The sequence below is a fragment of the Enterobacter sp. MGH 16 genome (genome assembly GCF_000493175.1).
GTDB lineage: Bacteria > Pseudomonadota > Gammaproteobacteria > Enterobacterales > Enterobacteriaceae > Enterobacter > Enterobacter roggenkampii.
Window position 1 is genome coordinate 2,314,229 of sequence record NZ_KI535695.1, and the last position, 115,343, is coordinate 2,429,571.

Consider the following 115,343-nt stretch of genomic DNA (forward strand, 5'->3'; position numbering starts at 1 on the left):
GCCGCAAAGTGTTTGACGCTGGTCATCACCGAGTAGCGGTCCGCCGGGCTTTTGCCCTGCATCGCTTCCACCATGGTTTTACCCATCGTGGAGGTTAAATACGTATCTTCACCAAAGCCTTCCGAGCCGCGGCCCCAGCGCGGATCGCGCGAGACGTCCACCATGGGCGCCCAGGTCATGTTCAGGCCGTCGTCCGCCGCTTCATAAGCCGACACGCGCCCGACGGTTTTCACCGCGTCGAGGTTAAAGGAAGACGCTAAGCCGAGGCTGATGGGAAAGACGGTTCGCTGGCCGTGCACCACGTCATAGGCAAAGAACAGGGGAATTTTCAGGCGGCTGAGATTCATCACCTGGTCCTGCATCTTCCGGATATCCTGGCGGGTGACGGTATTAAAGATGGCCCCTACCTGCCCGTCTTTGATCATCTCGCGGATGGCCTCTTTCGGGTTATCCGGGCCGACGCTGATCAGACGCAGCTGGCCGATTTTCTCATCGACCGTCATTTTCTTGAGCAATTCCGTGACAAACGCGTCCCGCGCTTCAGGCGTGAGCGGGTGATTGCCAAACAAATCCTCTGCCAGCGCAGGTTGCAGCGCCAGGCTGACGGCGACACCTACAGAACATAGCCATTTCATGTCGTTTTACTCTCTCATCAATAACCGCCGGACGATCTCGGCCATACCGTGCGAAAAGCGCAGTGTGCCACAAACCCTCCGATCGTTGCAGGGTTATTCTCTGATTTTTCTCGTGAATACTCGACCGCTTAACAGTTAATCGCGCTATGCTTTACAGCGAGAAATTTGCCCCACCACAAGGAGTGGAAGATGTCTTCTGTTCGAACTGACGATAACAAAACCTTTATTAACGAACTGTCGCGCCTGGTTGGCTCCTCTCACCTGCTTACCGACCCGGCTAAAACCGCCCGCTACCGCAAGGGCTTCCGCTCCGGTCAGGGCGAGGCGCTGGCGGTGGTTTTCCCCGGCACGCTGCTGGAGCTGTGGCGCGTCCTGAGCGCCTGCGTCGCCGCCGACAAGATTATTTTAATGCAGGCGGCCAACACCGGCCTGACCGAAGGCTCCACGCCGAACGGCAACGATTACGATCGTGACATCGTGATTATCAGCACCCTGCGCCTCGACAAGCTGCACCTGTTGGATAAAGGCGAGCAGGTGCTCGCGTTCCCGGGCACCACGCTTTACTCCCTCGAAAAAGCGCTTAAGCCGCTGGGCCGCGAACCGCACTCGGTGATCGGCTCCTCCTGCATTGGCGCCTCGGTGGTCGGTGGGATCTGCAATAACTCTGGCGGCTCGCTGGTGCAGCGCGGCCCCGCCTATACCGAGATGTCCCTGTTTGCCCGTATTGACGAAAACGGCAAGCTGACGCTGGTGAACCACCTGGGAATCGATCTCGGCGTCACGCCAGAACAGATCCTCAGCAAGCTCGACGACGATCGCGTGAAGGATGAAGACGTTCAGCACGACGGTCGCCATGCGCACGATCATGACTACGTGACCCGCGTGCGGGATATCAATGCCGATACGCCGGCGCGCTACAACGCCGACCCGGATCGCCTGTTTGAATCCTCCGGCTGCGCGGGCAAGCTGGCCGTTTTTGCGGTACGTCTGGACACCTTCCCGGCCGAGAAAAAGCAGCAGGTATTCTACATCGGCACCAACCAGCCTGAGGTTCTGACGGAGATCCGCCGTCATATTCTGGGCGAATTCACCCATCTGCCGGTGGCGGGCGAATACATGCACCGGGACATTTACGACATCGCCGAGCGCTACGGCAAAGACACGTTCCTGATGATCGACAAGCTCGGCACCGACAAAATGCCGTTCTTCTTCACCATGAAGGGCCGTACCGACGCGATGCTGGAGAAAGTGTCGCTGTTCAAACCCCACTTCACCGACCGCTTTATGCAGAAGCTGGGCAACGTTTTCCCGGCGCATCTGCCGGAGAGGATGAAAACCTGGCGCGACAGGTACGAACATCACCTGCTGCTGAAAATGGCCGGAGACGGAATTGCCGAAGCGCAGAGCTGGCTGACCGAATTCTTTAAAACGGCCGAAGGGGATTTCTTTGCCTGTACGCCTGAAGAGGGCAGCAAAGCCTTCCTGCACCGCTTTGCCGCCGCAGGGGCCGCCATCCGATATCAGGCGGTACATTCCGAAGAGGTGGAAGATATTCTGGCGCTCGATATCGCCCTGCGGCGTAACGACACCGAGTGGTTTGAACACCTGCCGCCGGAAATCGACAGCAAGCTGGTGCACAAGCTCTATTACGGCCACTTTATGTGCTATGTCTTCCATCAGGATTACATCGTCAAGAAAGGGGTCGATGCACACGAACTGAAGGAGCAGATGCTCGCCCTTCTGCGTGAACGCGGCGCACAATATCCTGCGGAACACAACGTCGGACATCTTTATAAAGCCCCTGACGCACTTAAGCAGTTTTATCGCGAGAATGACCCTACAAACAGCATGAATCCCGGCATCGGTAAAACAACGCGGAAGAAATACTGGAAAGAGAGCGCAGACGCGGAGCGGCACATAACGCAAACGTCTGATTAATTCCTACAGCCAAATTTGAGAGATTGTTAAGCGCTCCTTAATCGTAATAGAGTAATCGCTTATCGCCGGAGAAACGTTTCTCCGGCCTTCGATAAGAGGAGCAGGCACATCATGTCGGCTATTGATGTTTTATCCGAGACCGAGCTGGAAGTGCGCGACGCCCGTCCCGATGATGTGCATGCCATTGCCGCGATCTATGCCTGGCATGTGCTTCACGGGCGCGCGTCATTTGAAGAAGTCCCCCCGACTATTGACGAAATGCGTCATCGCATGAAAAGCGTGGCGGAGAACGGTTTACCGTGGCTTATCGCGCTGTACCGCGGCATTGTGGTGGGCTACTGCTATGCCACCCCTTACCGACCGCGACACGCCTACCGCTATACCCTGGAAGAGTCGATTTACGTGGATGCCAGCATCACCGGGCGCGGTTTTGGCACGGCACTGATGGATGCGCTGATCGCACGCTGCGAGCAAGGGCCGTGGCGGCAGATGATTGCCGTGGTAGGAGATGGCAATAACAATGCCGGCTCGTTACGTCTGCATAAAAAACATGGCTTCGTGATTGTCGGTCAGCTGCGCAGCGTAGGCTATAAGAAAGGCGACTGGCGGGATACGGTGATTATGCAGCGCCCGCTCAACGATGGTGACTGGACGCTGCCGGAATAAACGCAAAACGGTAACCTGGGTTACCGTTTTTAGTGTTTGTAGGCCGGGTAAGGCAAAGCCGCCACCCGGCGCTGACAGACGGCTCAGTCGTTCTGCGCCGTCGCCATCTGCTCCGCTTTCTGCTTTTTATACGTCAATGCCGCGGCCGGGACAGGCTGCACTTTTCCTGTTTCAATCCAGGTACGCAGGCGGCTCGCATCCGCGAAGTGCGTGTATTTGCCGAAGGCATCCATCACTACCAGCGCCACCGGCTTACCGTTAAATACGGTGCGCATCACCAGACAGTGTCCGGCCGCGTTGGTAAAGCCGGTTTTGGTTAGCTGAATATTCCAGTTATCCCGGTATACCAGATGGTTAGTATTGCGGAACGGCAGCGTATAGGCCGGGTTCGCAAAGGTCGCCATCTCTTCACGGGTGGTACTGAGCTGACCAATCAGCGGGTACTGTTTGCTGGCAATCAGCAGTTTCGTCAGATCGCGCGCCGTGGAGACGTTGTTGATCGACAGCCCCGTCGGTTCCACATAGTGCGTATTGTTCATCCCCAGCGCTTTGGCTTTCGCGTTCATCGCGCGGATAAACGCGTCGTAGCCGCCCGGATAGTGGTGCGCCAGGCTCGCCGCCGCGCGGTTTTCAGACGACATCAGCGCCAGCAGCAGCATATTTTTACGGCTGATCTCACTGTTCAGCCGCACGCGGGAGTAGATCCCTTTCATCTCCGGCGTGTGGCTAATATCCACTTTCAGTTTTTCGTCCAGCGGCAGATGGGCATCAAGCACCACCATCGCGGTCATTAATTTGGTAATTGAGGCGATCGGTCGCACCAGGTCCGGATGGCTGGCGTAAATCACCTTATTGGTGTTGAGATCGACAATCATCGCGCTGCCGGACGCAATTTGCGGCTGAGCAGCAGCGGTGGTCACCGCGGGCGTTTTGGCGACGGCCGGTACGACTGCGGACGCACCCAGCAACAGAGCCAGGCTAAGTAAAGAGACTCGGAATTTCAGCATGGTGAGACTTCTGATAATTATTCACGCACGTTATGACGTACACCGCCTGGGTTGTTAGATAAACACAGGCTGGCCTCGGCATCATAGCCGTCAGCGGGCGTTGTCGCCAGAGGATAATCGTGAACGGATGCTGCATTGCTGGCATTTACGCCAGCAATGCAGTGAACTCAGAAGAGACGGTATCCATAACCCCAAAGAATCACCGTCAGCGCCAGGAGCGCCTCCAGCACCAGCACCCCGATGGCGAGCGTTGAGCTCGAGAAGCTCAGCCCCTCTTCTTTATTGATATTCAGAAAGGTAGGAATCCCCAGATACAGCAGATAACCGGTGTAAAAGAGGGCAATGGTACCGATCAGCGCGCACAGCCAGACCAGTGGATAGAGCGCAACAATACCGCTTAAGAACAGCGGGGTCGCGACATACCCGGCAAAGACCATACAGTGCGCCAGCGATGGACGCTGCGGATAGTTACGCGCCATCCAGTGTATGACGCGCCCCATGACCGCCACCCCCGCCAGCATCAGGCCATAAAAGATGATGGCAAGATAGAGTCCGGTAAACCAGGAAAGCTGAACCACGGTGCCGTCACCGAAGTTCCAGCCGATTTGTGTCGTTCCGATAAAAGCGCATATTACCGGCACCGCGGCCATCAGCAGCACGTGGTGCGTGTAATGATGCGAGACCGTTTCGTTCTCACTTTTAATGACATGCATTTCACGATCGGGATGGGAGAAAAGTCCCCAGACATGGTTCATAGCGCCCCCTTGTTGTCGGCCCGTCAGCGATACCTTAAGTATAATGCAGGCTTTAGATTATTTTATGTACAGTGGGAAATTTCCGTTGATTTCCCCGCCGTTGATTCAAGGGGTATATGATTAAACGAGGCACGCAGAGGGAGAAAACCGTTACGTAATGGATATTAACGCACTCATTGAGCAATATGGCTATGCCGCGCTGGTCATCGGCAGCGTGGCAGAAGGTGAAACCATCACGCTGTTAGGGGGCGTCGCCGCGCATCAGGGGTTACTGAAGTTCCCGCTGGTCGTTGCCGCGGTCGCGCTGGGCGGGATGATAGGCGATCAGCTGCTCTACTTTCTGGGGCTGCGCTTTGGGCCCACGCTGCTCAAGCGTTTCGCAAAGCATCAGAAGAAAATCCGCCGCGCTCAGCGGCTCATTCAACGTCATCCCTACCTGTTCGTTATTGGCACGCGCTTTATGTATGGCTTTCGCATTATCGGGCCGATACTGATTGGCGCCAGCCATCTGCCGCCCAAAATTTTTCTGCCGCTCAATATTGTGGGCGCGATTGCCTGGGCGCTGATCTTTACGACGCTCGGTTATGTAGGGGGCGAAGTGATTGCGCCCTGGCTGCATAATCTCGACCAGCACCTGAAGCACTGGGCGTGGTTGATTCTGGTGGTCGTGGCGGTGATTGCGGTGCGACTGTGGCTGAAGCATCGGGAAAAGACGCGGGATGAGGAGTGAGTGCGGCCTGATGCCCTCACCCTAACCCTCTCCCACAGGGAGAGGGAACTAAAAATACCCTCTCTCACAGGGAGAGGGGAATCTATCCCTCCGGCTTAAACTGCGGGTTCGCCAGCATAAAGCCCCCGTCGACGATAAACGATTGCCCTGTTGTATAGCTGGCGTCGCTGTCGCACAGCCACGCCACCAGGCTGGCAATCTCTTTCGTGTGGCCCGGCCTGGCCAGCGGAATTTCCGGCATGGAGCCTTCCTTCACTTCGCTGTCGTCCATGTCGTTCATCGGCGTGGCAATCGCACCCGGCGCGACGGCGTTCACCAGAATGTTGTGCTTCACCAACTCCATCGCCATGGATTTGGTTAAGCCGCCGAGCGCGTGTTTTGCCGCCGTGTAGGCACTCGCTTGCGGCAGAGGCGTGTGTTCATGCACCGAGGTGATGTTCACAATCCGCCCCCCTTCCCCCTGCTTCACCATCTGCCTTGCGGCTATCTGTGAACAGAGAAACGCACCGTCCACGTCGACGGTGAAAATATTCCGCCAGTCGTCAAACGGCATCTCGAGGAACGGCGCTTTGGTCATCGCCCCTGCATTATTGACCAGCACGTCCAGCCGGCCAAAGCGCGCAATCAGCGTCTCTATGGCCTCAGCGCCTTCCGGCAGGGTGCTTAAATCAAGGTGGACAGCCTCCGCGCGCTGCCCCTGCGCTTCGACTTCACGGCAGGTTTCCAGCGCCCCTTTCTCATCCGAGTGCCAGGTGACGCCAATATCAAACCCGCGCTCTGCCAGCATCAGGGCCGTGGTTTTACCGATCCCGGAATCCGATGCGGTCACAATCGCTACTCTGGTCATACTCACCTCCTGAAAAACTGCAAAGAGGTAAGTATAGTTAATGACCTTTTTTAGCCATGATGATAGCCACCGCCCAGCGCGGAGGTCAGCTGCAGCGTGGCGTCCACATACTGCCCCTTCAGCAGCAATCCTTCGAGGTGCTCTTTAAGGGCCGGTATTCTGGCTTCACTGACCCGGGAGCCCGCAACGATCCCCGCGCTGAAACGCGCCTGCGCCAGCGCCACAACCCGTGCCGCATCTTTTTCAACCTGCTGCTGGTGGCTGTTTTTCGCTATGAGCGTTTCGACTTCACTGGCCGTGTGTGCCACCTGATTAACGGCCTCTACCACCGTTTTGTTGTAGTTGGCTACTGAAAGGTTGTTCTGCGCCTGAGCGATATCCAGCCCGGCGTTAAGCCTGCCGCTGTCGAAAATCGGCAGCGTCAGCCCGGCGGTCACGCCCATCTGCTGCGCGGACGAACGGAACAGATCGCTCAGATGGAGGGCATCCTGCTGTAAGAACGCCATCAGGTTCACGTCAGGATAAAACGCCGCTCGGGCGGCCTCCACTTCGCTCATGGAGGCTTCGATATACCAGTGCGCCTCCTGCAGATCCGGACGGCGTGCCAGCAGTTCATAGCCGAGCGTCGACGGTAGCGAGGCTTCCACCGTTGGCAAAGCGTGCCGCGTCAGCTTCACAGAGGAGGCGTTCGTCAGCGCGACCAGGCGCGCCTCAATGGCTTTCATTTTCCCGTTGACTTCGGCCAGCTGCTCTTCGGTTTTGCTGGCGTTGATATCCGTTTCAACGCCCTCCACGGAGGAGGTGATCCCGTGTTGATACAGCTCGCGATCGGCACCGATAATATTGTCCTGCTCATGTTTAATCTGCGCGAGGACCTCCCCCACGGCGGCCTGCGTTTGCCACTCCCAGTAGAGCCGCGCCACGCTGCTGGCCAGCAGCTGACGGGTCTGCTCCAGCTCCGCTTTTTGCGCATTCACTTTGCCAATCCGGGCTTCGACCTGCGCGCGATTTTTTCCCCACAGATCGAGATCCCAGCCTGCCGTCAGGCCAAAGGTGCCGTTGGTGTACCACGGCCCGGTTGTCCCTGCCGCCGGGTCGGTAATGGCAAAGGGCCCCATCAGCCCCTCGGCGGACATTTTCTGACGTTCGGCATCCGCTGAAAAATCAATCTGCGGACCGTCGGCAGCCATAGCCGCTTTGGCCTGGGCTTCCGCAAGCGTAATTCGCTGACGGGCAATCTGCATATCCGGCGCATCGCTTAATGCTTTCGCAATAAGCCCGTTAAGTTCCGGATCGTTATATGCTTTCCACCACTCATTTTTCGGCCAGTCCTGATGATTCAGAACCGTATTCACCGACGCCGCCGTGGTTTGCGTTTTAATGGGAGATACCGTGGCATGTTCAGGCGCACAGGCAGCCAGAATAAAAACGAAGGGAGCACTCAGAGATAAAATAAGAGAACGTTTCATGACGCCATAAACTCAAAAAATAAAGGCGCAAATTACGCTTTATTCTCTTTATTTTTTTAGTAATGCGTGGCAATGCGTAAATTGTCATAGATTTAAATATACGGAAAAATATTCACCAGAATTATTATTTAAATTGAATTATGCAAATAAAAAATAATCAACCCGACAGTGTGAACATCCCCTGTCAGGTTGATCGCTTTATTAAACTTTCAGCGAAGCGCCTTTTGTCGCAATAACCTCTTTATACCAGTAGAAACTTTTCTTACGGCTGCGCGCCAGCGTGCCTTTCCCGCTGTCATCGCGATCGACGTAAATAAAGCCGTAGCGCTTAGAGAGTTCAGCTTTTGATGCGCTTACCAGATCGATGGGCCCCCAGCTGGTGTAGCCCATCACCTCAACGCCGTCTTCAATGGCTTCACGCACCTGCACCAGATGGTCGTTAAGGTAGCTGATGCGGTAGTCGTCCTTCACCACGCCGTCTGCGTCCGGTTTATCCTTCGCCCCGAGGCCATTTTCCACGATAAACAGCGGCTTCTGATAGCGATCCCAGAGCACGTTTAGCAGAGTACGCAGGCCGATGGGGTCAATCTGCCAGCCCCATTCGGAACTGGCCAGATGCGGGTTTGGCACCATGCTCAGGATGTTGCCGCGCGCCTGCTGGTTGAGGGCTTCATCCGCGGTGACGCAGCCCGTCATGTAGTAGCTGAAGGAGATAAAATCGACGGTAGATTTCAGCGCCTCGCGGTCGGCGTCAGTGACCTCTAGCTGAATGCCGTTGTCGCGGAAGAAGCGCTGCATATAGCCCGGGTAGGCGCCACGGCACTGCACGTCGCCAAAGAATTGCCACGCGCGGTTTTCCTGCAGCGTCTCCAGAACATCTTCCGGCTTGCAGGTCAGCGGATACATCAGGCCGCCCAGCAGCATGTTGCCGATTCTGGCATCCGGGATAATCTCATGGCAGGCCTTCACCGCCAGCGCGCTGGCCACCAGCTGGTGGTGGATCGCCTGGTACACCTCCCCTTTGCTGCTGGTTTCCGGCAGACCGACGCCGGTCATCGGCGCGTGCAGAGACATATTGATCTCGTTGAAGGTCAGCCACAGCTTGACCTTCTCTTTGTAGCGCGCAAACACGGTACGGGCATAGCGCTCAAAGAAGCCGATAGTCTGACGGCTGCCCCACCCGCCGTACTGCTTCACCAGCCCCCACGGCATTTCATAGTGCGACAGCGTCACCAGCGGCGTGATGTTGTGCGCGGCCAGCTCGTCAAACAACCGGTCGTAAAACGCCAGCCCCGCCTCGTTCGGCTGCTGCTCGTCACCGTTCGGAAAAATGCGGGTCCAGGCAATGGAGACGCGCAGGCAGCTAAAGCCCATCTCGGCGAACAGCTTGATGTCTTCCGGGTAGCGATGATAGAAGTCGATGGCGACATCCTTGATGCCGCTGTCCCCAGGGACGCGCTCAACTACCGGGCCGAAGACACCCTGCGGCTGAACGTCAGAGGTGGACAGCCCTTTCCCCTCCTCCAGATACGCACCCTCTACCTGATTCGCGGCAACCGCGCCACCCCATAAAAAATCGTCCGGGAAAGTTTTCATCACGTTCTCCTGTTATTGATGACTGACGCTGAGTAACGGCGCACCGGCAATGACGGACGTTGCCGCCACGGTCGCCACCTCGCGATACTCGTCGCTGTTACTGATAATAATCGGGGTCGCCAGGTCGTATCCGGCATCGATAATCGCCTGTCGGTCAAACTCCAGCAGCAGATCGCCGGGCTGCACCTTGTCACCGACCTTCACATGGGCGGTAAACGGCCTGCCGTCGAGCTTCACGGTGTCGATACCCACGTGGATCAACACTTCAATCCCGCTGTTACTGAGCAGGCCGATGGCGTGTTTGGTCTGGAACAGCGAAGCCACCACACCGGCAAACGGGGCAACCACTTTGTTATCGGAGGGAATAATCGCGGCGCCGCTGCCCAGCAGGCCGCTGGCAAACGTGGTATCCGGCACCTGGTCGAGAGCAAGAACGGTACCGGTCATCGGCGATAGCACATCGTTTTCGCCCGCGGAGACCACATTCTCTGGCGCGGTGTTTCCTGGCATACCGGCGAGCAGCGTCAGGCCGCAGCTCAGCACCAGCGCCACCACCGTGCCGATAATGCCTCCCCACAGCGTGGCGTCCACGCCGCCCGGCGGAATCATCTGGGCGATGGTAAAGATATTGGCGAAGCCGAAGGAGTAAACGTGGGTGTCACTGAAGCCGACAATCGCCCCACCGATAGCGCCAGCCACGCAGCCAAAGATAAACGGACGGCGCAGCGGCAGGTTTACGCCATACACTGCGGGTTCGGTGATACCAAAAATACCTGCCGTCACGGATGAACCGGCCAGCATTTTCTGACGCGCATCGCGGGTACGCAGAAAAATGCCCAGCGCCGCCCCCACCTGGCCAAACACCGCAGGCAAAAGCATGGGCAGCATTGAGTCATGCCCCAGCACCGCCAGGTTGTTGATCATCAGCGGCACCAGCCCCCAGTGCAGGCCAAAAATAACGCAGACCTGCCACAGCGCGCCCATCGCCGCGCCCGCCAGCCACGGTGCCAGAACGTAAATAGTCTGATAGCCGTTCGCCAGCATCTGGCTCAGCCAGGTCGCCAGCGGCCCGATAACGAGGAAAGTCAGCGGCACGGTCACGCCCAGACAGATCAGCGGCGCGAAGAAGTTTTTCATCGAGGAAGGCAGCAGCCTGGTGCTCTGTTTTTCCAGCCAGCAGCTGACCCACGCGGCGAGAATAATCGGGATCACCGACGCGCTGTAGTTGAACCACGTGACGGGGATGCCCAAAAAGGCTTCCGATACCGCCCCCGGCTGCTGGCTGGCGTTAAATGCCGCAATCATCACCGGATGGGTGAGCGCCCCGCCGATCACCATGGTAATAAACGGGTTGCCGCCGAACTTTTTCCCGGCGGTATAGCCCAGCACCAGCGGGAAGAAGAAAAACAGCGCATCGCTGGCGGCAAACCAGATTTTATACGTGCCGCTCTCGGTCGTGAGCCAGCCGCAGACCACGGCCAGCGCCAGCAGCCCCTTCAGAATACCGGACGCGGCCAGAATGCCGATAAAAGGGGTAAAGATCCCGGAGACGATGTCAATCAGGCGGCCCAGCAGGTTCCCCTTTTCGCCCTTCTCTTCCACGACAGGGGCGTCGTCGGTCAGGCCTGCTTCATTGCGGACAGCCTGCCAGACGTCGTGAACGTGGTTGCCAATCACCACCTGAAACTGGCCGCCGCTTTCGACCACCATGATCACGCCCGGGTTTTTCTTGAGCCCTTCCGCATCCGCCCGTTCATTCTCTTTCAGTTTGAAGCGAAGCCGGGTCGCGCAGTGCACAAGACTGACGATGTTCTCTTTTCCGCCAACGTGGCCGAGAATATCCTTCGCTAACGCCTGGTATTCCATCTCGATTTCCTTACATCCGATGCCCGCAGGCACCTGTTGACTGAGTACAAAAATAAAAAAACCCGAGAACGACCTTCTGACGAAGGCCGCGCTCAGGTTTTGCCTGCGTGATGCAGTAACAATCCTGTTTTGAGGCTTAACGCCCCTCTTTTCTCACCCGCTCGATATGAATGGCGAGGAACATAATTTCTTCGGTTGTCAGCTCACGCTGATAGCTTTTGTTCAGGTGCTGTGCGATTTTCTCGGCGCATTTCCACGCCTTCGCGTAGTTGTCTTTGACTGCCGTATGCAGCGAGACATCGTCATCTTCCACCACGGTGCGGGTGAGCATCCGCTGGGCAAAAAACTTCAGGTGGGTGACGAAACGCTGGTAGCTGAGAGACTCTTCGTCATACTCAAGCTGCAGCTGATACTTCACCAGCTGCAGGATCTCCTGCATCACCCGCGTCACGTGCATCACCTCCGGCATTTCGCTGTTCAGCTGCGCGGTAACCAGATGCAGCGCGATAAAACCGGCCTCATCCTCCTCCAGTTCGACGTTAAGGCGTCTGGCGATAATGGCCCGCGCCTCCTGCCCTAACTGAAACTCCTTCGGATACAGCCGTTTAATATCCCACAGCAGCACGTTTTTGATGGCCAACCCGTTCTTCTGCCGCTCAATCGCAAAGTAGCAGTGATCGGTGAGGGTGATATACAAGCTCTCCTGCAGCTTGCCCAGCCGCTGCGCCGCCAGCCCGATGATGCGGTCGCAGGTGGTCATCACCTCCAGCGGAATTTGACTCAGCAGTTCTCCAAGCCGACGCACCAGTTCATCGCTTTGTAACGCAAACACCTTTTCAACCCGCGCGGTATCCAGCGCTTCACCGACGCGCTTCTGAAAGGCCAGCCCACGGCCCATCACCACCTGTTCGCGCCCGCGCTCATCCTGAACAACCACCACGTTATTATTGAGTATCTTGGCGATTTTCATCTGAACCCCAGAAACAAAAAAACCTGACCTCCGGCAGATGCCAGAAAATCAGGTTTTGCCTGCCTAAGCAGTAACAATCCAGTTCTGGCACTCTATCAGTTTCATTCGTAGCCTCAATGCGTCACGCGTCAGAAACGTGACGCGGATCGAACTTGCTACCGTGATATCAGAAGGTCACCACCGTTTTCAGCTCGGTGACCCAGGCATCCTGGGTGCGACTGACCCCGCCGGGATGGTGCCAGTACTGAATGCCAGGCTGCAGTTCAAGCCATGACACCGGACGAAAGCGGTAGTAAAACTCGCCGTTCAGGGAATGGCCCGGCACCGGGTGCCAGGCCGGATTGTTGTAGTCGCTCACGCCGCTCAGGCTGTTCAGGTAACGCTGGTTGCGGGCGTACTGGCTGCTCATATCAATCCAGGTTAAGCCAAAGCCAATCCAGTCTTCCGGTCGCGCATCAAACAGCCCGCGGTAGCGCAGCGAGGCGGCATAAACCTGATGCATGTAGTTAGTGCGCTGATCCGCAAGGCTCATGCTGAACGAGGAGCTCAACCCGCGATTCGGGTCATCCTGATGCTGCGTAAGCTGCTGGTTCAGCCCGGCGTACATGAACCAGGTCCGGCTGTGGGTATCGAATCCGTCCGGGTCCGTCGCGCCCGCCCCGCCGGATTTGCCGCGATAGAGATCGGTTTGCGGCGCGTTGGTAAACACCACGCCCAGGTTGTACGCGCCCGGCAGGCCGTTAATCAGCGGACGCGCTTCGATTTCAACCGGCAGTAAGACCCCTTTGCTGCCCTTCGTTGACCAGCTCCAGGCATGGCTGCGGCTGGCGGCCTGCGGATTCTGCTCCATCACGCCGCCTTTTAAGGTCAGCGTCGGCGTGAGTTTATAGGCAAGCGTGGTGCCCCAGGTATGCACGTTCCAGTTGTTCCAGGTCAGCGAGTTGGCTGACTTCCCGCCACACTGGGACAGCAGCTGGAAATCACAGGGGATAATTTGATCGAAGGTCTGCACCTTGTTCATCATCCCGATGCGCCAGGTCAGACGCCGGTCGTCAAAGCTGCGGGCAAAGGTCAGCCAGCCCAGACGGGTAATCGACTGCCCGCCCCAGCTCTCCTGGGTCAGATCGTTGAAGTTGACGCGCGGGTCCTGCACGCGTTTGGTGGTGAGATCGTCATTGTGGTTGCGGTTGACGATGTTCCCCTCGATACGCGCGTCCGGGATACCGGTCCAGCGCTCCAGATCCTGGTTGAAGGTCAGCGCGAACTGGTCAATATAGGCCACGTGGGAGTCGTGGTTATATCCGCCACCGCCGTTCCAGCCAATTTCATTCAGGTATCCGAGGTTATAGGTAAAACCGTTATCGTTAAGGATTTTACGTATGCCGAGCATTTCGCCCAGCACAGGCTCCGGCGGAGCTTCCAACCCTAATACCGTACCGTTCCAGTCTTGCGCCATCGACAGCGGGGATATCGCCAATAAGGCGAACGCATAGAGTTTATTTTTATATGCCATGATAACAACCTGTGATTGAGTATTGAGTGCGTAACCGGCCGCAGGAAATTTTTCTATTTCCTGTCGATATTTCTTTTTTTAAGAATCATTAAAAAGCGCTAAGCCAAATATCTCTCCTGCGTAAATGACAGGCAAAAAAAAACCTAAGCGCCCCACAGCGAAAATGCTGTGGAACGCTTAGGTTTTGCCTGTTAACCAGTCACAATCCTGCGTTGAAAACAGTGGCACCTTAACACCGTCGCGCCACGTTGAAAACCTGAACTGTTTTCTGTTTTAAAAAAGTGTGAGCAATTTAACGCTTATTATTTGGACTGAATCACCCGCGCAATATCAGCCGACGTCTGTAAAGTACGAATCTCCTGAAATAATTCCAGCGCTTCCTCGTACTCTTTGCGTAAATAACTCAGCCACTGCTTAATACGCGCGACGTGATACAAACCGGTATCGCCCTGCTTTTCCAGACGGCTGTATTTTTGCAGCAGCGTGACGACATCTGCCCAGGGCATACGCGGTTCGTTATATTTCACCACCCGGCTGAGGTTGGGCACATTCAGCGCGCCGCGGCCGATCATTACCGCATCGCAGCCGGTGGCCTGCAGACAGGCCTGCGCGCTCTCGTAATCCCATATTTCGCCGTTGGCGATCACCGGAATGGAGAGGCGTTTGCGGATCTCACCGATCGCCTGCCAGTTTATGCGATCGGCTTTGTAGCCATCTTCTTTAGTGCGGCCATGCACCACCAGCTCGGTGGCCCCGGCCTGCTGCACCGCATCGGCGATCTCGAACTGTCGGGCATCGCTGTCCCACCCCAGGCGCACCTTTACCGTCACCGGCAAATGCGCGGGTACCGCCTCGCGCATGGCTTTCGCGCCGCGGTAAATCAGCTCGGGATCTTTCAGCAACGTCGCCCCGCCGCCGCTGCCGTTCACCAGCTTCGACGGACAGCCGCAGTTGAGATCTACCCCGTAAGAGCCCAGCTCAACCGCGCGGGCGGCGTTTTCCGCCAGCCATTCCGGGTACTGGCCGAGCAGCTGAATCCGCACCAGCGTGCCGGAAGAGGTCCGGCTCTGGTTGTGCAGCTCGGGGCAAAGCCGGAAGAAGGATTTTACCGGCAACAGCATATCGACCACGCGCAAAAACTCCGTCACGCAGAGATCGTAGTCGTTCACCTCGGTCAGAAGCTCGCGCACGAGGGAGTCGAGCACGCCTTCCATTGGGGCCAGTAAAACACGCATAGCAGTACCTGTGAAAAAAGACGCGCTATAGTAGCCGCTCTCTATATCGCTGGGAAGCGCTTCTGTTCAGGCAGAAAGTCACCCGGCGTTGCCCCAACAATGGCGCGAAACGCCGCCGCAAATGCCGCCGGGCCGGAAAACCCCAGCATCCAGGCCACCTGCTTAACCGGGTATCCGTTGGCGAGGAGATCCAGCGAGGCACAAATCCTTGCGCGCTGTCGCCAGGCCCGGAAGCTAAAGCCGGTATCGTTGATAAACGCACGTGAAAATGTGCGTTCTGACATCGCGGCCCGTTCCGCCAGCCTTTCCAGAGAGAGATCCCAGAGATTGTTGGCAATGAGGTCACAGGCCACGCGATGTAAGCGCTCATCCACGGGCATCGGCAGTTCGGCTGAAATCTGCTGCGTCTCGCTGAGGATGTCGAGCAGCAAAACGGCCATGCTGCGCTGGCTTGCCGGCCGGTATTCCGCGCTGAACAGCCCGGCAATCAGCTCTTTGAACAACGCTGTGGCCATAATCACGTGAACCTCGTCTTTCCGCTTAAAAGGTTCGCATTGCGAAATCAGTGCCGGGCTAAACCAGACCGCGCGAAGCTCCGTTGCGGATAACACGCTGTAGGTATGCTCCTGAAAGGGAGGGATCCACAGCGCGCGCTGCGGCGGTATGACCCAGCGTTTGCTACCGGTTTCGACCAGCATGACTCCTTTGATGGCAAACAAAAGTTGTCCCTGCGAATGCTGGTGAGGCGGATCGACTTCGCCGCGCGTATAGCGAATTGCCCCTCTTGACCATCCGATAGCATCGTCGTGAATTGGCGTTTTATCGATAACGGTTGGCATTTCACATTCCTCCCTTCCTCTTATGATGCTGCTTGTACACGTAACCAGAGAGAGACGCAATGCACATCCATTTTATTATTCATGAACATTTCGAGGCGCCAGGGGCCTATGAAATCTGGGGGAAAAGTCGCGGCTGCAGTTTGAGCTACACCAGAGTGTATCAGGGCGATCCGTTACCTGAGGAGCTGGGGGGCACAGACCTGCTTATCATCATGGGAGGCCCGCAGTCACCCGCCACCACGCGTGAGGAATGCCCCTGGTTTGATGCGCAGGCGGAAAAGGCACTCATCAGCCGCGCGATAGAGGCAGGTAAAACGGTGATAGGCGTTTGTCTGGGCTCACAGCTTATCGGCGAAGCGCTGGGCGCCGCGTTTTGCCACAGCCCGGAAAAAGAGATCGGCAAATTTCCCGTCAGGCTCACAGATGCAGGCAAGGCGAACCCGCTGTTTGAAGACTTTGGCAGCGTGCTGAACGTCGGTCACTGGCATAACGACATGCCTGGGTTGACGCCGCAGGCTAAGGTTCTGGCTTACAGCGAGGGCTGTCCCCGCCAGATCGTGCAATACAGCGAACGGGTTTACGGTTTCCAGTGCCATATGGAGCTGACGCCGGAGGTGGTAGAGTTGCTGATTGAGCATTCGCAGAATGACCTTCGCCGCGCGGGTGAATTCCGTTTTGTCGAAACGGCGGAAAAACTCCGTTCGCATGATTATCGCGAAATGAACGAGGTGCTGTTTTCTTTTCTCGATAAGCTGACCGCCTGACGCTGATGCCTTCTCTGGCGCGTTACTTCGCCAGCGCAACCCCTTTCCTCTAAACTGTAGCCTGCACCAGTAAGGTGATACCGGACGTTCCATTCCGGAATGTCTGGTATGCTCAAAATTCATGATGTGATCCGTGGCACATTTTTAGGTTTAATTGTATGATGAATGCGTTTCAGCAAGGACTATCACCATGAGCAAATCATTGAACATTATCTGGCAATATCTGCGCGCATTCGTCCTGATTTACGCCTGCCTGTATGCCGGGATTTTCATCGCGTCGCTGCTGCCCATCACCATTCCCGGCAGCATTATCGGCATGCTGATCCTCTTCGTGTTGCTGGCGCTGCAAATCCTGCCTGCAAAGTGGGTCAATCCCGGCTGCTTCGTCCTCATTCGCTATATGGCGCTGCTTTTCGTGCCTATCGGCGTCGGGGTCATGCAGTATTTTGATTTGCTCAAAGCCCAGTTCGGCCCGATTGTTGTTTCCTGCGCGGTGAGTACGCTGGTGGTTTTCCTGGTGGTGAGCTGGAGTTCACATCTGGTGCATGGCGAACGTAACGTGATTGGGGAGAAAACAAAAAAATGATGGACAATATCTGGTGGTCCCTGCCGCTCACCCTTGCAGTCTTTTTCGCCGCACGTAAGCTTGCCGCGCGTTTCAAAATGCCCTTGCTGAACCCCCTGCTGGTAGCGATGGTGGTGATTATTCCGTTCCTGCTGCTCACCGGCATTCCTTACGAACGCTACTTTGCCGGCAGCAAAATCTTAAACGACCTGCTGCAACCCGCCGTTGTGGCGCTGGCGTTTCCTTTATATGAGCAGCTGCACCAGATCCGCGCCCGCTGGAAATCCATCATTACCATCTGTTTTGTGGGCAGCCTGGTGGCGATGATCACCGGCACGTCGGTGGCGCTGCTGATGGGCGCTTCCCCACAGATTGCGGCGTCAATCCTGCCTAAATCGGTGACCACGCCTATCGCGATGGCGGTTGGGGGCAGCCTCGGCGGCATTCCGGCCATCAGCGCGATGTGCGTCATTTTCGTCGGTATTCTCGGCGCGGTGTTTGGCCACACCCTGCTGAACGCGATGCGTATTCATACTAAGGCGGCACGGGGGCTGTCGATGGGCACCGCCTCGCACGCGCTGGGCACTGCCCGCTGCGCGGAGCTGGATTATCAGGAAGGGGCGTTTAGCTCCCTGGCGCTGGTGATCTGCGGGATTATTACCTCCCTGCTGGCCCCGTTCATTTTCCCGCTGATTCTGGCAGTGATGGGCTAAAATTTGCGATGCGTCGCGCAAATTTTATTTTGATTTCATAAGTTGCATACATAATGAGAAGTGGATCACATATAAAGCCCTGACGGCTCCGTAAACTACCGATCCATTAACCTTTATGAGGCAAACGCCATGCACCCACGTTTTCAAGCTGCTTTCGCCCAGCTTGCAGAGAATTTGCAGTCAGCCCTTGCTCCCGTTCTGGCAGATGCGCACTTCCCCGCCCTGCTGACCGCGGAGCAGGTCACGATGCTGAAACAGGCAACGGGACTGGACGAAGACGCGCTGGCTTTCGCACTGCTTCCTCTGGCTGCCGCCTGCGCGCGGGCCGATCTCTCCCACTTCAACGTCGGGGCCATTGCGCGCGGCGTCAGCGGCACCTGGTACTTCGGCGGCAATATGGAGTTCCTGGGCGCAACCATGCAGCAAACCGTTCACGCCGAGCAGAGCGCCATCAGCCACGCCTGGCTGCGCGGTGAAAAAGCGCTGAGCGCCATTACCGTGAACTACACCCCCTGCGGCCACTGCCGTCAGTTTATGAACGAGCTGAACAGCGGGCTGCAGCTGCGCATCAACCTGCCGGGTCGCGCGCCGCACACGCTGGCGGATTACCTGCCTGACGCGTTTGGCCCGAAAGATCTGGAGATCAAAACCCTGCTGATGGACGAGCAGGACCACGGTTTCGCCCTGTCCGGCGATGACCTGAGCCAGGCGGCGATTGCCGCCGCCAACAAGAGCCACACGCCGTACAGCACGTCCCCGAGCGGCGTGGCGCTGCAGTGTCGCGATGGCCGCATCTTCACCGGCAGCTATGCGGAAAACGCCGCGTTTAACCCAACGCTGCCGCCGCTGCAGGGCGCACTCAACCTGCTGAGCCTGAACGGCTATGATTATCCTGACATTCAGCGCGCCATTCTGGCAGAAATTGCCGATGCGCCGCTGATTCAGTGGGATGCCACTGCCGCAACGCTTAAAGCGCTGGGCTGTACAACGATTGACCGCGTGCTGCTGGCGTAACCCTTCCGGCGGGCAGAAATGCCCGCCAGTTTGTTGAAAAACCCCTCAGTTGAGTCGCTGTTTCTTGCGCTAACCAGGCGGGTAAAGTAGCCTGAGTTAAATTTCACCTTCGGTACGAGCCATCTGCATGTTAAAGCGCGTTTTTTACAGCCTGTCTGTCCTGGTCGGCATACTGCTGTTGATCGTGCTCGGCCTCGACCGCTGGATGAGCTGGAAAACCGCCCCCTATATCTTTGACGACCTGCAGGACCTGCCCTATCGTCAGGTTGGCGTGGTGCTCGGCACCGCCAAGTACTACCGCACCGGCGTCATCAACCAGTATTACCGTTACCGCATTCAGGGCGCGCTGAACGCCTACAACAGCGGCAAGGTGAACTACCTGCTGCTGAGCGGCGATAACGCTCTGCAAAGCTATAACGAGCCGGTGACGATGCGTAAGGACCTGATTGCCGCGGGCGTGGATCCTGCCGATATCGTGCTCGACTACGCGGGCTTCCGCACCCTGGACTCCATCGTCCGTACGCGCAAAGTCTTCGACACCAACGACTTCATCATCATCACCCAGCGCTTCCACTGCGAGCGCGCGCTGTTTATCGCCCTGCACATGGGCATTCAAGCGCAGTGCTACGCGGTGCCGTCGCCAAAAGATATGCTGAGCGTGCGCGTCCGCGAGTTCGGCGCCCGCTTTGGTGCCCTGGCCGATCTGTATATCTTTAAGCGCGAACCACGCTTTTTAGGCCCGCTGGTGCCGATTCCGGCGATGCACGAAGTGCCGGAAGACGCGCAGGGTTATCCGGCCGTCACGCCCGAGCAGCTGCTGGATATGCAGAAAAAAGAGAAATAACAGAGCCGCCTTTATACTTTATTTACGCCGGGCCTGACGCTTTTTATCTCCCCTTTACGTCGGCTCTTTTAAGCTGAGTTCACTGCCGCTACGGCTTCATTGAAGAATGACTATGAACTCGATAATGAATGCGTTTTTCCTCAAAAGTCTCCGCCCGTACTTTAACTTTCCCGGCTTATCACTCCCTGGCGCACTTAATTCTGGCCTCTGGCTGGATGAAAAAATTGACGCCCTGCAGCACAACGTTGCCGTGGAAGTGGCCGATTATCTGGAACGTTACCCGCAAACGAAACATGTTGACGTTTACCTGAACGATATCAACGGCACGATGCGCGGCAAGCGCCTCTCGGTAGAGAGCATGCTGAGCCTGGAAAAAGGCTGTTATTTTCCGCTTTCCGTCTACTCAATGGACCAGAAGGGAAACATCGCCGCCCCGCTTTATGATGAACCCGATCGGCTGTGCGTCCCGGTCGCCGGCTCTTTGCGCCCCTGTCCGCAGGATCCAGAGCACACCGCGCAGATCCTGCTGACGATGAAAGACAGCGACGGTAACCCCTGCCCGCTTGAGCCGCGCGCGATACTGCAGAACGTCGTGGCCCGCTTCCACCAGCACGGCCTCTTCCCGGTGATTGCCCCGGAAATCGAGTTCTATCTGACGGGACAGGGCGATCGCGATCCGCAAAATCAGGGCTGTTTTCATATGGATACCTCGTCGGCGCACGCGGCGCTGTTTGACGAGCTGGAACAGCTGGCGCACCTGCAGCGCATCCCGCTGTCAGGGGTGGTAGCGGAAGCCGAGTCCGGACAGTACGAATTAAACCTGAAGCACAGCCAGCGCGTCGTAGAGGTCTGTGATAACGTGCTGGCCCTGCGCCGCCTGACCCGCTATGTCGCTGAAAAGCACGGTCTTCAGGCCAACTTTATGGCTAAGCCGTTCAGCGAGCTTTCCGGCAGCGGTTTGCACATCCATTTCAGCCTGAACGATAGCCGTGGCGAAAACGTTTTTGCCTCCCCGGTGAACGCGCTGAGCAGTATGATGCGCTTGTGCATCGCGGGCCAGCTGGCGCTGATGCCCGCCTCCGTCGCCATTCTTGCGCCGGGGGTCAACGCGTTTCGTCGCCTGCGTAAAAACCTGACGGAACCCGTCTTTAACTCCTGGGGCTATAACACCCGCTCCGCCGCCTTGCGTATTCCCTGTTCGGATGATGGCAATCGTCGCATTGAGTACCGGCTGGCCGGGGCAGATGCGAATCCGTATCTGGTCACAGCCACTATCCTGACAGGCATGCTGTACGGGCTGGAACATATCGACGAGGGGGATCTCCCTGAGCCGCAGCACGACCAACCCGAACTGCCGCTGTTCCAGCAGGAGGCGATTGAGGCCTTTGCCCGCTGTCAGTATCTCACCGACAGCCTGGGCGACGCCTTTTCCGAACAGTGGGTCGCCTGCAAGCTTTCTGAACTCGACTGGTTTGAGCGGATTGTGACGCAGGAGGAGTCCCATCTGGCATAGGGCATAAAAAAGCCCGCTCGGTGAGCGGGCCGGGTATGGCGAGTGACGATTACTTCTTACGGGCGTACTTCAGTGAATCCAGCGCAACCGCGAAGATAATGATGGCGCCCTTGATGATGTACTGCCAGTACGGGTTCACGCCGATGTAGGTCAACCCGTAGTTGATGACGGTGAAGATGATCACACCGGTCACCACGCCGAGTACGGTACCCACACCGCCGCTGAAGGAGACGCCGCCCACCACGCAGGCTGCGATCGCATCCAGTTCGTACATGAAGCCAAGGTTGTTCGTTGCAGAGCCGATGCGGCCTGCTTCCAGCATCCCGCCGAAGGCGTAGAACACGCCGGACAGGGCATAGATGATGAGCAGGTTCAGGGCGACGTTTACGCCGGACACTTTCGCCGCTTCCGGGTTACCGCCGATAGCGAAGATATTTTTGCCAAAGCGCGTTTTGTTCCACAGGATCCAGACGAAGGCGACCGCAATCAGCGCATAGAAGGTAATATACGACAGGCGGAAGCTGCCCAGCGCGATAAACCCTTGCGTAAAGGTCGAGAAGCCGCTGTCAAAGCCCGAGATGGGCGAAGCACCGACGAAGTCGTAGTACAGGGAGTTGATACCGTAAACGATGATCATCGTACCGAGGGTGGTGATGAATGGCGTCACGTTCAGGTAGGCAATGATAATACCGTTGATCAGACCAATCACCGCACCAATGGCGCAGACAATCAGGATCACCACGAAAATCGGCATGGTGGCCATTTCCGGGAAGACCTTGTTGGCGTTTTCCATCGACTGCAGCAGGGTTGCCGCTATAACCGCCGCCAGACCTACCTGGCGACCGGCAGAAAGGTCCGTCCCCTGGGTCACGATCAGGCCCGCCACGCCCAGCGCAATGATAATACGCACGGAGGACTGGGTCAGAATGTTACTCAGGTTCAGCAGGCTTAAGAACGTAGGGTCCTGGAAAATGATGATTGCCAGCAAGACTAAAAGAACAACGTAAATACCGCCTTCTTTCAGGTAAGTGAGAAAACTTTTTTTATTTAACGCACTCATGAGGAGCCCCTGATCTTAAAGGTGCAAAGACGCAAGACGCAAAATTTCGTTTTGCGTTGTCGTTTTGGTGTCAACAATACCGGCGACGAGACCATTGCTCATAACCAGAATACGGTCTGTGATCCCTAACAGTTCCGGCATTTCGGAAGAAATAATAATGATCCCTTTATTCTTTTTCGCCAGCTCGGCAATCAGCTGATAAATTTCAAACTTCGCGCCGACGTCAATACCGCGGGTCGGCTCATCCAGCATCAGGATTTCGGGCTGCGTTAATAACCAACGGCCAATAATCACTTTCTGCTGGTTACCGCCTGACAGCGAACCAATCTGGGTGCGGTGGCCTGGCGTTTTCACGCGCATGGAGTCAATCACCCACTGGGTATCGCTTTTCATGCGGGAATTATCCAGCAGCCCGACTTTGTTTTTGTAATTGCGAATGTTAGAAATTAACGAGTTAAAGTTAATATCCAGATAAGCATAAATACCGGTCGAACGACGCTCTTCCGTCACCAGCGCAAAACCATTATTAATGGCTTCGTTGGCGTTGTGGTTATTGATTTTCTTACCGTGCAGCGTAATGGTGCCTTCGGCTTTCTCACGAATGCCAAACAGGGTTTCCACGATATCGGTACGCTTTGCCCCCACCAGTCCGGCAATCCCCAGGATTTCACCCTTGTGCAGGTCGAAGGAGACATCGCGGATAGACGGCTGACGTAACGAGGTCAGGTTGCGCACTTCCAGGATCACTTCGCCCGGCTTGTTCTCTTTATCCGGGAAGCGCTGGTTCAGGGAACGGCCGACCATCATGGCGATGATCTTGTCCATGTCCAGCCCTTCCAGCGGCTGCGTGGCGATCCACTGGCCGTCGCGCAGGATAGTGATCTCATCGCACAGCTGGAAGATCTCTTCCATTTTGTGGGAGATGTACACAATGCCGCAGCCGCGATCTTTCAGCTTACGAATAATAGTAAAAAGGTGGTTAACCTCTTTTTCCGTTAATGACGATGTCGGTTCGTCCATGATGACAATTTTCGCATCATAGGAGAACGCTTTGGCAATTTCGATCATCTGCATCTGGGAGACGGATAATGTTCCCACGCGGGCGCGCGGATCGATATCAATATCCAGCTCGTCGAAAATCGCCTTGGTGTCGCGATACATTTTGTCCTGATCGACAAAAACACCTTTGGTGGGATAACGCCCCAACCACATGTTATCCATGACTGAACGCTGCAGCACCAGGTTTAATTCCTGGTGAACCATCGAGATACCGTTTTCCAGTGCTTCTTTCGCTGAATGGAAATCGATCTCTTTCCCCTGAAAAAGAATGCTGCCAGAATCTTTTTGATAGATCCCAAAAAGACATTTTAATAATGTTGATTTACCCGCACCGTTCTCCCCCATTAAGGCATGAATAGAGTGAGGACGCACTTTTAAATTAACATTATCGAGTGCCTTAACGCCGGGAAATGACTTGTTGATACCGCTCATTTCCAACAGGTATTCACCGGATGACTGAGTTGTTGTGCTGACCATAATTATACCTTGTTGGCCTCGCATATCGCGTTATAAAAGGGCGCAACTCGTTGCGCCCAGTGAAGACAAGTTAACTCTTTTATTTACCGATAAACTCAGCCAGGTTGGACTGGTCTACGCCCACGTAAGGTACGCGAACGATTTTGTTGTCAATTTTCCAGTTGGTGCCATCTGCCGCACCTTTGCCATCGGCCAGGTTTTTCGCCAGATCGAAGGTGGCTTTCGCCTGGTTGTTGGCATCGTTCAGCACGGTACCGGCCATCGCACCGGATTTAACCAGCGCCAGCGCTTCTGGCAGCGCATCTACGCCGAATACCGGGATAGAGGATTTGTTGTGTGCTTTCAGCGCTTCTACCGCACCCATTGCCATCGCATCGTTGTTGGCGATAACCACTTCGATTTTGTTGGCGTTAGGGCCGGACAGCCACGCGTCCATCTTATCTTTCGCCTGAGCGGTATCCCACATCGCGGTATCTAACGCCAGCTGCTGGGTTTTCAGGCCCTTGTCGTTCAGCTCTTTGATAACGTAGGTGGTACGCGCTTCAGCATCCGGGTGGCCAGGTTCGCCTTTCAGCAGCACGAACTGAATCTGACCGTCTTTGTTCAGGTCCCAGTTCGGGTTCGCCGCCCAGTGTTTCGCGATCAGATCGCCCTGAATAATACCGGACTCTTTGGAGTCGGTACCGACGTAATACGCTTTGTCGTAGCTATCCAGCGCCTTACGGGAAGGTTCTTTGTTGAAGAAGACGATCGGCACGTTCTGGCCGCGCGCCTTTTCAATAACCGTGCCTGCTGCAGCCGGGTCAACCAGGTTGATGGCCAGGGCTTTCACGCCTTTCGCCAGCAGAACGTCGATCTGGTCGTTCTGTTTGGACTGGTCATTCTGGGAGTCGTTCATCAGCAGCTGAACGTCTGGCGCTGCTTTCGCATCTTTCTCAATCGCTTTACGCACAACAGACATGAAGTTGTCGTCGTATTTATAGATGGTCACACCAATACGGGTATCCGCAGCGTGCGCTGCTGCACCAAAAAGCATGCTTGCCATTACAGCAGACAGGGTCAACACCTTCTTATTCATGGTATCTCCGGTTTTTTTTATGCAGGGTAGTTCTTGTGAATAACGAGCGGCGGGCAGATGTTAATAAAACGTTACTGACAGCCGAGGTTCACTTATAAAATTTCTCTCTTCCGTGTTCGGTAACGCTCCAGAAATGCGTTTTATTCGTTGTTTGCGGCACATTGGCTATAGTGAAAGTGAATAATCACTGTTACATAGCGTTTCAGCCCCTAAAACGCTGACATCATAGTCAGCGCCTTGTTAAGATACTGTGAATTTACTCACAGATTGAAAACGGTTACATCACCACATGTAATCAGTTAGTGATCGGAACCACAATTTGCCGGGCCGCGACGGAGTGGCGACGCACTAAAGTCGGCATGAAACAGTGTGTTGCCCCCGGATCCAGCACGCCTGCGGCCCCCTGTAACGCCAGCTCAGTCGCCAGTTTCGCCATAGAGGCAATCGGGTAACGCACGGTTGTCAGCTGCGGGTCGGTGTAACGGGCAATCGGGATATCATCGAAACCAATGAGTGATAAATGCTGTGGCACCGCAATGCCGTTATCCTTCAGCGCCGTCAGGGCGCCTGCCGCCATGCTGTCGTTATAGGCAAACACCGCAGACAACTGCAGATTGCGGCCCAGCAGTTCCACCATCGCCGCTTCACCGCCCTGCATGTCCGGCGTGCCGGTTCCCACCCAGCTCTCGGATGGCGTAATGCCATGCTCTTTCAGGGCGTTTTGCCACCCCTCGCGCCGCAGTTCGTCATCTTCAATCGCGTGGCTGGAGGCCAGATAACCGATCCGCTGATGCCCGTTGTTGATGAGCATTTTCGTGGCCATCATGGCGCCGCTGACGTTATCCAGCCCGACGCAGCGGTGGGCATAGCCGGGGACGATGCGGTTGATCAGCACCATGCCCGGGATCTGCTCCATCAATCCGGTTAGCTCTTCATCGCTTAAGGCTTTTGAGTGAACAATCAAGGCGTTACAGCGCTGGCGGATCAGCACTTCAATGGCATGACGTTCTTTTTCCGCCTCATGATAGCTATTGCCGATCAGGACATATTTCTCATGCTGCTGGGCGACCATATCGACCGCTTTCACCAGTGCGCCGAAAAAGGCATCCGAGACATCCATCACCACCACGCCGATGGTGTCGCTGACCTGCGTCGCAAGCGCCTGGGCATTGGCATTTGGCCGGTACCCGAGCTGGGTCACGGCTTTCATTACGGTTTCTCGGGTTTCAGGGCTGACCAGCGCGCTATTGTTCAGCACGCGTGAGACGGTAGCCACAGAAACGCCCGCCTGACGGGCGACGTCACGAATGGTGATCATATTCACCATCCTTCAAAGGATTGCAGCAACTCACAGACACCCCCTGTGTTTAGCAAGGTGGCTATTTTGGCAGCGAGAGAAAGGGGACTACGTGAAGAAGCTCACAGTCATGAAAACGCTTACATCCGTTTTGTTAATGATTGTGATCCAGATCGTTATCTGGATGTATTTTTCAATGATATCCCTGAAGCACGTGCGGTTAACTGACGCCATACCCACTCCAGCGGTCCCTGGCGGAAATAGCGTAGCCAGAGAACAGAAAACGCCAGGTTTACTGCCCAGACCGGAATAACAAACGCCAGCAGCGTAAGTCGGTCGAATTTCATAAACAGGCCAAAGCGATAGAAAAGCGTGGTGCAGATCAGCGTTTGCAGGAGGTAATTGCTTAACGCCATGCGTCCCACGCAGGCGATAGCGCTGACCATCCACAGACGAGAAAGCGAGGGCCAGAAGCCGTAGATCAGCGCCGCGTAGCCGATGGTCTGGAACGGTGCGCTCAGTTCACGCGGCACTTGGAGCAGGAACGCGCACCAGCGGTAATCCCAGTGGATATGCCACTGCGCTATCACCGCCGGGAGGTTAATCAGCACGCCGAGCAGCACCAGACCGGCGCCTGTGCGACGATAGTGACGCAGGCTGAATTCCCCTTTCAGCCAGCCGGTGCGCATCAGTGACGCGCCCATCAGCATCATGCCCGCCAGCTGCCAGCCGTATTGCGCGCCCAGCGCGAGGAGGTTATCCCCCAGCATATCCGCGCGGTTGCTTATCGCTTCCGTACCGCCCTTCAGCTTCCAGAACTGTTCGTACTGCAGGTTAGCGGCATCCGGGATCCAGGCACGATTCGTCGTCTCCCCGGAGATCATCCCCAGCAGCAGCAGTACCCCAAGCCCCATGACATAGAGCATCACGCCGGTGTTGAACAGGCTTTTAACGCTGTGCGCATCGCGAATGAGGCGCCAGCAGATGAGCCCGACTAACCCATACGCGAGAAGAATATCGCCGTCCCAGAAGAACAGGCCATGGATAAAACCGAGGATAACCAGCAGCGTCAGGCGCGACTGGATCCAGCGCGTGCCGCGTTTGAGGAGAAGCTGCAGGCCTGCGCCAAACAGCAGGGCGAAGAGCGTAAGGAATTTGACCTGCGCAAAGAGATCGAGGATTGCCCAGGTCCAGGCATCACTGCGGGTAATGTCGCCATACCACGCGGGATTGAGATACGCCGCCTTCGGCAAACCGAAGGCGGTGATATTAAGCAGCAGGATACCGAGAATGGCGACGCCGCGAACAAAATCGAGCGTGACGTTTCGCTCCATGGTTCCTGCCCTGTCAGACTTAGTTGTGGTGACGTACGGCGCGCAGGAACTCCTGGCGGGTATTCTGGCTCGATTTAAACAGACCGCCCAGCGAGGTTGTGGTGGTCGCACTGGTGGCATCGCGCACGCCGCGCGCTTTCACGCAGTAGTGAACCGCGTCGATAGAGACGGCCACGTTATTGGTGCACAGCAGCGTTTGCAGCGCGGTCAGGATCTGCTGGGTCAGGCGCTCCTGCACCTGCGGACGCTGAGCAAAGAACTGCACGATGCGGTTGATCTTCGACAGGCCAATCACCGTATCTTTGGGGATATACGCCACGGTCGCTTTACCGTCGATGGTCACGAAATGGTGTTCGCAGGTGCTGGTCAACGTGATATCGCGGACCGTTACCATCTCATCCACTTTCATCTTGTTTTCAATGACGGTGATTTTCGGGAAGTTGGCGTAATCCAGGCCGGAGAAAATTTCGTCGACGTACATTTTCGCGATGCGGTGCGGCGTCTCCATCAGACTGTCGTCACTCAGATCGAGATTCAGCAGCTCCATGATGTCGGTCATGTGACCGGCAATCAGACGCTTGCGGGTTTCATTGTCCAAATCCTGTACGGGCGGACGCAGTGGCGTTTCAAGACCGCGCGCAACCAGGGCTTCGTGGACCAGGGCAGCTTCTTTACTGAGTGATGACATTTTGTTCTCCTGCAGGTGTGGCGTCTTTTGCCCTCGTTGTGGCAAAAGTATGCGTTCATTGTGCGTGAGGCGGCGCACATAATCCAGTATTCACGACGATAATTATTGCGATTGCTGTTGCCTTTCAGCGTGACGATTCCAGACAAGCGCTCCTCCAACGAACAGCGCAATGCCCGCCAGCCCCAGCGCGGGCTCCAGCCGGTGGGTGAGCCAGGTTGATAACGCCGAGGTGACCGGACCAATCAACTGCCCAATCGCATACCCGGTGGTGAGCAGGCCTGCCATATAACGCGTGTGGTTTGGCGCCAGCTCGCGGCCGTATAAAAGAGAGAGCTGCACGGCACACAAAAAGCCGCCGCCCACCAGCAGCCCACCCGTCAGCAGCCCGCCAATCCCCGGCAGCAGCCAGGCCGCCAGCACGCCTGCGCCCTGTAACCACAGTACGATCGCCAGCCTGCGGTTAGCCGTTGAGGTATGGCGTAACAGAATACTGAGCCCAATGCCCACCACGGCAGCGAGACCAAAAATCGGCCAGACAAACTGGGCAAACAGGCTGCCGGGAAAACGCACGGCCGCCATTTGCGACAGAAAGGTCGCCGGGAGGATATAGCCAAACCCGGCCAGGCTGTAGCTCCAGACCAGACGCGTTAAATCCGCCGTCAGCACCAGCGGCTCCGGCGCGGAGCCGGGTCGATGGAGCTGCCCGGATCGCGGCAGGTAGCGCGCCACCAGCGCAATCAGCACCAGCGCGAGCACGCCGTAGATTTGCCATGCCGCCCCGGCCGACAGGGACTTCGCCTGAATATAGACGGCGAGCAGCCCGCTCAGGGCAATGCCCGCCCCCGGTCCGGCAAACACCGCAGCGCTCAGGCCCGGTTTACCCAGCTGTCCCAGCCGTTCGTTGGTCCAGGCGGCAATGAGTACCATCGACCAGCCGCTCATGCAGCCAATCACGTAGCGCAGCAGGCCGTGCACGACGGCGTTATCCGCTGCCGCGGAGAGCAGCGTCAGCGCCACCGCGCCGGTGATACCCAGCCAGAGGCGCGTTTCAACGAAGCGGTGCGCACGCATCGCATCCCACGCACCCACCAGATAGCCCAGATAATTCATCGCCGCCACCAGACCCGCGCTGGTCAGCGTAAGCTGTCCGGCAGCAATCATCAGCGGTACCTGAGGCGTAAAGGCAAAGCGCCCTATCCCCATCGCCACCACCAGAACGACAAACCCACTGAGCGCAATACGCAGCGCCATGACCGCTCCAATTGTTAAAGAAAAGTAAATTTATGATGCAGCATCTCGCCGTCTGGCGAAAGTGAAAGTTACTCACAGGTCAATGAAAAGGCTGTATTATGGGTTTTATGAATACGCATTCTCATTAAGGAGCCCTGCATGGAACTGCTCGAAGAGCACCGTTGTTTTGAAGGTCGACAGCAGCGCTGGCGGCACGACTCCACCTCTCTGAACTGTGCAATGACGTTCAGCATTTTCCTGCCGCCGACGGAAAACCCGCCGGTTTTGTTCTGGCTTTCCGGCCTGACCTGTAACGACGAAAACTTCACCACCAAAGCGGGCGCGCAGCGTATTGCCGCCGAGCTGGGCATTGCGCTGGTGATGCCAGACACCAGCCCGCGTGGCGACGATGTGGCCGACGATGCCGGATACGACCTGGGCAAAGGCGCCGGGTTTTATCTCAATGCGACCGAGCAGCCCTGGGCGCGCCACTACCGCATGTATGATTACCTTCGGGATGAACTTCCTGCGCTGGTGCAGTCGCAGTTTGCGGTTGGCGAGCGCTGCGCGATCAGCGGCCACTCAATGGGCGGACACGGGGCGCTCATCATGGCGCTGAAAAATCCGGGGAAATACGTCAGCGTGTCGGCATTTGCACCAATTGTGAACCCAACACAGGTGCCGTGGGGGCAGAAAGCCTTCACACACTATCTGGGTGAGGATGCGGAAAAATGGCAGGCATGGGACAGCTGCGCGCTTATGCTGGCCAGCAAAGCTGAAGAGGCCATTCCCACCCTTATCGATCAGGGTGATGCGGACCAGTTCCTCGCAGGTCAGCTGCAGCCTGCGGTGCTGGCAGAAGCGGCACGCCAGAAAGACTGGCCGCTGACGCTGCGCATTCAGCCGGGATACGATCACAGCTATTACTTCATCGCGTCCTATATTGAGGATCATCTCCGCTTCCATGCGGAGCATTTATTTGCATAAGCACCGCCTGTTTTGCCCGGTGGCGCTTCGCTTACCGGGCCTACGGGCCTGTGCCCTTATGTAGGCCGGGTAAGGCGCAGCCGCCACCCGGCACATGGCTACATCAGAACTTATAATCCACGCCGACAAAGTAGCGACGGCCATCTTCCGTGTAGCTGTAATCGTCGCGGCTCAGATCTTTGTCCAGCAGGTTCTGCACGCCCGCGCGCAGCTTCACGCTTTTCGTCGCCTGCCACGCGGCGCCGGTATTCCAGATAACATAGCCACCCGGCGTTGGGTCGCTGCTGGTCAGCGCGCGTTTCTCACCGGTGTAGTTGCCCTGAACATAGAACGACCAGTCCTGCGTCGCCTTCCAGTCAACGGTCCCGTTGGCGGTGTGGAACGGCAGATCGGACAGCGGTTTGTTGCCGCCGTTGCTGATATCACGACCGTCGTTGTAGGTGTAGTTCAGCGTCACTTTCCAGTCGTCCGCCAATGGGAATTTCAGCTCGGTCTCCACCCCACGGATGCGCGCCTTGTTGACGTTGTAGTAGCGGAAAATCGGTTCACCGTCCGCATTCAGGCCAACGTAGTTAGGGTAGCTCTGCGCCTGCTTCGCATTGGCCGTACGGCTGATGCTGATGCGGTCATCGACGTTATTCTGGAAGGTGGTCACGCTGGCCTGCACGCCCTCTAACCAGCCCTCTTCCCCGCTGTAGTACAGACCGAACTCGAAGCTCTCGCTGGTCTCCGGTTTCAGATCCGGGTTACCGACAATCTCACAGGCACCGCGGCACGAGCCGGTGACCCAGTCCGGGCTCAGCTGCAGCAGTGACGGCGCTTTAAACGCGGTCGCCCAGCCCCCTTTCACCGTGACGGTATCGGTCGCGTTGTAGACCAGATAGGCGCGCGGGCTCCAGTGGTCGCCGTAGGTATCATGGTCGTCCATACGGATGCCGGTGGTCAGCGCCAGAGGTTCAAAAATACGCCACTCGTCCTCCAGGAACAGGGCATACTGGCTTGTCGACGTACTGCTGCCGGAGCCGCCCGTCAGGTTGACCGGATCCTTCAGCTTATCGTGACGCCATTCGCCGCCGAAGGTCATCAGCTGGTTGATGTCGCCCAGCGGCAGCACGTATTTCCCGTCTACCGCGTTGCTCTCGGAGGTGATCGGATTGCTGTTGCCCGGGTTTTTGTTATCCACCTTCTCGCCGTAAACCTTCAGCTCGCTGTTGCCGATGCCCCAGCGGCCGTTGTGGCTGAGAGAGTAGTTCTGACGCTCAAGGCGGTTTTTGTCGAGGGAATCCGAGTCACGATCCTGACGGTCGAAACCGTAGCCCGCCGTAAAGTCGTGATTTTCAGACGGCGTCCAGGCGAATTCCACATTCGCATCGCGGCTGGTGAAGCCTTCAATGCGCGGTGTTTCACCGCTCGCCGTGGTAGAGGACTTCTGCTGACCGTCTTTCTCACGCTTCGCGAGGCTACCGTAGGCTTTCAGCCCTAGCAGGCCGTCCACCAGCGGACCGCTGGTATAGAACTGGCCGTCGTACGTATCACCACGATCGCGATGTTCCTGAATTGTGGAATCGGCGCTCAGGGTGCCCGTCCATTTCTGGCCTATTTTTTTGGTGATAATGTTCACCACGCCGCCCAGCGCATCGGAGCCATAAAGCGAGGACATCGGCCCGCGCACGACTTCGATTCGTTCGATGGCGTCAACCGGCACCCAGTTGAGGTCGAAATCATTATGGCGGAACACTGCGTTACGGGAATTGACGCGCTTGCCGTCGATCAGGATCAGCGTGTAGCTGCTGTCCAGCCCGCGAATACTTACCCCTTTACGGTTGTCCCCTTCGCTTGTGAGCTGCACGCCCGGCACATCCCGTAACACATCTTTCAGGTTCTGAACGGGTTTGCGCTGCAAATCTTCCTGGGTAATCACGCTGATGCTTGCCGGTGCGTCTTTCAGGTTTTGCTCGGTCGCGGAAGCCGTGACAACCATTGTGTCGCCGGATTCCGCTGCGATAACAGGCAGGGCCAGGGACATTGCGGACGCACAAAGTCCTCCCCTGACGAAGGGATTCAACCTAAACATTCCATATCTCCATGAGGTAAATACAACTCAATCAAATCATCATTGCTCACAGCGTCTTCCTTGCCGCCCACATCTCCGGTGGGTCGGTGACACGCTTATTTTTGATAACGATAAAGCAAACGATAATTATTATCAATTAAATTGTTAAGAAATATATCTTTGTTACAGGAGGCGGAAATAAAAAAGCCCGCTCAAACGAGCGGGCTAAGAGAGAGGAAGTGCGATTATTGTTTAAATCGTTCCGGGAATTCCATTTCACTGTAGCGAACGAAGTGTGTTCCTTTCGTCAGCTTGTAGCCAAACCAGATGACGAGGAACAGCGGAATACCAATGTAGGTTGCCGTGACGGCGCCCCAGTCAATGGTGTCCGCCAGGAACGCTTCATAGTTCTGTCCCAGCGTAATAATCAGGCACAGAATGAAGGCGAAAATGGGACCCAGCGGGAAGAACCCTGAGCGATACGGCAGCTGGTTAACGTCATAACCCTGTTTGACGTAGCCACGGCGGAAACGATAGTGGCTAATGGCAATCCCCAGCCAGGCAATAAAGCCCGTCATCCCGGAGGTGTTAAGCAGCCACAGGTACACCGTCTGGTTGCCAAACATAGAGGTCAGGAAGCACAGGCCGGCAATCACCGTTGTGGCGTACAGTGCGTTGCGCGGTACGCCGCCACGGGACAGTTTCGCGAAGATACGCGGCGCTTTACCGTCACATGCCAGCGTGTAGAGCATACGTGTGGACGCGTACATTCCGGAATTACCGGCAGAAAGTACGGCGGTCAGGATAACGGCGTTCATCACTGCTGCGGCTGAAAGCAGGCCGGCATGCTGGAAGACCAGCGTGAACGGGCTGACGCTAATGTCTTTGACATCATTACGCAGCAGGCTTGGATCGGTGTACGGAATGATCAGGCTGATAATCAGGATCGCGAACACATAGAACAGCAGGATACGCCAGAAGACCTGACGAACCGCGCGCGGAATATTCTTCTCCGGGTTTTCTGACTCACCGGCAGCAATGCCAATCAGCTCGGTTCCCTGGAAGGAGAAGCCGACAATCATTGCCACGCCAATCATTGCCGACAGTCCACCGGCAAACGGCGCATCGCCTATTGTCCAGTTACTCCAGCCCGCAGGTTCAGCGCCTTTGAAAATACCAACGATCATCGCCACACCGACGACGATAAAGATGATGACGGTTGCCACTTTGATCAAAGAGAACCAGTATTCCGCTTCGCCGAAACCGCGCACGGAGATGTAGTTCAGCAGGAAGATGACGGCCAGGAACAGGGCGCTCCAGATCCAGCCCGGCGTATCCGGGAACCACCAGTTCATCACCAGCTGTGCGGCAACGAGGTCAACGGCAATAGTGACCGCCCAGTTGTACCAGTAGTTCCAGCCCAGCGCGAAGCCGAAGCCTTCTTCAACGTATTTTTGACCGTAGGTCGAGAACGAACCGGATACCGGCATGTACGCGGCCAGTTCGCCGAGACTGGTCATCAGGAAGTACACCATCAGGCCAATCAGGATATAAGAGAAAAGTGCCCCACCCGGGCCGGCTGCCGAAATCGTTGCGCCAGAGGCAACGAAAAGACCTGTACCGATGGAGCCGCCAATGGCGATCATCGTCAGGTGACGCGCCTTGAGTTCACGACGTAGCGTGGGCGCTTCTGTGGTTTTAATTTCTGAAACCATATGAAAATGCTGTCCATTTAATAAATGAGGCGCGATTGTAGCAGACGATCCGCGTTCCTTCCGGCAGAAATACTCAGTTATAAGAGAGCTTCATGACGCGGCCAGGATTATAAGTAAAGCATAATTTTTCCCTCTTCCCTTTGGGGTGAGGGACGATGTCAGATTTCGCAATAGCGCAGAAAACGCTGCAGGGAGCTGGAAAGGTGTTTCTGGCGATGATGAATGCACCACAGCGTGCGCACCAGTTTCGGGAGCGGAACGGGAATTTCCACCAGCGATCCGGTTTCCAGCTGTTCGGCAATAACGCGCCGGGAAAGGCAGCTGATACCCAGCCCGTGGCGCACCGCGTGCTTAATCGCCTCTGAGTTCCCCAATTCCATCCCCAGCTGGAAATGCGGCAGATGGGAAAGCAGCAGATAATCGACAATTTCACGCGTGCCGGAGCCCTGCTCGCGCAGGATCCACTGCGCCTGCGCCAGCCGCTCCAGCGTCACCTCGCCCTGCAATAACGACGAGGCCGGGGACGCAAACACCACCAGCTCGTCTTCCAGCCAGGGCTCGGCAATGATATCGACGTTGTGGCAGGGCCCCTCGATGAGGCCGATATCCACGCGGAAGTCGATCACCGCGTTGATGACGTCCTGGCTATTGCCCACGCTCATCTCCAGCGGCAGGGTCGGGAAATCCCGACGATAGCGGGCGATCACCTCCGGGAGAATGTAGTTCCCGATGGTGCTGCTGGCGTAGACGCGGATCGCGCCGTTATCTTCGCGGAACAGCTGTTCGATTTCGATAGCCTGCTCCAGCAGCGCCAGCGCGCGTGGATAAAGAAGACGACCGTGTTCGTTGACCACCAGACGCTTCCCTACCCTGTCGAAAAGCTGAACGCCCAGCTGTCCTTCAAGATCGGTCAACGCCGCGCTGACCGCAGACTGCGAGAGCGCCAGCATTTGTGACGCCTGGGTCGTCGAGCCGCTTTTCAGCACCTCGGCAAACACTTCTAGCTGACGCAAAGTAATGTGCATGGTTGCTTACCACTTATATAGATTGATTATAAGTATATAATCAATTTTATTTTTAAGCCAGACCGCCGTAACCTTTAGCCAGACAAAGGAGAAGGTTATGTCAGAAATCACCTTACAACATCATCGTACAGTGTGGCACTTCGTGCCGGGTCTTGCGCTCAGCGCCGCAGTGACCGCCGTCGCGCTATGGGGCGGCAGCATCCCGGCCATCGCAGGCGCAGGTTTCAGCGCGCTGACGCTCGCCATTTTGCTCGGCATGGTCGTGGGTAACACCGTTTATCCACATATCTGGAAATCCTGCGACGGCGGCGTGATCTTTGCCAAGCAGCATCTGCTGCGTCTTGGGATCATTCTTTATGGCTTTCGTCTCACCTTTTCGCAGATTGCGGATGTGGGTGCGAGCGGGATCGCCATCGACGTTCTGACCCTGACCAGCACCTTTTTACTGGCCTGCTTTATCGGTCAGAAAGTGTTTGGCCTGGACAGGCAAACCAGCTGGCTGATCGGTGCCGGGAGCAGTATCTGTGGCGCAGCGGCGGTGCTGGCAACGGAGCCGGTCGTGAAAGCCGAAGCCAGCAAGGTAACGGTTGCCGTCGCGACGGTGGTGATCTTCGGTACGCTGGCGATTTTCCTCTACCCGGCCATGTATCCGCTGGTCGCCCACTGGTTTAGCCCGGAAACCTACGGCATCTATATCGGCTCGACCATGCACGAAGTGGCCCAGGTGGTCGCAGCAGGACATGCCATTAACCCGGACGCCGAAAACGCGGCGGTGATTGCCAAAATGCTGCGCGTGATGATGCTGGCGCCGTTCCTGATTTTCCTGGCCGCACGGGTTAAACAGCTGGCACCGGCTGGCGGCAGCGAGAAGAGCAAAATCACCATTCCGTGGTTTGCGATCCTGTTCATCGTGGTCGCTATCTTTAACTCCTTCCACCTGCTGCCGAAAGCGGTGGTGGATATGCTGGTGACGCTGGATACCGTACTGCTGGCGATGGCCATGGCGGCGCTGGGGGTGACCACGCACGTCAGCGCGCTGAAAAAAGCCGGTGCGAAACCGCTGCTGATGGCGCTGGTGCTCTTCATCTGGCTGATTGTCGGCGGTGGCGCAATTAACCTCGCGGTCCATAGCCTGATGGCATAAACCACTACATCCTTCTCCTGTTAACCCGCTATCATAGGCATTTCGGGTTAACAGGAGTCCCTTTATGAAATATGTTGGAGCGCACGTCAGCGCTGCAGGTGGCCTTGCGAATGCCGCCATTCGTGCCGCCGAAATTGAGGCGACCGCTTTCGCCCTGTTCACCAAAAATCAGCGCCAGTGGCGCGCCGCACCGCTCACCGCTGAGGTGATTGATGATTTCAAAGCCGCCTGTGAGAAATACCGCTACGGGCCCGGCCAGATCCTCCCCCACGACAGCTACCTGATCAACCTCGGTCACCCGGTTGAAGAAGCGCTGGAAAAATCCCGCGAGGCGTTTCTTGATGAAGTGCAGCGCTGCGAACAGCTGGGGCTGACGCTGCTGAACTTCCATCCGGGCAGCCATCTGATGCAGATCGACGAAGATGCCTGCCTGGCGCGCATTGCCGAGTCCATCAACATCACGCTGGATAAAACCAAAGGCGTGACGGCGGTGATTGAGAACACCGCTGGTCAGGGCAGCAACCTCGGCTTTAAGTTCGAACATCTGGCGGCGATTATCGACGGCGTGGAGGACAAATCCCGCGTCGGCGTGTGCATTGATACCTGCCACGCGTTTGCCGCCGGTTATGACCTGCGCACCACCGAGGCAACAAAAAACACGTTTGATGAGTTCGAGCGCATTGTGGGCTTTAAATATCTGCGTGGAATGCACTTAAACGATGCGAAAAGCGCCTTTGGTAGCCGCGTTGACCGCCATCACAGCCTGGGCGAAGGCAACATTGGCCACGATGCGTTCCGCTTTATCATGCAGGACGCCCGCTTCGACGGTATTCCGATGGTGCTTGAAACCATCAATCCGGACATCTGGGCAGAAGAGATTGCCTGGCTGAAGGCACAGCAAACCGCTGAACAGGCGGCATAAAAAAAGCCGGGTGCGTAATGCGACCCGGCTTTTTGTTGTTTATCGCTTACGCTGCTTTCGCCACAACTTCCGCTTCCGGACGTTTCAGCACCGCGTAAGAGAGGCCCGCCACCAGCGTACCGGCAACAATCGCCAGCAGGTAACCCAGTACCGGGGTGATGGCGCCAGGGATCAGCAGCACGAACAGACCGCCGTGTGGTGCCATCAGTTTTGCGCCAATCGCCATGGAGATCGCCCCCGTCACGGCACCACCTGCGATACAGCACGGCAGCACACGCATTGGGTCACGCGCCGCGAACGGAATCGCGCCTTCGGTGATGAAGCACAGCCCCAGCACCAGCGCGGCTTTACCGCCTTCCTGCTGCGCTTTATCGAACTTACGACGGGCAATAATCGTCGCCAGGCCGAGCGCCAGCGGAGGCACCATGCCTGCCGCCATGATCGCCGCCATTGGTGCGTAGGTTTGGGTACTCAGCAGGCCCACACCAAAGGCGTACGCCGCTTTGTTCACCGGACCACCCATGTCGGTACACATCATGCCGCCGAGGATTGCACCCAGCAGAACCGCGTTCGCGGTGCCCATGGTCTGCAGCCAGTGGGTCAGACCCGCCAGGATGCCTGCAACCGGCTTACCAATCAGGTAAATCATCGCCAGGCCGACCACCAGGCTGGAAATCAGCGGGATGATCAGGATCGGCTTCAGCGCTTCCATACTCTGCGGCAGCTTCAGCTTCGAGCTAATCAGCTTCGCGACGTAACCGGCGAGGAAGCCCGCGATGATACCGCCGATAAAGCCGGAACCGGTGCTCACGGCCAGCATACCGCCGATAAGACCCGGGGTCAGACCCGGGCGGTCAGCAATGGAGAAGGCAATAAAGCCCGCCAGTACCGGCACCATCAGGGCGAAGGCTGAGCCCCCGCCGATCTGCATCAGCGCTGCCGCCAGCGTTCCTTCTTCTTTAAACGCCGTGATACCAAACGCGAACGAGAGCGCGATACACAGACCGCCCGCGACCACCATCGGCAGCATGTAAGACACGCCGGTCAGCAGGTGACGATAGGCGCCTGCGGACTCTTTCTTCCCTTCCGTCGCGGTCTGGCGCGCGCCGGTTGCCTGATACGGCTTCGCTTCCACCAGCGCTTTATCAAACTCCTGCGCGGTCTTTTTCAGCGCCAGGCCGGTGGAGGTGCGGTACATTGGCTTACCGGCAAATTTCGCCAGGTCCACTTCGATATCCGCCGCCACAATCACCAGATCGGCCTCCGCCACTTCCTCTGGGGTGATGGCATTGCCGGCACCGACGGAGCCGCGCGTTTCAACTTTTACCCACCAGCCGCGTTTTTTCGCTTCGGTTTCAATGGCTTCAGCCGCCATAAAGGTGTGAGCCACCCCCGTCGGACAGGCCGTCACCGCAACAATGCGTTTCGGGCCCGTGGCCGCAGCCGGTGCCGTCGCGACAGGCGCGCTGTAGACAGACGCGTGATCTTTCGCTTCGCTCAGGAACAGTTCCGGATGTGCCACCGCGCGATTAATATCGCCCAGCCACACTTTTTTGCCGTTCAGCGCACTGTCAGCCGGGATGTTGTCGCCCAGGACAATGGCCAGTTCGGCATCGCCCGGGTTATCAGTCATCTCGAGATGTGCTTTGTTCGCCGCCGCTCCCAGCAAGGTCTTCGCCATATAGGCGCGTGCCTGTCCGAGACCGGAGTCAATGATCAGCAGCGTTTTCATTATTCCTCTCCTGCTGTTAGTTAAAAGGTTTTAAGTCAACGCGCGCCATCATCGCGGCTAACTGGGTACGATCGGTAATACCGACATTGCTCTGGCTGACGGCCAGGGCAGCAACGGCAGTGGCAAGACGTAAAGTATGTTCACTGGATTCCCGCATCAGCAGACCATAAATCAGTCCGCCAACCATGGAATCCCCTGCGCCAACGGTACTCACAACCTCCATTGACGGCGGTTTGGCGATCCATTCGCCAGACGCGTTAACCCACAACGCGCCTTCTGCACCAAGCGAGATCACCACGTGAGCGATACCCTGCTCGCGCAGCGCATGGGCAGCGTCAATCACATCTTTTAATTCTGGCAGCTTACGGCCCGCCCAGATCTCCAGTTCGCGGCGATTTGGTTTCACCAGCCACGGAGAGGCTTTGAGACCCGCGACCAGCGCGTCACGGCTGCTGTCAAAAATAATGCATGGGCACTGGCTGCGCAGGCGCGTCATCCAGTCGGTAAACGCTTCCGGGCTGACGCCGGATGGCAGGCTGCCGCTGACGCACACCATATCGAACTGGCCCAGCCAGGTCAGCGAGTCGTTGACAAAGCGTTCCCAGTCTGACGGCGTCACTTCGAAGCCAGAGAAGTTCAGATCGGTCACTTCACCGTCTTTCTCCGTCAGCTTAACGTTGATACGGGTACGGCCCTGAACAATCTGGAAACGGTTGGCAATGCCCAGCTCGCTGAACAGCTGCTGGAAACCATCCTGGTTGTCTTTGCCGAGGAATCCGCCCACGGTGACATCGATACCGAGATCCTTGAGCACTTTCGCGACGTTAATCCCTTTGCCCGCAGCATGCAGGCCGGTGGTACGCACGAGGTTAACTTCGCCGCGCTCAATTTCCGGGCAAAACCCCACCAGGTCATAAGCCGGGTTCAGCGTAATAGTCGCAACACGTCTGCTCATTATGCGCCCTCCCCCAGACCCGCCGCGATGGCATCGCCAATCGCTTTCAGCGCCTGTTCAGCATCGGCACCCTGCGCGGTGAAACGCAGACGGTGGCCTTTCTTCACGCCCAGCGCGACCACTTTCATCAGACTACGGCCGTTGGCCGGTTTGCCCGTGCCGTCAAGATTCGCCACGGTAATCTCACTCTCAAATTGTTTAATGGTATTCACCAGCATGGTACCCGGACGGGCATGCAGGCCGTGCTCGTTACGCACCACGAACTCCGCGGTTTGCACGTCATCCGTCAGCGCATCATCACTGGTCAGCAGTGCCAGCACGGTGGACGCATCAGCGTTCAGCAGTTTTTCAGCTTTGTTGTTCAGCAGCAGATCGCCAAGACGCTTCAGCACGGAAACCGGCTGTTTATCAGCCATCGCGACGGTCACCAGCATGGCTGCGCGCTCGCCTTCTACCTCAAACGCCGTGGCAGCACGGCTCACGGCAATCGCACTGCGCAGGTTGCCTTCAGCACTGTCGTTCAGCCAGATGCCCTGACCCAGATTCAACGGCTTATCGTTAATCACGCGCGTCACAAAGGTGGCATCCGCCGCGCCGGCCTCTTTCAGACGACCCGCGTTCAGCGCCTGCAGCGTCACCAGATCGGAAGCAACCACATCCAGCGTCAGCGTTTCATTATCCAGTTTCAGCGCTTCACTCTGTTTTTCGCCCATCAGCAAGGCGCGCAGCTCTTCCGCGGTGGTGGCGGATTTAAGCTGTTCAGCCACCGCGTCATCGCTCAGGACATGCGTCAGCTGACGCAGCAGACCTAAATGTTCATCGCTGCTGGCCGCGATACCGATGGCCACATAGGCCACCTGACCGTCGCCCCAAAGCACGCCCTGCGGGAACTGATACACCTTAACGCCGGTTTTCAGCACCTGATCGCGGGTGTCGGTGGTACCGTGCGGAATGGCAATGCCATTGCCGAGGAAGGTTGAAGTCTGCTGCTCGCGGGCCAGCATGCCGTTGACATAGCCGTCCGCGACTTTACCCGCCTGCACAAGCGCAGCGGCAACCTGGCGAATAGCCTCTTCTTTATCCCCGGCCTGAGCGCCCGGGTGGATATCCTGAACAGATAACTGGAACATGGTTCTCCACTCCTGCTGAACTTGAATCGTTTCAGCTTTAATGAGAAAAAATGCGCTAGCCTGCTCCGTTTGTTAAAACAAGATAGCGCTGAAACGTTTCAAAAAGTCTTGCGCTTTCTGCTGTTCCTTGCAAGTAAACTCGTCTTTCTGATATCAGAATTTAGAGATACAGCACATTTCTTCTTCATTGAGCTGAATTTTGCTGAAGTTCAGCAAGTCAGTTTCAGCTAAGGTCAGCAGCGTGAGAGGCAAGTTGAAATGCCATTTTGATTTTTCGTGGCATCATTGACCGCACCCACTGTTTATTTTTTAGCTGACGGCGTACACTCCGCCCCTCTCTGCTACTCGCTAATTATAAAACATGCATAACACCCCTGCGGCTGCCTCGCCAAAGCCCTTTGACTTGACCTCAGCGGCCTTCCTGATTGTTGCCTTTTTCACGGGTATTGCCGGTGCGTTACAGACGCCGACGCTGAGCTTATTTCTGACCAATGAGGTTCATGTTCGTCCGGCGCTGGTTGGCTTCTTTTTTACCGGAAGCGCAATCATCGGCATCCTGGTCAGTCAGTTTCTGGCGGGGCGATCCGACAGAAAAGGCGATCGTAAAAGCCTGATCGTTTTCTGCTGCCTGCTGGGGGTCATGGCCTGCGTTCTGTTTGCCTGGAACCGCAACTACTTCATTCTGCTTTTCGTCGGGGTATTCCTGAGCAGCTTTGGCTCGACGGCTAACCCACAGCTGTTTGCGCTTGCCCGCGAACACGCCGACCATACCGGACGTGAAGCGGTGATGTTCAGCTCTGTCCTGCGTGCACAGGTGTCGCTGGCGTGGGTGATTGGCCCGCCGCTGGCCTACGCGCTGGCGATGGGTTTTGGCTTTACGGTGATGTACCTGAGCGCGGCAGTCGCGTTTGTGGCGTGCGGCGCGCTGGTGTGGTTCTTCCTGCCGTCCATGCGCAAAGAGCCCAAGGTGGCAACGGGTGTGCTGGAAGCGCCGCGCCGTAACCGCCGCGATGCCCTGCTCCTGTTCGCGATCTGCACGCTGATGTGGGGCACCAACAGCCTGTATATCATCAATATGCCGCTGTTTATCATTAATGAACTGCACCTGCCGGAGAAGCTGGCGGGCATCATGATGGGCACCGCAGCCGGGCTTGAGATCCCGACCATGCTGATCGCGGGCTATTACGCCAGGCGCTTCGGAAAGCGTTTTTTAATGCGCATCGCCGCCGTCGCCGGTCTGCTGTTTTATATCGGTATGCTGACGGTACATACGCCGGGGCTGTTGCTGGCGTTACAGCTGCTGAACGCTATCTATATTGGTATTCTCGCCGGGATAGGCATGCTTTATTTCCAGGATCTGATGCCGGGCCAGGCAGGCTCCGCCACCACCCTTTATACTAATACCACCCGCGTGGGCTGGATTATTGCCGGTTCAATGGCCGGTGTCGTGGCCGAAATCTGGAACTATCACACGGTGTTCTGGATTGCGCTGGTGATGTGTACGCTGACGATGGGCTGCCTGGCGAGGATTAAAGACGTTTAAGGCGCGGTGAGCGCTTCCAGCTCAAGAAGGTACGTTATCGCCTGCTCTCGCGTGCTGCCGCACATTTCAGCCGTGGGCTGAAGCCCGGAGCAGACATTCGGGCGCAACGGTGAGCCAAAGATCATGCACAGGTTCGTTTCCGAGAGCTGAACGCAGCGGGTATTGGCAGGTTTGCCCTCGGGCATTCCTGGAATGGGGCTTGAAATGGACGGTGCAGTACAGCACGCGCCACAATCGGGACGACAATCCATAAATGCTCTCTTTCGCTGGCGAATGCCCGTACGGTCGGGCATCGCGCGCACAGTAACACCTTTTGTGTATTGATAGCAAAAGCCACGAATTCCTCTTGCCTGAAAGGCCGCGCGCGAGTAATTTGGCGCGATATTTTTTACCTCCCGTAAACAGGATTACTGCAATGCCAAGAGCGAACGAAATTAAGAAAGGTATGGTACTGAATTACAACGGCAAATTGCTGATTGTGAAAGATATCGATATTCAGGCACCAAGCGCCCGTGGTGCAGCTACGCTGTACAAAATGCGTTTCGCCGATGTGCGTACCGGCCTGAAGGTGGAAGAGCGCTTTAAAGGTGACGATATCGTCGATACCGTGACCCTGACCCGTCGCTATGTTGATTTCTCCTACATCGACGGCAACGAATATGTGTTCATGGACAAAGAAGATTACACCCCGTATATCTTCACCAAAGACCAGATTGAAGAAGAGCTGCTGTTCATCCCGGAAGGCGGTATGCCTGATATGCAGGTTCTGACCTGGGACGGCGTGCTGCTGGCGCTGGAACTGCCTCAGACCGTCGATCTGGAAATCGTTGAAACCGCACCAGGCATCAAAGGCGCATCCGCCAGTGCCCGCAACAAACCGGCTACCCTGACCACCGGCCTGGTTGTACAGGTGCCGGAATACCTTTCTGCTGGCGAGAAAATCCGCATCCATATCGAAGAAAAACGCTATATGGGTCGCGCTGACTGATTGCGGCGTTTGTCGGGTGGCGCTACGCTTACCCGACCTACGAAAAAACCGGCCCTGAAGCCGGTTTTTGTGTTTTTGTAGGCTGGGAAGGCGAAGCCGCCACCCGGCAATTCCGGTTACAGCAGCTCCGGATACTTCGTCATCTTCAGCGCCAGCTCAACGCCGCGCACTTCCGCCATCCCTTTAAGACGGCCAATCGCCGAATAGCCCGGGTTGGTTTTCTTACGCAGATCGTCCAGCATCTGGTGTCCGTGATCCGGACGGAACGGGATAGGACGCACATCGCCAGCCTGCTTGCGACGCGCCTCTTCCGCCAGAATAGCGTCCACCACCGCGACCATATTCACATCGCCGCCCAGGTGCGCCGCCTCGTGGAAGGTTTTTGGGTTCTCTTCACGGCAGGTCGCACGCAGATGCGTAAAGTGAATGCGATCGCCGAAGGTTTCAATCATCCGCACCAGGTCGTTATCCGCCCGCACGCCGTAGGAGCCGGTACACATGGTAAAGCCGTTGTGGATGCTGTCGACCGTCTCTTTCAGCCACTGCATATCTTCAATCGTAGACACGATACGCGGCAGGCCGAGGATAGGACGCGGGGGATCGTCCGGATGTACCGCCAGGCGAACCCCCACCTCTTCCGCGACCGGCACAATTGCGCGCAGGAAATACGCCATGTTTTCACGCAGCTGCTGCTTATCAATATTGCCGTACTCCGCCAGGCGGGCGCGGAACTGATCCAGCGTATACCCCTCTTCGGCACCCGGCAGGCCCGCAATAATATTACGGGTCAGCTTTTCGATATCCGCGTCGCTGGCGGCATTGAACCATTGGAGCGCCTGCTGCTGCTCTTCCGCGGTGTAATCCGCGTCTGCGCCAGAGCGTTTCAGAATGTGCAGTTCGAATGCCGCAAAGGCAATCTGATCGAAACGCAGCGCTTTTGAGCCGTCCGGCATTTGATATTCGAGGTCTGTACGCGTCCAGTCCAGAATGGGCATGAAGTTGTAGCAAACGGTATCAATACCGCAGGCCGCGAGGTTACGGATGCTCTGCTGATAGTTGGCAATCCAGGCCTGATACTCGCCGGAATGGGTTTTGATGTCTTCGTGAACCGGAATGCTTTCCACCACAGACCAGGTTAATCCCTTTTCCGCCAGCAGCGCCTGACGCGTCTGGATTTCCTCTACCGGCCAGACCTGACCGTTAGGAATATGATGCAGCGCCGTGACGACACCCGTTGCGCCAGCCTGACGCACATCATCAAGAGAAACCGGATCGTTCGGCCCGTACCAACGCCAGGTTTGTTCCATTGCCTCACCCTCTTAAGTTGTTATACCAATATGCGTTACTACAATGACGACTACCATACATGTTTACCGCTAAGGGTCAATACACCGCCACACATTGATTGATCAAACTCACATAACGGGGATATTTACGGCTCACCAATTTTATTTGCTGTCATATAACTTTACACTGGCATTGTTAATTAATGGTTAATCAGGTGTATCTCATGAAGACAATTGCCTCCACCGCCCTTCCTGCCCGGGTTCAGCAACCGCGCTACGATCGTCAGCAACTGCGCTCCCGCATCGTCCACTTTGGCTTTGGCGCGTTTCACCGTGCGCACCAGGCCTTGTTAACAAATCGGGTGCTGAATGAAAAAGGCGGCGACTGGGGGATTTGTGAGATTAGCCTCTTCAGCGGCGATGTGCTGATGAGCCAGCTGCGCGCGCAGGATCATCTGTTCACCGTGCTGGAAAAAGGGGCTGAAGGAAATGAGGCGATTATCGTCGGTGCCGTCCATGAATGCCTGAACGCAAAGCTGGACTCCCTGCCCGCTATTATTGAGAAATTTTGCGAACCTCAGGTCGCGATTGTCTCGCTCACCATCACAGAAAAAGGCTATTGCATCGATCCCGCGACCGGGAAACTCGACCTGAATAACCCCCGGATCGTCCACGACTTTGAAAACCCCTCAGAGCCACATTCCGCCCCTGGGATCCTGGTCGAAGCCCTCCACCGCCGCCGCGAGCGCGGCCTGCCCGCCTTTACCGTGCTATCTTGCGACAATATCCCGGACAACGGGCACGTGGTGAAAAACGCGGTGCTGGGCATGGCGCAAAAACGTTCCGCAGGGTTATCTGAATGGATTGATAGCCACGTGAGTTTCCCGGGGACGATGGTCGACAGGATTGTGCCCGCCGCAACGGAGGCCTCGCTGGCGGAAATCACCGACGCGCTCGGCGTGGAAGATCCGTGCGCCATCAGCTGCGAGCCGTTCATTCAGTGGGTAATAGAAGATAATTTTGTCGCCGGCCGTCCCGAGTGGGAAGTGGCGGGTGTCCAGATGGTGCAGGATGTTCTGCCGTGGGAGCAGATGAAATTACGCATGCTCAACGGCAGCCACTCTTTCCTGGCGTATCTCGGGTATCTTGCCGGCTACGCGCATATTAATGAATGCATGGAGGACGCAGCGCTCCGAGAAGCCGCCCGTCGGCTGATGCTGAACGAGCAGGCCCCCACCTTACGGATTAAGGATGTCGACCTCACCGCGTATGCCGATAGCCTGCTCGAACGCTTTGCCAACCCGGCCCTCCAGCATCGGACCTGGCAAATCGCGATGGACGGTAGCCAGAAGCTTCCGCAAAGAATGCTGGACGGGATCCGCGTTCATCTTGAGCGAAACACGCCGTGGTCGCTGCTGGCCCTGGGCGTGGCAGGCTGGATACGCTACGTCAGCGGCACCGACGAGCGCGGCAACGCGATTGACGTTCGCGATCCCCTCAGCGATAAAATCCGCACGATCGTCAACGCCAGCAGCGACATCGACCGCGTCCCCGCGCTGCTGGGGCTGAGCGAAGTGTTTGGTCACGATCTCGCGCACAATCGTGTTTTTGTTGAGGCTGTTAGCCAGGCCTATCAGTGCATCACCCGTCACGGCGCACGTCAGGCTGTTATCGAAACGTTAAATATTTAACGATTGTTGCGCTTAACGCGAACGGATAAAGCCTCCGTTCGCCCTTCCCCTTCTCACAGGTCACGTTTTTCGCCAGGATAGAGAACAGTGTTATCGCATCATCATTCTCATCCGGAGCGCACGTGACCAAAACCAACCTCATCACCGGTTTTCTCGGCAGCGGTAAAACCACCTCAATTCTCCACCTGCTGGCGAATAAAGATCCGGCCGAGAAGTGGGCCGTCCTGGTCAATGAATTTGGCGAGGTGGGCATTGACGGCGCGTTACTGTCATCCAGCGGCGCGATGATTAAAGAGATCCCCGGCGGATGCATGTGCTGCGTCAATGGCCTGCCGATGCAGGTGGGGCTCAATACCCTGCTGCGTCAGGGCAAACCCGACCGCCTGCTGATTGAGCCCACCGGGCTGGGCCACCCGAAGCAGATCCTCGATTTACTGACCGCCCCGGTTTACGAGCCGTGGATCGATCTGCGCGCCACACTGTGCCTGCTCGATCCGCGTCAGCTTCTGGATGACAAGGCGGTGGCCAACGAGAACTTCCGCGATCAGCTCGCCTCGGCGGACGTTATCGTCGCCAACAAGGAAGATCGCGCCACGCCTGAAAGCCAGGCCGCGCTGGAGGCGTGGTGGCAACATTTTGGCGGCAATCGCACGCGGGTGCAGACCACGCAGGGGAATATTGATAGCGCCCTGCTTGACCTGCCTCGTCTGAACCTCACCGAGCTGCCTGCCAGTGCGGATCATGCGCACAGCCATCCGGTTAAGCAGGGTCTGGCAGCCCTGAGCCTGCCGGAGCACCAGCGCTGGCGTCGTAACCTGAACAGCGGCCAGGGATACCAGGCCTGCGGATGGATTTTCGATGCTGAGACCGTTTTCGATACTATCGGGATTCTGGAGTGGGCCCGCCTTGCGCCCGTCGATCGCGTGAAAGGGATCATGCGCACGCCGGACGGACTGGTGCGGATCAACCGTCAGGGCGACGATTTCTTCATTGAAACGCAAAACGTGGCGCCGCCTGACAGCCGAATAGAGTTAATTAGTGCGGTTAACGCCGACTGGAATGCCCTCCAGTCCAGCCTGTTGAGGATTCGTTTAAGTTCGGGCGGCTAACGTTGCCCCAGTTTTCACTCTATGCAGAACGTTATGACAACTCGATTTCCCTTGATATTACTGCTTAATGTCGCCGGTCTGGCGCTTTTCTTCTCCTGGTATATCCCGGCGAATCATGGTTTCTGGTTCCCCCTGGATTCTGGCATCTTTCACTTCTTCAACCAGGCGCTGGTGAAGAGCGACGCATTCCTGTGGCTGGTGGCCATCACAAACAACCGCGCCTTCGACGGCTTCTCGCTGCTGGCCATGGGCTGCCTGATGCTCTCTTTCTGGCTGAAAGAGGATAAAGCGGGACGTCGGCGTATTCTGATTATCGGTCTGGTAATGCTGCTGTTTGCTGTCGTCATTAATCAGCTGGCTACCGCGATTATTCCGGTTAAGCGTTCCAGCCCTACGCTCTTTTTCACCGATATTTATCGCGTCAGTGAGCTGCTGCATATTCCAACAAAAGATGCGTCGAAGGACAGTTTCCCCGGCGATCACGGCATGATGCTGCTCATTTTTTCCGCAGTCATGCTTCGCTATTTCGGCCGAAAAGCGTTTGCCATAGCCCTGATTATTTTTGTGGTTTTTGCCTTCCCGCGCGTAATGATTGGCGCTCACTGGTTCACCGATATTGCTGTCGGTTCGCTCTCCGTTGCGCTGATTGCGCTGCCGTGGTGTTTAATGACCCCGCTGAGCGACAGGATAATAGCGTTGTTCGATCGCTATCTTCCCGGTAGAGCGCAACAACAATTAAACAAATAACTAACCTAAATTAACGTGAGCTATCAGGGATCGACATGATCCCCGATAGCCTTCCCGCCACGATCTTTTCCCTCTGTCATATTCCTGTCATCACATTCATGATAAAAATGAAGCAATTGCGCGATCACGCGTCGGATCTGACCGCATTTTAAGCAATTACGGATTTTTACTTTCTGTATCACATTTTCTTATAAAAAAAAGGCTTTTTTTACTCGCAATACCCCTGGCAATCGGTTAATCTCGAACTCGTTTTGCCCCATAGGGATAATTATTTCGATGGTGAATAATTTTGTGCGCTATGCCACAAATGTGACCAGAAAGAATTGTCTCAATGTGAACAGATAATTAGTCTCGTCACGTTTGGCATTTTTATAACGATATTTGTCGTTAAGGACTTCAAGGGAAAATAAACAAAATGGTCAAATCTCAACCGTTTCTGAGATATATCTTGCGGGGGATCCCGGCGATAGCAGTCGCGGTACTGTTATCTGCATGTAGTACATCGAACACCGCGAAGAATATGCATCCTGAGACGCGTGTTGTGGGAATGGAAGATTCCTCTTCACTGCAAGCCTCTCAGGATGAATTTGAAAATATGGTACGTAATCTGGACGTGAAGTCCCGCATTATGGACCAGTATGCTGACTGGAAAGGCGTGCGTTATCGTCTTGGCGGCAGCACGAAAACAGGTATTGATTGTTCCGGTTTTGTACAGCGTACGTTCCGCGAGCAATTTGGGTTAGATCTTCCGCGTTCAACCTATGAACAGCAGGAGATGGGCAAGTCGATTTCACGTACCAAACTGCGCACCGGCGATTTAGTTCTGTTCCGCGCGGGGTCTACAGGTCGACATGTTGGCATCTACATTGGTAATGACCAGTTCGTACATGCCTCCACCAGTAGCGGTGTGACCATTTCCAGCATGAACGAACCGTACTGGAAGAAGCGTTATAACGAAGCGCGCCGCGTACTGACCCGCAGTTAATATAACTATTGTATCGTTGGTTATCCCTTGGCTGGCGATATGATGAAAAAAAGCACTGCTTCGGCAGTGTTTTTTTTTGCCCGTTACACTGAATACATCAAGCGGCTTTTCAGGAATCACGACGTCTATGCTCACCCGCTACTTCTCCAGTAATCGTAAAATACTGATCCTCAGTATTATCACGGGTCTCATCACCGCCCTGCTCCTGGGTTCCCTGCAATTTTCGTGGAGTTACCACAAGCGGGAAGTCAAATTCGACACCCTGGTGAATGATGTGAGCGCCTACATGGGGAGCTATTTCGAAGACCTAAAAAAAGCGGTCAATGTCCTCCAGCCTCTCACGCTGAACACGTGCCAGGACGTCAACCAGGAACTCACCTCACGCGCGGCCTTCAGCATTAACGTTCGCGCCTTCCTGCTGGTCCGGGACAAGATGGCATTCTGCTCCTCGGCAACAGGCCCGATGAATGCCCCGATGGAGACGCTCATACCTGAGCTGAATATCAATAAACAGATCGATATGGCGTTGCTTCCGGGTACCCCCATGCTGCCTGATGAACCTGCGATTGCGATCTGGTACCGCAACCCATTAGTGAAGGACGGCGGGGTGTTCACTTCTGTGAATATTAATCTGACGCCTTACCTGCTCTATACTGAGCGCCAGGACGAGTTCGCGGGTATCGCTATCATTATCGGCGATAACGCCTTGTCGACGCGGTCCAACACGCTGGTTCATACCCGCGACTTGCATGACATCCCGGTCCGCACGGCGACGCTGAAAGACCTCCCCCTGACCATCAACCTGTATGCGGACGCATGGACCAGCGATGAAATTCTCTACGCGCTGTTCTTCGGGCTGGTATGCGGGATTTGTGCCGGATCGCTTAACTACTACATCCTCAGCATTCGGCTCAACCCGGGTAAAGAAATTTTAAGCGCTATCAAGCGCGGTCAGTTTTATGTGGTTTATCAGCCCGTCGTCGATGCCAAATCGCTCAGGATGACCGGGCTTGAAGTCCTGATGCGCTGGAAACACCCGACAATGGGGGAAATTCCGCCGGACGCGTTTATCAATTTTGCCGAAGCACAGAAGCTGATTGTCCCGCTGACGCTGCATCTCTTTGACCTTATCATTCACGATGCTCCCGTGTTACAAACGCTGTTACCTCCGGGCGCAAAGGTGGGTATTAACATTGCACCGGGGCATCTGCATGCGGAAAGCTTCAAGGACGATATGCGCACCTTCAAAGCCCTGCTGCCGCCGGATTACTTCCAGATCGTGCTGGAAATTACCGAGCGCGATATGCTCAACCATCGGGAGGCCAACACCCTTTTCGAATGGCTGCATAACGAAGGGTTTGAAATCGCCATTGATGATTTTGGTACCGGCCACAGCGCGCTGATTTACCTTGAGCATTTCACCATGGACTACCTCAAAATCGACCGTGGTTTTGTTAATGCGATCGGTACCGAGACCGTGACGTCGCCGGTGCTGGATGCCGTTCTGACGCTGGCAAGACGACTGAATATGTCGACCGTCGCCGAAGGGGTAGAGACGCCGGAACAGGCGGCCTGGCTGCGCGAACACGGCGTTAACTTCCTGCAGGGATACTGGATTAGCCGCCCGATGCCGCTGGCGCAGTTCCGCGAATGGCGGCCTGATATTTCGCCCGAAGGCGATTAATTTCACATTGCCCGTGACGTCACTTATTATTCAGCTTAACCGAGCCGGTCTGTAGAGAGGGAGCTGCCGCGAGATGCTTATGCGCTTTATGTTGCTGATGTTGGCATTCACGAGCCTGTCCAGCCAGGCGCAAACCATCAAAGAGAATATCGCCTTCGCGGTGATTGGCGAGCCGAAATACGCGGTCAATTTTACGCACTTCGATTACGTCAACCCTGCCGCGCCAAAAGGCGGTAAGGTCACGCTTTCCGCCACGGGAACCTTCGACAACTTCAACCGCTACGCCCTGCGCGGCGTGGCGGCCGCGCGAACGGAATCGCTTTACGATACGCTCTTTGTCACCTCCGATGACGAGCCCGGCAGCTACTATCCGCTGATTGCCGAGAACGTACGTTACGCCGATAACTTCGCCTGGGCGGAAATCTCGCTGAACCCGCGGGCACGTTTTCACGATGGCACACCGGTGAAGGCCAGCGACGTTGCGTTCACCTTCCATAAATTCATGACCGAAGGCGTCCCCCAGTTCCGCATCGTATATAAAGGCGCGTCGGTCAGAGCCATCGCGCCGCTCACTGTGCGCATTGAGCTGAGCGAACCGAACAAAGAGAATATGCTCAGCCTGTTCTCGCTGCCGGTGATGCCGGAATCGTTCTGGAAAAATCATAAGCTGAGCGACCCGCTTTCAACGCCTCCGCTGGCTGGCGGCCCCTACCGCATTACCGACTGGCGCATGGGGCAATATGTCGTCTATTCCCGCGTCAAAGACTACTGGGCGGCCAATCTGCCGGTCAACCGCGGACGCTGGAACTTCGACACCCTTCGCTATGATTACTACCTCGACGATAACGTGGCGTTTGAAGCGTTCAAAGCCGGGGCATTCGATTTGCGGGTCGAGAGCAGCGCCAAAAACTGGGCGACCCGCTATATCGGCAAAAATTTCGCCAAAGGCTATATCGTCAAAGACGAACACAAAAATGAATCTGCCCAGGACACCCGCTGGCTGGCGTTTAATATTCAGCGTCCGGTATTTAATGACCGCCGGGTGCGGGAAGCCATCTCCCTGGCCTTTGATTTTGAGTGGATGAACAAAGCGCTGTTTTACGGGGCTTATAGCCGCGCCAACAGCTATTTTCAGAATACCGAATACGCCGCGCGCGATTATCCGAAAGCCGACGAACTGGTCCTGCTGGCCCCCCTTAAAGCAGAGGTACCGCCAGAGGTGTTTACAACGGTGTTTCAGCCGCCCGCATCGAAGGGTGACGGTTACGACCGCGACAACCTGCTCAAAGCCAGCAAGCTGCTGGATGACGCAGGCTGGCACCTGAAGAACCAAAAACGTGTGGATGCCAAAACGGGCAAGCCACTCAGCTTTGAGCTGCTGCTCTCGTCCGGGGGCAACGACCAGTGGGTGCTGCCGTTTAAGCACAACCTTGAGCGGCTGGGCGTGACCATGAACATTCGCCAGGTTGATAACGCGCAGATCACCAGCCGCATGCGCAGCCGTGATTACGACATGATGCAGCGCCTGTGGCCCGCGCAGCCGTGGCCTAGCTCGGACCTGCAAATCTCCTGGGCCTCCAGCTACATCGACTCCTCGTACAATGCGCCGGGGGTAAAAAGCCCGGCGATTGATGCGCTGATTGCGAAAATCGTGGCGGCGCAGGGGGATAAAGACAAGCTCGTGCCGCTCGGGCGCGCCCTCGACAGAGTCTTAACCTGGAACTACTACATGCTGCCGATGTGGTATATGGGCGAAGATCGCCTTGCGCGCTGGGATAAGTTCTCCGTGCCTGCCGTGCGCCCGGTCTATTCTCTGGGCTTTGACACCTGGTGGTATGACGTTAACAAAGCCGCCAGACTTCCCGCTGAGCGGCGATAAGGAATTATCATGGGTGCCTATCTTCTCCGCCGTCTGCTGCTGGTCATCCCCACCCTGTGGGCCATCATCACGATTAACTTTTTCATCGTGCAAATCGCTCCCGGCGGGCCGGTCGATCAGGCCATTGCCGCCATTGAATTTGGCAACAGCGGCGGCATGCCGGGCGGCGGCGGCGAAGGGATGGGCGCCAGCCATGCGCGAACTGGCGTAGGGAATATCAGCGAAAGCCATTACCGCGGCGGACGCGGGCTGGATCCGGAGGTGATCGCCGAGATCACCCACCGCTACGGCTTTGATAAACCGATTCACGAGCGCTATTTCAAGATGCTCTGGGATTACATCCGCTTTGATTTTGGCGATAGCCTGTTTCGCAGTGCGTCAGTGCTGACGCTGATCAAGCAAAGCCTGCCGGTTTCGATCACGCTCGGGCTGTGGGGTACGCTGATCATCTATCTGGTCTCTATACCGCTTGGGATCCGCAAAGCGGTGTACAACGGCAGCCGGTTCGATATCTGGAGCAGCACGTTCATCATTATCGGCTATGCCATCCCGGCGTTTCTGTTCGCCGTTCTGCTGATCGTCTTTTTTGCCGGGGGCAGTTATTTTGATCTCTTCCCGCTGCGGGGGCTCGTCTCCGCCGATTTCAGCTCCCTGCCGTGGTACCAGAAAATCACCGACTACCTCTGGCATATCACGCTGCCGGTTCTGGCCACGGTCATTGGCGGGTTTGCGGCCCTGACCATGTTGACCAAAAACGCCTTTCTTGATGAAATTCGTAAACAGTACGTCGTCACGGCCCGCGCTAAAGGCGTGAGCGAGAAGCAGATCATGTGGAAGCACGTGTTCCGCAACGCCATGCTGCTGGTGATCGCCGGATTTCCGGCCACGTTCATCAGTATGTTTTTTACCGGCTCGCTGCTGATAGAGGTGATGTTCTCGCTTAACGGTCTGGGCCTGCTGGGCTATGAGGCCACCGTGTCGCGTGACTATCCGGTAATGTTCGGCACGCTCTATATTTTCACCCTGATTGGCCTGCTGCTGAATATCATCAGCGATATCAGCTATACGCTGGTCGATCCCCGAATCGATTTTGAGGGCCGATGATGCCGCGTTTAAGCCCCGTCAACCAGGCCCGCTGGGCCCGCTTTCGCCACAACCGCCGCGGCTACTGGTCGCTGTGGATTTTTGCCGTGCTGTTTGTCTTAAGCCTGTTTTCAGAACTGATCGCTAACGATAAACCGCTGCTGGTGCATTTTAACGATCGCTGGTACGTGCCGGTCATCGCCAATTACAACGAAAGCGACTTTGGCGGCCCGTTTGCGACGCCGGCAGAGTATCAGGACCCGTGGCTTCGCCAGCAGATTGAGCAGCACGGCTGGGCGCTCTGGGCGCCGGTGCGTTTTGGCGCAAACAGCATTAACTTCGCCACCACGACCCCCTTCCCTTCCCCGCCCTCCGCGCAAAACTGGCTGGGAACGGATGCTAACGGCGGTGACGTGCTGGCGCGCATCCTGTATGGCACGCGTATTTCGCTTCTCTTTGGGCTGATGCTGACGATCTTCTCCAGCGTGATGGGCGTCGTGGCGGGCGCCATTCAGGGCTACTACGGCGGGAAAATTGACCTCTGGGGCCAGCGGGTGATTGAGGTCTGGTCAGGCATGCCGACGCTCTTTCTGATCATCCTGCTTTCCAGCGTCGTACAGCCCAACTTCTGGTGGCTATTAGGCATCACCGTCCTGTTCGGCTGGATGGCGCTGGTCGGTGTGGTCAGGGCCGAGTTTCTGCGCACCCGTAATTTCGACTATATTCGCGCCGCGCAAGCGCTTGGCGTGAGCGACCGCGGGATCATCTTCCGCCATATGCTGCCCAACGCCGTGGTGGCAACGCTCACCTTCCTGCCGTTTATTCTGTGCAGCTCCATCACCACCCTCACCTCACTGGATTTTCTCGGTTTCGGGCTACCGTTGGGTTCCCCGTCGCTCGGCGAACTGCTGCTGCAGGGCAAGAACAACCTGCAGGCGCCGTGGTTAGGCATCGCCGCCTTTCTTTCCGTGGCCGTGCTGCTGTCGCTGCTGATTTTTATTGGCGAAGCCGTGCGCGATGCCTTTGATCCGAACAAGGCGGTTTAAAATGACCCAGCCCCTGCTCCGTATTGATAACCTGTCGATTGCCTTTTCAAAACAGGACGAGACGCGCACCATGGTCAGCGACCTGACGCTGCAGATCCAGCGCGGTGAAACGCTGGCCCTGGTGGGTGAGTCGGGTTCAGGCAAGAGCGTTTCGGCGCTCTCCATCCTGCGGCTGCTGCCTTCTCCGCCGGTGAGCTACCCGCAAGGGGATATCCTTTTTCACGGCCGTTCGCTGCTGCACGCCGACGAACAGACCCTGCGCGGCATTCGCGGCAACAAAATCGCGATGATCTTCCAGGAGCCGATGGTGTCGCTTAACCCTCTGCACAGCCTGGAAAAACAGCTCTATGAAGTGCTCTCCCTGCACCGTGGGATGCGCAAAGAGGCCGCGCGGGGAGAAATTCTGGATTGTCTTGAGCGCACAGGCATACGCAATGCGGCCAAACGGCTGAATGATTTTCCGCATCAGCTCTCCGGCGGCGAACGCCAGCGCGTGATGATTGCCATGGCGCTGCTGACGCGCCCCGAGCTGTTGATTGCCGACGAGCCCACAACGGCGCTGGACGTGACGGTACAGGCGCAAATACTGACGCTGCTGCGGGACCTGCGTGACGAGCTAAACATGAGCCTGCTGTTTATCACGCACAACCTGAGCATTGTGAGAAAGCTGGCCGACAGCGTCGCGGTGATGCAAAACGGCCGCTGTGTTGAACAGAATGCGGCGTCCACGCTGCTGAGCGCGCCGCAACACCCCTATACGCAGCGCCTGCTCGACAGCGAACCCTCCGGGGACCCGGTTCCCCTCGACGCTGACAGCACGCCGCTGCTGCGCGTTGAGGATCTGTCCGTCTCGTTCCCGATCCGCAAAGGTATTCTGCGGCGCATTGTCGATCGCAACCCGGTGCTGAAAAACATCCGCTTCTCGCTGCGCCCGGGAGAATCCCTGGGGCTGGTGGGCGAATCCGGCTCGGGTAAAAGCACCACCGGTCTGGCGCTGCTGCGCTTAATTGCCTCACAGGGCGAAATCCTGTTTGACGGCATGCCGCTGCACCGCTGGAACCGCCGCCAGATGCTGCCCGTACGTCCTCGCATGCAGGTGGTCTTTCAGGATCCCAACTCCTCGCTTAACCCGCGGCTCAGCGTGTTACAGATTGTCGAAGAGGGCCTGCGCGTCCATCAGCCCGGCCTGAGCGCACAGCAGCGCGAGCAGGAGGTCATGCGGGTAATGGTTGAAGTGGGTTTAGATCCCGAGACGCGCCACCGCTATCCTGCGGAATTTTCCGGCGGGCAGCGCCAGCGTATCGCCATTGCCCGCGCGCTGATCCTGAAACCAGAGCTAATTATTCTGGATGAACCGACGTCGTCTCTGGACAGGACCGTACAGGCGCAGATCCTGGCGCTGCTTAAAGGGCTACAGGAAAAGCACCGGCTGGCCTATATCTTTATCAGCCATGATTTGCAGGTGGTGCGGGCGCTATGCCATCAGGTGATTGTGTTGCGACAGGGAGAGGTGGTCGAGCAGGGAGAGTGCCAGCGCGTATTTAGCGCGCCAACGCAGCGCTACACGCGCCAGCTGTTGTCGTCAGACTAGCGCTCAGAATGGATACTGGCCGGAGAAAGGCTCTGCAATAGCAACGCCAAAATTTTTCAGGCGGCAGGTGGCAGCAAACTCGTCCTGGCTTTTCACAAACAGGCACGGCTCCCCTTCGCATTCCAGCACGGAGCTGTCCACTTCGATATCCGTCAGGGCCTGACTGAGACGCTCCATCACCCGCCATGCATTTTCATCGCTCGGGCTCAGCAGCTTGAGCGCCACCAGGCAGTTTTCACAGCCCGCGACGTTTTGCGGAATCGGTTCAACTTTCGAACCAGCAAAACCCGCCGACCAGCGATAGCTCTGGGGCAAGCGATGGACAATAGAAAGTTGTAATGTATTCACGTTCGTTCCCCGGAAGCAAAATTTACTTCACAATTTATTTACATTTATAGTAACACATCATCGCCAGCCTGCACTATTCAGCACTTTTTTATCGGTATTCAGGCTCGCGTCGGCGCTATATGTACCCGTTTCTGCGATCTAACTCAACCTTTTTGAATACAATGATGTGACTTTTTACACAAATAGATTTTACATAAAATAAACAAACACGGCATAAACGAACGGGGGTTTGGTTGATATGCATCAACAAAAAAGGCCCTGCCGGGCCTTCTCTGTGTTTTAGTGGGCCGCTTTTCGCGGTCGACTGGCGTAAAGATAGAAGAGTATCGAGCTGGTTGCGCAAAAAGCCATGGCCCACAGCATGGGCCATGCCGTCGTAAAGGTGGCCATAGAAAGCAACGCGCCAACGATAGCGCCGATGCCGAAGCGGAACGTCCCCGCCAGGGAAGAGGCGGTCCCCGCCATGTGCGGGAACTCATCCAGAATCACCGCCATCGCATTGGACGACACCATCGACACACAGCCGACAAAGGCCGCTACGCCGACCACCAGCGCCCAGAAGCCCACGCCCAGAAACGCGCTCACCACCAGCCAGATCGCCATCACAAACTGGATCCACAGCCCCGCGCGAAACATGTTCAGCGCCCCCACCCGCCGGACAAAGCGGCTGTTGATGATGGTCATGATGAACAGGAAGACGATGTTAAGCGCAAAGTAATAGCCGAAGTGCTGCGGCGACACGTGGTTAAGCTCGATGTAGACAAACGGCCCGGCGCTCAGGAAGGAGAACATTCCGGCGAAGCTGAACCCGCTTGCCAGCATATAGCTGAGCACGCGCTTGTGGCGAAACAGCGAGGCAAAGTTGCCGATGGTGGTACGGATGTGAAACTTCTGGCGGCGCTCGACGGGAAGCGTTTCATCTATAAAGAAGAAGATCATCGCGGAGGCCAGCAGCGCGGCCAGGGCCAGGATCCAGAAAATCACATGCCAGCTGAACCACACCAGCACCGCACCACCCGCCATTGGCGCCACCAGCGGCGCAATCGTCGTCACCAGCATCACGAACGACATCATGCGGGAGAACTCTTCCTTCGGGTAGATATCGCGCATCAGGGCATTAATCACCACGCTTGCCGCTGCCGCCGCCAGACCGTGGAAGAAACGCATGATGATCAAATGATCGATGGTCTGGGCCAGCGCACAGGCAACCGCTGCGGCCGCAAAGACCAGCGTCCCGCCCAGAATGACGGGCTTGCGTCCAAGGCTGTCCGCCATCGGGCCATAAAACAGCTGGCCAAGGGCAAAGCCGAGAATATAGGTGCTGAGCGTCATCTGCGCGCTGCCCGCCGGGACGCCAAACTGCGCGGAAATGACCGGCAGCGCGGGCAGGTACATATCAATAGACAGCGGCATCAGCATGGCCAGCAGGCCAAGAATGAAGACGATTTTGAACGACGAGTGTGGCCTGGTGGTCACAGTGTTCTCCTGAAATTAGTGCGAAGGCAGACCGACGCTGGCGATCTCTTCTTCCGTTAACGGACGGTATTCGCCTAGCGCAAGGTCGGGATCGAGTTCAATCGCACCAATCCGTTCGCGATGCAGGCCAACAACGTGGTTCCCCACCGCGGCAAACATACGTTTCACCTGATGGTAGCGCCCTTCGCTGATGGTCAGACGGACCTCCGTCGGGGTGATGACTTCAAGCACCGCCGGCTTAGTCAGATCTTTTTCATTATGCAGCTGCACGCCTTTCGCGAAGTGCTCAGCCGTGTCATCCGACACCGGTGACTCCAGCGTCACGAGATAGGTTTTCTCGCAGTGGTGGCGTGGAGAGGTGATGCGGTGCGACCACTGACCGTCGTCGGTCATCAGCACCAGACCGGTGGTGTCGATATCGAGGCGGCCTGCGGCATGCAGCTTGTGCGCCACCGGTTCGTCGAGGAAATAGAGCACCGTCGGGTGATCCGGATCGTCCGTTGAGCAGACGTAGCCTTCCGGCTTATTGAGCATGAAGTAGCGAGGACCGTGCTGCTGGGTCAGCGGATTGCCGTCATACTCCACCTGATGGTCAGGTTGCAGTTTGAACGCGCTGTCTCTCACAATGTCGCCATCCACGGTAACGCGGCTGGCGCGAATTTCGCGCCCGGCAATAGCGCGGCTTACGCCGAGTTGCTGAGCGATAAACTTATCAAGTCGCATGAAATCTTTTTAGCCTTAATGGTGCAGGAAGTCGGACAACAGGTCCGAAAATAGAAGCAGTCTGGAACGGTTCAGTATAATGGTCTGGTTGCGCCACTCAAGGGAAAAAGTTTCGTGGCATACTATGTGCGGAATAACGAAACCGAGACCCCATGACTTTTACACTTCGTCCCTATCAGCAGGAAGCCGTTGACGCCACCCTCGCCTGGTTCCGTAAACATCGCGAGCCGGCGGCGATTGTGCTCCCGACCGGTGCAGGCAAAAGCCTGGTCATTGCCGAGCTGGCGCGTCTGGCCCGCGGCCGCGTGCTGGTGCTGGCGCACGTTAAAGAGCTCGTCGCGCAAAACCATGCCAAGTATTGTGCACTTGGACTGGAAGCCGACATTTTCGCCGCCGGTCTAAAGCGTAAAGAGAGCCACGGCAAGGTGGTGTTTGGCAGCGTGCAGTCGGTGGCCCGCAATCTGGATCTGTTTCGCAGCGAATTTTCGCTGCTGATTGTCGACGAGTGTCACCGCATCAGCGATGACGACGACAGCCAGTATCAGCAAATCCTGACGCACCTGAAAGACGTGAACCCTCACCTGCGCCTGCTGGGCCTGACGGCGACCCCGTTTCGTCTGGGTAAAGGCTGGATCTATCGTTACCATTATCACGGCATGGTGCGCGGCGATGACAAGGCCCTGTTTAGCGACTGCATCTACGAGCTTCCGCTGCGCTACATGATTAAACATGGCTACCTGACGCCACCTGAACGGCTGGATATGCCGGTGGTGCAGTATGATTTCAGCCGCCTGCAGGCGCAGAGCAACGGGTTATTCAGCGAAGCGGATCTTAACCAGGAGCTGAAAAAGCAAAAGCGCATTACGCCGCATATCATCAGCCAGATTGAGGAGTTCGCCGCGACGCGCAAAGGGGTGATGATCTTTGCCGCCACCGTTGAGCACGCGCGCGAAATCACCGGGTTACTGCCCTCCGGCGACGCGGCGCTCATCACCGGCGAGACGCCCGGCCCCGAGCGCGACCGCCTGATTGAGGCCTTTAAAGCCCAGCAGTTCCGCTATCTGGTTAACGTGTCGGTATTGACCACCGGCTTTGACGCCCCGCACGTCGACCTGATCGCTATTTTGCGCCCGACCGAATCCGTCAGTCTGTATCAGCAAATTGTTGGCCGCGGCCTGCGTCTGGCGCCGGGGAAAACCGACTGTCTGATCCTGGATTATGCCGGTAACCCGCACGATCTCTATACGCCTGAGGTCGGCGCGCCAAAAGGAAAAAGCGACAACGTGCCCGTGCAGGTCTTTTGCCCTGCCTGCGGGTTTGCCAACACCTTCTGGGGCAAAACCACCGCCGACGGTACGCTGATTGAACATTTTGGCCGCCGCTGTCAGGGCTGGTTTGAAGATGATGAAGGGCATCGCGAGCAGTGCGATTTTCGTTTCCGCTTCAAAAACTGCCCGCAGTGCAACACCGAAAATGACATAGCCGCTCGCCGCTGTCGGGAGTGCGACACGGTGCTGGTTGACCCGGACGACATGCTGAAAGCGGCGCTAAAGCTGAAAGATGCGCTGGTGCTGCGCTGTTCCGGCATGGCGCTGCAGCCCGGCGCGGATGAAAAAGGCGAATGGCTGAAAATCACCTATTACGACGAGGACGGGGCGGACGTCAGCGAGCGCTTCCGGGTCCAGACGCCTGCCCAGCGAACGGCCTTAGAACAGCTGTTTATTCGCCCGCACACCCGCACCCCGGGCGTGCCCCTGCGCTGGATCACCGTGGCCGATATCGTGCGCCAGCAGGTGCTATTGCGCCATCCGGATTTTGTCGTCGCCCGTAAGAAAGGCCAGTACTGGCAGGTGCGCGAGAAGCTCTTTGACTACGAAGGTCGCTTCCGTCGCGCCAACGAATTGCGCGGGTAGCGGGACTTTTCATTGATGTGAGGGGCATTTGAGTATAAAATGCCGCCCGCTTCACATCCGTGAGGCAGAACACTCACCTGCTGCTGGGTCGCCTGTAGTAGGGTTTTAAATACAGAGAGAAATCAATGTTCACTATCGAAGCAGAAGTACGTAACGTGCAGGGTAAGGGTGCGAGCCGCCGCCTGCGTACCGCTAACAAGTTCCCGGCTATCGTTTACGGTGGCGAAGCTGCTCCAGTTGCAATCGAACTGGATCACGACAAACTGTGGAACCTGCAGACCAAAGCTGAATTCTACAGCGAAGTTCTGACCATCGTTGTTGGCGGTAAAGAAGAAAAAGTGAAAGTTCAGGCTGTTCAGCGTCACGCGTTCAAGCCAAAACTGACTCACATCGACTTCGTTCGCGCGTAATCGCAAACCTGTCGAAAAAAACCCCGCTTCTGCGGGGTTTTTTGTGCCTGCTATTTACCGCCCGAGGTGCGGCGCTGAAGCTGATCGCGCAGATTCGGCGGCGTCCCCTTAATGGTCAGCGTATCGGTGGCCGGATCCCAGAAGATACGTTCCCCCAGCAGCATCGCATCAAAGTTGATGGTTAACCCGCCGCCGCTGCCGGCAAACTTGGTTAACTGACGCAGCGTGCTGCGATCCGCCGGGAAGCTCTCTTCAAGCTCATAGCCCTTCTCTGCGGTAAATTCCTGGAAGCTGACTTCGCTGACGCCCGCCAGCTCTTTTGACAGCGACTCCAGCTCAATCTCTTCCCCCGCCTGCAGCTGTTCGTTGCAGTAGCTGTAAACCTGCTGGCGCACCGTCTGGCGCTCAGATTTATCAAGCTGCGCTTCGGCTGTGAAATCGTCAACCGCCTGGAGCAGCCCTTTGTTCTGCGCTTTGGCGTTAAGCCCTTCACTGGCACCGAGGAAATCCATAAAGAAATCCGCCACTTTGCGGCCCACGCGTCCCTTCAGGAAAGTCAGGTAGCGGGTCGACTCCGGGTTGGTTTCCCACTCGGTCAAATCAATACGCGCCACGATATCCGCATGGTTGATATCCAGATAATGCGTCGAGCTGATATCCAGCTGCTCGTTCACGCGCATGCTGCTTAAGTTATTCAGCACGGTAACCAGCAGGTACTCGACCGCCAGATAGCGGTAGTGGCAGAACAGCACGATCCCGCCGTCGGCGAACGGGTATTTCGCCAGCTCGTCGCGCAGACGCCCGGTTGCCGCACGGCTAAACGCCAGGAAATCCTCTTCACCCTGGCGCTGCAGGCGCAGGCTATCGGCCAGTTCACTCTCTTCGCTGAACAGCCCATAGGCTTTATTTTTGGCGCTGTAGACGCGATGCAGCTCTGCCATCATCTCCACAACGGTCGCCGTAGGTTCCAGTAACGAATCGCGTAGCACCACTTCAAGGGTTTGCTCATCGCGCTTGATAAGCTGGTGCAGGGCAATCTGGTTGATTTCCAGACTCATGATAAACTCTCCTTTTAGACCGGGCGGTATTCAACCACCACCAGGACATGTGTGCAACAACAGATAAAAAAGGGGAAAAAAAGCTGTTGCTACGGTAATATGTTGCCCTTTCATCAACAAACTGATTTTGATTTATGCCACAACATTCCCGCTACAGTGATGAACACGTTGAACAACTGCTCAGTGAGCTGGTCAACGTACTGGAAAAACATAAAACGCCGACCGATCTCTCCCTGATGGTTTTGGGAAATATGGTCACCAACCTGATTAACACCAGCGTTGCTCCGGCTCAACGTCAGGCGATCGCAAAATCTTTCGCCCAGGCTTTACAGTCGTCCGTCAGCAACGACCCGGCCCATTAAGGGATACGAACAACAGTTTATGGTGACGAATCGTCAGCGCTACCGTGAAAAAGTCTCCCAGATGGTCAGCTGGGGGCACTGGTTTGCCCTGTTCAACATTCTGCTGGCGACGGTCATTGGCTGTCGTTATCTGTTTGTCGCAGACTGGCCAACAACGCTCACCGGGCGTATCTACTCCTGGATAAGCGTTGTCGGTCACTTTAGCTTTTTGGTTTTCGCCACCTATCTGCTGATCCTGTTCCCCCTGACGTTTATCGTCATGTCGCAGCGTCTGATGCGATTCTTGTCCGCCATCCTTGCGACGGTGGGGATGACGCTGCTGCTTATCGACAGTGAAGTGTTCACCCGCTTCCACCTGCATCTCAACCCCATCGTCTGGGAGCTGGTGATTAACCCCGACCAGAACGAAACGGCCCGCGACTGGCAGCTGATGTTTATCAGCGTCCCGGTGATCCTGTTGATTGAGATGCTGTTTGCCACCTGGAGCTGGCAAAAACTGCGTAGCCTGACCCGCCGACGCCATTACGCGAAGCCCGTCGCCGCGCTCTTCTTCGTCTCCTTTATCAGTTCGCACATCATGTATATCTGGGCGGATGCGAACTTCTATCGTCCTATTACTATGCAGCGCGCGAACCTGCCGCTCTCGTACCCGATGACGGCCCGTCGCTTCCTCGAGAAACATGGCCTGCTTGATGCGCAGGAGTACCAGCGCCGTCTTATCGAGCAGGGTAACCCGGAAGCCGTCAGCGTGCAGTATCCTCTGAGCGACCTGCGCTATCGCGATATGGGCCGCGGGCAAAACGTCCTGCTCATCACCGTCGACGGCCTGAACTATTCCCGTTATGAGAAGCAGATGCCAGCCCTGGCCAATTTCGCGAGTCAAAACGTCACGTTTACTCAGCACATGAGCTCCGGTAACACAACCGACGCGGGCATCTTTGGCCTCTTCTATGGCATTTCAGCCGGATACATGGACGGCGTACTCTCTACCCGCACGCCTGCGGCGCTGATCACCGGGCTGAATCAGCAGGGTTATCAGTTAGGGTTGTTCTCATCCGATGGCTTTAACAGCCCGCTCTACCGCCAGGCGCTGCTGTCTGATTTTTCACTGCCGGCGGCACAGAATCAGTCCGATGCGCAGACCGCCAGCCAATGGATAAACTGGCTGCAGCGCTATGCCCAGGAAGATAACCGCTGGTTCTCATGGGTTGCCTTTAACGGCACAACGCTTGCTAACAGCAATAAGAGTGATTTCGCGCGCCGCTACGGCCGCGCGGCGGGTGATGTTGATGCGCAGATTGCCCGCGTGCTTGACGCGCTACGTGAGTCCGGCAAGCTGGACAACACCGTGGTGATCGTGACGGCAGGCCATGGCGTCCCGTTAGGTGACGAGACGAAGAGCATGAGCTGGTCACGCCCTAACCTGCAGGTTCCGCTGGTCATCCACTGGCCGGGCACCCCGGCGCAGCGCATCACTATGCTTACCGAGCATAAAGATGTGATGACCACCCTGATGCAACGCCTGCTGCACGTCAGCACGCCAGCAAACGAGTATTCGCAGGGCCAGGATCTCTTCAGCGCCGCGCGCCGCCATAACTGGGTTACGGCAGCAGGGAATAATACGCTGGTGGTGACCACGCCGAAGCTGACGCTGGTGCTGAACAGCAACGGGAATTATCAGACGTATAACCTGCAGGGTGAGCGGCTGAAAGACCAGAAACCGCAGCTGAGCCTGCTGCTGCAGGTCCTGACGGATGAGAAGCGTTTTGTCGCTAACTGATTAATAATAAACCAGTTAGCGACGGATTTCCTTGCATTCAAAACGGAATCGAGTAGTATTCTTTCTATGCGTCGGCACGTAGCGCAGCCTGGTAGCGCACCGTCATGGGGTGTCGGGGGTCGGAGGTTCAAATCCTCTCGTGCCGACCAAAAACACATTGAAAACCAGCCTCTTATGGCTGGTTTTTTATTTCGCCTCGTCCGGCGTTTTGCGCAGGTATACAAGCGTTACCAGACAAATCACCGCCCCGGCATAAAACGTATATTCCGCCCCAAACGTTTCCCAGATGGCCCCGGCGCCCAGGCTGGCGACTAACAATCCCACGCCGCTGACCAGACTAAAAATGCCGTAGGCGGTACCGCGCAGATCCGCAGGCGCCGTTTTTGCGATCATTGCCGCCAGCAGCCCCTGCGTCATCCCCATATGCACTCCCCAAAGCGCAACGCCCAGAAGCATTCCAGCCCTGTGGGTGCTCAGCGCCAGCACAATATCTGCTCCAATCAGCATCACCAGACCCCACTGCAGTAGCCGGGTGTGGCTCATCCGGTCCGATAACTTGCCAAACGGATAGGCAGAGAGGAAATAGAGCAGATTCATGGCCACCATCACCAGCGGGATCAGCGCCAGCGGCACCCCCGACTGCTGTGCGCGCAGGACAAGAAAGGCTTCACTGAAGCGTGCGAGCGTGAAGATGGCCCCCAGACCAATCACCCACCAGCAGCCTTTCCCGAGACGCCTGAGGTTCTCTTTTTTGATGGGGTTCGTGCGTTTATGTTCGACGGGCGTTTTCGGCTCATTCAGGCCGAAGAAAAGCAGCGCCACGGCGAGCACGCCGGGTATCACCGCGATCCAGAAAATCGTGCGGAAATCATCGTTCCACAGCAGCATCAATCCTACGGCCAGCAGCGGCCCGAGAAATGCGCCGATGGTGTCCATGGACTGACGCAGCCCAAAGGCCGCGCCGCGAAGTTCCGGCGGCGTAACGTCAGCAACCAGCGCATCGCGCGGCGCTCCCCGGATCCCCTTCCCGACCCGGTCGATTAAGCGTGCCTCCAGAATCATGCCGGAAGAAGAGGCGATAGCGAACAACGGTTTACTCAACGCGCCAAGACCGTAGCCCAGAACCGCCAGCCCTTTACGCTTGCCCAGATAGTCACTGATGGCGCCGGAAAACACCTTGATAAACAGCGCAGTGGCCTCAGCCAGGCCTTCAATCAAACCAATGAAAATGACGCTGGCGCCCAGCGTCGTGACCATAAACAATGGCAGCAGGCTGTGAATGATCTCCGACGAGATATCCATCAACATACTTACTCCACCGACCACCCAGACACCTTTTGGGATCTGGCGGAGCGTGGCAAACCGGGATTGCATTAAGCCTCTCCTGCTTTCTGTAAACAAAGGTGCTCTCAAAAGAATATCCTGGAAAGGCGAATAAAAATTATCAGGCATAAAAAAAGCCACCCCGCAGGATGGCTCAGTTATCGCAAATCGGTGCTTAGTGCTTCTCACGTCCGCCCAGGAAAAAAATACCCAGCGGTATAGCCAGCAGAACGGTGAATACCAGACTGTAGACAAAGATCATCGCCGACTGCAGGACGTACATGCTGGTTGTCCAGGCAGAGAGAGGAATGTTGTACTGTTCGATGACGCCAACAATCGTGGCACGCCCCACGCACGCGGCAGCAATCATAAACACGACCAGCAGCGCCAGGAGGAACTTGCGGCCTTCAGGCGTTTTCAGTTTTGCACGAACCATCTCTCTTCCCTTTTACAGATGAATAACATTATATAGCGTCTAAAATAACACAAACGCCTGTCAGACTCCACGCCAGTACAAACCCCTGCATAAATAACAAATATCTGGTTTATTACGCTGTATATATTGAAAATGTAAGTAAATAACACCAATCATTCACGGTCGCTATGTTAACCTGTGCAAGATCGTTTTGACATAAAGGAATGACAATGAAAAACGCACCTAAATTTGCCATCGCACTCATCGCCGCCGCGTGCGTCAGCACCAGCGCTTTCGCCAGCGAAACACCTAAAGAGCAGCCGCTGGAAAAAGTCGCCCCGTATCCGAAAGCGGATAAAGGGATGACGCGTCAGGTGATTCAGCTTCCGGTTCAGCAGGATGAAGCGAACTACAAAGTGGAGCTGTTAATTGGCAAGACGCTGGAAGTGAACTGCAACCAGCATCGTCTGGGTGGTCAGCTGGAAAGCAAAACGCTGGAAGGCTGGGGTTACGACTACTACGTCTTTGATAAAGTCACCTCGCCGGTCTCCACCATGATGGCCTGCCCGGATGGCAAGAAAGAGAAGAAATTTGTGACCGCCTATCTGGGCGACAACAGCCTGCTGCGCTACAACAGCAAGTTGCCGATCGTGGTCTATACGCCTGAAAATGTGGAAGTGAAATATCGCGTGTGGAAGGCTGAAGAGAAGATTGAGCAGGCTGTCGTACGTTGAAATTAAGTCGGGTGGCGGCTTCGCCTTACCCGACCTACAAAACAACACCGAACATAGGCCGGGTAGGCGTCAGCGCCACCCGGCTTTTTTACCTTACAGCGCGATATCCGCAACCGGTTTGTTTTCCGGCTGAGGCTTCAGCTCCGCTTTTGGCGCAGCATCCGCAGCCTGCGGTTTGATGTACTGCAGCTGCAGTACGCGGCTGGTGTATTCCAGCTCCTGCTCCGTCGCGCTCACGTTACCGTTCAGCTTCGTGCCGTAGGATGGAATAATGGTCTTCAGCTTCGCCTGCCATTCCGGACTGGCGACTTTGTCTTTAAACACTTTTTCCATGAGGTGCAGCATGATTGGCGCAGCGGTAGACGCACCCGGTGACGCCCCCAGCAGCGCGGCGATGGTGCCGTCCTTATCGCTCACCACTTCGGTGCCCAGACGCAGCACGCCACCCTCTTTCGGATCGCGCTTGATGATTTGCACGCGCTGACCCGCCTGCCACAGACGCCAGTCTTCTTTCTTCGCCTGCGGATAGTACTCTTTCAGCGCTTCGAAACGGTCGTCGTCAGAGAGCATTACCTGGCTAATCAGGTATTTCACCAGATCGAAGTTATCCAGCCCCACGTCCATCATCGGCTTGACGTTAGAGGTGGTGGTTGCGCTGAGCAGATCCCACAGGGAGCCGTTTTTCAGGAATTTAGTGGAGAAGGTCGCGAACGGGCCAAACAGCACCACGCGTTTGCCGTCAAGCATACGGGTGTCAATGTGCGGAACAGACATTGGCGGCGCGCCCACGGAAGCCTGACCGTACACTTTTGCCAGATGACGATTCACCACTTCCGGGTTATCGGACACCAGGAACTGACCGCCCACCGGGAAGCCCGCGTAGTCATCCGCTTCCGGAATACCGGACTCCTGCAGCAGTTTCAGCGCGGCACCGCCCGCACCGATAAAGACAAACTTCGCCTTGATGACGTGCTCGGCTTCGTTGTTTTTCAGATCGGCAACGGTCACGCTCCAGCTGTTATCCGCGTTGCGCTTGAAACCGCGCACTTCGGTGCTGAGCTGCAGGTTGAAGTTCTCTTTTTTCTTCAGAGACGTCACCAGCTGACGGGTAATTTCACCGTAGTTGACGTCGGTACCAATTTCGGTGCGGGTCGCCGCCACTTTCTGGTTCGGGTCACGACCTTCCATGACCAGCGGAGCCCACTCTTTAATCTGCGCGTGGTCTTCAGAGTATTTCATCCCGCGGAACAGCGTGCTCTGCTGCAGTGCGGCGTAGCGCGCGCGCAGGAAGTTGACGTTCTGCTCGCCCCACACAAAGCTCATGTGCGGTACGGTGTTGATGAAAGAGTGCGGGTCGTGCAATACGCCGCTGTTGACCTGGTGAGACCAGAACTGGCGAGATACCTGGAACGCCTCGTTGATCTCTACCGCCTTCTCGATACTAATGGAACCGTCCTTTTTCTGCGGCGTATAGTTCAGTTCCATGAGTGCCGAATGGCCGGTACCGGCGTTGTTCCAGCCGTTCGAACTCTCCTGCGCCACGCCATCAAGGCGCTCGACCATGGTCATTGACCAGTCCGGCTGCAGTTCTTGCAGATAGGTTCCCAGCGTGGCGCTCATGATACCGCCACCGATTAAAAGGACGTCCGTTTCCTGCTCTTTTGGTGCGTCAGCTTTCGCCGCCATGGAGACGGTGTTAAGCCCCACGGCCAGAGAAAAGAGCATGGCAGTCATTTTTTTCATAATTTATGCCTTCGTGTAAAAGTGCTTGATGCGTGGAAATTGCAGGTGAAACAAGCTGCGGGGGCACGGTAACAACTTTTAAATATTGTTTAAAGGTTACGAAATTATTGTAATTGTGAAATTTAATGATGGATTGTTTGTGAGGAATTATCGAAGCGTCTGGTAAAGCGCGGTTTAACTGGCTAGTATGTTGCGTTTTGTGATCGCGCGCACGGAAGCCTGCCCTAACCAGCGAAACGTTATGTCCCTACCCCATTCTGCTGTCTCTCCCGAAAACCGTGTCGCCAGCGTGCTGCGTTCCCCTAAACAGCTGACGCGTGAAACGCTAGCTGGCGTGATTACCGCCCTGGCGCTGATCCCCGAGGTCATCTCATTTTCCGTTGTGGCGGGCGTTGACCCGAAGGTCAGCCTGATCGCTTCCGTTGTGCTCTGTCTTGCCCTGTCTGTACTGGGTGGTCGCCCGGCGATGGTCACGGCCGCGGCCGGTTCCGTGGCGCTGGTTATTGGGCCCATGGTGCATCAGCACGGCGTACAGTACATTCTTCCCGCCGTGCTCATGGCTGGCGTAATTCAGATTCTGTTTGGCGTGCTGGGCATGGCAAGGCTGATGCGCTTTATTCCCCAGTCGGTCATGACCGGGTTTGTTAACGCCCTCGGGATATTGATTTTCTTTGCGCAGGTTCCGCATTTCTGGAGCCGAAGCCCGCTGATTGTGGGCCTGTTCGTGCTGACGGTGCTGATCGTGCTGTGGGTGCCGCGCTATATCAAAGGCATCCCTTCCCCGCTGATTGCGATTGTGCTGTTAACCTTGATTACCGTTTCAACCGGGCAAAGCCTGCCGACCGTGGGCGATGAAGGCGCCATGAGCGGCGGCTTGCCGGGTCTTGGCGAACTTCTGGTCCCACTCAATCTACAGACGCTGAGCATAATCTGGCCGTGCGCGTTGAGCATCGCGTTTGTCGGCCTGCTGGAATCCCTGCTGACCGCAAAGCTGGTGGATGAGCTGACCGCGACGCCGTCAAGTAAACGCCGCGAAAGCATTGGATTAGGCGTCGGCAATATTCTGGCCGGATTTTACGGTGGGATTGCGGGCTGCGCGATGATCGGACAAACCATCGTTAACGTGGAGATGGGGAAAGGCCGAAGCCGAATTTCAACCTTCGCTGCGGGCATCGTGCTGCTGATCCTGGTGACGGCGCTCAGCGACGTGATGGCCAACATCCCGATGGCGGTGCTGGCGGGCATTATGGCGATCGTCGCCGTTAAAACCTTCAGCTGGCACAGCCTTCAGCCGGCCACGCTGAAAACGGCCCCGATTGCAGAAACGGTCGTCATGCTGGTGACCGTTGCCGCCACGGTATCAACCGGCAATCTGGCGATTGGCGTGCTGGGCGGGATTATCGTCATGGTGCTGCTTCCCGCCCGCATTAAGCGTCGGCTTAAAGCAGAAAAATCGTCGCCAGCCCAAGAAAAATAAAGAAACCGCCGGTATCGGTGATGGCGGTGATCATCACGCTCGACCCCACCGCGGGGTCGCGCCCCAGTTTGGTCATGGTCAACGGGATAATGACGCCCATCATCGATGCCACGAGCAGATTCAGCACCATCGCCAGCATCATCACGCCGCCTAACGCCATATCGTCATACAGCCACCAGGTGATGCCGCCCATAATGCCGCCCCACACCAGGCCGTTGATCAGCGCCACGCCCATCTCTCTGAAGATCAGAAAGGCGAAGTTGCCGGGCTGAATATTCTCCAGCGCCAGCGCGCGAACAATCATCGTGATAGTCTGATTGCCGGTATTGCCGCCAATCCCGGCCACAATCGGCATCAGCGAGGCCAGCGCCACCAGCTGCGAAATGGTGTGTTCAAAGCCGTCAATCACGCGGGAGGCGATAAACGCGGTACACAGGTTAATGGCCAGCCACGCCCAGCGCGTTTTCACCGCCTTGCCGACGGAAGCATGGACGTCATCTTCCGCGCTGATCCCCCCCAGCGCACGCAGGTCGTTATCGGTTTCTTCATAAACGACGTCAACGATCTCGTCGATGGTCAGACGCCCCATCAGTTTGCCGACGGAGTCCACGACGGCGGCACTCACGAGGTCATCACGTTCGAAGGTACGCGCCGCTTTTTCCGCATCGTCCTCCGGGGAGAAGACCATCGGCTCGTTTTCCATCACCTCGCTCACCTTCCGCTGGGTGCTGTTGAGCAGGATGGTTTTCAGCTCCAGTTCGCCGAGGAGGGTTTTATCCCGGGAGGTGACAAACAGCTTATCGGTGTTATCCGGCATTTTGCCCAGGCGGCGCAAATAGCGCTGCACGGTGCCGAGCGTCACGTCCGGGCGCACCGTGATAACGCCGAACTCCATAATCGCGCCGACGCTGTTTTTCTCGTAATGCATCACCTGGCGCACGCGCGCGCGTTCATCGGCAGGCAGTGACGCCAGCAGGCGGCCGGTCAGGTTTCGCGGCAGGTGTTGAACCAGGTAAATCTGTTCGTCGATATCCAGGGTTTGCAGAGCGTCGAGAATATCCCGGTCGCTCATCTCGTCGATCAGGTCGTCCCAGACGTTTTCCGAGGCCTCAAGCAGCACCTGTCCGCGCTCGTGATCCTGCACCAGCCGCCACAGGGCATGACGCTCTTCCGAGGGAAGCGCTTCAAGGGTGTCCGCCAGATCCGGCGGGGGTAAGTGAGCAACCAGCGCACCTACCTCAGCAATATCGTCGGCTAACGTGCCGACATCATATTGCTCAGCCAGGGTCAGTTTGCCTAATAGCGTAGACGTGACCGCTTTATCGGTCGTGAGAATCCAGATCAGTCGCGCACGTTCCTGGTCACGCTGTCTGGCGCTGTTTTTCTTTAATACCGACATCAATCATAAATCCATGAAATAAGTTGGTATTAAGCATAGCGCGAGGATAAGTAAATAAGAATAAACAACGGGCCGGGATGGAGAAAAAAGCGGCATATCGTGCAAATCATTGTGCCCGGCGGCGCTACGCTGCACGGGCCTACAAAATCCCAGGCCGGGTAAGGCGAAGCCGCCACCCGGCACACGGGCATCAGGCCGTGCGCGCCACCGCGTCACGCGAGGCCGCATCGCGCGCTTCACCGGTCAGCTCGCTCAGCCTGCCGTCGCGCATCTCCAGCAAGCGGTCAGCGTGAATAAAGTAATGATCGTCGTGGCTGATGGCGAAAATGGTTTTGCCCATCTCCTGCATCAGCGGCAGCAGCACCTGATAAAACTCGCGGCGGAAGTGCGGGTCCTGATCCGCCGCCCACTCGTCGAGCAGAATGATGTCACGCTCTTCCGCCAGCGCCAGCAGCAGCGCCACGCGTTTTTTCTGCCCTTTGGAGAGTTTGAGGTTAAGGATCTTGCCGTCCTGAAGTTCCAGCTTGTGCGACATCTGCAGGTGCGCCAGCCATTTTTCCACCAGCGCAGGATTGGCCTGCTGCCCTTCCGGCCCCAGCAGCCGATCAAACAGCCAGACGTCGGTGAACACCGCCGAGAAAAGCTTGCGGTAGTCCTCGGGCTTCTCCGCGCTCAGCGCTCTGCCATCCAGTAAAATCTCGCCCGACTGAGGCTGATAAAGGCCAGTGAGCAGCATCGCCAGCGTCGATTTACCGCTGCCGTTGCCGCCAATCAGGAACAGCAGCTCGCCGCGGCGGATCGTCAGATTGAGCGGCCCCACGGAGAAGGCGCTGTCCTGATAACGGAACGTGACGTTACGCAGCTCGAGCGTCTGCCAGTTCGGGAAGGCCTGCGGGCGCGGGAATTCGGGCTTAAACGGCGCGAGATCGAATTTTTTGAGTTTATTAAAGGCCACCTGCGCACTCAGCAAGGTGGGCAATGCGCCCACCGCCGAGAGCAGCGGCGTGCGCAAAAACAGCAGCGTCAGTGAGTAGGTTGCCGCGACGTTGGTATCCGCCCAGCCCAGGCTGTTCGCCATCCAGAACACCAGGCCAATGGCGCCCAGCATCATAATGTTTGACCAGTTCACCGCGCTCAGGTGGAAGGTATCGGCGCGAATGATATGGTGCCGGTATTCGCGCGCGTCCGGAATATAGAGATGGTTAAAGATATACTCGGCGCGCTCGCGGTTCAGGGTGAGCTCTTTGCGCCCTTCCAGTACCGTCTGGTAATCGTTATAGAGCTTATCTTCAGTTTCGCGCAGGACCGCCATGTGTTTATAGACGCGGGACACCAGCACAAAACCGCCCCAGATGGTGATGGCAATCCACAGCGCAGTCACCGCCAGCATTTTGCTGGAGAGCCAGGCGAGATAGGCCGCCGAGCCGAAGGTCAGAATGATCCCCTGCACCAGCTCCGGCAGACGAACGAATGCGATAGTAATGGCGCGAACGTCGCTGGTCAGCCCCGCCAGCAGGGAGGCGCTGCCGAGCTGCTCGACGCGCTCGACCTGAGTGTCCAGGATGCGCTTGATAAACTCGCTGCGCAAGCGAAAAACGAAATGGTGGCCGAGCGCAGTCAGTGCCAGCTGGGAGCCGAGCGTAACCGCCATCAACAAAAGCAGCAGGCCGAGAAACTCCGGCAATACGGAGAGCGAGGTGTCGACCATTTCAATCAACCGCACGTTAATAAACGCGATCAGGCCAATACCCAGCGCGGCGCTGGCCAGGCTTAACGCCATGACGGCGACGAAGGGCCAGCGGTACTGACGCCAGACGAGGAGAAGTAGTTGCATGCAGGCAATCCGGACAATAAAAATCAGCCAGCAGTGTAAACTGCCCTGCGCGGACATCAAGAATAATTCTTATTTTAGTTTACTGTACCCCGCCTGACGGAAGGTCAGATTAAAGCGGTACTCGCCCGTGAGGGGGTGAACGCCGGGTTTCAGCGGCTGAATGCCGTGATAGTAAAGCCGCGATTCCCTGCCCCACACCACCACATCGCCATGTTCCAGCATGATGCGTTTGAGCGGATCGTTGCGGCGTAATCCCCCAAACTGAAAGACGGCGGGCAGGCCTAACGATACCGAAACGATAGGCGCGCGCAGATCGGGCTCATCCTTGTCCTGATGCAGCGAGAGCTTCGCCCCGACGGCGTAGCGGTTGATCAGACAGGCGTCAGGACGGAAGTCAGGATAATCCGCCGCCACGGCAGCCTCGTGACAAAGTCCCTGGAAAACCGCAGGCATGGGAGGCCACGGCCGACCTGTCGTGGGATCGTTCGGAGCATACACATACCCACGTTCGTTTGTCGCCCAGCCCAGTTCGCCGCAGTTGGTCATGGCCACCGACATGGTGTAGCCGCCCGGCGTCACCATATGGCGAAACGGTGAAGCCGCTGTGACCTCTTCAATACCGGCAAGCAACGCCCCCGCACGGGAGAGAGCAAAGCGGCGCAGGATAACCGCCCCCGGCGCAAGCGGCTCCTGCCAGGGTTCAGCATCCGCAAAAAGATCGAGCATTATCCCTCCCGGCGTTTCGCCTCACGTTTTAACAATAGCGCTTTTCGCGCCGCCCCCCAGCGATAGCCCGACAGTGCGCCGTCGTTGCGAACCACGCGATGACAGGGGATCACAATCGCCAGCGTGTTGGCCGCACAGGCTCCGGCGACGGCGCGTACCGCACTGGGCTGACCAATCGCCTGCGCCACCTGCTGGTAACTTGCCGTTTCACCGCAGGGAATTGCGCGAAGGGCCTGCCAGACGCGCTGCTGGAACGCGGTACCGCGAATATCCAGCGGCAGCGCAAGCGGTACGTCGCGGTTATCAATACTGGCAATGACCTGGTGGATCCGCTGTACGAAGGCGTCGTCCCGCGGCGCGTGCGTTGCTTTTGGAAATTGCGTGGCAAGCTCTGCGGTTAATTCAGCATCGGTGTCACCCAGCAGAATCGCGCAGATCCCCCGCTCGCTTTCGGCGACCAGACAGCGTCCTAACGAACAGTCATCGATGGCATACCGAACGGCCACCTCTCCTTTACGGTACTGCTTCGCCGTCATGCCCAACGCATCGTTGGCTTTACGATAATAGCTGCTGCTGTCGGGAAATCCCGCTGCCAGCACGGCATCGGTAATTTTGTCTCCCTGCGCAAGCGCGGTGCGCAGACGCTGACCCCGCGCCGCCTGCTGCCAGGCTTTTGGCGTCATGCCGGTCACGGATTTAAACAGGCGGTGGAAATGGAAAGGACTCATGGCAACCTGCTCCGCCAACCTCTCCAGAGTTAGCGCAGGATCCTGCTCCAGAAGCCGACAGGCGTGTTCCACTTTTGCCAGCTTTTGCGCCTGCGGATCGCGCTTGTCCGGCATGCAGCGCTTGCACGGACGAAAACCTGCCTGAGTGGCGTGCCGGGCATCAGGATAAAAACGGACATTTTTACGCAGCGCGTGGCGGGCACGGCATGACGGGCGGCAGAAAATACCCGTCGTCTGCACGGCGAAAACAAACTGATCGTCAGCGAGCGGATCGCGGGCCAGCACGGCCTGCCAGCGATCCTCATCGGTAGTGAAGGTTGGGTTTTTCATGATCGGCTCCTCGTATAAGCATACATAGAGCGTGCCTGAGCGCCACCGATAAAAAACCCGCAACCTTGCTTTTTAATTTTTGTCGCTGACCAGGAAACTGTTGAACTGCGGCGAGCTCCAGGTTTTAAACCCGTCGCCCTCTTTGGTGATCATATAAACCGCCAGCCCTTCCTGACGAACCACCTCTTTGGCTTTCTCCGGGCCAAGAACCATTAATCCGGTATCCCAGGCATCCGCTTCCAGCGCGGTGGGGGCAATGACCGTCACCGAGACCAGGTTATGCGTGATGGGGCGGCCGGTCTGCGGATCAATCACGTGCGAAATACGCTTCCCGTCAAGCTCGTAATAGTTGCGATAGCTTCCGGAGGTGCTGATGCCATGTCCGTTGATATCCACTATCGCCTGCACGGCATTTTGCCGATCCGTCGGTTTTTGAATCGCCACGCGCCACGGTTTATCGCTGGCGTTCATGCCCCGACTGACCAACGCGCCGCCCACGGAGACCAGATAACGGGAAATCCCCTCCTGCGCCATCAGTGCAGCAAGATGATCCGCCGCATAGCCTTCCCCGACCGTCGACAGATCGACAAACAGATCGGGAATATCTTTCTGCAGGTACTGCTGCCCGTACTGGTTGATGACGGTCAGATGCTGTAGCCCGGTCCGGGCGCGGGCGTCATCAATGGCCGCCTGTTCGGGCGTCTTCACCGGCTGTTTATTCGGGCCAAAACCCCAGAGGTTCACCAGAGGACCGACGGTCACATCCATCGCCCCGTTGGTTTTATAACCTACGCGCATTGCCTCGGTCACGATATCGGCCATCGCCTCGCTCACCGGCCACAGAGAGGTGCTGGTTGAGAGGTTAAAGCGCATCAGCGCCGAGTCATTTTTATAGGTCGACAGCAGCTGATCGTCGGCGTCCAGCTGTGCCTGGATTTTGCCGCGAAGCTCATCCGTGCGCGTTTTATCGAGGTTCATCACGCTGACGCGCCAGAAGGTGCCCATCGTTTTGCCTTCGAGCACCGTCGCGGCAGGTGCGTCGGTTTTCGCCACGGGCGCGGGATCGTTACACGCGGTCAGGAAAAAAAGCATAGCCAGAAAGCTGGCGCGTAAAAAAGTCATGTCCATTCATTATTATCCTCATGCCAGGGCGGCAAGAGTACACCAAAACGGGTGAGTTGTGAGAATCAGAAAGGCACAAAAAAGGGGCCATCAGGCCCCTTACGTCACACGATGGCGCGATTAGAACTGGTAAACCAGACCCAGCGCGACGATATCGTCAGTACCGATACCCGCCTGACGGGTGAATTCATTTTCATCAACCAGGTTAATTTTGTAATCCACGTAAGTGGACATGTTTTTGTTGAAGTAGTAAGTCGCACCCACATCAACATATTTCAGCAGATCCTGATCGCCGAAGTTTTCGATGTCTTTGCCTTTAGACTGCAGGTAAGCCACGGATGGACGCAGGCCGAAGTCGAACTGGTACTGAGCAACCACTTCGAAGTTCTGCGCTTTGTTAGCAAAGCCGTAAGCGGTAGTTGGGTTGCTGCCGTTAGAGGTACCAAAACGGGTTGCGTTGTAGGTCTGAGAGTACTGTGCTGCCAGATAGATGTTGTTGGCATCGTACTTCAGGCCACCAGAATAGACTTCTGCGTGATCCCCTTTACCGTATACGCCCAGTGCGTTCTGATCGGCGGTACGTTTGGAGGAGGACATCGCACCACCCACGCTGAAACCTTCGCCCAGGTTATAGGTCACGGATGCACCGTAGCCATCGCCGTTCTGGTTCAGCAGGCTGCGACCGTCGGTGTTTTCACCGCTTACGCTGCCGTTTTTGCCCTGATACTGCAGAGCAAAGTTCAGGCCATCAACCAGACCAAAGAAGTCCTGGTTACGGTAGGTTGCCACGCCGTTAGCACGAGACTGGAGGAAGTTGTCGGCACCGTAGGTGTCACCGCCGAATTCTGGCAGAACGTCGGTCCAGGAGGTCACGTCGTAAATCACGCCGTAGTTACGACCGTAATCGAATGAACCTGCTTCCGCGAACTTCAGACCTGCAAACGCCACACGAGTCCAGGACTGGTTGTCGCCTTCGTCCTTGTTGCCCTGAATCTGGTATTCCCACTGGCCATAACCGGTCAGCTGATCGTTAACCTGAGTTTCACCTTTGAAGCCAAGACGCATGTAGGTCTTGTCGCCGTCGTTACCCTTGTCGTCAGAGAAATAATGCAGACCATCGACTTTGCCGTACAGATCTAATTTGTTGCCATCTTTGTTATAAATTTCGGCCGCATTTGCTGCGCCTGCCACCAGGAGTGCTGGTACCAGGAGGGACAGTACTTTAACTTTCATTTTATTAACCCTCTGTTATATGCCTTATAATTGCCACTGCTTACTGGTTAACCCTCATTAACCAGTCGGCAATTTCATTCTCCGCAAAAATACAGAATAATCCAATGCGAATATGATACGAAAACTTTGAAGATGTTTCATTTGTCCATCAAGAAGTTTCAAAATGTAAATATCAAGGAACTTTTACAAAGCACAAATAGCTTATAAATTTAGCACTTATAATCAAAATAAAAATCATACATATAACAATCAAGTACTTATAATAAAAATCGTTACAGCACTGAATGACAAAACAAGATCGCGGCTAATCTCTAAAATATCTCTCGCTATCATCATTAACTTTATTTATTACCGTCATTCAGTTTTGAATGTCTGTTTATCCCTAATTGAGCCGGATGCTTCGCATTCGGTTTTTTTTTACCTTTCTTTACGCAACGCCTCATTTTTTGTGCTACCGCACCGAAATTGTAACGACTATTAACTAAATTCTCCCCGGCGATCGTTCGCTAACACACAATTGATGTAAAACTTAATTTCTTGTTAATTCGTGCTATTTGCTGGCCAGGCGCACTTTTTATTTGTACGCGCAGGACGAGTTTGTACATGTTTACCGCGCCACCCGCCGCCGGTATTGTCCGTTGAAAAAGTCGCCTGTTCCCGGACGGTGGCGCTGGAAATTCAGTTATTACCCTTTATACTGCCCTATCGCCACAGAGCATGACCATGACGGGTTAAAGATATCAATGAGTCAGACTGAAACCACCGCCCCGAGCAAATTCTCCCTCCTCCCCGGGAGCATCACCCGTTTCTTTCTTCTTTTGATCGTTGTGCTGTTAGTGACCATGGGGGTGATGGTACAAAGCGCGGTTAACGCCTGGCTGAAGGATAAGAGCTATCAGGTCGTCGATATCACCCACGCCGTGCATAAGCGCATCGATACCTGGCGCTACGCCACCTGGCAGATTTACGACAATATTGCGGCCGCCCCGGCCTCCTCATCCGGAGATGGACTTCAGGAGACGCGGCTTAAGCAGGATGTCTATTACCTCGAAAAACCGCAGCGTAAGACTGAGGCGCTCATTTTTGGCTCTCACGACAGCGCAACGCTCGAGATGACACAGCGTATTTCGACCTATCTGGATACCCTCTGGGGGGCCGAAACGGTGCCGTGGTCGATGTACTATCTGAACGGTCAGGACAACAGCATGATCCTGATCTCAACCCTGCCGTTAAAAGATCTCTCTTCCGGGTTTAAAGAGACCACCGTGGGCAGCATCGTCGACTCCCGCCGGGCAGAGATGCTGCAGCAGGCGAATGCCCTTGATGAACGTGAGAGCTTCTCTTCCCTGCGTCGTCTGGCCTGGCAAAACGGTCATTATTTTACCCTGCGCACCACCTTCAACCAGCCGGGACATCTGGCGACGGTAGTGGCCTTCGATTTACCGATTAACGATTTAATCCCGCCGGACATGCCGCTCGACAGCTTCCGTCTGGAGCCCGACAACAGCACCCAGAACATGCGTGCGGCTTCTGACAAAGAGGCCGCAGAGAGCGTCTCGATCTCCTTTAACGGCTCAAAAATCGAAATTGCCTCGTCCCTGAACTCGACCGGTATGCGTCTGGTGTGGCAGGTGCCGTTTGGCACGCTGCTGCTCGATACCCTGCAAAATATCCTGCTGCCTCTGCTGCTGAATATCGGTCTGCTGGCGCTGGCGCTGTTTGGCTACAGCACCTTCCGTTTCCAGCCGGGGCGTCAGAGCGACGCCTCTGCGGTCCCGGCAGGCACCAGCAATGAACTGCGCGTGTTACGTGCGCTAAATGAAGAGATTATTTCCGTGCTGCCGCTTGGGGTCTTAGTTCACGATCAGGAAGCGAATCGTACGGTAATGAGCAATAAAATTGCCGACCATCTGCTGCCGCATCTTAACCTGCAGAACATCACCACCATGGCGGATCAGCACCAGGGGGTGATCCAGGCCACCATCAACAATGAGCTGTACGAGATCCGTCAGTTCCGCAGCCAGGTCGCCTCCCGCACGCAAATTTTCATCATTCGCGATCAGGATCGCGAGGTGCTGGTGAATAAAAAGCTCAAGCAGGCGCAAAGACTGTATGAGAAAAACCAGCAGGGGCGCGCCGCATTTATGCAGAATATTGGCGATGCCTTCAAGCAGCCGTTAAAAACGCTGGCGACCCAGGCGGCGGCGTTAAATACGTCAGAAAGCCACCAGCTTGCCTGTCAGGCCGACTCGCTGGTCAGAATGGTTGACGAGATCCAGCTGGCGAACATGCTGGAGAATGATTTCTGGAAAGGAACACCAACCCTCTTCTCTATTCAGGACCTGATCGATGAAGTGGTTCCGGAAGTCCTGCCCGTGATTAAGCGTAAAGGGTTGCAGCTGCTGATCAATAACAATCTTCCGGCAAATGACGAGCGCCACGGCGATCGTGAAGCGCTGCGCCGCATACTGTTGATGATTATTCAGTACGCGGTGACGACCACGCAGATCGGCAAGATCACCCTCGAAGTCAGTACGGAGGAGTCGGCAGAAGACCGCCTGACGTTCCGCATCCTCGACACCGGGGAAGGCGTCACCACGAGTGAAATTGATAATCTCCACTTCCCGTTCCTGAACGACACGCAAAGCGATCGCTACGGCAAGGCCAATGCCCTCACCTTCTGGCTGTGCGATCAGCTGGCGCGCAAGCTCGGCGGCCATCTGAATATCAAAGCCCGTGAATCCCTCGGCACCCGCTATTCTCTGCACGTGAAAATGGCGGCCAATCCGCAGGAAGAAGATGAAGAACGTCTGCTGGATGATGTCGTGGTGATGGTCGATGTGACCTCGAACGAGATCCGCAATATTGTCGTTCGTCAGTTAGAAAACTGGGGAGCCGCCTGCATCACGCCGGATGAAAGACTTGCAAGTCAAGAATTTGATCTGTTTTTAACTGATAATCCGTCTAATCTTACTGCCTCCGGCTTGCTTTTAAGCGATGATGAGTCAGGCGTGCGGAAAATCGGCCCTGGCCAGCTGCGCGTCAACTTTAATATAAGCAATGCGATGCAGGAAGCTGTACTACAACTAATAGAAGAGCAGCTGGCGCAGGAAGAGATAGCGGAATCCCCGCTTGGCGGTAATGAAAATGCCGAGCTTCACGCCAGCGGATACTATTCACTCTTTGTTGATACAGTACCAGATGATGTTAAGCGGTTGTATACTGAGTCCGCTGCGAATGATTTTGCAGCGCTGGCACAGACAGCACACCGGCTTAAAGGGGTGTTTGCCATGCTTAATCTGGTTCCCGGCAAGCAGTTATGTGAAACGCTGGAACATCTAATTCGTGAGAAAGATGCCTCTGGCATTGAAAAATACATCAGCGACATTGACGCCTACGTCAAAAGCTTGCTGTAGCAAGGTAGCCTTATACATGAACAATATGAACGTAATTATTGCCGATGACCATCCGATTGTACTGTTCGGTATTCGCAAATCACTTGAACAGATCGAGTGGGTGAATGTAGTCGGTGAATTTGAAGACTCTACAGCACTGATCAATAACCTCCCAAAGCTTGATGCACACGTGCTCATTACCGATCTCTCCATGCCCGGAGACAAATACGGTGATGGGATCACGCTCATCAAATATATTAAACGTCACTTCCCGGATATCTCGATCATTGTTCTGACCATGAACAACAACCCGGCGATCCTGAGCGCGGTACTGGATCTGGATATCGAAGGGATTGTGCTGAAACAGGGCGCACCGACCGATCTGCCTAAAGCGCTTGCGGCGCTGCAGAAAGGCAAGAAGTTCACGCCTGAAAGCGTTTCTCGTCTGCTGGAAAAAATCAGCGCGGGTGGCTACGGTGACAAACGTCTGTCGCCGAAAGAGAGTGAAGTTCTGCGCCTGTTCGCAGAAGGTTTCCTGGTGACCGAGATTGCCAAGAAGCTGAACCGCAGTATTAAAACCATCAGCAGCCAGAAGAAATCAGCGATGATGAAGCTGGGTGTGGACAACGATATTGCTCTGCTGAACTATCTCTCCTCCGTCACGCTGAGTGCAACGGATAAGGATTGATCTCCACTGTAAATGCCGGGTGGCGCTGGCGCTTACCCGGCCTACAAAACCCGCAGGCCCGCGCAAGCGCAGCGTCGCCGGGCAAATAAAAAAGGCCCTTCCGGGCCTTTTTTATATTCTCGTTTTTCTCACGCGCTCTGCGTAAATCGACAATGTCTGCTTCAGCACGTCCAGCGTCACCGGTTTCGACAGACAGCTGTCCATGCCTGACTCCAGACAGCGCTGCTTCTCTTCCGCCAGCGCGTTCGCCGTTACGCCCACCACCGGCAGCGTCAGGCCAAGCTGCCGGATGCGCTGCGTCAGACGGTAGCCGTCCATGTTAGGCATGTTGACATCGCTCAGCACGATATCAATATGATTCTTACTCAGCACGTTCAGCGCATCCACGCCGTCATTGGCGGTTTTGCACTGGTAGCCCAGCGATCCAAGCTGGTCAGCCAGCAGGCGGCGGTTAATCGGATGGTCATCCACCACCAGAATCATCATATCGTCATTCACCGACGCCAGAGACTCCGGTGACGGCAATCCGCCCGCGCCGTCGCGCTCTTCCAGCTCCACTTTGTAAATGCGAGCCAGCAGGCTCAACAGCTCGTGCGGCGTCGCAACACTGTGTACCCACTCCCCAGGCGCGCGCTCGACGGGAATGCCGATGTGGCGACGGCAGAAGAGCACCGACCCTCTCCCCTGCCACGGCTGCTCCTGCATCTCGTCGGCGATCAGCACATCGTCAACGTCCGGTGTTTGACCTTCATAGCGGCACACCCTCACGCCGCAGTGGGTCAGCAGCGCCGTCAGATAGTCATTCAGCGAGGCGTTATGCACCGCCAGCCAGCAGCGCTTATCGCTCAGCCCGTCTACCGTGGCCTTTGCCGGATATTGCGCCGAATAGAGCGGAATGCGGATGGTGAACTGGCTGCCCATGCCGGACTCGGTATCCACGGAGATATCGCCGTCCATCATGCTGACGAGCTTCTCACAAATCGCCAGTCCCAGTCCGGTGCCCTGGAAGTTACGCTGCACGCCGGTACCGACCTGGAAGAACGGATCGAACAGGCGAACCACCTCCTTCGCCGGAATGCCGACCCCCGTGTCGCGCACGCGAATGCTCAGGTAATCTCCTGCCCGGCAGACGTGCAACACAATACAGCCGGTATCGGTAAATTTGATGGCGTTGCTGAGCAGGTTAGAGATGACCTGCTGCAGGCGCATCGGATCGCCGTGCAGCGTCAGCGGCACGTCCGGTTCGATAAAGCAGTAGAGCCCCAGCTGTTTACGCACCACCAGCGGCAGATAGTTGGCGCTAATGTGGTTCATCACCTCGCGCGGTGAAAACTCGCGCGGCTCGATTTTCAGCTGCTCGGACTCAATTTTAGAGAAGTCGAGAATATCGCTGATGATTTTCAGCAGCAGGCTGGAGGAGTTGTTCATCGCCGTCACCAGCCGGTCGACGCCTTTCGGCAATTCCTTCGTCTGCAACAGATCGAGGTTACCGATAATCCCGTACAGCGGCGTACGCAGCTCGTGGCTGACGGTCGCAAGGAACATGGATTTTGACTGGCTGGCCTGCTCCGCCGCCTGCGCCATCTCCTGCAACGACTCCTCCATCTTCACGCGCGCGGAGACATCCACCAGCACGCAAATCGCCACGTTTTCATTGCGATAGCGGGAATGGACAAAGCTGATCTGCAGGTTGGTGTGCGTACTGGTGAGCACGTCCACGAAGTTAACCTGCTGACCGCAGATAATCTGCGTCAGCCTCTGCCGGTCTTCGTGCGTCAGCATGTTCAGGTAGTTATGCGCCAGTTCGTTACTCAGGATGTTGGTCCCGTCCTGGGTACGCAGGATACAGATCCCCACCGGCGCCGAGGCAACAATCTTGCGGTTAAACTGCTCGTGTTCCTCCAGGCGCTGGGCGTCGCTTTCGGCGGGAATAAAGATTTTCCGCTCATACATGCGCGCCAGCGTAAACAGCGCGCCCCCCGCCAGCAGGTTGAGCAGAATTGCATTCATGATAAGAATGCGTATCCGCTCAAGCACCATATCCACCGGCAGCGAATAGACGATACTCAGCGACGAAGGCGGCAGACTCTTCTTCAGCACCAGCTCGCGGAAGCCCGAGGTATAGCCAAACCACGACCGCTCCTGCATCCAGTGCGGTTCGACGTTCAGCCGGTTATCGGGCCCGGCAAGCGAGATCAGCTGATGGCCGTTTTCATCCAGAATGGTCACCCCCATGGGCAGGCTGCCAGGGGTGAAGAAGTTTTCCATGCGGATGGTCTGCTCAATCCCCATCAGCGCCTGCAGGCGATTACCGAGATAAACCGGCGTCAGGGCATAGAAATAGCCCACGCCGGGGCGCGGGCCCTGGCTCACCCAGAAGATGTTATTCCCGCGCTCGTCCTGTGGTGCATTGCGGTATTTCACAATACGTTCATGCAGGCTTTTCAGCGCATTGTCACGTTCAACGGGCACGTCGCGCAGGCCAAAGTCAGCCATGCAGAGATTTTCGCTGCCAATCAGGAAGACGCGGTTCAGGTCATAGGCGGCGGAGAAGTTGTCGCGCCAGTAGCGCATAAACCAGGCTAGCGATTCCAGCGACCCGCGCCAGGTATTGCTCATGGTGGAGCAATCGGAATCCGGGAACAGCGGCTGGAAGTCCGGAACTTCGGTTTTGTCGTTACGCCCGCGGAGCGCAAGAATACCGTTTTCCGCCGTCAGACGATTCTCGGCAATATACTTCAGCTCCTTCATGACGTCAGACGTTCGCTGAATGTAGCGCTGGGCCTGGTCGGAGCTTAAGTTAAACTCCTGGCGGATCTCCGCTTCTTTCTGATGCAGCGCATTAACGATGTAAAACACCGAGAACAAGGCCACCAGCAGCCAAAGCAGGAGCGCCAGCGCTCTAAACAGATAGCGAGAGACTTTCAGCGTAGTACGAAAGGAGACGAGGTATTTCAAGGGGGCGAGGCTCCGCCGTCGGGGTCAAAAGAATGTGGTTAAGGTAGCGGTAAACGCGCCAGGTCGCAACGTTGACTTATCTGCTTCTGCAAAAGAAAAGGGCCGGAATCCGGCCCTTTTTTACATCAGGAGACATTACTCGTCAGCGTCATCCGCTACGTCATCGTCGGTGTCGGCTTCTGGCGCGATGTCCTCATCGCCTTCCGCGACGCTACCGTCGATGGAGTCGAGCTCTTCGTCATCCACCGGCTCGGCAACGCGCTGCAGACCCACCACGTTTTCATCTTCCGCTGTACGGATGAGGATCACGCCCTGGGTGTTACGACCCACCACGCTGATCTCAGACACGCGGGTACGCACCAGCGTACCCGCATCGGTGATCATCATGATCTGGTCGGCATCGTCTACCTGCACCGCGCCGACAACGGAACCGTTGCGCTCGGTCACCTTGATGGAGATAACGCCCTGCGTGCCGCGAGACTTGGTTGGGTATTCCCCTTCCGCCGTACGTTTACCGTAACCATTCTGCGTGACGGTCAGGATAGCCCCTTCACCGCGCGGAATAATCAGAGAAACAACGCTGTCTTCGCCAGCCAGTTTGATACCACGTACGCCCGTCGCGGTACGGCCCATTGCACGGACGGCGTCTTCTTTGAAGCGCACCACTTTACCGGCCGCAGAGAAGAGCATGACTTCATCGGAGCCCGAGGTCAGATCCACGCCAATCAGCTCGTCGCCTTCGTTCAGGTTCACGGCGATAATACCGGCAGAACGCGGACGGCTGAATTCGGTCAGCGCGGTTTTCTTCACGGTACCGCTGGCGGTCGCCATAAAGACGTTCACGCCCTCTTCGTACTCGCGTACCGGCAGAATAGCGGTGATACGTTCGTTCGCTTCCAGCGGCAGCAGGTTAACGATTGGACGACCACGTGCGCCGCGGCTTGCTTCCGGCAGCTGATAGACTTTCATCCAGTACAGACGACCGCGGCTGGAGAAGCAGAGGATCGTGTCATGGGTGTTCGCCACCAGCAGGCGGTCAATAAAGTCTTCTTCTTTAATACGTGCTGCAGATTTACCTTTACCGCCACGACGCTGTGCTTCGTAGTCCGTTAACGGCTGATACTTCACGTAGCCCTGGTGAGACAGGGTCACCACAACGTCTTCCTGGTTGATCAGGTCTTCGATGTTGATGTCCGCGCTGTTGGCGGTGATTTCGGTGCGGCGCTCGTCGCCGAACTGATCGCGGACCAGCTCCAGCTCTTCGCGGATCACTTCCATCAGGCGCTCTGCGCTGCCCAGGATATGCAGCAGCTCAGCAATCTGTTCCAGCAGCTCTTTGTATTCGTCGAGCAGTTTTTCATGCTCAAGGCCGGTCAGTTTCTGCAGACGCAGATCCAGAATCGCCTGGGCCTGCTGTTCAGTCAGGTAGTATTGACCGTCACGCACGCCGAACTCAGGTTCCAGCCATTCAGGACGCGCCGCGTCATCGCCCGCACGTTCCAGCATCGCGGCGACGTTGCCCAGATCCCACGGACGGGAAACCAGCGCGGTTTTCGCTTCCGCCGGGGTTGGCGCACGACGGATCAGCTCGATGATCGGGTCGATGTTGGCCAGCGCAACCGCCAGCGCTTCAAGGATGTGCGCACGGTCGCGCGCTTTGCGCAGTTCGAAGATGGTACGACGGGTCACCACTTCACGGCGGTGACGGACGAACGCGCTCAGGATCTCTTTCAGGTTCATGATCTTCGGCTGACCATGGTGCAGCGCAACCATGTTGATACCGAAGGAGACCTGAAGCTGCGTCTGGGAGTACAGGTTATTCAGGACAACCTCACCCACCGCGTCGCGTTTGATCTCAATCACGATGCGCATGCCGTCTTTATCAGACTCGTCACGCAGCGCGCTGATGCCTTCAACGCGTTTTTCTTTTACCAGCTCGGCGATTTTTTCAATCAGACGCGCTTTGTTCACCTGATACGGGATCTCGTGAACAATAATGGTTTCACGGCCGGTTTTGGCGTCCGCTTCTACTTCAGCGCGGGCACGGATGTAAATCTTGCCGCGGCCGGTACGGTACGCTTCTTCAATGCCGCGACGACCGTTGATGATCGCCGCCGTCGGGAAGTCCGGGCCCGGGATGTGTGCCATCAGCCCTTCAATGCTGATGTCTTCATCGTCGATATAAGCCAGACAGCCGTTGATCACCTCGGTGATATTGTGCGGCGGAATGTTGGTTGCCATACCGACCGCGATACCGGACGAACCGTTCACTAACAGGTTCGGGATCTTGGTGGGCATCACATCTGGGATGCGCTCGGTGCCGTCGTAGTTATCGACGAAATCAACGGTCTCTTTTTCCAGGTCGGCCATCAGCTCATGAGCGATTTTCGACATACGGATTTCCGTATAACGCATCGCCGCAGCGGAGTCGCCGTCGACTGAACCAAAGTTACCCTGACCATCTACCAGCATGTAGCGCAAGGAGAATGGCTGCGCCATACGAACGATGGTGTCATAAACGGCGGTATCACCATGCGGGTGATATTTACCGATGACGTCACCGACGACGCGGGCAGATTTTTTATAGGCTTTATTCCAGTCATTGCCCAATACGTTCATGGCGTATAGTACGCGACGGTGTACCGGCTTAAGGCCATCGCGGACGTCCGGCAGCGCACGGCCAACAATGACCGACATCGCATAGTCCAGATAGGAGCTCTTCAGCTCTTCCTCGATGTTAACCGGTGTAATTTCTCTCGCAAGGTCGCTCATCTAACCGCTATCCCTCTACTGTATCCCGGATTCAAAGGTCGCAAATTATAACACAGCCGAGGTGATTGAGGTAAACCTATACGCTTTATTCACAGGGATTGCCTGATATACTCATTCGTCTTGCTAAATAAGGAGTAAAAGCGCCCATGAATGCCGAAAAATCCCCGGTGGCTCACAACGTTGACCACGAAGAGATTGCCAAATTTGAAGCGGTGGCGTCCCGCTGGTGGGATCTCGAAGGCGAGTTCAAACCGCTGCACCGTATTAACCCGCTGCGTCTGGGCTATATCGCGGAGCGTTCCGGCGGTCTGTTCGGTAAAAAAGTGCTCGATGTCGGCTGCGGCGGCGGTATCCTGGCGGAAAGCATGGCGCGCGAAGGGGCGAACGTCACGGGCCTGGATATGGGCTTTGAACCGCTGCAGGTTGCTCGTCTTCATGCGCTGGAGTCTGGCATACAGGTGGACTACGTGCAGGAAACCGTGGAAGAACACGCGGCAAAACATGCCCATCAGTACGATGTGGTGACCTGCATGGAGATGCTGGAGCACGTTCCCGATCCGCAGTCCGTGGTGCACGCCTGTGCAAAACTGGTGAAACCGGGTGGACAGGTCTTCTTCTCGACCATCAACCGCAACGGTAAAGCCTGGCTGATGGCCGTCGTTGGCGCGGAGTATGTGCTGCGCATGGTGCCGAAAGGCACGCATGACGTGAAGAAATTCATCAAGCCTGCGGAACTGTTAAGCTGGGTCGACCAGACGTGGCTCAAGGAGCAGCACATCACCGGCCTGCACTACAATCCGCTGACCAATAAATTCAAACTCGCACCGGGCGTTGATGTTAACTATATGTTGCATACAACCGCCAAAAACGACTAACGTCATTCGTTATTCTTATAAAGATTGCGCGACATCATGTTGCGCAATTCTGACCGCCCGTTGAAGAAATCAGCACTCGATCAAATTTTGAATTTTTTTTCTTAATTATTGACATGTCTTCCAGGCCTTACAGCACGAGGACTTAGCCTTTTTTACCCTTTCACAACCTCAATTTAACGTCAAAATCAACCCTTGTACTGAAAAGAATCCTTACTAGAATACTCACCATATAGCGTTTTTCTTATCGCAAACCCCCTATATGTAGTATTTATCCACAGAGTTAGTCACAAGACGGTTCTGTGGATAAGCGGGGGATATTTTTTTATTTCACGGACAGGTAAACCCCACATGAATCAGAGTCTGCTGGTGACAAAGCGCGACGGTACTACCGAGCGTATCAATCTGGACAAAATCCATCGAGTTCTCGACTGGGCAGCAGAAGGACTGAACAACGTATCTATCTCCCAGGTTGAACTGCGTTCACATATCCAGTTCTACGACGGCATCAAAACATCTGATATCCACGAAACGATCATTAAAGCGGCGGCGGACCTCATCTCCCGCGAAGCACCGGATTATCAGTACCTCGCTGCACGTCTGGCGATTTTCCACCTGCGTAAAAAAGCCTACGGCCAGTTTGAGCCGCCGAAGCTTTACGATCACGTGGTGAAAATGGTTGAGCTGGGCAAATACGACACGCATCTGCTGGAAGACTATACGGAAGAAGAGTTCGAGCAGATGAACGGGTTTATCGATCACTGGCGCGACATGAACTTCTCCTACGCGGCGGTGAAGCAGCTCGAAGGCAAATACCTGGTTCAGAACCGTGTAACCGGTGAGATCTACGAAAGCGCCCAGTTCCTCTATATTCTGGTGGCCGCCTGCCTGTTCTCTAACTATCCGCGTGACACCCGTCTGGATTACGTGAAGCGTTTCTACGATGCGGTATCGACGTTCAAGATTTCACTGCCGACGCCAATCATGTCTGGCGTGCGCACCCCAACCCGTCAGTTCAGCTCCTGCGTACTGATCGAGTGTGGCGACAGCCTGGACTCCATCAACGCCACCTCCAGCGCCATCGTGAAATACGTTTCCCAGCGTGCCGGTATCGGCATCAACGCCGGTCGCATCCGTGCGCTGGGCAGCCCGATTCGCGGCGGTGAAGCGTTCCACACCGGCTGTATCCCGTTCTATAAGCACTTCCAGACGGCAGTAAAATCCTGCTCTCAGGGCGGCGTGCGCGGCGGTGCTGCGACCCTGTTCTATCCTATGTGGCACCTGGAAGTGGAAAGCCTGCTGGTCCTGAAAAACAACCGTGGTGTTGAAGGCAACCGCGTGCGTCACATGGACTACGGCGTGCAGATCAACAAGCTGATGTACACCCGTCTGCTGAAGGGCGAAGAGATCACCCTGTTCAGCCCGTCCGACGTCCCGGGCCTGTATGACGCGTTCTTCGCCGATCAGGACGAATTCGAGCGTCTGTACACCAAATACGAAAAAGACGACAGCATCCGCAAGCAGCGCGTGAAGGCGGTGGACCTGTTCTCCCTGATGATGCAGGAACGTGCCTCTACCGGCCGTATCTACATCCAGAACGTTGACCACTGCAACACCCACAGCCCGTTTGATCCGGTGGTTGCACCAGTGCGCCAGTCTAACCTGTGCCTGGAGATCGCCCTGCCGACCAAACCGCTGGAAGACGTGAACGACGAAAACGGTGAAATTGCGCTGTGTACGCTGTCCGCGTTCAACCTGGGTGCCATCAAGAGCCTGGACGAGCTGGAAGAGCTGGCCGTGCTGGCGGTTCGTGCGCTCGACGCCCTGCTGGACTACCAGGATTACCCAATCCCGGCCGCGAAACGCGGTGCGATGGGGCGTCGTACCCTGGGTATCGGCGTGATCAACTTCGCCTACTGGCTGGCGAAAAACGGCAAGCGTTACTCCGACGGCAGCGCCAACAACCTGACGCACCAGACGTTCGAAGCGATTCAGTACTACCTGATGAAAGCGTCCAACGAGCTGGCGAAAGAGCAAGGCGCGTGCCCGTGGTTCAACGAAACCACCTACGCGAAAGGCATTCTGCCAATCGACACTTACAAGAAAGACCTGGATGCGATCGTCAGCGAGCCGCTGCACCTCGACTGGGAAGGCCTGCGCGAGTCCATCAAGACTCACGGCCTGCGTAACTCCACGCTCTCTGCCCTGATGCCGTCTGAGACCTCTTCGCAGATCTCTAACGCCACCAACGGTATTGAGCCGCCGCGCGGCCACGTCAGCATCAAAGCCTCGAAAGACGGCGTGCTGCGTCAGGTGGTACCGGATTACGAGACGCTGGGTGACAACTACGAGCTGCTGTGGGAAATGCCAAACAACGACGGCTACCTGCAGCTGGTGGGTATCATGCAGAAGTTTATCGACCAGTCGATCTCTGCCAATACCAACTATGACCCGACGCGCTTCCCGTCCGGCAAGGTGCCGATGCAGCAGCTGTTGAAAGACCTGCTCACCGCCTACAAGTTTGGCGTGAAAACGCTGTACTATCACAACACCCGTGACGGTGCGGAAGACGCGCAGGACGACCTGGTTCCGTCAATTCAGGACGATGGCTGCGAAAGCGGCGCATGTAAGATCTAATGTAAATGCCGGGTGGCGCTACGCTTACCCGGCCTACGTTTTTAGGACACACTCATGGCATATACCACCTTTTCACAGACGAAAAACGACCAGCTCAAAGAGCCGATGTTCTTCGGCCAGCCGGTCAACGTGGCACGCTACGATCAGCAAAAATATGACATCTTCGAAAAGCTGATTGAAAAGCAACTCTCCTTCTTCTGGCGTCCGGAAGAAGTGGACGTCTCCCGCGACCGTATTGACTACCAGTCTCTGCCGGATCACGAAAAACATATCTTCATCAGCAACCTGAAGTACCAGACGCTGCTGGACTCCATTCAGGGCCGTAGCCCAAACGTGGCGCTGCTGCCGCTGATCTCGATTCCTGAGCTGGAAACCTGGGTGGAAACCTGGGCGTTCTCTGAGACGATCCACTCCCGCTCTTACACCCACATCATTCGCAACATCGTGAACGATCCGGCGGTGGTGTTTGACGATATCGTCACCAACGAGCAGATCCAGAAGCGCGCGGAAGGCATTGCCCATTACTACGACGAGCTGATCGAGATGACCAGCTACTGGCACCTGCTGGGCGAAGGCACTCACCATGTGAACGGTAAAACCATCACCGTGAACCTGCGCGCGCTGAAAAAACAGCTGTACCTGTGCCTGATGAGCGTTAACGCGCTGGAAGCGATCCGCTTCTACGTCAGCTTCGCCTGCTCCTTCGCCTTTGCCGAGCGCAAGCTGATGGAAGGCAACGCCAAAATCATCCGTCTGATTGCCCGCGATGAAGCCCTGCACCTGACCGGTACCCAGCACATGCTGAACCTGCTGCGCAGCGGCACGGACGATCCGGAGATGGCGGAAATCGCCGAAGAGTGCAAGCAGGAGTGCTACGACCTGTTCGTGCTGGCGGCTCAGCAGGAGAAAGAGTGGGCAGACTACCTGTTCCGCGACGGCTCCATGATTGGCCTGAACAAAGACATCCTGTGCCAGTACGTTGAGTACATCACCAACATCCGCATGCAGGCGGTCGGTCTCGACCTGCCGTTCCAGACGCGCTCTAACCCTATCCCGTGGATCAACACCTGGCTGGTGTCCGATAACGTGCAGGTTGCGCCGCAGGAAGTGGAAGTGAGTTCTTATCTGGTCGGTCAGATTGATTCTGAAGTCAACACCGACGACCTGAGCGACTTCCAGCTCTGATGTCACGCGTCACGTTAAGTCTTTCCGGCACTGAGGTACTGTGTCGGGAGGAACACCCTTCTCTGCTGGTGGCGCTTGAGGCGCATCAGGTCGAAGTAGAGTACCAGTGTCGTTCCGGCTACTGCGGTTCTTGCCGCTGCCGTCTGGTCGCCGGCCAGGTGGACTGGCTGACCGAACCACTGGCCTTTATCAACGAAGGGGAAATTTTGCCCTGCTGCTGCCGGGCAAAAGGCGATATCGAGATCGAGATGTGATGGTGTCGGGTGGCGCTTCGCTTACCCGACCTACAAAACCGCAGTTCGTAGGCCGGGTAAGGCGCAGCCGCCACCCGGCAATTTCAGCGTTAATCCTTCAGGAAGCTGACCGCTTTATCCGGGAAATCCGTAAACAGTCCGTCCACGCCCGCCTGGTTATACAACACCTCATAAAGCTGATTCACATCCGTGGCATACGGCGGCAGCTGGTCTGCACGCACGGTGTACGGATGCACCTGCATCTTGCTGGCATGCGCCTCTTTCACCATCGCCGTCAGCTTCACGTGGCCCGGCGTTGAGCCTTCCGCCACCAGCATGTGGTAATCCGGCCCGATGCCGTCGGCGTACTGCGCAATCTGCTTCATCGCGCCCGGCTTAAACATCCAGTCGTAGCTGTAGTTCACCCACTTGCCGTCCGGCTGCTTCTCCTGGGTTTCATTCCAGTCGGTATAGGCGATCAGCTGCACCAGATTGAGGTTCATGCCCATCTTCGGCTCCAGCTCGGTTTTGATGCGCTTCAGCTCGGTGGCGTCAAAACACTGCAGGTAGACTTTGTCCTGCTTGCTGGTGTAGCCGTACTGTTTGAGCACCTCCAGCGTCTTCGCGGCAATGTCTTTCCCTTCCTGATGGTGGAACCATGGGGCTTTGATTTCCGGGTAGATGCCGATGTTTTTACCGGTGGAGTGGTTCAGTCCCTGAACAAACTCAATCTCTTCCTGGAAGGTATGGATCCGGAAGTCAGATTTGCCCATCGGGAAACGTCCCGGATAGACCTGCACCTTCTTGCCGTTTTCAATCTCGAAGCCTTCGGTGAACTTCAGGGAGCGGATCTCCGCCAGCGTGAAGTCAATGGCGTAGAAGCGGCCATCTTTGCGGGCGCGATCCGGGAAACGCTCTGCTACGTCCGTCACGCGGTCAAGATAATGGTCGTGCAGGACGACCAGCTGGTCGTCCTTCGTCATCACCAGATCCTGCTCCAGGTAATCCGCCCCCTGCGCATAGGCCATCGCTTTTGCCGGCAGCGTATGCTCTGGCAGATAGCCGCTCGCACCGCGGTGGGCAATAACGATTTTATCCGCCGCCAGCGCGGAGCCTGTCATCAGGCCCGCCAGCAGCAGGCCGGTTGCTAACTGAGTTAATTTCATCGCAAAGCTCCTTATTGACGACGCGCCAGCACTTCCGCGTGGTGACGTTTTTCACCGATCATCACAACAACCAGCAGCAGTACCGCCAGCACGCTTCCGCCGATCATCACCATAAAGCCGCCGTCCCAGCCGAAGAAGTCAACGGTATAGCCCACGATGGCGCTCGCCGCGACCGAACCGCCGAGGTAGCCGAACAGGCCGGTAAAGCCCGCCGCCGTTCCCGCCGCTTTCTTCGGCGCCAGCTCCAGCGCGTGAAGACCGATCAGCATCACCGGACCGTAAATCAGGAAGCCGATGACGATCATACAGGCCATATCCACACCCGGATTTCCCGGCGGGTTGAGCCAGTACACTACCGTCGCGATGGTCACCAGGGTCATAAAGAAGACGCCCGTCGCACCGCGGTTGCCCTTAAACACCTTGTCCGACATCCAGCCGCAAATCAGGGTGCCCGGGATACCGGCGTATTCATACAGGAAGTACGCCCAGGAGGATTTATCCAGCGCGAAGTGCTTCACCTCTTTCAGGTAGGTCGGAGACCAGTCCAGAATGCCGTAGCGCAGGAGATAAACGAACACATTGGCGACCGCGATGTACCACAGCAGCTTGTTCGGCAGGACGTACTTCATGAAGATTTGCTTCGCGGTCAGCTCTTCTTCGTGCTTCTCGCTGTAATCATCCGGATAGTCATTTTTGTACTCTTCAATCGGCGGCAGGCCGCAGGACTGCGGCGTATCGCGCATCAGGGCGAAAGCAATAATCGCCACCAGAATGGCACCAAAGGCAGGCATGTAGAGCGCCGCGTGCCAGTCGTTGAACCAGGCCATCCCCAGCAGGAACAGCAGCGGCGGAATACCGCCGCCCACGTTATGGGCGCAGTTCCACACCGACACGATGCCGCCGCGCTCTTTCTGCGACCACCAGTGCACCATGGTGCGTCCGCACGGCGGCCACCCCATTCCCTGGAACCAGCCGCAGAGGAACAGCAGCACGAACATGATGGCAATGCTGGAGGTTGCCCATGGCACAAAGCCCATAAACAGCATCACCGCTGCCGCCAGGATCAGACCGGCAGGCAGGAACACGCGCGGATTCGAGCGATCCGACACGGAACCCATGATGAATTTGGAAAAACCGTAGGCGATGGATATCCCCGACAGCGCGAACCCCAGATCGCCGCGGGAGAAGCCCTGCTCTACCAGATACGGCATGGCGAGCGCGAAGTTTTTACGTACAAGGTAGTACGCCGCATACCCGAAGAAGATCCCCAGGAAGATTTGCCAACGCAGACGGCGATAGAGCGGATCTATTTCTGCCTCTGGCAGACGCGCCCTGTGGGGCGCAGGTTTGAAGATACTGAGCATAACAGCCTCCGTGGCCTTGAAATGAATGAGCAGGTGGCTCGCACCTGAATTCCAGAGGCGGGGATGTTAAGAAATCACGGTGATTGTTACTGTGAATCAACGCACAGATTGTTACAGAAATATGACAGAATGCGCAAAAAAGCGCATGAAATCACGTTTCACTTTCGAATTCCGCGCGTTTATGTTCGAAATCAAACAAACCACAAAATTACTATGGCTAAATGATAAAAAACGAACATAGAGGGTAAACAATGACCAGTCACGATCCTCGTTATAGTGATGTGATAATCATTGGTGGTGGCGCAACCGGCGCCGGGATCGCGCGCGATTGCGCCCTTCGCGGCTTAAGCGTTACGCTTCTGGAACGCCATGATATCGCCACGGGCGCAACCGGACGGAACCACGGCCTGCTGCACAGCGGTGCCCGGTATGCGGTCACCGACGCGGAATCCGCGCGCGAATGTATTGCTGAAAACCAGATCCTCAAGCGTATCGCACGCCACTGCATTGAGCCGACCGACGGCCTCTTTATTACCCTTCCCGAAGATGACCTCGCCTTTCAGGAGACCTTTATTACCGCCTGCACTGCCGCGGGCATTCAGGCGGAGGCCATGGATCCGGCGCTGGCGCGACGGCTGGAACCGTCGGTTAACCCGGCGCTTATTGGCGCGGTGAAAGTCCCTGACGGTACCGTCGATCCGTTCCGCCTGACCGCCGCCAATATGCTGGACGCCCGTGAGCATGGCGCACGCATTCTGACCGGACATGAAGTGACCGGGCTTATTCGCGAAGGTCATCGCATCTGTGGGGTGCGGGTGTTTGATACGCAGTACAACGAGCACGGCGAGCTGTATGCCGCCGTAGTGGTCAACGCGGCGGGGATCTGGGGCCAGCGTATTGCGGAATACGCGGACCTGTCGGTGCGCATGTTCCCGGCGAAAGGCTCGCTGCTGATCCTCGACCACCGCATCAATAACCACGTGATTAACCGCTGCCGCAAGCCGTCTGACGCCGATATCCTCGTCCCGGGCGACACCATTTCGTTAATCGGTACGACTTCAACGCACGTGGACTACAGAGAGATTGATTACAACCGCGTCACCGCTGAAGAGGTTGATATCCTGCTGCGGGAAGGGGAAAAACTGGCCCCGGTGATGGCCCAGACGCGCATTCTGCGCGCCTACGCGGGCGTGCGTCCACTGGTCGCCAGCGACAACGACCCGAGCGGACGGAACGTCAGCCGGGGCATCGTGCTGCTCGATCACGCCGCGCGCGACGGCATGGACGGGTTTATCACCATCACCGGCGGCAAGCTGATGACCTATCGCCTGATGGCCGAGTGGGCGACCGATGCCGTCTGCCGCAAGCTCGGAAATACCGAGCCGTGCGTCACGGCAGAACAGCCGCTGCCGGGATCGCGTCAGTCCACCGAAAAAACGCTGCAGAAAATCATCTCCCTGCCCGCGCCGCTGCGCGGGTCCGCGGTATACCGCCACGGCGACAGAACGCCACCGTGGCTTGGTGAAGGAAGATTGAGCCGCAGCCTGGTGTGCGAGTGCGAAGCCGTGACGGCCGGTGAGGTGCAGTACGCGGTGGAGAACCTGACGGTCAACAGCCTGCTCGATCTCCGCCGCCGCACCCGCGTCGGAATGGGCACCTGTCAGGGCGAGCTGTGCGCCTGCCGTGCTGCGGGGCTGCTGCAGCGTTTTCATACCACCACCGCCACCCAGTCGCTCGATCAGCTCAGCGCGTTTTTAAACGAGCGCTGGAAAGGCATTCAGCCTGTCGCCTGGGGCGATGCCCTGCGTGAAAGTGAATTTACCCGCTGGGTCTACCAGGGGCTTTGCGGTCTGGAGAAGGAGCAACACGATGAAATTTGATACCGTGATTGTCGGCGGCGGGCTGGCGGGCCTGCTCTGCGGCATTAAGCTCACGAAGCAGGGGCTGCGCTGCGCCATTATCACCCGGGGGCAGAGCGCCCTGCACTTCTCGTCGGGCTCGCTGGATCTGGTGGACGAAGCGTACCGCGATAAGCTGCCGCCGGAGCACCCGTATCACCTGGTTGGCGCACAGCATATTGACCGCTTTGCGCTGGAAACCGAAGCGCTGCTGGCGGACTGCGGCGCGCGTCTGCAGGGCAGCGCCAGGTTCAATCACCAGCGCGTTACGCCGCTCGGCACCCTGCGTTCCGCCTGGCTCAGCCCGGAGGAAGTGCCCGTTGCCCCCATTCACGCGGGACGCGTGCGGGTGGTAGGGATTAGCGGCTTTCTGGATTTTCAGCCCCATCTCGCGGCGGCGTCACTTTGTCGCCAGGGCGTGAACGCCGAAACGGCAGAGATAGAGCTGCCTGAGCTTGATGTCCTGCGCGATAACCCGAGCGAATTTCGCGCGGTGAATATCGCCCGTTTTCTGGATAACGAGGACAAATGGCCGCTGCTGTATGAGGCGCTCAGCCCGCTTGCGGCAGGATGCGATGCGCTATTGATGCCCGCGTGCTTTGGCCTGAACGACAACCGACTCTGGCGCTGGCTCTCAGACCGTCTGCCCTGCACGCTCGGTTTGTTGCCCACGCTGCCCCCGTCTGTCCCCGGCATTCGCCTGCATACCCAGCTCCAGCGTAAGTTTGTTGCGCAGGGTGGCGTCTGGATGGCCGGTGATGAAGTGAAAAAAATCACCCTGACAGACGGCGCGGTGAGCGAAATCTGGACGCGCAACCACGACGATATTCCGCTTCGCGCCCGCTATACGGTGCTGGCAAGCGGCAGCTTCTTCAGCAACGGGCTGCTGAGCAGCCGGGAGGGCATCCGGGAAGCCATTATGGGGCTGGATGTTCGCCAGCGAGCCTCCCGCGCGGACTGGTATCAGAGTGATTTCTTCTCGCCGCAGCCCTGGCAGCAGTTCGGCGTGATTGTCGATAACCACCTGCATCCGCAGCTTGCCGGTAAGCCCGTCAGTAATCTCTTTGCCATCGGCTCGCTGCTGGGCGGGTACGATCCCATTACCCAGGGATGCGGTGGCGGAGTGTGCGCCGTCACGGCGCTGTATGTGGCAGAGCAGATTAGCCAGCGCACGGAGGCTGAACAATGAACGATACCCGTTTTGAAAGCTGCATCAAATGCACGGTGTGTACCACCGTCTGCCCGGTCAGCGGCGTGAACCCACGCTATCCCGGGCCAAAGCAGGCCGGGCCGGACGGCGAGCGTCTGCGCCTGAAGGACGGCAAGCTGTACGATGAAGCGCTGAAATACTGCATCAACTGCAAACGCTGCGAAGTCGCCTGCCCGTCGGATGTGAAAATCGGCGATATTATCCAGCGCGCCCGGGCGCGCTACAGCACGCAAAAGCCGTCGCTGCGGGACGCGATTCTGAGCCATACCGATCTGATGGGCAGCGTCTCGACGCCGTTTGCCCCGCTGGTGAATGCCGCGACCGCTCTCAAGCCGGTGCGCCAGCTGCTGGATGCCACGCTGAAGATAGACCATCACCGCAGCCTGCCGAAATATTCTCACGGCACCTTCCGCCGCTGGTATAAATCCGTGGCGGCGGAGCAGGCGCAGTACGCCGAGCAGGTGGCTTTTTTCCAAGGCTGCTATGTGAATTACAACCACCCGCAGCTGGGTAAAGATCTGCTGAAAGTGCTGAACGCCATGGGAACGGGCGTTCAGCTACTGAATAAAGAAAAGTGCTGCGGCGTGCCGCTGATTGCTAACGGGTTTACCGATAAAGCGCGCAGGCAGGCTCAAAGCAATGTCACCTCACTGCGCGAGGCGATTGTCGAGAAAGGCATGCCGGTATTGGCGACCTCATCCACCTGTACCTTCACCCTGCGCGACGAGTATCCGCATCTGCTGGACGTGGACAACACCGGCCTGCGCGAGCACATCGAGCTGGCGACGCGCTTCCTGTGGCGCAAGCTGGACAGCGGACAGACGTTGCCGCTGGGGAAATTACCCCTGAAAGTGGTGTACCACACGCCGTGTCATATGGAAAAAATGGGCTGGTCACTCTATACGCTTGAGCTGCTGCGGTTAATTCCGGGGCTGGAGCTGACGGTGCTGGACTCACGCTGCTGCGGGATTGCGGGAACCTACGGCTTTAAGCGTGAAAACTACGAAACGTCGCAGGCGATCGGCGCTCCGCTGTTCCGTCAGATTGAGAAGAGCGGCGCGGATATCGTGGTGACGGACTGCGAAACCTGCAAGTGGCAGATTGAGATGTCCACCAGCAAGCGCTGCGAGCATCCGATTACGCTGCTGGCAAAGGCGCTCGGGTGAACATGGCCGGGGCGAAAGGCCCCGGCACAGGCGTTACTCCACGAACAGCGATTCAACCACGTTAATCCAGCCGTGCTCGCTGGCCACCTCTTTGCCATTCAGCCAGCGGCGCAGCATGTTCAGCGCCATCATGGCGCACACCTCCTGACGCACCGCCAGGCTGTGGCGGGTAATGCTCATTTTTACCCGCAGGGCGTGGGTGCCCTCGGGCGTCGCCAGCGCGAAGTTGAGGTATTCCTCATCCAGCCCGCCGACAAACAGCGCCAGACCGGCAAAATGCTTCACCCTTCTCTCGGACGCCCAGCGGGCGGTTTGCGCGAGAGTCTCCTGCTGGAACGGCACCACTTCGCTGGCCAGCAGCGGCGCGTTGACGCGCGACAGCTGCAGCGCCAGCAGGCCACCGGTGAACTGCTCGCTTAAGGTCACGCTCAGCTGACGCGACTGCAGATGCTTCGCAATCTGCGCCGGTAGCCCTTCCGTGCCTTCAAAGATCAGGCTTTCACCCGCTACGCGCTGCACCTCAGGCCACAGCGCCAGCATCGCCTCTTTCTGGGTGGCCGGTCCGGTCAGCTTGAGCTCAATGATCGGCATGGATGAACGATAGCCCATAGACACACCCGGCGGCAGCGGGAGGTGATCGAGGCTCTGGGCCAGATCGCTTTCCGAACGGCCAAAAGTGGTCAGACGCAGGCACAGCGGGGGTTCCGGCAGGGTAAAACGCTGGCGAAGGCGCGGCAGGATCTGCTGCTCGACCATCACTTTAAATTCTGAGGGCACGCCCGGCGTGAAGAACATCAGGCAGCGGTTCAGCTGCATGGCAAACCCGCACGCGGTACCGACCGGGTTATCGACCAGTTCAGCACTGGCGGGAATTTCAGCCTGTTTGCGGTTGCTGGGGGCCATGACGCGGCCACGTTCGGAGAAAAAACGCGCCATCTGCGAGAGCCACGCCTCATGCAGCACCAGCCCTTCGCCTTTTGCGGTCGCGGCGGCCAGGGCACTGAGATCGTCACTGGTGGGGCCGAGCCCGCCGTTCACAATCAGCACGTCGCACTGTTCACTGCGCTCGCGCAGAACAGCGACCAGTGACTCAAGATTGTCGCCCACCGTATTGCGGCGCGTTAACGGTAATCCTTGCTCAAAGAAAAGATCGGCAAGCCAGGCAGCATTGGTATCAATAATTTGTCCATGCAGCACTTCGTCGCCGGTGGATAACATCTCCACGTTAATCATTGTGTTCTCCCGCTTATTTGGTCAAAACACTATAGCGCAAACGCGGGGTGGAGAAGAGGAGAAACTGGCGCGACAGCATGCCGCGCCGGAGAGATTAGAAGCCTGCGCTAACGCCCACGTACGGACCGTCGGCCAGCGCGTTGTCGCGGTTGCCGTCTTTACCGGCCAGGTTCAGATAGCGATAGCCTGCTTCGATGGTGATTGGACGCATGATGGTCCAGCGCGCGCCGGCGTTGGCTTCCTCATAGCTGTCGATACCGCTTGAGAGGGAGTCCGGAGAGTAGTAGTACTCGCCAAACAGGCCGAAGCTGTCGCCAATTTTCCACTGCAGGCCGCCGCCCACTGCCACCGCATATCCTTCGTCACCGTCATTTGGGTTGGTATAGATACCTTTACCGCCGACGGTCGCCAGGAACGGGCCCAGAGGAATGTTGAGGCCCAGGCCGAGGCTGGCAGCGTCGCCGTCGTCATCGTTGTGCGTCCAGCCGCCGGTCATTGCCAGACCGGAGGTGTCAGTACCCATGCCAAAACCGAGGTGGGTATAGTCCTGACCCGCCGAACCATTAATGCTAATGGCGTTAGCCGCCGCAGATACAACCATCAGGCCGAGGCCCAGTAATGCCACTTTTTTCATTGTCGTGATCCCGCACAATTTTTATAGAGAAGTCCCAAAACCGCGAGATTTTAACCTGGGTCTTCCGGGGATCAAGCACTCTGCGTGCGGCAGGCCAGTAGATTGTAACTATTTGAAACGGCTATTATCCCTTCAGCGTTGCGTTCACCCACTCCTGCAGCGCGCGGCGCGAGACTTTAATGCCGCCATTTTTGAGTTCGGTCGGCAAAAGCAGCCAGCGGACGGGTTGCTCAAAACGCGCCACCTTGTCCCTGACCCAGTCGGGTAAAGTGGTGATATCCGTTCCCGGCTCGCACTCCACCACCGCCACCGGACGTTGCCCGAACTCAGCGTCGTCCAGCGGGACGATAAACACCTGGTTAACCTGCGGGTGCGTGGCGATAACGCGCTCCAGCGATTCCGGCTGGATCCCTTCTCCGCCGCTAAAAAAGAGGTTATCCATGCGGCCGAGGATCGTCAGACGGCCGTCATGCCATTCGCCGCGATCGCGGGTGGCGAACCATCCCTGCGCGTTGGTCAGCGGAATCAGTTCGCCATCCCGCCAGTAGCCTGAGGCCATGCTTTGCGCCCTGATCCAGACTTCACCGTTAACGACCTGCACCTCTCTGCCCGGCAGCGCACGGCCCACGTCCGGCTTGCCGTCGGCCTCTTTCGCACAGACGGTTGAGGCAAACTCGGTCAGACCGTAGCCGCAGAAGGTGCGTATATCCTGCTCTCGCGCCTGTTCGGTCAATTCCATAGGGATGGCCGCCCCACCCAGCAGCACCGCTTTCAGTGCGACAGGCTGGTGGACATTAAGCAGACGCCAGAGCTGGGTTGGCACCAGCGAGGCGTGGGTGCAGCCGCACAGCGCCTGCTCCAGAGGCTGTTTCTCGCGTACGGTTAACCGCGCGCCGGCCTGCAGCCAGCGCCATAAAATCCCCTGGCCGGAAACGTGAAACAGCGGCAGCGAAAGCAGCCAGTCGTCATCTTCACCGTAGGGCATCAGCGACAAAACGCCGCGCGCGCTGGCAAGATGTGCTTCGCAGGTATGGACCGCCGCTTTCGGCAGTCCTGTGGAGCCTGAGGTCAGCGTCATGGAGGCCAGCCGCGCCGGTTGCCACGCAGCGTAATACGCATCGGCGGTCTCGCGCATGCACAGGGCAGGAAGGCCGTCGTAGCTGCCGTCCAGCACCAGCGCAAAGCGCAGCGTCATCTGCGGGAGCAGCACGTCCAGCAGCGGGCGCGGCAGCTGCGGATTAACGGGAAGAATACGCGCCCCGCACTGGAGCAGCGCCAGCCACGCCAGCAGGGTGTGCGGGTGGTTATGGGCCAGCAGCAGCACGCCGTCGCCCTCCTCCACGCCCTGACGGTGAAAGCCCCCCGCAAGGCTGTCGATGCGCGCGCACAGCTGTTGCCAGCTAAGCACCTCGTCGTTCAGCCTCAGAGCCGGTTTATCGGCAAATTGCGCACGCCAGTGCCGCCACGGCCAGTCGGTAAAACTCATCGCAACGGCTCCAGCGCCGCGACGTCGAGGCACGGCAGCGCGCTGTCCGGCCACGGGCGAAGAAGCTGAGCCTGCATCAGGTTCAGCGTGTCGAGGCCGGGGACCGTGTCAGGCGTTAACCAGGCGGCAATGCGCGCCAGCTGGGTTAGCCCAAGGCTGGACTCAATCGACGAGCTGATGACCGCCGTCAGCCCTAAGGCGTGCGCCGCCGCGACCTGCTCGCGCACTTTCGCCAGGCTGCCGGTCAGCGTCGGTTTAATCACCACCGCGCTGACGCCGGGCTCGGCAGCGAATTCAAAATCGGCCTCGCGCAGGCTTTCATCCCAGGCGATGGCAATCCCCGTTTCACGGGCAAACGCGCGTGAATCGTCGCGGGTTTTGCACGGCTCTTCGAGGAAGGCAATGCGGCTGCGGTACGCCGGATTGACGTACTTTGCAAACTGCTGCGCCTTAAGCGGCGTCCAGGCGCGGTTGGCGTCCAGACGCAGATGCAGATCGGGGATCGCCTCCAGCAGCAGGTTGGCGACCATGCCGTCACGCACCGCTTCATAAAGCCCGACTTTGATTTTCGCGACCTTCTCGCCCGGCATGGCAGAGAGAAGCGCGAAGAGCTCGTCCGGATCCCCTGTACAGAGCGGTGCCGCGCGGTAGTTAGCCTCTTCAGGCAGGCTGCCGTCCAGCTCCGCCAGCGCGCAGCTGATACCAAAGGCCGCGGAAGGGACATCCGGCAGCGCCGGATCCGCCCCCTCACGCCACGCGTCCGCCCACGCCAGCAATGCAGCCTGCGCATCCTCCAGCGACTCGAGGCTAAAGCCCGGCAGAGGCGAAATCTCGCCCCAGCCTTCCCGCTCGCCCTGCTGCAGATGCACGAAGAAGCCGTCACGGGTTTTTAACCGCCGTTCACGCAGCACCACGCCCGCGTCCATCGGTATCTGCCAGCGGTAAACCTGCGCGCGACGCATTACGGATTCCGTTTGTATTTGCTGAAGTCTGGCTGGCGTTTTTCGTTAAACGCGTTGCGCCCTTCCTGGCCCTCTTCGGTCATGTAGAACAGCATGGTGGCATTGCCCGCCAGCTCCTGCAGACCCGCCTGACCGTCGCAGTCGGCGTTGAGTGCCGCTTTCAGGCAGCGCAGCGCCATCGGGCTGTTTTGCAGCATTTCGCGACACCAGCGCACGGTCTCTTTTTCGAGATCGGCAAGCGGCACCACGGTATTCACCAGGCCCATATCCAGCGCTTCCTGCGCGTTGTACTGACGGCACAGGAACCAGATTTCACGGGCTTTTTTCTGCCCGACGATGCGCGCCATGTAGGAGGCACCCCAGCCGCCGTCGAAAGATCCCACTTTCGGGCCGGTCTGGCCGAAGATGGCGTTTTCAGCGGCAATGGTCAGGTCGCACATCATGTGCAGCACGTGGCCGCCGCCGATGGAGTAGCCCGCCACCATCGCCACCACCGGTTTTGGACAGGTGCGGATCTGACGCTGGAAATCGAGGACGTTCAGGTGGTGCGTCCCCGCATCGTCCTGGTATCCGCCGTAGTCGCCGCGCACTTTCTGATCGCCACCGGAGCAGAACGCTTTCTCGCCTTCGCCGGTCAGGACAATCACGCCGATATTGTCGTCATAGCGCGCATCCGCCAGGGCCTGAATCATCTCTTTCACGGTCAGCGGACGGAAGGCGTTACGCACCTGCGGGCGGTTGATGGTGATTTTGGCAATACCGTCGGTGGATTTGTGGTAACGAATGTCGGTGTAGCCTTCGGAGCAGTCCTGCCATTCAACCGGGGCGTAAAGCATGTGTTCATCAGGATAGATCATAGAGTGTCCTTTATTCGAAGACGCAGTATCTGAGCCAGACTCGCGGCAACCGCGTCGGGGTTTTCCCGGTGGGCGTTGTGTCCGGCGTTGGGAATTGCATGGCGAACAGCGTTCAGCTCCGCGGCAAGGGCCGCGAACTTCTCATCACGTTCGCCATAGAGATAATCAAAAGTGAAATCACGTGCGCTGAGCGCGGTACGCAGGTCGGGCTGCACGGCCAGCGACGTCGCCTCGAGCATCATCGCCAGCGCCGCGCCGTTGTTCTGGCTGCGCAGGGTAATCAGCGCGTCGCGCTGGGCGTCCGTCAGGGAGGCAAACACGGGCTGTTGGTACCAGTCAGCGAACACCTTATCCAGCGGTTCACCGCGAAAACGTGCTGCCCAGCGGCGGTCGGATGCCAGCCGCGCCTGTCGCGCATCGGCATCCTGCAGGCCCGGATGGCCGCCTTCTACCGTCACGCCCAACAGCCCCTTTGGCTGCTGGCAGGCATGGAACATCGCAATGCGGCCGCCGAGGGAGTACCCGACGAGCCAGAATTTCAGTATGTTGTAACTAATAAAAGTTCGGGTAAGCAACGCGCTCATCTCGTCGAAGCCCGTCACGCCCAGATTCCGGGATCCGCCGTGTCCCGGCAGATCCAGATACAGCCTGGGGTAATCGCAAAGCCGCTCACCAACACCCTGCCACTCGCGGCAATCGCCGGAAAAACCGTGCAAAAAGACCAGCCAGGGATAGCCTGGTTTTCCAGCCTGCTGCACGCCAGAGAGGATCACAGCTGGCTCACCTGCGCCAGCAGGCTTTGCAGGGCCTGCGCACCGTCAGCCTCGTTCACCACCAGCTCAATCAGCGTCGCGCCGGGCTGCTTCCAGGCGGTGCTTAACGCCGCATCCAGCTGTTCCCAGCTTTCCGGGCGATGATATTTCAGGCTGAACATCGCCGCGGCGTGTTCGAACTGCACGTTCTGCGGCATCAGATAGAAGCGCTCGCGCTCGCTCTGCGGCGTGGGCAGCAGGGAGAAAATCTGCCCGCCGTTGTTGTTAACCACAATCAGCACGAACGGGGCAGACGCCTGACGCAGCAGCGCCAGCGCGTTGAGGTCGTAGAGCGCGGAGAGATCCCCCACGATGGCCAGCGTCGATTTTGCGCTGGCGCGCTGCACGCCCGCCGCCGTAGAGATCAGCCCGTCGATGCCGCTGGCGCCACGGTTGCTGTACACCGGGTAGCCCGCGGGCAGCTGCGAAAAGGCGTCAATCAGCCGCACGACCAGGCTGTTGCCGACAAACAGCTGCCCCTGCTCGGGCAGGTACTGGCGAATACGGTGCGCCAGCCCGGCCTCGCTGAACGCTTCACAGCGCGCATGGGTCAGTTCCCACGCCTGGCGCGACAGGTCCGGGAGGGTAACCGCCCAGGGTTTGCGTTTTTCAGCCGGATGGAGCGCCAGCCAGGCGTCGATACGGCTGACCAGACGACGACCGCGGTGGTGCGCCGGATCAAGACGCCCTTCCAGCGCGTCCACCAGCCAGTATTCGTCCGGCGTGCAGGTGGCCTGCCACTGCAGTAATCTTTTGCCGGTTAAACTCGATCCAAGCTGGACCACAATCTGCGCCTGCGACAGCTCGGTGACCGCTTTGGCATTACCCAGCCAGAGATCCGCGCACGGCAGCGGCTGCCCGGTCTGGGAAAGCACGTCGCCGATCAGCGGCCAGCCCAGGGTTTGCGCCCATTCGGCGACCAGCTTGCCTTCGGCAGCGCTCATGCGCCCGGCGATAACCACGCCGCGCTTCTGCCGCCAGAAGAACCAGTCGCGCTGCTTCGCGCTCTCAAGGTGCGTCTGCTCGCGCAGCCACGGTTTTTCACTCTGCCACCAGTCACCGAGGGTCTGCTGCCAGTCAAGACCCGTATCGTCCAGCTCGCCGTACAGCGGCTCGGCAAACGGGCAGTTGATATGCAGCGCCCCGCCGCGCAGCGTCTCCATGGCGTGATCGACGGTGGAGACCAGCCAGCTCGCCGGGATATCCTGGGTGGGACGCGGCAGCGAAATCGTCTGTGAAGGATGCGAAGAAAAGAGTCCCGGCTGACGGATGGCCTGATTGGCGCCGCAGTCGATAAGCTCAGGGGGACGATCGGCCGTCAGCAGAATCAGCTTTTCACCGGTTAACCCGGCTTCAATCAGAGCCGGATAGAGGTTCGCCACGGCAGTACCGGAAGTGACAATCACCGCCACGGGCTCTTTGCTGACCTTCGCCAGACCCAGCGCGAGATGCCCGAGGCCACGCTCATCAAAGTGGGTGTGGTGAATCAACGCCCGGTTTTCGGCGGCCGCCAGCGTCAGCGGCGTTGAGCGAGAACCCGGTGCAATACACACGTGCCTGACGCCATGGCGCGTCAGGGCTTCAAGGATCACCGCCGCCCAGCGTCGGTTAAAAGAACTTACTGACATGAGATTGTCCGGTATCAAGAATGCGACACAGTATAAATAATAGAAAAAATTGGAATTTTGATGTGAATCGGGATTGCGCGATTCAGTATTAATCCCTTAGGAGCAGAGAGCGCAATCCGGCCGCTTTGTTTTCAATCTCCTGCCACTCCTGTTCCGGGTCAGACCCGCTGACAATGCCGGCCCCGGCGTAGAGCCGCAGGGAGTCATCCTGGACGCGGGCGGAGCGCAACGCCACGCAGAACTCACTCTGGTCAGGCGATAAATACCCGGCAGAACCGGCGTACCACTCGCGGTTAAAGGGCTCAACCTTCTGAATAAATTCGCGCGCAGGCTGTCGCGGCAAACCGGCAACGGCCGCCGTCGGCTGTAGGATATGCAGGCACTGCTCGTCGTCGGCCTGCTTGAGCTCGGTCCAGATACAGCGGCGCAAATGCTGCACCTTACGCAGGCGTACCACCTGGGCAGGCAGTACCTCAAGCGTCTGCGTAGAGTGCTGAAGACGCTGGCAGATATCCTCCACGACCAGCATATTTTCGCGCTGGTTTTTATCGTCGTTCAGCAGCCACTCGCCCAGACGCTGCGCCTTTTTATCATCGGTATGGCTGGCGACGGTGCCCGCCAGCGCTTCGGTGCGCAGCAGCGTGCCGCGTCGCCGCCAGAGACGCTCGGGCGTCGAGCCGAGAAACGCGTTGCTGGCGTCGAATACCATGCAGAAGTGATAGCAATGTAAATTGAGGGCGCGGCTGGCCGCCATCAGCGCGACGGGGTTAATGCGCTGTGTAAACTGAAGATCGGTGGCCCTCGCAAGGACAACCTTTTCAAAATCACCGCGCGCGATGGTTTCGGTCGCCCTGCGGACAAGTCTCAGCCATTCGGCCCGTTGCGGCTGATGGTTTTCGTGCTCAACCTGAACGGCCAGCGGGCGGATAGGCCTGGCTGGCTGGAGCCGCTGTAAAAAATCCCGCGCGGCATGGGCATCTTCCTGAAGTGAATAATCGCTCCACAGCTGCAGGCGCAGCGTAGCGGTGCCGGCGGTACGTCGCCAGAACAGTCGCGGTAAAAAGAGGCTGCCCTGCTCCGGATTAAAGGCGTTCAGGCCGCAGATGCGGGTATCACCTGCCGCGTTTTGCTCGCGCAAAAACTGCGTGGCTAACGCCAGAGAGGAAAAGGTGATAACCGCCCCCAGCGCGGCCAGCTCTTCATCGCCGTTACGCTGCTGCCAGTAAAACTGCGGATAGCACTGCTGCGCCCCAAGCCAGGCGAGAGGGTCGAAGGCATCGTTTAACGGGAAAGAGACGTCGAAATGACGTATGCCGGGCGTTGCGGGTAACGCTTGCGAAAGCTGGTTACGCAATTGCTCCAGCGCGAGGAAAATCGAATTCACGCGAACCTCTCCCTGTTAAAACCTCGTATTATACGGGGTACTGGCCATAAATAGCAGTACCCACGTATAGGGAGTGGTTAAGCGGCTTAACGACGGGCCAACAGCAGCCCCAGTACCAGCCCGACGGCAGCCCCCACGCCAATACCCTGCCACGGTTTTTCATGCACGTAATCATCGGCACGGTACACCGCTTTTTTGGCGCGGTAGTAGTAGGTATCAGACGCATGGCTGACGCGGTTTTTCACTTCATGCAGCGCCTGCTCGGCGCGGGCTTTTAGCTCAATATATTTCTGATCGGCAGGGTCGCCCGAGGAGCGTAACACCTCTTCCAGCGTTTCGCTCAGTAAGGCCAGGTCGTCGTCGATACGGGTATCCCAGGATTGAAATGACATATTTTTCTCCATGTTAGTACACCAGTTCGCTAACTATAGCCAACGACTCGCCATTACGCCTGCTTCGCTTCCCGCGCCATGCCGATGTGGGGAATGCCGTCTTCATCGTACACCTCGGTGACCGGCACGAAACCAAAGTGGCCGTAGAAGGACTGCAGGTGCGCCTGTGCGCCCAGGTATAACGCCTTGTTCGGCCACTGTTTCTGGCATGCCTCCAGCGTTTTCTCCATCAGCTGATAGCCCAGTTTTTCACCGCGCGCTTTGCCGCTGATGATGACGCGGCCAATGACGACAGGCTCAAAATCGTCTTCGCTTTTCAGAATCCTCGCATACGCCACCAGCTCGTTATTCCGCCAGCCGAGGATATGGCGGTTCTCGCCGACGAGATCGTCGCCGTCGATGTCCTGATACGGGCAGGTCTGTTCAACCACGAACACTTCGCAGCGCAGTTTCAGCACGGCGTAAAGTGAATGAACGGTGAGGTCACTATGGTGTAAATCTTGCCACTGGATCATGTCAGTCTCCTTCCTGGGGTTCATCACGTTATACTAAACCCCTCCCCGTTCAGCAAAGGGCTGATTGCGTTATGGAACTGATTTTTCTGGGTACGTCCGCGGGCGTGCCAACCCGCTCACGGAATGTGACGGCGATACTGCTGGATCTTAAACACCCCACCCGCGGCGGGCTGTGGCTGTTTGACTGTGGTGAAGGGACGCAGCATCAGCTGCTACACACCGCTTATCACCCCGGCAAGCTGGATAAAATTTTTATCACCCATCTGCATGGCGACCATCTGTTTGGCCTTCCCGGCCTGCTGTGCAGCCGCTCGATGGCCGGTAACGCCAACCCGCTGACGATTTACGGGCCTGCGGGTATTCGTGAATTTGTTGAAACCACGCTGCGCCTGAGCGGGTCTTGGACGGATTATCCGCTGGAGGTGGTTGAGATTAGCGAAGGCCTGGTATTCGATGACGGAGATTATCGGGTTAGTGCTCAACCGCTCAATCATCCTGTGGAATGCTATGGCTACCGTATTGACGCGCATGACAAACCCGGCGCGCTGGATGCCGCCGCACTAATGGCCGATGGCGTAAAACCCGGGCCGCTGTTCCAGCGCCTGAAGCACGGCGAGACCGTCACGCTGGAGGACGGGCGCGTCATCAATGGGCAGGATTATCTCGCCGCACCGCAGCCCGGCAAGAAGCTGGCAATTTTTGGCGACACGGCCCCGTGCCGGGCGGCGCTCACGCTGGCCCAGGGCGTTGACGTGATGGTACATGAAGCGACCCTTGAAACGGCGATGGAAGAGAAAGCCAACGGCCGGGGCCACAGCTCGACGCGTCAGGCGGCGCAGCTAGCCCGTGACGCGGGCGTCGGGCGGCTCATCGTCACCCACGTCAGCTCGCGCTACGACGCGCGGGGCTGTGAAAAGCTGCTGGCAGAGTGTCGCGCGGTGTTCCCGGAATGTGAGCTGGCCGAAGATTTCGCTCAGGTCAGCGTTTAGTCCTTCATTTTTCCCTCAGGATGCCGATAACGATTAAAAGGTCAGCATTTCTCTCGAGGGTAGAATGGATAATTTCCAGAAAGATATTGATGACAGGGCGAATCTGACCCTGTCGAACCGTTTTGAACTGTTGCTGTTCCGTCTTGGCACCTCTCTTAACGAAAATAAATCTGAGCTGTTTGGCATTAACGTCTTTAAGCTGCGTGAAATTGTGCCGATGCCGGAGTTCACGAAACCCGCCGGGATGAAATCACCGCTGATGGGAATGGTGAATATCCGCGATCAGGTGATCCCGGTGATTGACCTGGCCGCCGTGGCGGGCTGTAAGCCCACCACCGGGCTGAATATCCTGCTGATCACCGAATATGCACGCAGCGTGCAGGCGTTTGCCGTGGAGTCGGTTGAGAACATCATGCGGCTGGACTGGAAGCAGGTGCACGCGGCGGAAACCGCCGTCAGCGGTCGCTATATCACCAGCATTGCCTGCCTGGATGAGAAAACGGATACCAACGATCTGGCGATGGTGCTGGACGTTGAGCAGATCCTATATGACATCACCCCGGCCAACCACGATCTCCACGCCACCAATCTGAAAACCACCAAGTTCAATATCAAGCCGGGCGCGGTCGCGATTGTGGCGGAAGATTCCAAAGTGGCGCGTTCGATGCTGGAGAAAGGTCTGCAGGCGATGGAGATCCCAGCGCAGTTGCACATCACCGGCAAAGACGCGTGGGAAAAAATTGGCGTGCTGGCCGCACAGGCACAGGCTGAGGGCGTGCCGATCACCGATAAGATCGCGCTGGTGCTGACCGACCTCGAAATGCCGGAGATGGACGGTTTTACGCTGACGCGCAAAATCAAAACCGATCCGGTATTGAAGGATATTCCGGTGGTGATCCACTCTTCCCTTTCCGGCAACGCCAACGAAGACCATATTCGCAAGGTGAAGGCCGACGGGTACGTCGCGAAGTTTGAGCTGAACGAGCTGTCGTCGGTGATTGAGGAGGTGCTGGACCGCTCGATGAAGAAGATTGACGGGCCGTTGATTAGCCGTAAACAGCTGGCTTAGTCGGGTGGCGCTACGCTTACCCGACCTACAAAACCCGTAGGCCCTGCAAGCGTAGCGACGCTGGGCAATAAAAAAACCCGCCGAGGCGGGTTTTTTGTTTTTACATCAGCGGCATCGCGCGCTGCACGATATCAATCAGCGGTTGCGGATAGATACCGAAGATCAGCACCAGCAGCGCGGAGATGAGTACCACGATACCACCAGCGCTGTACTGCCAGTTGCCTGGAGCATCACGATTGAGCTGCTGAGGTGCGCTCAGGTACAGGCTCACGGCCACACGCAGGTAGTAGTACAGACCAATCGCGGAGCCGATCACCACGCCCGCGGTCAGCCACCACAGGTGCGCCTGCACACCGACGGCCAGCACGTAGAACTTACCGATAAAGCCAAGCGTCATCGGAATACCGGCCAGAGAGAGCATCATCACGGTCATTACGGCGGACAGGATCGGACGGTGCCAGAACAGACCACGATAAGAGAACAGTGAATCGGCATCCGGACCACGGTACGGGCTGGACATCAGGCTCACCACGCCGAAGGCGCCGAGGCTGCTGAACAGGTAGCCGGCCAGATAGACGCCCACGGCTTCCATCGACATCTCACCGCTCTGCAGCGCAATCAGCGCCACCATCAGGTAGCCCAGATGAGAGATAGACGAGTAGCCCAGCAGACGCTTGATGTTGGTCTGGCTCAGCGCCATCAGGTTACCGAAGATGATGGAGACGAACGCGATGATGCCCAGCACCACGCGAACCGCTTCGCTGTCACCCACCGGTGCGTACAGGAAGAGACGCATGACCACCCCGAAGATGGCGATTTTGCTCGCCGTCGCCAGGAAGGTCGACACCGGAGCCGGTGCCCCCTGGTAGACGTCTGGCGTCCACAGGTGGAACGGCACCAGCGAGAGTTTGAAGCCAAGGCCAACAATCATCATGCCCAGACCCGCCAGCAGCAGCGGCTCATGCAGCATGCCGTCACCGAGGCTCTTGCCGAGCGCCATAAAGGAGAGGTTACCGGACTGTGCGTACACCAGCGCAATACCAAACAGCAGGAACGAGGACGCCGCCGCAGACAGGATGGTGTACTTGATGCTTGCTTCCAGCGAGCGCTTCTGGCGGAAGGCGTAACCAATCAGACCGAACAGCGGCAGAGAGATCAGCTCAATGCCGAGGAACAGCGCGGCCAGGTGGTTCGCATTCGCCAGCAGAATGCCGCCCAGCGCGGCAATCAGAACCAGCAGGTAAAACTCTTCTTTGTTGTCGTTGTAGCCTTCGAGCCACGGGTAAGCAAAGGTACAGGTTGCCAGGCTCGCCAGCAGCACCAGACCGGTGTACAGCATGGCGTAACCGTCAACGCGCATCAGCGGGGTGACGTCCATCGCCCCACCCTGGCCAACAAACCAGAGTGAGACTAACGCGGCGTTCAGGCCGATGACCGACAGCGTGGCATTCAGGAAGTGATTGCGTCGCCACGCAATGGAGAGCATCACAACCACCACCGTCAATCCGACGATCAGCAGCGGTAGCAGCGCGATCAGTTGTTGTGGAGTTATTGTCATGGCGAATTACGGCCTTGTAGTAGAAACAGAATTAACAAACCACTGCTGGATATTGCCCATCGCGCTGTGCGAGGTATCCAGAATCGGCTGCGGGAAGAAGCCCAGCAGCACCAGCAGTACGACCAGCAGCAGGATGATGAACAGCTCACGCAGCGACATCCCCGGCAGTTCTTGTGCAGCAATTTCGCTCTTCGCTTTACCGAAGTAAGCGCGGTGCAGCATCGCCAGCGAGTAGACGGAAGCGAACACCAGACCAAAGGTGGAGATCACGGTAATCACCGGTACCACTTTGAAGCTGCCGAACAGAATCATAAATTCGCCGACGAAGTTACCGGTGCCCGGCATCCCCAGAGTCGCCACCGCGAAGAACATGGAGAGCGCTGGCAGCCACTTAATTTTGCTCCACAGACCGCCCATCATACGCATGTCGCGGGTGTGCAGACGTTCGTACAGCTGGCCGCACAGGATGAAGAGGCCGGCTGCGGACAGACCGTGCGCAATCATCTGGATCACCGCACCCTGGTACGCCAGCTGGCTGCCGGTGTAGATAGCAATCAGCACGAAGCCCATGTGGGAAACGGAGGTGTAGGCAATCAGACGCTTGATGTCGTACTGGGTGAAGGCCATCCAGGCACCGTAGAAGATACCGATCACACCCAGCCACATGGCAATCGGTGCGAATTCTGCGGAGGCGTTCGGGAACAGCGGCAGTGCAAAGCGCAGCAGACCGTAGGCCGCCGTTTTCAGCAAGATGCCCGCCAGGTCAACGGAACCCGCCGTTGGCGCCTGAGAGTGCGCGTCTGGCAGCCAGCCGTGCAGCGGAACCACCGGCATTTTCACCGCGAAGGCGATGAAGAAGCCCAGCATCAGCAGGTATTCCACGCCGTGCGACATTGGGGTCTTCAGCAGGTCTTCGTAGTTGAAGGTCCAGGTGCCGGTCGCGTTGTGGTGAACAAACACCAGCGCCAGAATGGCAATCAACATCACCAGACCACTCGCCTGGGTATAGATGAAGAACTTGGTTGCCGCCGTGATACGCGTTTTACCGTCGGACGCCTTGTGGCCCCACAGCGCGATCAGGAAGTACATCGGCACCAGCATCATCTCCCAGAAGAAGAAGAACAGGAACATGTCGATGGCAAGGAACACGCCGATCACGCCGCCCAGGATCCACATCAGGTTCAGGTGGAAGAAGCCCTGGTATTTTTCGATTTCACGCCAGGAGCAGAGTACCGCCAGAACGCCGAGCAGGCCGGTCAGCACTACCATCAGCAGCGACAGGCCGTCAATCGCCAGGTGGATCGTAATGCCGAAACGTGGGATCCACGGCAGGATGAACTCAGACTGCCACTGCGGAATGCCCGCAGACTGGGTCAGTGAGTAACCGCCCTGCAACCACAGTTGCAGGCCAAGCGCGAGCGTCAATCCCATGGTGATCAGCGCGATCCAGCGCGGCATCTTCACGCCAAAGCGTTCAGTCTGCCAGCACAGGAAGCCGCCGATGAAGGGAATTAATATTAGCCAGGGTAGTAACATGGCGATTTACATTCCTTTTTAAGGCCCCCAGCAGGGGCCTGATTTTCAACGAATTCGAATAAAATTCACTTAACGATCAACGCAACACCATCAGCAGCGCCAGCACCACAACCGCACCGATGCTCATGGACGCCACATACCAGCGCAGGTAACCGTTCTCGCTGTACAGCAGGCCTTTGCCTGCAAAGCGGGAAAGGATCGCCGGGATGTTCATCAGGCTGTTCAGCGGGTCGCGCTTCAGCAGCCACGCGATGCCAAGGAACGTCTTAACGAAGATCATGTCGTACAGCCAGTCGAAGCCCCACGCGTTGTACCACCAGGTGCCCAGCAGACGGCCCGGCGCACTGTTGGCCACGGCAGTGACCAGCGTACGTTTGCCCAGCCACAGCCATGCCGCAATCAGGATGCCCGCGATAGCGACCACACCGGAGGTGATTTCAAGCGTCAGAACGCGACCGTGCTCAAGCTCGGTTGTCGCCGGCAGCACGCCCTGCAGCGGAGGCACAATCATCGCGCCAACGAAGGTGGACAGTACCAGCAGCACAATCAGCGGCAGGTGATGGGTAATCCCCTTCCCTGCGTGAGCGTGAATTTGTTCTTTACCGTGGAATAC

General features: G+C 57.0%; 95 protein-coding genes, 1 tRNA gene and 1 pseudogene (2 of these 97 running past the window's edge). 41 read left to right on the forward strand and 56 right to left on the reverse strand.

All coding sequences use genetic code 11. From position 1 onward, the window contains the following. Positions 1-635: the 5' end (the start) of a beta-glucosidase BglX gene (bglX, locus tag L362_RS11910; RefSeq protein WP_023344537.1), read on the reverse strand. The gene continues 1,663 nt to the left of window position 1, outside the view; the window shows 635 of its 2,298 coding nt (coding positions 1-635); it begins with the start codon at positions 633-635; the stop codon falls past the left edge of the window. A 189-nt stretch (positions 636-824) separates the two neighbouring features. Between bglX and dld the strand changes: the two genes are divergently transcribed. Next, on the forward strand, positions 825-2,573 hold the full coding sequence (gene dld / locus L362_RS11905; RefSeq protein ID WP_023344538.1) for a D-lactate dehydrogenase: 1,749 nt from the start codon (positions 825-827) through the stop codon (positions 2,571-2,573). A gap of 111 nt (positions 2,574-2,684) precedes the next feature. After that, positions 2,685-3,239, forward strand: coding sequence for a GNAT family N-acetyltransferase (locus L362_RS11900; protein ID WP_008500902.1), 555 nt, complete (start codon positions 2,685-2,687; stop codon positions 3,237-3,239). An 83-nt stretch (positions 3,240-3,322) separates the two neighbouring features. Here L362_RS11900 and pbpG read toward each other — a convergent pair whose 3' ends face one another. Beyond that, on the reverse strand, positions 3,323-4,246 hold the full coding sequence (pbpG, locus tag L362_RS11895) for a D-alanyl-D-alanine endopeptidase (protein WP_023293820.1): 924 nt from the start codon (positions 4,244-4,246) through the stop codon (positions 3,323-3,325). A gap of 167 nt (positions 4,247-4,413) precedes the next feature. Continuing rightward, entirely contained in the window at positions 4,414-5,001 is a 588-nt protein-coding gene (locus L362_RS11890) for a Yip1 family protein (protein ID WP_023344539.1), read from the reverse strand. Positions 5,002-5,158: 157 nt separating this feature from the next. On the opposite strand from L362_RS11890, the gene L362_RS11885 reads away from it, so the two are divergent. After that, entirely contained in the window at positions 5,159-5,731 is a 573-nt protein-coding gene (locus L362_RS11885; protein WP_008500905.1) for a DedA family protein, read from the forward strand. 82 nt (positions 5,732-5,813) lie between these two features. Here L362_RS11885 and L362_RS11880 read toward each other — a convergent pair whose 3' ends face one another. The 8 genes and pseudogenes from L362_RS11880 to L362_RS11845 all read right to left on the reverse strand — a co-directional run bounded on the left by L362_RS11880 (position 5,814) and on the right by L362_RS11845 (position 16,066). Beyond that, positions 5,814-6,578, reverse strand: coding sequence for an SDR family oxidoreductase (locus L362_RS11880; RefSeq protein ID WP_008500906.1), 765 nt, complete (start codon positions 6,576-6,578; stop codon positions 5,814-5,816). 50 nt (positions 6,579-6,628) lie between these two features. After that, positions 6,629-8,047, reverse strand: a complete 1,419-nt coding sequence (gene mdtQ, locus L362_RS11875; protein WP_023344540.1) for a multidrug resistance outer membrane protein MdtQ — start codon at positions 8,045-8,047, stop codon at positions 6,629-6,631. Positions 8,048-8,248: 201 nt separating this feature from the next. Continuing rightward, positions 8,249-9,643 (reverse strand): glycoside hydrolase family 1 protein, encoded by a 1,395-nt coding sequence (locus L362_RS11870; RefSeq protein WP_023344541.1) that lies wholly within the window; start codon positions 9,641-9,643, stop codon positions 8,249-8,251. 12 nt (positions 9,644-9,655) lie between these two features. Then, positions 9,656-11,621 (reverse strand): annotated as a pseudogene (gene bglF / locus L362_RS11865) (PTS beta-glucoside transporter subunit IIABC). 24 nt (positions 11,622-11,645) lie between these two features. Then, on the reverse strand, positions 11,646-12,479 hold the full coding sequence (gene licT / locus L362_RS11860) for a BglG family transcription antiterminator LicT (protein ID WP_023344543.1): 834 nt from the start codon (positions 12,477-12,479) through the stop codon (positions 11,646-11,648). A 166-nt stretch (positions 12,480-12,645) separates the two neighbouring features. Then, positions 12,646-13,935, reverse strand: coding sequence for a carbohydrate porin (locus L362_RS11855; RefSeq protein WP_369796357.1), 1,290 nt, complete (start codon positions 13,933-13,935; stop codon positions 12,646-12,648). 359 nt (positions 13,936-14,294) lie between these two features. Then, positions 14,295-15,227 carry a tRNA dihydrouridine(16) synthase DusC gene (dusC, locus tag L362_RS11850; protein WP_008500912.1) on the reverse strand — a complete coding sequence of 311 codons (933 nt, stop codon included), beginning with the start codon at positions 15,225-15,227 and terminating at the stop codon, positions 14,295-14,297. Positions 15,228-15,268: 41 nt separating this feature from the next. After that, the gene (locus tag L362_RS11845) at positions 15,269-16,066 is read right to left on the reverse strand and encodes an AraC family transcriptional regulator (RefSeq protein ID WP_023344545.1); all 798 of its coding nucleotides are present in this window, start codon (positions 16,064-16,066) and stop codon (positions 15,269-15,271) included. A 59-nt stretch (positions 16,067-16,125) separates the two neighbouring features. Here L362_RS11845 and L362_RS11840 point away from each other — a divergent pair, with 59 nt between their 5' ends. From L362_RS11840 to L362_RS11815, 6 genes are all read left to right on the forward strand, one after another. Further along, a complete protein-coding gene (locus L362_RS11840) occupies positions 16,126-16,830 on the forward strand; it encodes a type 1 glutamine amidotransferase (protein ID WP_023293812.1) in 705 nt (234 codons plus the stop codon). Between the two features lie 190 nt (positions 16,831-17,020). Beyond that, positions 17,021-17,416 carry a CidA/LrgA family protein gene (locus L362_RS11835; RefSeq protein WP_014884558.1) on the forward strand — a complete coding sequence of 132 codons (396 nt, stop codon included), beginning with the start codon at positions 17,021-17,023 and terminating at the stop codon, positions 17,414-17,416. Next, positions 17,413-18,108 (forward strand): CidB/LrgB family autolysis modulator, encoded by a 696-nt coding sequence (locus L362_RS11830; RefSeq protein WP_008500916.1) that lies wholly within the window; start codon positions 17,413-17,415, stop codon positions 18,106-18,108. The genes L362_RS11835 and L362_RS11830 overlap by 4 nt, the downstream gene beginning before the upstream one ends. Positions 18,109-18,237: 129 nt before the next feature. Further along, complete coding sequence (cdd, locus tag L362_RS11825) at positions 18,238-19,122, forward strand: cytidine deaminase (RefSeq protein ID WP_023344546.1); 885 nt, start codon at positions 18,238-18,240, stop codon at positions 19,120-19,122. A gap of 127 nt (positions 19,123-19,249) precedes the next feature. After that, positions 19,250-19,966: an outer membrane permeability protein SanA gene (gene sanA, locus L362_RS11820; RefSeq protein ID WP_008500918.1), complete on the forward strand. Its 717-nt coding sequence runs from the start codon at positions 19,250-19,252 to the stop codon at positions 19,964-19,966. 124 nt (positions 19,967-20,090) lie between these two features. Next, the gene (locus tag L362_RS11815) at positions 20,091-21,479 is read left to right on the forward strand and encodes a glutamine synthetase family protein (protein ID WP_023344547.1); all 1,389 of its coding nucleotides are present in this window, start codon (positions 20,091-20,093) and stop codon (positions 21,477-21,479) included. A 49-nt stretch (positions 21,480-21,528) separates the two neighbouring features. Here the strand turns inward: L362_RS11815 and mglC are convergent, their stop codons facing one another. The 7 genes from mglC to L362_RS11780 form a co-directional block, all read right to left on the reverse strand. Further along, positions 21,529-22,539, reverse strand: coding sequence for a galactose/methyl galactoside ABC transporter permease MglC (gene mglC / locus L362_RS11810; RefSeq protein WP_008500921.1), 1,011 nt, complete (start codon positions 22,537-22,539; stop codon positions 21,529-21,531). 15 nt (positions 22,540-22,554) lie between these two features. Next, complete coding sequence (gene mglA, locus L362_RS11805; RefSeq protein ID WP_008500922.1) at positions 22,555-24,075, reverse strand: galactose/methyl galactoside ABC transporter ATP-binding protein MglA; 1,521 nt, start codon at positions 24,073-24,075, stop codon at positions 22,555-22,557. Between the two features lie 79 nt (positions 24,076-24,154). Beyond that, positions 24,155-25,153 carry a galactose/glucose ABC transporter substrate-binding protein MglB gene (gene mglB / locus L362_RS11800; protein ID WP_008500923.1) on the reverse strand — a complete coding sequence of 333 codons (999 nt, stop codon included), beginning with the start codon at positions 25,151-25,153 and terminating at the stop codon, positions 24,155-24,157. Positions 25,154-25,448: 295 nt separating this feature from the next. Next, entirely contained in the window at positions 25,449-26,471 is a 1,023-nt protein-coding gene (gene galS / locus L362_RS11795) for an HTH-type transcriptional regulator GalS (protein ID WP_021241505.1), read from the reverse strand. A 155-nt stretch (positions 26,472-26,626) separates the two neighbouring features. Further along, a complete protein-coding gene (gene yeiB, locus L362_RS11790; protein WP_023344548.1) occupies positions 26,627-27,784 on the reverse strand; it encodes a DUF418 domain-containing protein YeiB in 1,158 nt (385 codons plus the stop codon). Positions 27,785-27,803: 19 nt separating this feature from the next. Then, positions 27,804-28,472, reverse strand: coding sequence for a GTP cyclohydrolase I FolE (gene folE / locus L362_RS11785; RefSeq protein WP_023344549.1), 669 nt, complete (start codon positions 28,470-28,472; stop codon positions 27,804-27,806). A gap of 102 nt (positions 28,473-28,574) precedes the next feature. Beyond that, positions 28,575-29,723 carry a YbfB/YjiJ family MFS transporter gene (locus L362_RS11780; protein WP_023344550.1) on the reverse strand — a complete coding sequence of 383 codons (1,149 nt, stop codon included), beginning with the start codon at positions 29,721-29,723 and terminating at the stop codon, positions 28,575-28,577. A 138-nt stretch (positions 29,724-29,861) separates the two neighbouring features. Here L362_RS11780 and fghA point away from each other — a divergent pair, with 138 nt between their 5' ends. Continuing rightward, positions 29,862-30,689, forward strand: coding sequence for an S-formylglutathione hydrolase (gene fghA, locus L362_RS11775; RefSeq protein WP_023344551.1), 828 nt, complete (start codon positions 29,862-29,864; stop codon positions 30,687-30,689). A gap of 103 nt (positions 30,690-30,792) precedes the next feature. On the opposite strand, the gene cirA is transcribed toward fghA, so the two are convergent. The 3 genes from cirA to yieE all read right to left on the reverse strand — a co-directional run bounded on the left by cirA (position 30,793) and on the right by yieE (position 35,482). Further along, positions 30,793-32,763, reverse strand: coding sequence for a catecholate siderophore receptor CirA (gene cirA, locus L362_RS11770; protein ID WP_023344552.1), 1,971 nt, complete (start codon positions 32,761-32,763; stop codon positions 30,793-30,795). 224 nt (positions 32,764-32,987) lie between these two features. Continuing rightward, positions 32,988-34,457 (reverse strand): amino acid permease, encoded by a 1,470-nt coding sequence (locus tag L362_RS11765; protein WP_008500931.1) that lies wholly within the window; start codon positions 34,455-34,457, stop codon positions 32,988-32,990. Positions 34,458-34,615: 158 nt separating this feature from the next. After that, entirely contained in the window at positions 34,616-35,482 is an 867-nt protein-coding gene (gene yieE, locus L362_RS11760) for a DNA-binding transcriptional regulator YeiE (protein ID WP_008500932.1), read from the reverse strand. A gap of 97 nt (positions 35,483-35,579) precedes the next feature. Here yieE and L362_RS11755 point away from each other — a divergent pair, with 97 nt between their 5' ends. Next, the gene (locus L362_RS11755; RefSeq protein ID WP_023294037.1) at positions 35,580-36,626 is read left to right on the forward strand and encodes a YeiH family protein; all 1,047 of its coding nucleotides are present in this window, start codon (positions 35,580-35,582) and stop codon (positions 36,624-36,626) included. 64 nt (positions 36,627-36,690) lie between these two features. After that, entirely contained in the window at positions 36,691-37,548 is an 858-nt protein-coding gene (nfo, locus tag L362_RS11750; RefSeq protein WP_023294038.1) for a deoxyribonuclease IV, read from the forward strand. A gap of 46 nt (positions 37,549-37,594) precedes the next feature. On the opposite strand, the gene fruA is transcribed toward nfo, so the two are convergent. Genes fruA through fruB form a run of 3 tightly spaced genes read right to left on the reverse strand, consistent with a single transcriptional unit; the run spans position 37,595 to position 41,365 of the window. After that, positions 37,595-39,280: a PTS fructose transporter subunit IIBC gene (gene fruA, locus L362_RS11745; RefSeq protein WP_023344553.1), complete on the reverse strand. Its 1,686-nt coding sequence runs from the start codon at positions 39,278-39,280 to the stop codon at positions 37,595-37,597. 16 nt (positions 39,281-39,296) lie between these two features. Continuing rightward, entirely contained in the window at positions 39,297-40,235 is a 939-nt protein-coding gene (fruK, locus tag L362_RS11740; protein WP_023312480.1) for a 1-phosphofructokinase, read from the reverse strand. Continuing rightward, complete coding sequence (gene fruB / locus L362_RS11735; protein ID WP_023344554.1) at positions 40,235-41,365, reverse strand: fused PTS fructose transporter subunit IIA/HPr protein; 1,131 nt, start codon at positions 41,363-41,365, stop codon at positions 40,235-40,237. The genes fruK and fruB overlap by 1 nt, the downstream gene beginning before the upstream one ends. A 361-nt stretch (positions 41,366-41,726) precedes the next feature. On the opposite strand from fruB, the gene setB reads away from it, so the two are divergent. Then, positions 41,727-42,908: a sugar efflux transporter SetB gene (gene setB / locus L362_RS11730; protein ID WP_023344555.1), complete on the forward strand. Its 1,182-nt coding sequence runs from the start codon at positions 41,727-41,729 to the stop codon at positions 42,906-42,908. On the opposite strand, the gene L362_RS0123035 is transcribed toward setB, so the two are convergent. Further along, on the reverse strand, positions 42,905-43,159 hold the full coding sequence (locus L362_RS0123035) for a YkgJ family cysteine cluster protein (protein WP_032637813.1): 255 nt from the start codon (positions 43,157-43,159) through the stop codon (positions 42,905-42,907). The two genes, setB and L362_RS0123035, sit on opposite strands and share 4 nt — an antisense overlap. Positions 43,160-43,323: 164 nt before the next feature. Between L362_RS0123035 and yeiP the strand changes: the two genes are divergently transcribed. Next, the gene (gene yeiP / locus L362_RS11725) at positions 43,324-43,896 is read left to right on the forward strand and encodes an elongation factor P-like protein YeiP (protein ID WP_008500940.1); all 573 of its coding nucleotides are present in this window, start codon (positions 43,324-43,326) and stop codon (positions 43,894-43,896) included. Positions 43,897-44,012: 116 nt separating this feature from the next. On the opposite strand, the gene uxuA is transcribed toward yeiP, so the two are convergent. Beyond that, complete coding sequence (uxuA, locus tag L362_RS11720; protein ID WP_023344556.1) at positions 44,013-45,203, reverse strand: mannonate dehydratase; 1,191 nt, start codon at positions 45,201-45,203, stop codon at positions 44,013-44,015. Between the two features lie 203 nt (positions 45,204-45,406). On the opposite strand from uxuA, the gene L362_RS11715 reads away from it, so the two are divergent. The 9 genes from L362_RS11715 (at position 45,407) to yejF (ending at position 56,997) form a co-directional block, all read left to right on the forward strand. Next, entirely contained in the window at positions 45,407-46,873 is a 1,467-nt protein-coding gene (locus L362_RS11715) for a mannitol dehydrogenase family protein (protein WP_023344557.1), read from the forward strand. Positions 46,874-46,995: 122 nt separating this feature from the next. Then, a complete protein-coding gene (locus L362_RS11710) occupies positions 46,996-47,982 on the forward strand; it encodes a CobW family GTP-binding protein (RefSeq protein WP_023294045.1) in 987 nt (328 codons plus the stop codon). A gap of 33 nt (positions 47,983-48,015) precedes the next feature. Further along, complete coding sequence (locus tag L362_RS11705) at positions 48,016-48,729, forward strand: phosphatase PAP2 family protein (protein WP_023618663.1); 714 nt, start codon at positions 48,016-48,018, stop codon at positions 48,727-48,729. A 415-nt stretch (positions 48,730-49,144) separates the two neighbouring features. After that, a complete protein-coding gene (mepS, locus tag L362_RS11700; RefSeq protein ID WP_008500946.1) occupies positions 49,145-49,714 on the forward strand; it encodes a bifunctional murein DD-endopeptidase/murein LD-carboxypeptidase in 570 nt (189 codons plus the stop codon). Positions 49,715-49,841: 127 nt separating this feature from the next. Beyond that, positions 49,842-51,398 carry a cyclic di-GMP phosphodiesterase gene (locus L362_RS11695; protein ID WP_023344558.1) on the forward strand — a complete coding sequence of 519 codons (1,557 nt, stop codon included), beginning with the start codon at positions 49,842-49,844 and terminating at the stop codon, positions 51,396-51,398. Positions 51,399-51,471: 73 nt separating this feature from the next. Continuing rightward, a complete protein-coding gene (locus L362_RS11690) occupies positions 51,472-53,277 on the forward strand; it encodes an extracellular solute-binding protein (protein ID WP_008500948.1) in 1,806 nt (601 codons plus the stop codon). Between the two features lie 9 nt (positions 53,278-53,286). Further along, complete coding sequence (locus L362_RS11685; protein WP_008500949.1) at positions 53,287-54,381, forward strand: microcin C ABC transporter permease YejB; 1,095 nt, start codon at positions 53,287-53,289, stop codon at positions 54,379-54,381. Then, the gene (locus tag L362_RS11680; RefSeq protein WP_008500950.1) at positions 54,381-55,406 is read left to right on the forward strand and encodes an ABC transporter permease; all 1,026 of its coding nucleotides are present in this window, start codon (positions 54,381-54,383) and stop codon (positions 55,404-55,406) included. The genes L362_RS11685 and L362_RS11680 overlap by 1 nt, the downstream gene beginning before the upstream one ends. A gap of 1 nt (position 55,407) precedes the next feature. Beyond that, positions 55,408-56,997, forward strand: coding sequence for a microcin C ABC transporter ATP-binding protein YejF (gene yejF, locus L362_RS11675; RefSeq protein ID WP_023344559.1), 1,590 nt, complete (start codon positions 55,408-55,410; stop codon positions 56,995-56,997). Positions 56,998-57,000: 3 nt separating this feature from the next. Here yejF and L362_RS11670 read toward each other — a convergent pair whose 3' ends face one another. The 3 genes from L362_RS11670 to rsuA form a co-directional block, all read right to left on the reverse strand. Beyond that, positions 57,001-57,345: a YejG family protein gene (locus L362_RS11670; protein ID WP_008500952.1), complete on the reverse strand. Its 345-nt coding sequence runs from the start codon at positions 57,343-57,345 to the stop codon at positions 57,001-57,003. A gap of 279 nt (positions 57,346-57,624) precedes the next feature. Then, entirely contained in the window at positions 57,625-58,821 is a 1,197-nt protein-coding gene (locus L362_RS11665; protein ID WP_008500953.1) for a Bcr/CflA family multidrug efflux MFS transporter, read from the reverse strand. A 15-nt stretch (positions 58,822-58,836) separates the two neighbouring features. Next, positions 58,837-59,544: a 16S rRNA pseudouridine(516) synthase RsuA gene (rsuA, locus tag L362_RS11660; RefSeq protein WP_023344560.1), complete on the reverse strand. Its 708-nt coding sequence runs from the start codon at positions 59,542-59,544 to the stop codon at positions 58,837-58,839. A 152-nt stretch (positions 59,545-59,696) separates the two neighbouring features. Here rsuA and L362_RS11655 point away from each other — a divergent pair, with 152 nt between their 5' ends. Together L362_RS11655 and rplY are read left to right on the forward strand one after the other, a co-directional pair. After that, the gene (locus tag L362_RS11655) at positions 59,697-61,457 is read left to right on the forward strand and encodes a DNA repair helicase RadD (protein ID WP_023344561.1); all 1,761 of its coding nucleotides are present in this window, start codon (positions 59,697-59,699) and stop codon (positions 61,455-61,457) included. Positions 61,458-61,582: 125 nt separating this feature from the next. Next, on the forward strand, positions 61,583-61,867 hold the full coding sequence (gene rplY / locus L362_RS11650; RefSeq protein ID WP_008500956.1) for a 50S ribosomal protein L25: 285 nt from the start codon (positions 61,583-61,585) through the stop codon (positions 61,865-61,867). A gap of 50 nt (positions 61,868-61,917) precedes the next feature. On the opposite strand, the gene yejK is transcribed toward rplY, so the two are convergent. Continuing rightward, positions 61,918-62,925 carry a nucleoid-associated protein YejK gene (gene yejK, locus L362_RS11645; RefSeq protein ID WP_008500957.1) on the reverse strand — a complete coding sequence of 336 codons (1,008 nt, stop codon included), beginning with the start codon at positions 62,923-62,925 and terminating at the stop codon, positions 61,918-61,920. A 134-nt stretch (positions 62,926-63,059) separates the two neighbouring features. Between yejK and L362_RS11640 the strand changes: the two genes are divergently transcribed. The 3 genes from L362_RS11640 (at position 63,060) to L362_RS11630 (ending at position 65,216) form a co-directional block, all read left to right on the forward strand. Then, on the forward strand, positions 63,060-63,287 hold the full coding sequence (locus L362_RS11640; protein WP_008500958.1) for a YejL family protein: 228 nt from the start codon (positions 63,060-63,062) through the stop codon (positions 63,285-63,287). A gap of 19 nt (positions 63,288-63,306) precedes the next feature. Beyond that, on the forward strand, positions 63,307-65,067 hold the full coding sequence (yejM, locus tag L362_RS11635) for an LPS biosynthesis-modulating metalloenzyme YejM (protein WP_023294051.1): 1,761 nt from the start codon (positions 63,307-63,309) through the stop codon (positions 65,065-65,067). Between the two features lie 72 nt (positions 65,068-65,139). Then, positions 65,140-65,216: transfer RNA gene (locus L362_RS11630), tRNA-Pro, on the forward strand. 37 nt (positions 65,217-65,253) lie between these two features. Here L362_RS11630 and L362_RS11625 read toward each other — a convergent pair. Both L362_RS11625 and L362_RS11620 read right to left on the reverse strand, forming a co-directional pair. Further along, a complete protein-coding gene (locus tag L362_RS11625; RefSeq protein WP_023344562.1) occupies positions 65,254-66,441 on the reverse strand; it encodes an MFS transporter in 1,188 nt (395 codons plus the stop codon). A 124-nt stretch (positions 66,442-66,565) separates the two neighbouring features. Beyond that, a complete protein-coding gene (locus L362_RS11620; protein WP_008500962.1) occupies positions 66,566-66,826 on the reverse strand; it encodes a DUF2534 family protein in 261 nt (86 codons plus the stop codon). Between the two features lie 209 nt (positions 66,827-67,035). On the opposite strand from L362_RS11620, the gene eco reads away from it, so the two are divergent. After that, entirely contained in the window at positions 67,036-67,539 is a 504-nt protein-coding gene (gene eco, locus L362_RS11615) for a serine protease inhibitor ecotin (protein ID WP_023344563.1), read from the forward strand. A gap of 93 nt (positions 67,540-67,632) precedes the next feature. On the opposite strand, the gene mqo is transcribed toward eco, so the two are convergent. Continuing rightward, complete coding sequence (gene mqo / locus L362_RS11610) at positions 67,633-69,282, reverse strand: malate dehydrogenase (quinone) (protein WP_023344564.1); 1,650 nt, start codon at positions 69,280-69,282, stop codon at positions 67,633-67,635. 187 nt (positions 69,283-69,469) lie between these two features. Between mqo and L362_RS11605 the strand changes: the two genes are divergently transcribed. Beyond that, positions 69,470-70,759 (forward strand): SulP family inorganic anion transporter, encoded by a 1,290-nt coding sequence (locus tag L362_RS11605; protein ID WP_023344565.1) that lies wholly within the window; start codon positions 69,470-69,472, stop codon positions 70,757-70,759. On the opposite strand, the gene mgtE is transcribed toward L362_RS11605, so the two are convergent. From mgtE to L362_RS11575, 6 genes are all read right to left on the reverse strand, one after another. Continuing rightward, positions 70,722-72,158 carry a magnesium transporter gene (gene mgtE / locus L362_RS11600; protein WP_023344566.1) on the reverse strand — a complete coding sequence of 479 codons (1,437 nt, stop codon included), beginning with the start codon at positions 72,156-72,158 and terminating at the stop codon, positions 70,722-70,724. The two genes, L362_RS11605 and mgtE, sit on opposite strands and share 38 nt — an antisense overlap. A 190-nt stretch (positions 72,159-72,348) precedes the next feature. Then, positions 72,349-73,992 (reverse strand): multidrug ABC transporter permease/ATP-binding protein, encoded by a 1,644-nt coding sequence (locus tag L362_RS11595; RefSeq protein ID WP_032638019.1) that lies wholly within the window; start codon positions 73,990-73,992, stop codon positions 72,349-72,351. Between the two features lie 69 nt (positions 73,993-74,061). Then, complete coding sequence (alkB, locus tag L362_RS11590) at positions 74,062-74,718, reverse strand: DNA oxidative demethylase AlkB (RefSeq protein WP_023344568.1); 657 nt, start codon at positions 74,716-74,718, stop codon at positions 74,062-74,064. Further along, positions 74,718-75,776, reverse strand: coding sequence for a bifunctional DNA-binding transcriptional regulator/O6-methylguanine-DNA methyltransferase Ada (gene ada / locus L362_RS11585; protein ID WP_023344569.1), 1,059 nt, complete (start codon positions 75,774-75,776; stop codon positions 74,718-74,720). The genes alkB and ada overlap by 1 nt, the downstream gene beginning before the upstream one ends. A 72-nt stretch (positions 75,777-75,848) precedes the next feature. Continuing rightward, positions 75,849-76,904, reverse strand: coding sequence for an FAD:protein FMN transferase ApbE (gene apbE / locus L362_RS11580; protein ID WP_008500243.1), 1,056 nt, complete (start codon positions 76,902-76,904; stop codon positions 75,849-75,851). A gap of 114 nt (positions 76,905-77,018) precedes the next feature. Continuing rightward, positions 77,019-78,131 carry a porin OmpC gene (locus L362_RS11575; RefSeq protein ID WP_008500242.1) on the reverse strand — a complete coding sequence of 371 codons (1,113 nt, stop codon included), beginning with the start codon at positions 78,129-78,131 and terminating at the stop codon, positions 77,019-77,021. A 743-nt stretch (positions 78,132-78,874) separates the two neighbouring features. Between L362_RS11575 and rcsD the strand changes: the two genes are divergently transcribed. Both rcsD and rcsB read left to right on the forward strand, forming a co-directional pair. After that, positions 78,875-81,547: a phosphotransferase RcsD gene (gene rcsD / locus L362_RS11570; protein WP_021241536.1), complete on the forward strand. Its 2,673-nt coding sequence runs from the start codon at positions 78,875-78,877 to the stop codon at positions 81,545-81,547. Between the two features lie 16 nt (positions 81,548-81,563). After that, positions 81,564-82,214, forward strand: coding sequence for a response regulator transcription factor RcsB (rcsB, locus tag L362_RS11565; protein WP_003859405.1), 651 nt, complete (start codon positions 81,564-81,566; stop codon positions 82,212-82,214). Between the two features lie 111 nt (positions 82,215-82,325). Here the strand turns inward: rcsB and rcsC are convergent, their stop codons facing one another. Next, entirely contained in the window at positions 82,326-85,172 is a 2,847-nt protein-coding gene (gene rcsC / locus L362_RS11560; protein ID WP_023344570.1) for a two-component system sensor histidine kinase RcsC, read from the reverse strand. Positions 85,173-85,307: 135 nt separating this feature from the next. Then, the gene (gene gyrA, locus L362_RS11555) at positions 85,308-87,944 is read right to left on the reverse strand and encodes a DNA topoisomerase (ATP-hydrolyzing) subunit A (protein WP_008500239.1); all 2,637 of its coding nucleotides are present in this window, start codon (positions 87,942-87,944) and stop codon (positions 85,308-85,310) included. Positions 87,945-88,090: 146 nt separating this feature from the next. Here gyrA and ubiG point away from each other — a divergent pair, with 146 nt between their 5' ends. The 4 genes from ubiG (at position 88,091) to yfaE (ending at position 92,892) form a co-directional block, all read left to right on the forward strand. Beyond that, a complete protein-coding gene (ubiG, locus tag L362_RS11550) occupies positions 88,091-88,819 on the forward strand; it encodes a bifunctional 2-polyprenyl-6-hydroxyphenol methylase/3-demethylubiquinol 3-O-methyltransferase UbiG (RefSeq protein ID WP_021241539.1) in 729 nt (242 codons plus the stop codon). Positions 88,820-89,167: 348 nt separating this feature from the next. Beyond that, positions 89,168-91,453, forward strand: a complete 2,286-nt coding sequence (gene nrdA, locus L362_RS11545) for a class 1a ribonucleoside-diphosphate reductase subunit alpha (protein ID WP_008500237.1) — start codon at positions 89,168-89,170, stop codon at positions 91,451-91,453. A gap of 54 nt (positions 91,454-91,507) precedes the next feature. After that, on the forward strand, positions 91,508-92,638 hold the full coding sequence (nrdB, locus tag L362_RS11540; RefSeq protein ID WP_008500235.1) for a class Ia ribonucleoside-diphosphate reductase subunit beta: 1,131 nt from the start codon (positions 91,508-91,510) through the stop codon (positions 92,636-92,638). Further along, on the forward strand, positions 92,638-92,892 hold the full coding sequence (gene yfaE / locus L362_RS11535; protein ID WP_008500234.1) for a class I ribonucleotide reductase maintenance protein YfaE: 255 nt from the start codon (positions 92,638-92,640) through the stop codon (positions 92,890-92,892). Before nrdB ends, yfaE begins: the two co-directional genes overlap by 1 nt. A gap of 89 nt (positions 92,893-92,981) precedes the next feature. On the opposite strand, the gene glpQ is transcribed toward yfaE, so the two are convergent. Both glpQ and glpT read right to left on the reverse strand, forming a co-directional pair. Beyond that, positions 92,982-94,037, reverse strand: a complete 1,056-nt coding sequence (gene glpQ, locus L362_RS11530) for a glycerophosphodiester phosphodiesterase (RefSeq protein ID WP_023344571.1) — start codon at positions 94,035-94,037, stop codon at positions 92,982-92,984. 11 nt (positions 94,038-94,048) lie between these two features. Further along, positions 94,049-95,401 (reverse strand): glycerol-3-phosphate transporter, encoded by a 1,353-nt coding sequence (glpT, locus tag L362_RS11525; RefSeq protein WP_021241541.1) that lies wholly within the window; start codon positions 95,399-95,401, stop codon positions 94,049-94,051. A 251-nt stretch (positions 95,402-95,652) separates the two neighbouring features. Between glpT and glpA the strand changes: the two genes are divergently transcribed. The 3 genes from glpA to glpC are packed head-to-tail and all read left to right on the forward strand — an operon-like array spanning position 95,653 to position 99,675. Then, positions 95,653-97,281, forward strand: coding sequence for an anaerobic glycerol-3-phosphate dehydrogenase subunit A (glpA, locus tag L362_RS11520; RefSeq protein ID WP_023344572.1), 1,629 nt, complete (start codon positions 95,653-95,655; stop codon positions 97,279-97,281). Then, the gene (gene glpB / locus L362_RS11515; protein WP_023344573.1) at positions 97,271-98,488 is read left to right on the forward strand and encodes a glycerol-3-phosphate dehydrogenase subunit GlpB; all 1,218 of its coding nucleotides are present in this window, start codon (positions 97,271-97,273) and stop codon (positions 98,486-98,488) included. The genes glpA and glpB overlap by 11 nt, the downstream gene beginning before the upstream one ends. Continuing rightward, positions 98,485-99,675 carry an anaerobic glycerol-3-phosphate dehydrogenase subunit GlpC gene (glpC, locus tag L362_RS11510; RefSeq protein WP_023344574.1) on the forward strand — a complete coding sequence of 397 codons (1,191 nt, stop codon included), beginning with the start codon at positions 98,485-98,487 and terminating at the stop codon, positions 99,673-99,675. Before glpB ends, glpC begins: the two co-directional genes overlap by 4 nt. A 33-nt stretch (positions 99,676-99,708) precedes the next feature. Here glpC and L362_RS11505 read toward each other — a convergent pair whose 3' ends face one another. From L362_RS11505 to L362_RS11460, 10 genes are all read right to left on the reverse strand, one after another. Next, positions 99,709-100,908 (reverse strand): nicotinamide mononucleotide deamidase-related protein YfaY, encoded by a 1,200-nt coding sequence (locus tag L362_RS11505; protein ID WP_023344575.1) that lies wholly within the window; start codon positions 100,906-100,908, stop codon positions 99,709-99,711. Between the two features lie 94 nt (positions 100,909-101,002). Further along, positions 101,003-101,542, reverse strand: a complete 540-nt coding sequence (locus tag L362_RS11500; RefSeq protein ID WP_023344576.1) for a YfaZ family outer membrane protein — start codon at positions 101,540-101,542, stop codon at positions 101,003-101,005. Positions 101,543-101,666: 124 nt separating this feature from the next. Beyond that, complete coding sequence (gene menE / locus L362_RS11495; RefSeq protein ID WP_023344577.1) at positions 101,667-103,028, reverse strand: o-succinylbenzoate--CoA ligase; 1,362 nt, start codon at positions 103,026-103,028, stop codon at positions 101,667-101,669. Further along, positions 103,025-103,990, reverse strand: a complete 966-nt coding sequence (menC, locus tag L362_RS11490; protein WP_023344578.1) for an o-succinylbenzoate synthase — start codon at positions 103,988-103,990, stop codon at positions 103,025-103,027. The genes menE and menC overlap by 4 nt, the downstream gene beginning before the upstream one ends. After that, on the reverse strand, positions 103,990-104,847 hold the full coding sequence (gene menB / locus L362_RS11485; protein WP_008500223.1) for a 1,4-dihydroxy-2-naphthoyl-CoA synthase: 858 nt from the start codon (positions 104,845-104,847) through the stop codon (positions 103,990-103,992). The genes menC and menB overlap by 1 nt, the downstream gene beginning before the upstream one ends. After that, on the reverse strand, positions 104,844-105,620 hold the full coding sequence (menH, locus tag L362_RS11480; protein ID WP_023344579.1) for a 2-succinyl-6-hydroxy-2,4-cyclohexadiene-1-carboxylate synthase: 777 nt from the start codon (positions 105,618-105,620) through the stop codon (positions 104,844-104,846). Before menH ends, menB begins: the two co-directional genes overlap by 4 nt. Beyond that, positions 105,617-107,287 (reverse strand): 2-succinyl-5-enolpyruvyl-6-hydroxy-3-cyclohexene-1-carboxylic-acid synthase, encoded by a 1,671-nt coding sequence (gene menD / locus L362_RS11475; protein ID WP_023344580.1) that lies wholly within the window; start codon positions 107,285-107,287, stop codon positions 105,617-105,619. Before menD ends, menH begins: the two co-directional genes overlap by 4 nt. Before the next feature lie 88 nt (positions 107,288-107,375). Continuing rightward, entirely contained in the window at positions 107,376-108,671 is a 1,296-nt protein-coding gene (gene menF / locus L362_RS11470; protein ID WP_023344581.1) for an isochorismate synthase MenF, read from the reverse strand. 86 nt (positions 108,672-108,757) lie between these two features. Next, a complete protein-coding gene (gene elaB, locus L362_RS11465) occupies positions 108,758-109,063 on the reverse strand; it encodes a stress response protein ElaB (protein ID WP_008500219.1) in 306 nt (101 codons plus the stop codon). A gap of 53 nt (positions 109,064-109,116) precedes the next feature. Then, positions 109,117-109,578 (reverse strand): GNAT family N-acetyltransferase, encoded by a 462-nt coding sequence (locus L362_RS11460; RefSeq protein ID WP_023344582.1) that lies wholly within the window; start codon positions 109,576-109,578, stop codon positions 109,117-109,119. Positions 109,579-109,649: 71 nt separating this feature from the next. Between L362_RS11460 and rbn the strand changes: the two genes are divergently transcribed. Together rbn and L362_RS11450 are read left to right on the forward strand one after the other, a co-directional pair. Then, positions 109,650-110,567, forward strand: a complete 918-nt coding sequence (gene rbn / locus L362_RS11455; RefSeq protein WP_023344583.1) for a ribonuclease BN — start codon at positions 109,650-109,652, stop codon at positions 110,565-110,567. Positions 110,568-110,631: 64 nt separating this feature from the next. Then, positions 110,632-111,636: a chemotaxis protein gene (locus tag L362_RS11450; protein WP_008500216.1), complete on the forward strand. Its 1,005-nt coding sequence runs from the start codon at positions 110,632-110,634 to the stop codon at positions 111,634-111,636. A gap of 100 nt (positions 111,637-111,736) precedes the next feature. Here the strand turns inward: L362_RS11450 and nuoN are convergent, their stop codons facing one another. From nuoN to nuoL, 3 genes are all read right to left on the reverse strand, one after another. Further along, entirely contained in the window at positions 111,737-113,194 is a 1,458-nt protein-coding gene (gene nuoN, locus L362_RS11445) for an NADH-quinone oxidoreductase subunit NuoN (RefSeq protein ID WP_008500215.1), read from the reverse strand. Between the two features lie 6 nt (positions 113,195-113,200). Beyond that, complete coding sequence (gene nuoM / locus L362_RS11440; RefSeq protein ID WP_008500214.1) at positions 113,201-114,730, reverse strand: NADH-quinone oxidoreductase subunit M; 1,530 nt, start codon at positions 114,728-114,730, stop codon at positions 113,201-113,203. Between the two features lie 76 nt (positions 114,731-114,806). Further along, a protein-coding gene (gene nuoL, locus L362_RS11435) for an NADH-quinone oxidoreductase subunit L (RefSeq protein WP_023344584.1) crosses the window boundary here: on the reverse strand, positions 114,807-115,343 show its final stretch. It continues 1,305 nt past the right edge of the window; the window shows 537 of its 1,842 coding nt (coding positions 1,306-1,842); the start codon falls outside the window, past its right edge; the stop codon is at positions 114,807-114,809.

Excerpts from the sequence above, each read along its gene's own strand:
- dld (WP_023344538.1), top strand. The coding sequence starts at position 825 with ATGTCTTCTGTTCGAACTGACGATAACAAAACCTTTATTAACGAACTG.
- L362_RS11900 (WP_008500902.1), top strand. The coding sequence starts at position 2,685 with ATGTCGGCTATTGATGTTTTATCCGAGACCGAGCTGGAAGTGCGCGAC.
- pbpG (WP_023293820.1), bottom strand. The coding sequence starts at position 4,246 with ATGCTGAAATTCCGAGTCTCTTTACTTAGCCTGGCTCTGTTGCTGGGT.
- L362_RS11890 (WP_023344539.1), bottom strand. The coding sequence starts at position 5,001 with ATGAACCATGTCTGGGGACTTTTCTCCCATCCCGATCGTGAAATGCAT.
- L362_RS11885 (WP_008500905.1), top strand. The coding sequence starts at position 5,159 with ATGGATATTAACGCACTCATTGAGCAATATGGCTATGCCGCGCTGGTC.
- L362_RS11880 (WP_008500906.1), bottom strand. The coding sequence starts at position 6,578 with ATGACCAGAGTAGCGATTGTGACCGCATCGGATTCCGGGATCGGTAAA.
- mdtQ (WP_023344540.1), bottom strand. The coding sequence starts at position 8,047 with ATGAAACGTTCTCTTATTTTATCTCTGAGTGCTCCCTTCGTTTTTATT.
- L362_RS11870 (WP_023344541.1), bottom strand. The coding sequence starts at position 9,643 with ATGAAAACTTTCCCGGACGATTTTTTATGGGGTGGCGCGGTTGCCGCG.
- licT (WP_023344543.1), bottom strand. The coding sequence starts at position 12,479 with ATGAAAATCGCCAAGATACTCAATAATAACGTGGTGGTTGTTCAGGAT.
- L362_RS11855 (WP_369796357.1), bottom strand. The coding sequence starts at position 13,935 with ATGGCGCAAGACTGGAACGGTACGGTATTAGGGTTGGAAGCTCCGCCG.
- dusC (WP_008500912.1), bottom strand. The coding sequence starts at position 15,227 with ATGCGTGTTTTACTGGCCCCAATGGAAGGCGTGCTCGACTCCCTCGTG.
- L362_RS11845 (WP_023344545.1), bottom strand. The coding sequence starts at position 16,066 with ATGCCAACCGTTATCGATAAAACGCCAATTCACGACGATGCTATCGGA.
- L362_RS11840 (WP_023293812.1), top strand. The coding sequence starts at position 16,126 with ATGCACATCCATTTTATTATTCATGAACATTTCGAGGCGCCAGGGGCC.
- L362_RS11835 (WP_014884558.1), top strand. The coding sequence starts at position 17,021 with ATGAGCAAATCATTGAACATTATCTGGCAATATCTGCGCGCATTCGTC.
- L362_RS11830 (WP_008500916.1), top strand. The coding sequence starts at position 17,413 with ATGATGGACAATATCTGGTGGTCCCTGCCGCTCACCCTTGCAGTCTTT.
- cdd (WP_023344546.1), top strand. The coding sequence starts at position 18,238 with ATGCACCCACGTTTTCAAGCTGCTTTCGCCCAGCTTGCAGAGAATTTG.
- sanA (WP_008500918.1), top strand. The coding sequence starts at position 19,250 with ATGTTAAAGCGCGTTTTTTACAGCCTGTCTGTCCTGGTCGGCATACTG.
- L362_RS11815 (WP_023344547.1), top strand. The coding sequence starts at position 20,091 with ATGAATGCGTTTTTCCTCAAAAGTCTCCGCCCGTACTTTAACTTTCCC.
- mglC (WP_008500921.1), bottom strand. The coding sequence starts at position 22,539 with ATGAGTGCGTTAAATAAAAAAAGTTTTCTCACTTACCTGAAAGAAGGC.
- mglA (WP_008500922.1), bottom strand. The coding sequence starts at position 24,075 with ATGGTCAGCACAACAACTCAGTCATCCGGTGAATACCTGTTGGAAATG.
- mglB (WP_008500923.1), bottom strand. The coding sequence starts at position 25,153 with ATGAATAAGAAGGTGTTGACCCTGTCTGCTGTAATGGCAAGCATGCTT.
- galS (WP_021241505.1), bottom strand. The coding sequence starts at position 26,471 with ATGATCACCATTCGTGACGTCGCCCGTCAGGCGGGCGTTTCTGTGGCT.
- yeiB (WP_023344548.1), bottom strand. The coding sequence starts at position 27,784 with ATGGAGCGAAACGTCACGCTCGATTTTGTTCGCGGCGTCGCCATTCTC.
- folE (WP_023344549.1), bottom strand. The coding sequence starts at position 28,472 with ATGTCATCACTCAGTAAAGAAGCTGCCCTGGTCCACGAAGCCCTGGTT.
- L362_RS11780 (WP_023344550.1), bottom strand. The coding sequence starts at position 29,723 with ATGGCGCTGCGTATTGCGCTCAGTGGGTTTGTCGTTCTGGTGGTGGCG.
- fghA (WP_023344551.1), top strand. The coding sequence starts at position 29,862 with ATGGAACTGCTCGAAGAGCACCGTTGTTTTGAAGGTCGACAGCAGCGC.
- cirA (WP_023344552.1), bottom strand. The coding sequence starts at position 32,763 with ATGTTTAGGTTGAATCCCTTCGTCAGGGGAGGACTTTGTGCGTCCGCA.
- L362_RS11765 (WP_008500931.1), bottom strand. The coding sequence starts at position 34,457 with ATGGTTTCAGAAATTAAAACCACAGAAGCGCCCACGCTACGTCGTGAA.
- yieE (WP_008500932.1), bottom strand. The coding sequence starts at position 35,482 with ATGCACATTACTTTGCGTCAGCTAGAAGTGTTTGCCGAGGTGCTGAAA.
- L362_RS11755 (WP_023294037.1), top strand. The coding sequence starts at position 35,580 with ATGTCAGAAATCACCTTACAACATCATCGTACAGTGTGGCACTTCGTG.
- nfo (WP_023294038.1), top strand. The coding sequence starts at position 36,691 with ATGAAATATGTTGGAGCGCACGTCAGCGCTGCAGGTGGCCTTGCGAAT.
- fruA (WP_023344553.1), bottom strand. The coding sequence starts at position 39,280 with ATGAAAACGCTGCTGATCATTGACTCCGGTCTCGGACAGGCACGCGCC.
- fruK (WP_023312480.1), bottom strand. The coding sequence starts at position 40,235 with ATGAGCAGACGTGTTGCGACTATTACGCTGAACCCGGCTTATGACCTG.
- fruB (WP_023344554.1), bottom strand. The coding sequence starts at position 41,365 with ATGTTCCAGTTATCTGTTCAGGATATCCACCCGGGCGCTCAGGCCGGG.
- setB (WP_023344555.1), top strand. The coding sequence starts at position 41,727 with ATGCATAACACCCCTGCGGCTGCCTCGCCAAAGCCCTTTGACTTGACC.
- L362_RS0123035 (WP_032637813.1), bottom strand. The coding sequence starts at position 43,159 with ATGGATTGTCGTCCCGATTGTGGCGCGTGCTGTACTGCACCGTCCATT.
- yeiP (WP_008500940.1), top strand. The coding sequence starts at position 43,324 with ATGCCAAGAGCGAACGAAATTAAGAAAGGTATGGTACTGAATTACAAC.
- uxuA (WP_023344556.1), bottom strand. The coding sequence starts at position 45,203 with ATGGAACAAACCTGGCGTTGGTACGGGCCGAACGATCCGGTTTCTCTT.
- L362_RS11715 (WP_023344557.1), top strand. The coding sequence starts at position 45,407 with ATGAAGACAATTGCCTCCACCGCCCTTCCTGCCCGGGTTCAGCAACCG.
- L362_RS11705 (WP_023618663.1), top strand. The coding sequence starts at position 48,016 with ATGACAACTCGATTTCCCTTGATATTACTGCTTAATGTCGCCGGTCTG.
- mepS (WP_008500946.1), top strand. The coding sequence starts at position 49,145 with ATGGTCAAATCTCAACCGTTTCTGAGATATATCTTGCGGGGGATCCCG.
- L362_RS11695 (WP_023344558.1), top strand. The coding sequence starts at position 49,842 with ATGCTCACCCGCTACTTCTCCAGTAATCGTAAAATACTGATCCTCAGT.
- L362_RS11690 (WP_008500948.1), top strand. The coding sequence starts at position 51,472 with ATGCTTATGCGCTTTATGTTGCTGATGTTGGCATTCACGAGCCTGTCC.
- L362_RS11685 (WP_008500949.1), top strand. The coding sequence starts at position 53,287 with ATGGGTGCCTATCTTCTCCGCCGTCTGCTGCTGGTCATCCCCACCCTG.
- L362_RS11680 (WP_008500950.1), top strand. The coding sequence starts at position 54,381 with ATGCCGCGTTTAAGCCCCGTCAACCAGGCCCGCTGGGCCCGCTTTCGC.
- yejF (WP_023344559.1), top strand. The coding sequence starts at position 55,408 with ATGACCCAGCCCCTGCTCCGTATTGATAACCTGTCGATTGCCTTTTCA.
- rsuA (WP_023344560.1), bottom strand. The coding sequence starts at position 59,544 with ATGCGACTTGATAAGTTTATCGCTCAGCAACTCGGCGTAAGCCGCGCT.
- L362_RS11655 (WP_023344561.1), top strand. The coding sequence starts at position 59,697 with ATGACTTTTACACTTCGTCCCTATCAGCAGGAAGCCGTTGACGCCACC.
- rplY (WP_008500956.1), top strand. The coding sequence starts at position 61,583 with ATGTTCACTATCGAAGCAGAAGTACGTAACGTGCAGGGTAAGGGTGCG.
- yejK (WP_008500957.1), bottom strand. The coding sequence starts at position 62,925 with ATGAGTCTGGAAATCAACCAGATTGCCCTGCACCAGCTTATCAAGCGC.
- L362_RS11640 (WP_008500958.1), top strand. The coding sequence starts at position 63,060 with ATGCCACAACATTCCCGCTACAGTGATGAACACGTTGAACAACTGCTC.
- yejM (WP_023294051.1), top strand. The coding sequence starts at position 63,307 with ATGGTGACGAATCGTCAGCGCTACCGTGAAAAAGTCTCCCAGATGGTC.
- L362_RS11625 (WP_023344562.1), bottom strand. The coding sequence starts at position 66,441 with ATGCAATCCCGGTTTGCCACGCTCCGCCAGATCCCAAAAGGTGTCTGG.
- L362_RS11620 (WP_008500962.1), bottom strand. The coding sequence starts at position 66,826 with ATGGTTCGTGCAAAACTGAAAACGCCTGAAGGCCGCAAGTTCCTCCTG.
- eco (WP_023344563.1), top strand. The coding sequence starts at position 67,036 with ATGAAAAACGCACCTAAATTTGCCATCGCACTCATCGCCGCCGCGTGC.
- mqo (WP_023344564.1), bottom strand. The coding sequence starts at position 69,282 with ATGAAAAAAATGACTGCCATGCTCTTTTCTCTGGCCGTGGGGCTTAAC.
- L362_RS11605 (WP_023344565.1), top strand. The coding sequence starts at position 69,470 with ATGTTGCGTTTTGTGATCGCGCGCACGGAAGCCTGCCCTAACCAGCGA.
- mgtE (WP_023344566.1), bottom strand. The coding sequence starts at position 72,158 with ATGTCGGTATTAAAGAAAAACAGCGCCAGACAGCGTGACCAGGAACGT.
- L362_RS11595 (WP_032638019.1), bottom strand. The coding sequence starts at position 73,992 with ATGCAACTACTTCTCCTCGTCTGGCGTCAGTACCGCTGGCCCTTCGTC.
- alkB (WP_023344568.1), bottom strand. The coding sequence starts at position 74,718 with ATGCTCGATCTTTTTGCGGATGCTGAACCCTGGCAGGAGCCGCTTGCG.
- ada (WP_023344569.1), bottom strand. The coding sequence starts at position 75,776 with ATGAAAAACCCAACCTTCACTACCGATGAGGATCGCTGGCAGGCCGTG.
- apbE (WP_008500243.1), bottom strand. The coding sequence starts at position 76,904 with ATGGACATGACTTTTTTACGCGCCAGCTTTCTGGCTATGCTTTTTTTC.
- L362_RS11575 (WP_008500242.1), bottom strand. The coding sequence starts at position 78,131 with ATGAAAGTTAAAGTACTGTCCCTCCTGGTACCAGCACTCCTGGTGGCA.
- rcsD (WP_021241536.1), top strand. The coding sequence starts at position 78,875 with ATGAGTCAGACTGAAACCACCGCCCCGAGCAAATTCTCCCTCCTCCCC.
- rcsB (WP_003859405.1), top strand. The coding sequence starts at position 81,564 with ATGAACAATATGAACGTAATTATTGCCGATGACCATCCGATTGTACTG.
- gyrA (WP_008500239.1), bottom strand. The coding sequence starts at position 87,944 with ATGAGCGACCTTGCGAGAGAAATTACACCGGTTAACATCGAGGAAGAG.
- ubiG (WP_021241539.1), top strand. The coding sequence starts at position 88,091 with ATGAATGCCGAAAAATCCCCGGTGGCTCACAACGTTGACCACGAAGAG.
- nrdA (WP_008500237.1), top strand. The coding sequence starts at position 89,168 with ATGAATCAGAGTCTGCTGGTGACAAAGCGCGACGGTACTACCGAGCGT.
- nrdB (WP_008500235.1), top strand. The coding sequence starts at position 91,508 with ATGGCATATACCACCTTTTCACAGACGAAAAACGACCAGCTCAAAGAG.
- yfaE (WP_008500234.1), top strand. The coding sequence starts at position 92,638 with ATGTCACGCGTCACGTTAAGTCTTTCCGGCACTGAGGTACTGTGTCGG.
- glpQ (WP_023344571.1), bottom strand. The coding sequence starts at position 94,037 with ATGAAATTAACTCAGTTAGCAACCGGCCTGCTGCTGGCGGGCCTGATG.
- glpT (WP_021241541.1), bottom strand. The coding sequence starts at position 95,401 with ATGCTCAGTATCTTCAAACCTGCGCCCCACAGGGCGCGTCTGCCAGAG.
- glpA (WP_023344572.1), top strand. The coding sequence starts at position 95,653 with ATGACCAGTCACGATCCTCGTTATAGTGATGTGATAATCATTGGTGGT.
- glpB (WP_023344573.1), top strand. The coding sequence starts at position 97,271 with ATGAAATTTGATACCGTGATTGTCGGCGGCGGGCTGGCGGGCCTGCTC.
- glpC (WP_023344574.1), top strand. The coding sequence starts at position 98,485 with ATGAACGATACCCGTTTTGAAAGCTGCATCAAATGCACGGTGTGTACC.
- L362_RS11505 (WP_023344575.1), bottom strand. The coding sequence starts at position 100,908 with ATGATTAACGTGGAGATGTTATCCACCGGCGACGAAGTGCTGCATGGA.
- L362_RS11500 (WP_023344576.1), bottom strand. The coding sequence starts at position 101,542 with ATGAAAAAAGTGGCATTACTGGGCCTCGGCCTGATGGTTGTATCTGCG.
- menE (WP_023344577.1), bottom strand. The coding sequence starts at position 103,028 with ATGAGTTTTACCGACTGGCCGTGGCGGCACTGGCGTGCGCAATTTGCC.
- menC (WP_023344578.1), bottom strand. The coding sequence starts at position 103,990 with ATGCGTCGCGCGCAGGTTTACCGCTGGCAGATACCGATGGACGCGGGC.
- menB (WP_008500223.1), bottom strand. The coding sequence starts at position 104,847 with ATGATCTATCCTGATGAACACATGCTTTACGCCCCGGTTGAATGGCAG.
- menD (WP_023344580.1), bottom strand. The coding sequence starts at position 107,287 with ATGTCAGTAAGTTCTTTTAACCGACGCTGGGCGGCGGTGATCCTTGAA.
- elaB (WP_008500219.1), bottom strand. The coding sequence starts at position 109,063 with ATGTCATTTCAATCCTGGGATACCCGTATCGACGACGACCTGGCCTTA.
- L362_RS11460 (WP_023344582.1), bottom strand. The coding sequence starts at position 109,578 with ATGATCCAGTGGCAAGATTTACACCATAGTGACCTCACCGTTCATTCA.
- rbn (WP_023344583.1), top strand. The coding sequence starts at position 109,650 with ATGGAACTGATTTTTCTGGGTACGTCCGCGGGCGTGCCAACCCGCTCA.
- L362_RS11450 (WP_008500216.1), top strand. The coding sequence starts at position 110,632 with ATGGATAATTTCCAGAAAGATATTGATGACAGGGCGAATCTGACCCTG.
- nuoN (WP_008500215.1), bottom strand. The coding sequence starts at position 113,194 with ATGACAATAACTCCACAACAACTGATCGCGCTGCTACCGCTGCTGATC.
- nuoM (WP_008500214.1), bottom strand. The coding sequence starts at position 114,730 with ATGTTACTACCCTGGCTAATATTAATTCCCTTCATCGGCGGCTTCCTG.